The sequence below is a fragment of the Nocardioides sp. GCM10030259 genome (genome assembly GCF_042666375.1).
Taxonomy (GTDB): Bacteria; Actinomycetota; Actinomycetes; order Propionibacteriales; family Nocardioidaceae; genus Nocardioides.
The window spans coordinates 386093-486467 of sequence record NZ_JBHTDF010000005.1 but is presented as its reverse complement, the minus strand read 5'-3'; the positions used below and the strand labels follow the sequence as shown (position 1 = coordinate 486467).

94 protein-coding genes, 3 tRNA genes, 1 pseudogene and 1 riboswitch (1 of these 99 only partly in view) are annotated in these 100375 nt (G+C 72.0%); of the genes and pseudogenes, 61 read left to right on the top strand and 37 right to left on the bottom strand.

The genetic code is table 11. The features are described 5' to 3' along the window. The 7 genes and pseudogenes from ACFQQI_RS06855 to ACFQQI_RS06825 form a co-directional block, all read right to left on the bottom strand. A pseudogene (locus ACFQQI_RS06855) lies at nt 1-547 on the bottom strand (hypothetical protein); the annotation flags it as partial. 31 nt (nt 548-578) lie between these two features. Next, nucleotides 579-1991 carry an FAD-dependent oxidoreductase gene (locus tag ACFQQI_RS06850; protein WP_378559860.1) on the bottom strand — a complete coding sequence of 471 codons (1413 nt, stop codon included), beginning with the start codon at nt 1989-1991 and terminating at the stop codon, nt 579-581. A gap of 49 nt (nt 1992-2040) precedes the next feature. Further along, on the bottom strand, nt 2041-2409 hold the full coding sequence (locus ACFQQI_RS06845) for a hypothetical protein (RefSeq protein WP_378559857.1): 369 nt from the start codon (nt 2407-2409) through the stop codon (nt 2041-2043). Nucleotides 2410-2441: 32 nt separating this feature from the next. Next, entirely contained in the window at nt 2442-3365 is a 924-nt protein-coding gene (locus ACFQQI_RS06840) for an RNA polymerase sigma-70 factor (RefSeq protein ID WP_378559854.1), read from the bottom strand. Between the two features lie 479 nt (nt 3366-3844). Further along, nucleotides 3845-4375 (bottom strand): DUF1707 domain-containing protein, encoded by a 531-nt coding sequence (locus ACFQQI_RS06835; RefSeq protein ID WP_378559851.1) that lies wholly within the window; start codon nt 4373-4375, stop codon nt 3845-3847. Nucleotides 4376-4974: 599 nt separating this feature from the next. After that, nucleotides 4975-5047, bottom strand: a tRNA-Lys gene (locus ACFQQI_RS06830). A 98-nt stretch (nt 5048-5145) separates the two neighbouring features. Next, complete coding sequence (locus tag ACFQQI_RS06825) at nt 5146-6717, bottom strand: phytoene desaturase family protein (RefSeq protein WP_378559848.1); 1572 nt, start codon at nt 6715-6717, stop codon at nt 5146-5148. A gap of 121 nt (nt 6718-6838) precedes the next feature. Here ACFQQI_RS06825 and ACFQQI_RS06820 point away from each other — a divergent pair, with 121 nt between their 5' ends. Beyond that, nucleotides 6839-8869, top strand: coding sequence for an ATP-binding protein (locus ACFQQI_RS06820; RefSeq protein WP_378559845.1), 2031 nt, complete (start codon nt 6839-6841; stop codon nt 8867-8869). Between the two features lie 3 nt (nt 8870-8872). On the opposite strand, the gene ACFQQI_RS06815 is transcribed toward ACFQQI_RS06820, so the two are convergent. The 5 genes from ACFQQI_RS06815 to orn form a co-directional block, all read right to left on the bottom strand. Next, the gene (locus ACFQQI_RS06815) at nt 8873-9736 is read right to left on the bottom strand and encodes a GNAT family N-acetyltransferase (protein WP_378559842.1); all 864 of its coding nucleotides are present in this window, start codon (nt 9734-9736) and stop codon (nt 8873-8875) included. Between the two features lie 46 nt (nt 9737-9782). Beyond that, nucleotides 9783-10430 (bottom strand): DUF305 domain-containing protein, encoded by a 648-nt coding sequence (locus tag ACFQQI_RS06810; protein ID WP_378559839.1) that lies wholly within the window; start codon nt 10428-10430, stop codon nt 9783-9785. An 83-nt stretch (nt 10431-10513) separates the two neighbouring features. After that, the gene (locus ACFQQI_RS06805; RefSeq protein WP_378559836.1) at nt 10514-10963 is read right to left on the bottom strand and encodes a DUF6153 family protein; all 450 of its coding nucleotides are present in this window, start codon (nt 10961-10963) and stop codon (nt 10514-10516) included. A gap of 156 nt (nt 10964-11119) precedes the next feature. Then, nucleotides 11120-11195: transfer RNA gene (locus ACFQQI_RS06800), tRNA-His, on the bottom strand. Between the two features lie 42 nt (nt 11196-11237). Beyond that, nucleotides 11238-11885, bottom strand: a complete 648-nt coding sequence (gene orn, locus ACFQQI_RS06795; RefSeq protein WP_378559833.1) for an oligoribonuclease — start codon at nt 11883-11885, stop codon at nt 11238-11240. Between the two features lie 100 nt (nt 11886-11985). Between orn and ACFQQI_RS06790 the strand changes: the two genes are divergently transcribed. From ACFQQI_RS06790 to ACFQQI_RS06775, 4 genes are all read left to right on the top strand, one after another. Further along, nucleotides 11986-12459 carry a DoxX family protein gene (locus ACFQQI_RS06790; RefSeq protein ID WP_378559830.1) on the top strand — a complete coding sequence of 158 codons (474 nt, stop codon included), beginning with the start codon at nt 11986-11988 and terminating at the stop codon, nt 12457-12459. Beyond that, nucleotides 12459-13193, top strand: a complete 735-nt coding sequence (locus ACFQQI_RS06785) for a DsbA family protein (RefSeq protein ID WP_378559827.1) — start codon at nt 12459-12461, stop codon at nt 13191-13193. The genes ACFQQI_RS06790 and ACFQQI_RS06785 overlap by 1 nt, the downstream gene beginning before the upstream one ends. A gap of 21 nt (nt 13194-13214) precedes the next feature. Further along, entirely contained in the window at nt 13215-14261 is a 1047-nt protein-coding gene (locus tag ACFQQI_RS06780) for an adenosine deaminase (RefSeq protein ID WP_378559824.1), read from the top strand. A gap of 126 nt (nt 14262-14387) precedes the next feature. Continuing rightward, a complete protein-coding gene (locus ACFQQI_RS06775) occupies nt 14388-15047 on the top strand; it encodes a DNA-binding response regulator (RefSeq protein WP_378559821.1) in 660 nt (219 codons plus the stop codon). 30 nt (nt 15048-15077) lie between these two features. Here the strand turns inward: ACFQQI_RS06775 and ACFQQI_RS06770 are convergent. Further along, nucleotides 15078-15151, bottom strand: a tRNA-Arg gene (locus tag ACFQQI_RS06770). A 558-nt stretch (nt 15152-15709) separates the two neighbouring features. On the opposite strand from ACFQQI_RS06770, the gene ACFQQI_RS06765 reads away from it, so the two are divergent. The 8 genes from ACFQQI_RS06765 (at nt 15710) to ACFQQI_RS06730 (ending at nt 30505) form a co-directional block, all read left to right on the top strand. Beyond that, entirely contained in the window at nt 15710-18871 is a 3162-nt protein-coding gene (locus ACFQQI_RS06765) for a family 78 glycoside hydrolase catalytic domain (RefSeq protein WP_378559818.1), read from the top strand. A 44-nt stretch (nt 18872-18915) separates the two neighbouring features. Further along, nucleotides 18916-21816 (top strand): glycosyl hydrolase, encoded by a 2901-nt coding sequence (locus ACFQQI_RS06760; protein ID WP_378559815.1) that lies wholly within the window; start codon nt 18916-18918, stop codon nt 21814-21816. After that, on the top strand, nt 21816-24032 hold the full coding sequence (locus tag ACFQQI_RS06755; protein WP_378559812.1) for a hypothetical protein: 2217 nt from the start codon (nt 21816-21818) through the stop codon (nt 24030-24032). The genes ACFQQI_RS06760 and ACFQQI_RS06755 overlap by 1 nt, the downstream gene beginning before the upstream one ends. A 157-nt stretch (nt 24033-24189) precedes the next feature. Beyond that, nucleotides 24190-25689 carry an arylsulfatase gene (locus ACFQQI_RS06750; protein ID WP_378559809.1) on the top strand — a complete coding sequence of 500 codons (1500 nt, stop codon included), beginning with the start codon at nt 24190-24192 and terminating at the stop codon, nt 25687-25689. 13 nt (nt 25690-25702) lie between these two features. Continuing rightward, the gene (locus ACFQQI_RS06745; protein WP_378559806.1) at nt 25703-26680 is read left to right on the top strand and encodes a formylglycine-generating enzyme family protein; all 978 of its coding nucleotides are present in this window, start codon (nt 25703-25705) and stop codon (nt 26678-26680) included. Then, nucleotides 26677-27600 carry an HAD family hydrolase gene (locus ACFQQI_RS06740; protein ID WP_378559803.1) on the top strand — a complete coding sequence of 308 codons (924 nt, stop codon included), beginning with the start codon at nt 26677-26679 and terminating at the stop codon, nt 27598-27600. Before ACFQQI_RS06745 ends, ACFQQI_RS06740 begins: the two co-directional genes overlap by 4 nt. Before the next feature lie 33 nt (nt 27601-27633). After that, complete coding sequence (locus ACFQQI_RS06735) at nt 27634-28854, top strand: cation:proton antiporter (RefSeq protein WP_378559800.1); 1221 nt, start codon at nt 27634-27636, stop codon at nt 28852-28854. Between the two features lie 199 nt (nt 28855-29053). Next, on the top strand, nt 29054-30505 hold the full coding sequence (locus ACFQQI_RS06730; RefSeq protein ID WP_378559797.1) for a lytic transglycosylase domain-containing protein: 1452 nt from the start codon (nt 29054-29056) through the stop codon (nt 30503-30505). A gap of 6 nt (nt 30506-30511) precedes the next feature. Here the strand turns inward: ACFQQI_RS06730 and ACFQQI_RS06725 are convergent, their stop codons facing one another. Then, nucleotides 30512-30910, bottom strand: coding sequence for a PGPGW domain-containing protein (locus ACFQQI_RS06725; protein ID WP_378559794.1), 399 nt, complete (start codon nt 30908-30910; stop codon nt 30512-30514). A 135-nt stretch (nt 30911-31045) separates the two neighbouring features. Next, nucleotides 31046-31192: riboswitch (cyclic di-AMP (ydaO/yuaA leader) on the top strand. On the opposite strand from ACFQQI_RS06725, the gene ACFQQI_RS06720 reads away from it, so the two are divergent. Next, entirely contained in the window at nt 31192-31530 is a 339-nt protein-coding gene (locus ACFQQI_RS06720; RefSeq protein ID WP_378559792.1) for a transglycosylase family protein, read from the top strand. It overlaps the preceding riboswitch by 1 nt. Before the next feature lie 115 nt (nt 31531-31645). Here the strand turns inward: ACFQQI_RS06720 and ACFQQI_RS06715 are convergent, their stop codons facing one another. Then, complete coding sequence (locus ACFQQI_RS06715; protein WP_378559789.1) at nt 31646-33055, bottom strand: aminopeptidase P family protein; 1410 nt, start codon at nt 33053-33055, stop codon at nt 31646-31648. 81 nt (nt 33056-33136) lie between these two features. On the opposite strand from ACFQQI_RS06715, the gene ACFQQI_RS06710 reads away from it, so the two are divergent. The 9 genes from ACFQQI_RS06710 to ACFQQI_RS06670 all read left to right on the top strand — a co-directional run bounded on the left by ACFQQI_RS06710 (nt 33137) and on the right by ACFQQI_RS06670 (nt 45265). Further along, complete coding sequence (locus ACFQQI_RS06710) at nt 33137-34267, top strand: PrsW family intramembrane metalloprotease (protein ID WP_378559786.1); 1131 nt, start codon at nt 33137-33139, stop codon at nt 34265-34267. A gap of 26 nt (nt 34268-34293) precedes the next feature. Continuing rightward, on the top strand, nt 34294-35985 hold the full coding sequence (locus ACFQQI_RS06705) for a dynamin family protein (protein WP_378559783.1): 1692 nt from the start codon (nt 34294-34296) through the stop codon (nt 35983-35985). 98 nt (nt 35986-36083) lie between these two features. Next, nucleotides 36084-37739 carry a GTPase gene (locus ACFQQI_RS06700; protein WP_378559780.1) on the top strand — a complete coding sequence of 552 codons (1656 nt, stop codon included), beginning with the start codon at nt 36084-36086 and terminating at the stop codon, nt 37737-37739. A 257-nt stretch (nt 37740-37996) separates the two neighbouring features. Then, on the top strand, nt 37997-38428 hold the full coding sequence (gene ssb / locus ACFQQI_RS06695) for a single-stranded DNA-binding protein (protein WP_378559777.1): 432 nt from the start codon (nt 37997-37999) through the stop codon (nt 38426-38428). Nucleotides 38429-38504: 76 nt separating this feature from the next. Then, nucleotides 38505-40187, top strand: coding sequence for an energy-dependent translational throttle protein EttA (gene ettA / locus ACFQQI_RS06690; RefSeq protein WP_378559774.1), 1683 nt, complete (start codon nt 38505-38507; stop codon nt 40185-40187). 84 nt (nt 40188-40271) lie between these two features. Next, entirely contained in the window at nt 40272-43436 is a 3165-nt protein-coding gene (locus ACFQQI_RS06685) for a BTAD domain-containing putative transcriptional regulator (protein WP_378559771.1), read from the top strand. Between the two features lie 91 nt (nt 43437-43527). Further along, on the top strand, nt 43528-44202 hold the full coding sequence (locus ACFQQI_RS06680) for a hypothetical protein (RefSeq protein WP_378559768.1): 675 nt from the start codon (nt 43528-43530) through the stop codon (nt 44200-44202). Beyond that, nucleotides 44199-44606, top strand: coding sequence for an SDR family oxidoreductase (locus ACFQQI_RS06675; RefSeq protein WP_378559765.1), 408 nt, complete (start codon nt 44199-44201; stop codon nt 44604-44606). The genes ACFQQI_RS06680 and ACFQQI_RS06675 overlap by 4 nt, the downstream gene beginning before the upstream one ends. Nucleotides 44607-44611: 5 nt before the next feature. Then, a complete protein-coding gene (locus ACFQQI_RS06670; protein WP_378559891.1) occupies nt 44612-45265 on the top strand; it encodes a PAS domain-containing protein in 654 nt (217 codons plus the stop codon). Here ACFQQI_RS06670 and ACFQQI_RS06665 read toward each other — a convergent pair. Then, nucleotides 45262-45762 (bottom strand): MarR family winged helix-turn-helix transcriptional regulator, encoded by a 501-nt coding sequence (locus ACFQQI_RS06665; protein ID WP_378559762.1) that lies wholly within the window; start codon nt 45760-45762, stop codon nt 45262-45264. The two genes, ACFQQI_RS06670 and ACFQQI_RS06665, sit on opposite strands and share 4 nt — an antisense overlap. Nucleotides 45763-45819: 57 nt before the next feature. On the opposite strand from ACFQQI_RS06665, the gene ACFQQI_RS06660 reads away from it, so the two are divergent. Beyond that, the gene (locus ACFQQI_RS06660) at nt 45820-46908 is read left to right on the top strand and encodes a DNA glycosylase AlkZ-like family protein (RefSeq protein ID WP_378559759.1); all 1089 of its coding nucleotides are present in this window, start codon (nt 45820-45822) and stop codon (nt 46906-46908) included. A 3-nt stretch (nt 46909-46911) separates the two neighbouring features. Here the strand turns inward: ACFQQI_RS06660 and ACFQQI_RS06655 are convergent, their stop codons facing one another. Both ACFQQI_RS06655 and ACFQQI_RS06650 read right to left on the bottom strand, forming a co-directional pair. Continuing rightward, entirely contained in the window at nt 46912-48126 is a 1215-nt protein-coding gene (locus tag ACFQQI_RS06655; RefSeq protein WP_378559756.1) for an acetyl-CoA C-acetyltransferase, read from the bottom strand. Nucleotides 48127-48216: 90 nt separating this feature from the next. Then, complete coding sequence (locus ACFQQI_RS06650) at nt 48217-48852, bottom strand: TetR/AcrR family transcriptional regulator (RefSeq protein WP_378559753.1); 636 nt, start codon at nt 48850-48852, stop codon at nt 48217-48219. Between the two features lie 115 nt (nt 48853-48967). On the opposite strand from ACFQQI_RS06650, the gene ACFQQI_RS06645 reads away from it, so the two are divergent. Beyond that, a complete protein-coding gene (locus ACFQQI_RS06645; protein ID WP_378559751.1) occupies nt 48968-49147 on the top strand; it encodes a hypothetical protein in 180 nt (59 codons plus the stop codon). Nucleotides 49148-49209: 62 nt separating this feature from the next. Continuing rightward, a complete protein-coding gene (locus ACFQQI_RS06640) occupies nt 49210-50043 on the top strand; it encodes an acyl-CoA thioesterase (RefSeq protein ID WP_378559748.1) in 834 nt (277 codons plus the stop codon). 10 nt (nt 50044-50053) lie between these two features. Here the strand turns inward: ACFQQI_RS06640 and ACFQQI_RS06635 are convergent, their stop codons facing one another. Continuing rightward, nucleotides 50054-50428 carry a globin gene (locus tag ACFQQI_RS06635; RefSeq protein ID WP_378559745.1) on the bottom strand — a complete coding sequence of 125 codons (375 nt, stop codon included), beginning with the start codon at nt 50426-50428 and terminating at the stop codon, nt 50054-50056. A 109-nt stretch (nt 50429-50537) separates the two neighbouring features. On the opposite strand from ACFQQI_RS06635, the gene ACFQQI_RS06630 reads away from it, so the two are divergent. Next, nucleotides 50538-50963, top strand: coding sequence for an OsmC family protein (locus ACFQQI_RS06630; protein WP_378559742.1), 426 nt, complete (start codon nt 50538-50540; stop codon nt 50961-50963). 30 nt (nt 50964-50993) lie between these two features. Here ACFQQI_RS06630 and ACFQQI_RS06625 read toward each other — a convergent pair whose 3' ends face one another. Next, nucleotides 50994-52028: a mechanosensitive ion channel family protein gene (locus ACFQQI_RS06625; protein WP_378559739.1), complete on the bottom strand. Its 1035-nt coding sequence runs from the start codon at nt 52026-52028 to the stop codon at nt 50994-50996. A 100-nt stretch (nt 52029-52128) separates the two neighbouring features. Between ACFQQI_RS06625 and ACFQQI_RS06620 the strand changes: the two genes are divergently transcribed. Together ACFQQI_RS06620 and ACFQQI_RS06615 are read left to right on the top strand one after the other, a co-directional pair. Beyond that, nucleotides 52129-52482 (top strand): hypothetical protein, encoded by a 354-nt coding sequence (locus ACFQQI_RS06620; RefSeq protein ID WP_378559736.1) that lies wholly within the window; start codon nt 52129-52131, stop codon nt 52480-52482. After that, nucleotides 52469-52855, top strand: a complete 387-nt coding sequence (locus tag ACFQQI_RS06615) for a DUF5130 family protein (protein ID WP_378559733.1) — start codon at nt 52469-52471, stop codon at nt 52853-52855. Before ACFQQI_RS06620 ends, ACFQQI_RS06615 begins: the two co-directional genes overlap by 14 nt. Before the next feature lie 147 nt (nt 52856-53002). Here ACFQQI_RS06615 and pepN read toward each other — a convergent pair whose 3' ends face one another. Beyond that, on the bottom strand, nt 53003-55546 hold the full coding sequence (pepN, locus tag ACFQQI_RS06610) for an aminopeptidase N (RefSeq protein WP_378559730.1): 2544 nt from the start codon (nt 55544-55546) through the stop codon (nt 53003-53005). 210 nt (nt 55547-55756) lie between these two features. On the opposite strand from pepN, the gene ACFQQI_RS06605 reads away from it, so the two are divergent. Further along, entirely contained in the window at nt 55757-56356 is a 600-nt protein-coding gene (locus ACFQQI_RS06605; RefSeq protein ID WP_378559727.1) for a DsbA family protein, read from the top strand. On the opposite strand, the gene ACFQQI_RS06600 is transcribed toward ACFQQI_RS06605, so the two are convergent. After that, nucleotides 56349-57029 (bottom strand): GPP34 family phosphoprotein, encoded by a 681-nt coding sequence (locus ACFQQI_RS06600; RefSeq protein WP_378559724.1) that lies wholly within the window; start codon nt 57027-57029, stop codon nt 56349-56351. The two genes, ACFQQI_RS06605 and ACFQQI_RS06600, sit on opposite strands and share 8 nt — an antisense overlap. A gap of 22 nt (nt 57030-57051) precedes the next feature. On the opposite strand from ACFQQI_RS06600, the gene ACFQQI_RS06595 reads away from it, so the two are divergent. Genes ACFQQI_RS06595 through ACFQQI_RS06580 form a run of 4 tightly spaced genes read left to right on the top strand, consistent with a single transcriptional unit; the run spans nt 57052 to nt 60709 of the window. After that, complete coding sequence (locus tag ACFQQI_RS06595) at nt 57052-57594, top strand: TIGR03086 family metal-binding protein (RefSeq protein ID WP_378559721.1); 543 nt, start codon at nt 57052-57054, stop codon at nt 57592-57594. A 49-nt stretch (nt 57595-57643) separates the two neighbouring features. After that, nucleotides 57644-59431: a methionine--tRNA ligase gene (metG, locus tag ACFQQI_RS06590; protein WP_378559718.1), complete on the top strand. Its 1788-nt coding sequence runs from the start codon at nt 57644-57646 to the stop codon at nt 59429-59431. Then, nucleotides 59424-60101: a CTP synthase gene (locus tag ACFQQI_RS06585; RefSeq protein WP_378559715.1), complete on the top strand. Its 678-nt coding sequence runs from the start codon at nt 59424-59426 to the stop codon at nt 60099-60101. The genes metG and ACFQQI_RS06585 overlap by 8 nt, the downstream gene beginning before the upstream one ends. Beyond that, a complete protein-coding gene (locus ACFQQI_RS06580; protein WP_378559712.1) occupies nt 60098-60709 on the top strand; it encodes a LysE family translocator in 612 nt (203 codons plus the stop codon). Before ACFQQI_RS06585 ends, ACFQQI_RS06580 begins: the two co-directional genes overlap by 4 nt. 1 nt (nt 60710) lies before the next feature. Here the strand turns inward: ACFQQI_RS06580 and arfB are convergent, their stop codons facing one another. After that, a complete protein-coding gene (arfB, locus tag ACFQQI_RS06575; protein WP_378559709.1) occupies nt 60711-61139 on the bottom strand; it encodes an alternative ribosome rescue aminoacyl-tRNA hydrolase ArfB in 429 nt (142 codons plus the stop codon). Between the two features lie 49 nt (nt 61140-61188). After that, entirely contained in the window at nt 61189-61593 is a 405-nt protein-coding gene (locus tag ACFQQI_RS06570) for a CoA-binding protein (RefSeq protein WP_378559706.1), read from the bottom strand. Nucleotides 61594-61751: 158 nt separating this feature from the next. Between ACFQQI_RS06570 and ACFQQI_RS06565 the strand changes: the two genes are divergently transcribed. Beyond that, entirely contained in the window at nt 61752-62606 is an 855-nt protein-coding gene (locus ACFQQI_RS06565; protein ID WP_378559703.1) for an Ig-like domain repeat protein, read from the top strand. A 105-nt stretch (nt 62607-62711) separates the two neighbouring features. Next, nucleotides 62712-63908 carry an acyl-CoA dehydrogenase family protein gene (locus ACFQQI_RS06560; RefSeq protein ID WP_378559700.1) on the top strand — a complete coding sequence of 399 codons (1197 nt, stop codon included), beginning with the start codon at nt 62712-62714 and terminating at the stop codon, nt 63906-63908. A 5-nt stretch (nt 63909-63913) separates the two neighbouring features. Here ACFQQI_RS06560 and ACFQQI_RS06555 read toward each other — a convergent pair whose 3' ends face one another. From ACFQQI_RS06555 to ACFQQI_RS06545, 3 genes are all read right to left on the bottom strand, one after another. Then, nucleotides 63914-64171: a hypothetical protein gene (locus ACFQQI_RS06555; protein WP_378559697.1), complete on the bottom strand. Its 258-nt coding sequence runs from the start codon at nt 64169-64171 to the stop codon at nt 63914-63916. 70 nt (nt 64172-64241) lie between these two features. Then, nucleotides 64242-64631: a VOC family protein gene (locus ACFQQI_RS06550; protein WP_378559694.1), complete on the bottom strand. Its 390-nt coding sequence runs from the start codon at nt 64629-64631 to the stop codon at nt 64242-64244. Beyond that, entirely contained in the window at nt 64628-65404 is a 777-nt protein-coding gene (locus ACFQQI_RS06545; protein ID WP_378559691.1) for a metalloregulator ArsR/SmtB family transcription factor, read from the bottom strand. The genes ACFQQI_RS06550 and ACFQQI_RS06545 overlap by 4 nt, the downstream gene beginning before the upstream one ends. Nucleotides 65405-65468: 64 nt before the next feature. Here ACFQQI_RS06545 and ACFQQI_RS06540 point away from each other — a divergent pair, with 64 nt between their 5' ends. After that, complete coding sequence (locus ACFQQI_RS06540) at nt 65469-66203, top strand: dienelactone hydrolase family protein (protein WP_378559688.1); 735 nt, start codon at nt 65469-65471, stop codon at nt 66201-66203. Here ACFQQI_RS06540 and ACFQQI_RS06535 read toward each other — a convergent pair. After that, complete coding sequence (locus ACFQQI_RS06535; protein ID WP_378559685.1) at nt 66166-67023, bottom strand: alpha/beta fold hydrolase; 858 nt, start codon at nt 67021-67023, stop codon at nt 66166-66168. The two genes, ACFQQI_RS06540 and ACFQQI_RS06535, sit on opposite strands and share 38 nt — an antisense overlap. A gap of 58 nt (nt 67024-67081) precedes the next feature. Between ACFQQI_RS06535 and ACFQQI_RS06530 the strand changes: the two genes are divergently transcribed. Genes ACFQQI_RS06530 through paaK form a run of 3 tightly spaced genes read left to right on the top strand, consistent with a single transcriptional unit; the run spans nt 67082 to nt 69240 of the window. After that, a complete protein-coding gene (locus ACFQQI_RS06530; protein ID WP_378559682.1) occupies nt 67082-67546 on the top strand; it encodes a MarR family winged helix-turn-helix transcriptional regulator in 465 nt (154 codons plus the stop codon). Nucleotides 67547-67555: 9 nt separating this feature from the next. Beyond that, the gene (gene paaI, locus ACFQQI_RS06525; protein WP_378559679.1) at nt 67556-67972 is read left to right on the top strand and encodes a hydroxyphenylacetyl-CoA thioesterase PaaI; all 417 of its coding nucleotides are present in this window, start codon (nt 67556-67558) and stop codon (nt 67970-67972) included. Next, nucleotides 67969-69240 (top strand): phenylacetate--CoA ligase PaaK, encoded by a 1272-nt coding sequence (gene paaK / locus ACFQQI_RS06520; RefSeq protein ID WP_378559676.1) that lies wholly within the window; start codon nt 67969-67971, stop codon nt 69238-69240. The genes paaI and paaK overlap by 4 nt, the downstream gene beginning before the upstream one ends. Nucleotides 69241-69243: 3 nt before the next feature. Here paaK and ACFQQI_RS06515 read toward each other — a convergent pair whose 3' ends face one another. Next, a complete protein-coding gene (locus ACFQQI_RS06515; protein ID WP_378559673.1) occupies nt 69244-70110 on the bottom strand; it encodes a crotonase/enoyl-CoA hydratase family protein in 867 nt (288 codons plus the stop codon). Next, entirely contained in the window at nt 70107-71303 is a 1197-nt protein-coding gene (locus ACFQQI_RS06510) for an LCP family protein (protein ID WP_378559670.1), read from the bottom strand. Before ACFQQI_RS06510 ends, ACFQQI_RS06515 begins: the two co-directional genes overlap by 4 nt. A 131-nt stretch (nt 71304-71434) precedes the next feature. Between ACFQQI_RS06510 and ACFQQI_RS06505 the strand changes: the two genes are divergently transcribed. Continuing rightward, nucleotides 71435-72883: an LCP family protein gene (locus tag ACFQQI_RS06505; protein ID WP_378559667.1), complete on the top strand. Its 1449-nt coding sequence runs from the start codon at nt 71435-71437 to the stop codon at nt 72881-72883. Between the two features lie 3 nt (nt 72884-72886). Here the strand turns inward: ACFQQI_RS06505 and ACFQQI_RS06500 are convergent, their stop codons facing one another. Together ACFQQI_RS06500 and ACFQQI_RS06495 are read right to left on the bottom strand one after the other, a co-directional pair. Beyond that, a complete protein-coding gene (locus ACFQQI_RS06500; RefSeq protein WP_378559664.1) occupies nt 72887-73849 on the bottom strand; it encodes a calcium/sodium antiporter in 963 nt (320 codons plus the stop codon). 16 nt (nt 73850-73865) lie between these two features. Further along, on the bottom strand, nt 73866-74966 hold the full coding sequence (locus ACFQQI_RS06495) for a S1C family serine protease (protein ID WP_378559661.1): 1101 nt from the start codon (nt 74964-74966) through the stop codon (nt 73866-73868). 76 nt (nt 74967-75042) lie between these two features. Here ACFQQI_RS06495 and ACFQQI_RS06490 point away from each other — a divergent pair, with 76 nt between their 5' ends. The 7 genes from ACFQQI_RS06490 (at nt 75043) to ACFQQI_RS06460 (ending at nt 82363) form a co-directional block, all read left to right on the top strand. Then, on the top strand, nt 75043-75996 hold the full coding sequence (locus ACFQQI_RS06490) for a glycosyltransferase family 2 protein (protein ID WP_378559658.1): 954 nt from the start codon (nt 75043-75045) through the stop codon (nt 75994-75996). Continuing rightward, a complete protein-coding gene (locus tag ACFQQI_RS06485; protein ID WP_378559655.1) occupies nt 75993-76916 on the top strand; it encodes a glycosyltransferase family 2 protein in 924 nt (307 codons plus the stop codon). Before ACFQQI_RS06490 ends, ACFQQI_RS06485 begins: the two co-directional genes overlap by 4 nt. 6 nt (nt 76917-76922) lie before the next feature. Further along, nucleotides 76923-78119, top strand: a complete 1197-nt coding sequence (glf, locus tag ACFQQI_RS06480) for a UDP-galactopyranose mutase (RefSeq protein WP_378559652.1) — start codon at nt 76923-76925, stop codon at nt 78117-78119. After that, nucleotides 78116-80119 carry a glycosyltransferase gene (locus tag ACFQQI_RS06475; RefSeq protein WP_378559649.1) on the top strand — a complete coding sequence of 668 codons (2004 nt, stop codon included), beginning with the start codon at nt 78116-78118 and terminating at the stop codon, nt 80117-80119. Before glf ends, ACFQQI_RS06475 begins: the two co-directional genes overlap by 4 nt. After that, on the top strand, nt 80116-81027 hold the full coding sequence (locus ACFQQI_RS06470) for an ABC transporter permease (protein ID WP_378559641.1): 912 nt from the start codon (nt 80116-80118) through the stop codon (nt 81025-81027). Before ACFQQI_RS06475 ends, ACFQQI_RS06470 begins: the two co-directional genes overlap by 4 nt. After that, a complete protein-coding gene (locus tag ACFQQI_RS06465; protein WP_378559638.1) occupies nt 81027-81803 on the top strand; it encodes an ABC transporter ATP-binding protein in 777 nt (258 codons plus the stop codon). The genes ACFQQI_RS06470 and ACFQQI_RS06465 overlap by 1 nt, the downstream gene beginning before the upstream one ends. 290 nt (nt 81804-82093) lie before the next feature. Next, nucleotides 82094-82363, top strand: coding sequence for a hypothetical protein (locus tag ACFQQI_RS06460; RefSeq protein ID WP_378559635.1), 270 nt, complete (start codon nt 82094-82096; stop codon nt 82361-82363). A 4-nt stretch (nt 82364-82367) separates the two neighbouring features. On the opposite strand, the gene ACFQQI_RS06455 is transcribed toward ACFQQI_RS06460, so the two are convergent. Next, entirely contained in the window at nt 82368-83093 is a 726-nt protein-coding gene (locus tag ACFQQI_RS06455; RefSeq protein WP_378559632.1) for a TIGR03089 family protein, read from the bottom strand. A gap of 17 nt (nt 83094-83110) precedes the next feature. Between ACFQQI_RS06455 and ACFQQI_RS06450 the strand changes: the two genes are divergently transcribed. Next, nucleotides 83111-84190, top strand: coding sequence for a mannose-1-phosphate guanylyltransferase (locus tag ACFQQI_RS06450; protein ID WP_378559629.1), 1080 nt, complete (start codon nt 83111-83113; stop codon nt 84188-84190). Nucleotides 84191-84202: 12 nt separating this feature from the next. Here ACFQQI_RS06450 and ACFQQI_RS06445 read toward each other — a convergent pair whose 3' ends face one another. The 3 genes from ACFQQI_RS06445 to cofD form a co-directional block, all read right to left on the bottom strand. Next, complete coding sequence (locus ACFQQI_RS06445; RefSeq protein WP_378559626.1) at nt 84203-84955, bottom strand: DUF3105 domain-containing protein; 753 nt, start codon at nt 84953-84955, stop codon at nt 84203-84205. Nucleotides 84956-85028: 73 nt separating this feature from the next. Further along, the gene (gene cofE / locus ACFQQI_RS06440) at nt 85029-85991 is read right to left on the bottom strand and encodes a coenzyme F420-0:L-glutamate ligase (RefSeq protein WP_378559623.1); all 963 of its coding nucleotides are present in this window, start codon (nt 85989-85991) and stop codon (nt 85029-85031) included. Next, entirely contained in the window at nt 85988-87001 is a 1014-nt protein-coding gene (gene cofD, locus ACFQQI_RS06435) for a 2-phospho-L-lactate transferase (protein ID WP_378559620.1), read from the bottom strand. Before cofD ends, cofE begins: the two co-directional genes overlap by 4 nt. A 268-nt stretch (nt 87002-87269) precedes the next feature. Between cofD and ACFQQI_RS06430 the strand changes: the two genes are divergently transcribed. The 3 genes from ACFQQI_RS06430 (at nt 87270) to ACFQQI_RS06420 (ending at nt 91895) form a co-directional block, all read left to right on the top strand. Beyond that, nucleotides 87270-87524 carry a WhiB family transcriptional regulator gene (locus ACFQQI_RS06430; protein WP_011754873.1) on the top strand — a complete coding sequence of 85 codons (255 nt, stop codon included), beginning with the start codon at nt 87270-87272 and terminating at the stop codon, nt 87522-87524. A gap of 100 nt (nt 87525-87624) precedes the next feature. Then, nucleotides 87625-90477 carry a glycosyltransferase gene (locus ACFQQI_RS06425; RefSeq protein ID WP_378559616.1) on the top strand — a complete coding sequence of 951 codons (2853 nt, stop codon included), beginning with the start codon at nt 87625-87627 and terminating at the stop codon, nt 90475-90477. Continuing rightward, nucleotides 90474-91895 carry a DUF5719 family protein gene (locus tag ACFQQI_RS06420; protein ID WP_378559613.1) on the top strand — a complete coding sequence of 474 codons (1422 nt, stop codon included), beginning with the start codon at nt 90474-90476 and terminating at the stop codon, nt 91893-91895. The genes ACFQQI_RS06425 and ACFQQI_RS06420 overlap by 4 nt, the downstream gene beginning before the upstream one ends. A 22-nt stretch (nt 91896-91917) precedes the next feature. On the opposite strand, the gene ACFQQI_RS06415 is transcribed toward ACFQQI_RS06420, so the two are convergent. Beyond that, nucleotides 91918-92370, bottom strand: coding sequence for a metallopeptidase family protein (locus ACFQQI_RS06415; RefSeq protein ID WP_378559610.1), 453 nt, complete (start codon nt 92368-92370; stop codon nt 91918-91920). 49 nt (nt 92371-92419) lie between these two features. Here ACFQQI_RS06415 and ACFQQI_RS06410 point away from each other — a divergent pair, with 49 nt between their 5' ends. The 9 genes from ACFQQI_RS06410 to mtrB all read left to right on the top strand — a co-directional run. Next, entirely contained in the window at nt 92420-92779 is a 360-nt protein-coding gene (locus ACFQQI_RS06410) for a DUF3499 domain-containing protein (protein WP_378559607.1), read from the top strand. Nucleotides 92780-92806: 27 nt separating this feature from the next. Further along, the gene (locus ACFQQI_RS06405) at nt 92807-94177 is read left to right on the top strand and encodes a phosphomannomutase/phosphoglucomutase (RefSeq protein WP_378559604.1); all 1371 of its coding nucleotides are present in this window, start codon (nt 92807-92809) and stop codon (nt 94175-94177) included. Further along, on the top strand, nt 94174-94344 hold the full coding sequence (locus ACFQQI_RS06400) for a Trm112 family protein (RefSeq protein ID WP_378559601.1): 171 nt from the start codon (nt 94174-94176) through the stop codon (nt 94342-94344). The genes ACFQQI_RS06405 and ACFQQI_RS06400 overlap by 4 nt, the downstream gene beginning before the upstream one ends. Nucleotides 94345-94371: 27 nt before the next feature. Further along, the gene (locus ACFQQI_RS06395) at nt 94372-95403 is read left to right on the top strand and encodes an SIS domain-containing protein (protein ID WP_378559598.1); all 1032 of its coding nucleotides are present in this window, start codon (nt 94372-94374) and stop codon (nt 95401-95403) included. Between the two features lie 29 nt (nt 95404-95432). After that, the gene (locus tag ACFQQI_RS06390) at nt 95433-96581 is read left to right on the top strand and encodes an acyltransferase family protein (RefSeq protein ID WP_378559595.1); all 1149 of its coding nucleotides are present in this window, start codon (nt 95433-95435) and stop codon (nt 96579-96581) included. A gap of 9 nt (nt 96582-96590) precedes the next feature. Next, entirely contained in the window at nt 96591-97526 is a 936-nt protein-coding gene (locus ACFQQI_RS06385) for a DUF808 domain-containing protein (protein ID WP_378559592.1), read from the top strand. A 97-nt stretch (nt 97527-97623) separates the two neighbouring features. After that, complete coding sequence (gene ahcY, locus ACFQQI_RS06380) at nt 97624-99054, top strand: adenosylhomocysteinase (RefSeq protein WP_378559590.1); 1431 nt, start codon at nt 97624-97626, stop codon at nt 99052-99054. A 56-nt stretch (nt 99055-99110) separates the two neighbouring features. After that, complete coding sequence (gene mtrA / locus ACFQQI_RS06375; RefSeq protein WP_378559586.1) at nt 99111-99830, top strand: MtrAB system response regulator MtrA; 720 nt, start codon at nt 99111-99113, stop codon at nt 99828-99830. Between the two features lie 9 nt (nt 99831-99839). Beyond that, nucleotides 99840-100375: the 5' end (the start) of an MtrAB system histidine kinase MtrB gene (gene mtrB, locus ACFQQI_RS06370; RefSeq protein WP_378559583.1), read on the top strand. The gene runs 1093 nt beyond the window's last position; the window shows 536 of its 1629 coding nt (coding positions 1-536); its start codon is at nt 99840-99842; its stop codon lies off the right edge, out of view.

Genomic DNA, 100375 nt, shown 5'->3' with positions numbered 1-100375 from the left:
GGTCGCCGGCGGCGGTGCCGTCGGTGTCGATGCCGGTCGGGCCGCCCCAGAACGGGATCGACGGGTTCACCTTCGCGGCGTCACCACGCTTCAGCCGCACCAGTGCGAAGTCGTTGTAGGCGCACGCCTGGCGGTCGTCCTCGCCGAGCCGCTGCATCGTGCGCCAGGAGGAGTACACCAGGCGGCCGGTGGCGATCCGGCTGCCCTCCCCGGAGATGGTCCCGCCCCGGTTGAACGTCACCCTGGTGCCGAGCGGGACCGAGCCGGTCGAGCACCCGTCGGTCTCGGTGGCCTGCCCCTTCCCGGCGCAGTGCGCGGCGTACCCGACGTACACGCGCCGGGCGCGGTCGCGGAAGACGAAGTTGGCGGAGCACTGGGAGCCGGCGGTGTACATCTGGGTGCCCGGGTGGATCTCGGCGGAGCCGGCAGCGGCCCAACGCAGCGGAGGTCGTGGTTCCCCGGCCGACGGGGCGGCTGCCGGTCCGGTGAGCACGGCGGCGCCGGCGAGAAGTGCGGCGATGGACAGGGCCAGGCTGCGCTTCGTCATGCCCGGGCCAACGAGGCCCGGCACGGACGAGTTACGTCCGGCGACGCCGCAGCCCGCAGGTCGCCGGGCCCTCGAGCACGTCGCCGTCGGGCTCGAACCGCGATCCGTGCAGGGGGCAGTCCCAACTGTGCTCGGCGTCGTTCCAGCGCACCACCCCGCCCAGGTGGGTGCAGACCGGAGAGACACCGTGGTCGGGGCCGACCCGGTGGGTGAGCGCCCGCAGCCAGCCACCCGCGAGCTCGAGGCCGACCTCGGTGTTCGCGAGCGTGGCGCCCGGTAGGCCCGTGAGCCGCTGCGCGGCCCACGGGTCGTAGGCGCCGGCCCAGGACTGCTCCCCGCCGAGGACGCGGCCCGCGATCGCCAGTGCGGCGGCGACGCCGTTGGTGAAGCCCCACTTGGAGTAGCCGCCGGCGACGAGCAGGTGCTCGGCGCCGGGCAGGATCGGCCCGGCGTACGGCAGGGCCGACGTCGGGGTGTAGTCCTGCGCCGACCAGGCGTGCGACTCGTCCGCCCCCGGGAAGTGCTCGTGGGTCCAGGCACGCAGCGACTCCAGGTGCCGTTGCTCCGAGGTCGCGGCACCCGTGCGGTGGCCGTCACCGCCGACCAGGAGCAGCCCACCGCCGGCGGCGTCACGGAGCGACCTGGTCGGCCCGTCGGCGGAGAGGAACATTCCGTCGACGGCCGGGCCGTCGGTGCGGAACGCGATCGAGTACGACCGCTGCGGGGTCGCCCGGGCGAAGAACCCGCCCCGGTCCAGGATCGGCATGTTGGTCGCCACCACGACGACGCGCGCACTCGCCCCGGCCCGCTGGGTGCGGACACGGACGGGCCTGTGGCCATGGACGCGGCGTACCCGGTCACCCTCGACGATGACGGCACCTTGCCGGCGTGCGTCGGCCGCGAGCGTGTGCACCAGGGCGACCGGGTCGACCTGGCGCTGGTCGGGGACGACCACGGCCCCGCGCGTCGGGAAGGGCAGCGGCGGGTCGTCGACCCACTCCGCCTCCTCGATGCCCGACGTGCGGAGGGCGCCGAGCTCGGAGCGGACCGCGTGCTCGCCCCGGTCGGAGGTCGCGTACGTGTACGCCGCGCGCGTCTCGCACCGGACGTCGTGCTCTCGGCAGAACCGGTCGAGCCAGCCCAGCCCCTCGCGATTGGCCTCGGCGTACGACCGCAGCACCGACGGCCGGTGCCGTCGGGCGATCCGCGAGAACTGGGTGCCCTGCTGGACGCTGATCTTGGCGGTGCTCCCGCCGGTGGTGCCGGCGCCGACGTACCGCGCCTCGACCACCGCGACCGAGCGCCCGGCGCGCGCGAGCAGGGCCGCCGTCGTCAGTCCGGTGATCCCGGCGCCGATAACGATGACGTCCCACTCGCCGCTCAGCTGCGCGGGCCCCGCCGGCGGCGGCTCGTTGCGGTCCCACCAGACGGATCTCAGCACCATGCCTGAGATGTGCCCGAGCGGCCCCGGGACATGCGGCGGCGGACGCGGATCAGGCGCCCGACCAGGTACGCCGGACGACGGCGTACGTCGCCCAGCCGATCGCCAGCGTTGCGAGAGCGATGGCCGGTGCGGCGACGGGCGGCAGCTCGCCGCGGGCCTGGTAGGCGCCACTGCCGAGCCGGCTCTGGGCGGACAGGATCGACCGCTGTGCCTGGTGGGAGAGCACCGAGCCGTCGCTCTGCGACGAGAGGAGGGAGAAGCGGCTCATCGAGGAGCCGAACGAGCCGAGCGACGCGAACGAGCCGATGCTCCCGAGCGACGCCACGGACCCGACCGAGGCGATGCTCAGCACCGACCCGTCCGACCACAGCGACAGCACGCTGTTGTGCGAGCCGATCGACCACCGGTTCTCCATCACGAGCCGATCGTAGGAGCAGCGGCGCCTCCGCGTCAGGATCCGGCGCGCCGCGCCCGCTTGAACGCCTCGGCGAGCGCCCAGCCGTCCACCACGGGGCCGAGGTGACCGAGCTTGTCCGGGTTGGACGTCGAGCGGACCGTCTGGATGCGGCCGTCGAGGATCTCGAGCGTGAGCGTGCTGGCGACCCGATCGGCGCGGTCGCGGATGATCGCGCCGGGCTGTCCGTTCAGGTCGTGGCGTTCCACATGGAGCTCGGTCACGGTCAGTCGCGGGGCGACCGCCGCCAGCAGCCGCGCGACGTTGTCGGCTCCCACGACGGTCCGGGCGAGCGCCGGCGCCTTGCCGCCGCCGTCGCCGACCACCTGGGCGTCCGCAGCGAGCAGCTCGCGCAACCCGTCGACGTCCCCGTCGCGAAGCGCGTCGAAGAACCGGTCCGCCAGCTCCTCCCGCTCCCGTCGGTCGGCGTCGAAGCGGGGTCGGCCGGCGTCCATGTGGTTGCGGGCGCGTACGGCGAGCTGCCGGCACGCCGGCTCCGACCGGCCGACGGCGGCTGCGACCTCGGCGAACCTGAAGCCGAAGACCTCCCGCAGCACGAACACCGCGCGCTCCAGCGGGCTGAGCCGCTCGAGCAGGAGCAGCGCCGCCATCGACACCGAGTCGGCGAGCTCCGCCGAGCGCTCCGGGTCCTCGTACGGGTCGGCCAGCAGGGGCTCGGGGAGCCACTCGCCGACGTACGTCTCGCGCCGCGACCGGGCAGAGCGAAGCACGTCGATCGAGATCCGGGTGACGACCGCGGAGAGGAACGCCTTGGGGGACGACGGCTGGGTGGGTGTGCCCTCGTAGCGCAGCCACGTCTCCTGGACCGCGTCCTCGGCCTCGCTGACGCTGCCGAGGATCCGGTACGCGATCGAGAAGAGCAGCGGTCGCAGCTCCTCGAACTCCTCGATCCGGGTCATGTCGGTCTGCCTCTCCTCCGGGTACACGCTCTCACCCGAGACGAGACGGCGGGTCCGGCTGTGACATGGGTGGTGTTGTCAGTTTGCGCGGCTCGCACCCGGGTAGGTGGACGGAGTGCGGGTTGACGGCCCCGTGACCGCTGCCCTCATCCGAGAGTCCTGGCAGACCGCCGAGGACGCACGGGGACGAGCCCTCGACTCCCGGGCGACGGCTGAGGAGACGCGGGTGCGCGCTCGGGCAGTGCGTGCCCGGGCGGAGTCGTTGCGCGCTCCTCTCGAGGAGCTGCGCCGCCAGCAGCGCGAGGAGTCGGAGGTCCGGACGCTCCGGCTGTGGGCTGTGGGCTGAGTCGACCTGGCTCCGCAGGGCCCGGAACGACGAAGGCCAGGACGTGGGATGCGTCCCTGCCTTCGGGTTGTAGGCCAGCAGGGACTCGAACCCCGAACCAGAGGAAACCTCGGAAGCCGACTTCTCAGGACTCTCACGTGGGGTAGGGGCCGCCGCGCCCGAAGGGGCGCAGCACCCAGGGGTAGCGGAAGGTGGAGCCGGTCAGAGCGACCACACCTGCGGCAGCGGCAAACAGCCACGCGACCGCATAGAGGATGGCGCCGAGGCCGAAGGTCACCAGCGTGACGAGCAACAGCGTGAGCTGGAAGTTGAGCGCGCCGGCGGCGTGATGGCGCACGTAGGGCGACCGGGTCTTCGTCATGATGAGAGCCGGCAGCACGGCGATCGGCACGATGCCGGTCGCGTGGGCGAGTGCACCGATCACCCGCTCCTCACCGGTCGGCGGCGCGAGCCCCACCGCCCTCGCCGTCCACCCGGGCTCCAGGTCGCGAGTGACGGCGGCGAGCTCGGCAGACGTCCGAGCGGCCATGGCCCGATCCAGCCGCTGATCGAAGTCGGCGCGCTCCAGCCGCCCTTCGACGTACGCCGTCTTGAGCCGCTCGAGGACGCGATCGCGGTCAGCGTCCGATACGCGGTAGTCCCAGCTCGTCGCGGTGCTCGTCATGTGCCCAGACTCCTCGCGCTGGGAGGCGGGCACCATCAGGGATCACCCTGGCGTCGAGTCGGGGTGCTCGCCGCCTGGATGGGAACGGCGCCACTCAGATTCGCTGCCGGCCTACCCGCGGCCTCGTGCCAGCGGAGCCGGCCGCGCCTTCACATCCGTCAAGGTTGCGGTGGCCCAGGTGATGCCTCGCCACACGGCCACGGACACCATTGCTGCACTCGTTGCGAGAGCCACGGCCACGACCTCATCCTGCGAGCGTCCTGTGGCGTCGCTGACCGTACGGATGACCCGGCCGAGACCGGTGGAGTGGATACCGACCGTACGACTCATCCTCGCGCCTCTCGTGCGAGCGCGGTGCCCGAGCCACGCCCCAGGTGGACGGTCCTTGATCAAGCACGATGCTCTCCGTGCCCCTGCCGGGCATCACCCGCCGCGGGTGATGCCGGCCACCAGTCCCGGCTGTTCCCGTCGTCGGCGGTATGCGCGACCCGGCGTCCAGGGACGCGTGGCCCGAGACCGCGAACCGTCGCAGAACCGCGGCAGAACCGTGGGCAAGGAAGAAGGCCAGGACGTGTGATGCGTCCTGGCCTTCGGGTTTGTACGCCATCAGGGACTCGAACCCCGAACCCGCTGATTAAGAGTCAGCTGCTCTGCCAATTGAGCTAATGGCGCTCCGCTCCAGGTCCCCCTGAAGCGACGTGAACTCTACCAGCGGGTGACCCCCGGGAAAAATCGGCGAGCACCCCGCGGGTGCCGGGCGGATCGAGGGGTCAGATCGAGGCCAGGACGGCCTGCGCGGCGGAGTGTCCGCCGAGCCCGGAGACGGCCCCGCCGCGGCGCGATCCCGAGCCGCAGACCAGCACGGAGTCGACGTCGGTCTGGACGCCCCACTGCTGCGCCGGGGTGTCCAGGCGCGCCCGGTTGGGTGCCCACGGCCAGTCGAGGTCTCCGTGGAAGATGTGACCTCCGGGCATGGCGAGGTCGCGCTCGATGTCCTGCGGGATCTTCGCCTCCAGGCACGGCCTGCCGTCGCCGTCCGTCGCCAGGCAGGACTCGATCGGGTCGACGAGGTGCTCGTTGAGCGACTCGAGTGCACGGCGTACGGCGAGGTCCTTCGCGGCCGCCGGGTCGGCGTCGAAGAGGCTTGCCGGCGTGTGGACGCCGAAGTAGGTCAGCGTGTGCGTTCCGGCGGCGGCCGAGCCCAGGATCGACGGGTCGGTCAGGGAGTGGCAGTAGATCTCGCCCGGCAGCACCGCGGGCATCCGGCCGGCGGCCGCGTCGGCGTACGCCGCCTCGAGCTGGGTGTAGTCCTCCGCGATGTGGAGCGTGCCGGCGAAGGCGACCTCGGGGTCGACGCCCGAACGCAGGCGGGGCAGCCGGTCGAGCAGCATGTTGATCTTCAGCTGCGAGCCGATCGGCTTGGTCGTGGCGTCCTCGCCCTGGCCGAGCAGGATGCGCAGCACCCACGGGGCGACGTTGGCGAGCACGTGGCGCGCGGCGACGGTGTGCGAGCCGTCGGCGTCGTCCCAGACCACCTCGGCCCCGCCCTCGCCGGCGTGGATCGCGCTGACCCCGGCGCCGGTGAGGATCTCGGCACCCGCGTCGGTCGCGGCCCGGGCCAGCGCGTCGGTGACGGCGCCCATGCCGCCGACGGGGACCCGCCACTCGCCGGTCCCGTTGCCGACCAGGTGGTAGAGGAAGCAGCGATTCTGCACGAGCGAGGCGTCGCGCATCGAGGCGAAGGTGCCGATCAGCGCGTCGGTCGCGACGACGCCGCGCACGGTGTCGTCGGCGAAGCGGGCCTCGATCGTCTCGCCGAGCGGGGTCGTCACGAAGTCCCGCCAGGTCTCGGGGGAGACCTTGTCGCGGACCTGCTTCTCCAGCGGCAGAGGCTCGAGCAGGGTCGGGGCGACGGCGGCGGCGAGGTCGCCGACCTCTGCGTAGAAGCGGTCCCACGCCTCCTGCTCGGCGGACCCACCGGTCAGCGCCCGGAACGACTCCGCGGTCCGGTCGCCGGCCTGGCGCTCCACGAGCAGCCCGCCCGGCTGTCCGCCGCGCATCGTCGGGGTGTACGACGCGACCGACCGCGAGGCGAGCCGCAGGTCGAGGCCGAGATCGGCGATCAGCCGCTCGGGCATCAGCGAGACGAGGTAGGAGTACCGCGACAGCCGCGCCGGGTGACCGGGGAACGCCTGCGCCGAGACGGCCGCCCCACCGGTGTGGTCCAGCCGCTCCAGGACGAGGGTCGACACGCCCGCGCGGGCCAGGTAGGCCGCCGCCACCAGGCCGTTGTGGCCGGCGCCGACGACGACGACGTCGTACGTCTTCTGCTGCGAAGTCACCCGCCCAACCTAGGACATCAACTCCCGCCGGCCGCGACACCGCCGAATTCCCCACCGGACATCCCTACTCGCGAGAGGATCGCGGTCGATGTTGATTCCAGGCGAGATCTCGGAGGTGGGCGTGACACCCAGGTCGTCGCTGCTGCCTGCCGTCGGGATGCTCGCGCTGGTCGCGTTCTTCGGCGTGGGCGCGGTCAACGGTGCGCCCGACGGTGGCCACGCGATCGGCATCTGGCCGGCGGCGCTCGCCACGTCGACGCCGATGGTCTCCCGGCGACCAGCGACGGCGGTGGTGCTGGCGCTCATCGCCGTCATCGCGTTCCTCACGATCTGGTTCGACCGGCCGCCCGAGGTCGCGCTCGGACTCGCGGTCGGCCTCACCGCGGAGACCTGGCTGGTGTGGCGCATCCTGGCCGACGGCGTACGCCACCGGGCCGCGCTCCAGACCGGCGCCGACCTCGTCCGCTACATCGTGGCGTCGGCGACCGGGGGAGTGGTCGCGGCCGCGGCGGCCTCCCTCACGAGCCTCGCGACCGGGTGGGGCGAGCCGGGGATGCTCGCCTTGGCCGTCGGTACGGCGAGCCTCGCGTCGCAGCTCGCAGTGCTCCCGGTCTTCTGCCGCCTGCTGCCGCACCACGGCGTCTCCGGGGTCCTCGAGCGGATCGCCCTCTGGGTCCTGATCCTGGTGACGTCGCCGGTCATCTTCATGGCCGACGACTTCCCGGCGCTCGTCTTCCTGCTGATGCCGCTGCTCGCGTGGAGCGCCATGCGCAGCGGGGCGTACGAGGCGATCGCCCAGCTCCTCGTCCCGCTCGGGGTCGCGATCGTGCTGACGACCGCGGGGCACGGGCCGTTCGCGCACGTCGACGAGCGCTTCGGCCTGCCGGTCGACATGCAGGGCGTCCTGCTCTGCGCGTTCATCATCGGCTGCTCGCTGGTGGTCGTGCCGTTCGTGCTCACGGTGGGCTCGCAGCTCGAGAGCGCGCGCCAGGTTGCTGCCGAGCGCGACCGGGTGCAGAACATCGTCGACGGCATCACGGGCGTGGCCATCATCGGCACCGACGAGCTCGGCCGGGTCACGCTCTTCAACCCGGGCGCCGAGCGGCTGCTCGGCTACACGTCCGGCGAGGTCGAGGGAGTGTCGACCCGGATCTTCCACGATGCCTACGGCGTGGCCGAGAAGGCCGCCGAGCTCGGGCTCCCCGACGACTTCTCGGCCGTGGCCTCGGCGCTGATCGGCTACGGTCCGACCGACCTCAAGTTCGTCCGCAAGGACGGCGAGGTGCGCAACCACTCGATGTCCCTCAACCGGATCGTCGACGACCGGGGCGCGACCACCGGCTACGTCAGCACCTCGGAGGACATCACCGACCGCGTCGAGGCCGAGAACCGGCTCGTCGAGGCCCTCGAGACCGAACGCCAGGCCGTCGACCGGCTGCGCGAGGTCGACCAGGTCAAGGACGCCTTCGTGTCCAGCGTGAGCCACGAGCTGCGGACGCCGATCACCAGCATCCTCGGGTACGTCGAGATGCTCCAGGACGGGGAGTACGGCGACCTCGAGCCCGCCCAGCTCGCCGCCGTCCAGCGCGTCGCCACCAACAGCTCGCGGCTGCTGTCGCTCATCGACGACCTGCTCACGCTCTCGCGGATCCAGGAGGGCGGGCTCGGGATGGTCGACCGGGTCGTCGACCTGCGTGAGGTCGTCGAGGCCGCCTGCGCCGTCGTCGCGCCGTCCCTGGCGAAGCGCGAGACGATCCTCGAGGTCGACGCCCCCGGCGAGCCGGTGCCGTTCCTCGGCGACCGCGACATGCTCGAGCGGGTCGTGATCAACCTCGTCAGCAACGCCGTGAAGTTCACCCCGGAGCGCGGACGGGTCGACGTGCGCCTGCGGATCGGCGACGAGTCCGTCGAGATCGAGGTCGCCGACACCGGCATCGGCATCCCGGTCCAGGAGCAGGAGCGGCTGTTCAGCCGGTTCTTCCGCTCCTCGCTCGCGCAGGAGCAGGCCATCCCGGGCAGCGGCCTCGGGCTGTCGATCGCGCACGCGATCGTCGAGCAGCACGGCGGCTCGATCGCGGTCGAGTCAGAGCCGGGCGTCGGGACGACGTTCCGGGTGCTGCTGCCGGTGCTCGCGCCGGCGACCACCTCCTAGCCGCTACCGGGCGAGGTCCTTCTCGAACCACGCCTCGGCGTACGGGTTGTCGTTGTAGCGCGCGATCGCGCGGTAGCCGGCGCGCTCGTACATCGCGACCGCCTCCGTCAGGGTGCCGTTGGTGTCGAGGACGACGCGGTCGTGGCCGAGCCGGCGGGCCAGCGCCTCGAGCTCGCGCAGCATCCGCGAGCCCAGGCCGGCGCCCCGCCAGGCCTCGTCGACCCACATCCGCTTGATCTCCGCGACGCCCTGCAGCTCGCCGTCGAGCACGCGTACGCCGCCGTACGCGACCGGCCGGCCGTCGCTGGTCGCGAGCAGGAAGGTGCCGGCGTGGTCTGGCTCGCCGGGGTCGAAGCCGCCGGGGAACCGCCGGTCGAGCTCGGCGAAGTAGCGCCCCGCTGCCTCGGCGGCGGCCGGGTCGGTCGGGGCGACCTCGCGCAGCTCGATGGTCGCCGCCCGCACCAGCAGGTCCGCGGTCGCCAGCGCATCGGTGAGCCGGGACCGCTGGCGGGCCGTCAACGGAGCGACCAGGCGCAGCGCGAGCTCCTCGGACCGGTCGTCGAGCTCCGCCCAGGCTCGCCGACCGGCCGCGGTGAGCGTCGCCACCCGCCGGCGCCGGTCGGCGGGGTCCTCGACGACCCGGACCAGCCCGTCCTCGTCGAGGCGCCGGAGCAGGCGGGTGAGATAGCCGGAGTCGAGACCGAGCCGGTCGCGCAGCTCGCGCACGGCCGCGCCGTCCGGCCCGATCTCGAAGAGCAGCCGCGAGACACCCAACGGCCGCCCGGTCCCGAGGAACGACTCCTCCAGCACGCCGATGCGCTGGGTGTAGGTGCGGTTGAAGCGGCGCAGGGTCGCGGTGTCGTCCATTCTCTGACCATAGTCAGAGAATGGCGAGGTGTCGATCAGGTGTCGATCACCCGAGCAGCTGCTCCATCTGCTCGATCTCCTCCTGCTGGGAGGACTCGATGGACCCGGCGAGCTCGACCGCGTCGGCAAACGCCCCCTCCTCCTGCTCCGCCTGCGCCATCTCCACCGCGCCCTCGTGGTGGTCGATCATCATCTCGAGCCACGTGTCCTGGAACTCGCCGTCCGAGGCGTGCTGGAGCATGTCCATCTCCTCGCCCGACATCATCCCAGGCATGTCCTCGTCCATGCCCTCCATCTGCTCCGACACGTCGCCGCCCATGTCGTGACCGGCATTGGAGTGGTCGCGCATCGTCTCCGGGACCTCGTGGTCCCACGCGGTCAACCAGTCCGACATCGCCTCGATCTCGGGGCCCTGCGTCGTCCGGATGGCGTCGGCGAGACGCCGTACCTCCGGGTCGAGCGGCCGCCCCTCGGTCAGGTCGACCATCGACAACGCCTGGGCGTGGTGCTGGATCATGTCGGAGGCGAACGAGACGTCCGCGTCGTTGAACACGTCGCCGTTGGACGCGGTCCGGCTGGCGGACGGCGAGCCGCCGCCGGAGTCGTCGCCACAGGCAGTGAGTGTGGCGCCGAGCGTCGTGGCCAGCGCGGCGGCGACGGCAGCGCGCCGAAGGGTGCAGGTGTGGCTGGGCATGGGGGTTCTCTCCTGACGTGCAGTGGTGGAAGGGGTCGCGGAAGCCCACCGCTCCGGGCGCACCTGAGCGGCGGGGCCGACCCTCAGCACCGCTGGATGGAGAGCAACCTCAGGTCAGGCGGGGCCGGGCCGCGAGCGCGCGCCCGGACCGCGGTGGCGGCCTCCACCACCACGGGGTCGGCCAGCGCCCGCCGGAGCCGGACCGTCAGGCCGGCCCGCCGCCACGTCGCGCCGAGCAACAAGCCGGCCGCGAGGACCGCCAGGCACATCCCGACGACCAGGCCACCGTGGTGGTCGCCGTGACCACCACTGGAGCCCCCCGCTCCGTCGCCGCCGACGTCGTGCGCGCCCGAGTGGGTGTGCGCGTCCGCCGGGACCTCCGCCTCGGACGAGGCCACCGCCCCCGGCCCGCCCACTCCGTGGTCCGAGAAGCCGTGCATCGCCAGCAGGCCTCCGAGCGCGACGAGCAGCAGCAACCACCGGCCGACGAGCTCAGCCCGCCGCCGGTGTCCCACTGCCGTCCGCAGGGTCATCTCAGGCGCCCGCGCCGGGATCGAGTCCGCACATCGCCTTCATCGTAAAACCGCGACCCAGCACACCGGTCCGGGGTGTGGGTGGTCGTCCGGAGACGGATCCGGCCCCTGACCGCATCGCTGCAGTCAGGGGCCGGAACGCTGCCACCAGGGCACTGGGGTGAGTGACGGGACTTGAACCCGCGGCCACCTGGACCACAACCAGGTGCTCTACCAGCTGAGCTACACCCACCATGGGCCCGGGGCTGCCGGGCCGTCGGAAAGTGTAGAGGAATCAGTCGGCGTTCGTGGAATCGGTATCGGTCTCGTCGCCGGTCAGGCCGGTGAGGGCGCCACGGTGCCGCTGCGCGATCACCCGGGCGGCGTCGCTCTCGGGGCCGGGCGGCGGGACGAAGACCGCGTCGCGGTAGTAGCGCAGCTCCTCGATGCTCTCCTGGATGTCGGCCAGCGCACGGTGGTTGCCGCCCTTGGCCGGGGCCTGGAAGTAGGCCCGGGGGAACCAGCGTCGCGAAAGCTCCTTCACCGAGGAGACGTCGACGATCCGGTAGTGGAGGAAGGTCTCCAGCGTCGGCATGTCCCGGGCCAGGAAGGCGCGGTCGGTCGCCACCGTGTTGCCGGCCAGCGGGGGCCGGCTGCCCTCGGGGCAGTACTCCTTGATGTAGGCCAGGGCACGCTCCTCGGCCTCGTCGAGCGAGACACCGAGGTCGAGCTCGCGGAGCAGCCCGGACTTCTCGTGCATGTCCCGCACGAAGTCGCCCATCTGGTCGACGGCCTCGGCCGGCGGCTTGACGACGATGTCGACGCCCTGGCCGAGCACGTTGAGGTCGAAGTCGGTGACGAGGACCGCGACCTCGATGAGGGCGTCGACGCGGAGGTCGAGCCCGGTCATCTCGCAGTCGATCCAGACGAGTCGGTCATTCACGAGAGGCCACCCTACGCCGCGCGGATGGGGACCTGTGATCCGGCAGAAGGGACCTTCGACTCTCAGTTCCGACTCAGGACCAGCGCCTAGGGTCAGGTACGTGAAGGAATGGGTCGGGCTGCTGCTGCGCCTGGTGGTCGGCGGTGTCTGGATCGTGGCCGGTGCGTTGAAGCTGCCGGACCCTGCCCAGAGCGTCGCCGCGGTCCGTGCCTACCAGCTGCTGCCGGGCGACCTGGCGACGCCGGTGGGCCAGCTGCTCCCGGTCATCGAGGTGGTGATCGGCGTGATGCTGGTCCTCGGTCTGCTGACCCGGGGGGCCGCCGTACTCTCGGCGATCCTCTTCATCGCCTTCATCGTCGGCATCGTGTCGGTCTGGGCCCGCGGCATCAACATCGACTGCGGCTGCTTCGGCGGCGGTGGCGCGAACCCCGACGCCGCGTCGCAGTACCCGTGGGAGATCGCGCGCGACGTACTCCTGCTCGCCGCGTCGGCCTACCTGGTCTGGCTGCCGTCGACCAAGCTGTCCCTGGACGCGCTGCTCTTCCGCCGTACCCCACTGTCCGAAGGAACCTGATGTCGAAGAAGAACCGGGCCAACGATCGCGCCGCCCGAGCGGCCGCCGCCCTCGAGGAGCAGCAGCGGCAGGAGCGCCGGCGCCGCAACACGATGGTCGGCGCTGTGGTGGTCGGCATCCTCGTGATCGTGCTGGCGGGCTGGCTGCTGTCGCGCAGCCTCGACACGACCGAGGACGTCGACGCCCCGGCGGCGGGCAGTGAGTTCGGCCTGACCATCGGGCCGGACGACGCGCCCAACAGCATCGTGATCTACGAGGACTTCCTGTGCCCCTACTGCGGTGAGCTCGAGCGCGCGACGAGCGACGACCTCACCAGGCTGGCCGGCGAGGGCAAGGTCCAGGTCGAGTACCGCCCGTTCAACCTCCTCAGCTCCCTCGGCGACTACTCCGCCCGCTCCGCGGGCGCGTTCTCGATCGTGCTCGAGAAGTCCGGACCGGAGGTCGCCAAGGAGTTCCACGACCTGCTGTTCGAGAACCAGCCGAGCGAGAGCGGCCCGTTCCCGGACAGCTCCGAGCTCGCGGACCTCGCCGTCGAGGCGGGGGCCGACGAGGCCGACGTCCGATCGGCGATCGAGAACGACGAGGGGAGCGCGTGGGTCGAGCGGGCCACCAGCGCCGCGCTCGACGACTCCGGCGTGCAGAGCACGCCGACGGTGCTGCTCAACGGCGAGGTCTTCACGGAGGGCCGGACGATCGACGACCTGGCCGAGGCCCTGGTCGACCAGGTCTCCTGACGGGCCTGCGATGATCCGGCGATGACCAGTATCGCCGACTTCATCGCCCGGCTCCCGAAGGCCGAGCTGCACGTCCACCACGTCGGCTCGGCGTCGCCGCGGATCGTGTCGGAGCTGGCCCAGCGGCACCCGGGCACGGTGCCGAGCGACCCCGGCGAGCTCCGACGCTTCTTCGAGTTCCGCGACTTCGGGCACTTCATCGAGGTCTACCTCGCCGTGGTCGGGCTGATCCGTACGCCGGAGGACATCCGCTACCTGACCCACGAGGTCGGGCGCGAGATGGCGGTCGGGCAGGGGCTCCGGTACGCCGAGCTCACGTGCACGCCGTACACCTCGGTGCGGCCGGACGCCGACGACCTCGGCATGCCCATCGAGGCCTACACCGAGGCGATCGAGGACGCCCGCGTCGCCGTGGAGCGCGACTTCGGACTGGTCCTGCGCTGGATCTACGACATCCCCGGCGAGTCCGGGGTGCCGTCCGCCGACGCCACCCTCGCCTACGCCCTCGACCACCGCACCGACGCCCTCGTCGGCTTCGGGCTCGGTGGGCCGGAGGTCGGGGTGCCGCGGCCGCAGTTCCAGCCGCACTTCGACGCGGCGCGAGCCGCCGGGCTGCACAGCGTGCCGCACGCCGGGGAGACGACCGGGCCGGAGACGGTCTGGGACGCGGTGCGGCTGCTCGGAGCTGAGCGCATCGGCCACGGCACCTCGTCGGCACAGGACCCCGAGCTGCTCGCCCACCTCGCCGAGTCGGGCATCGCGCTCGAGGTCTGCCCGTCGTCGAACATCGCCACCCGAGCCGTGACCCGCCTCGAGGAGCACCCGATCCGTGCCTTCCGCGACGCCGGCGTCACGATCACCGTCAACTCCGACGACCCTCCGATGTTCAACACGACGCTGTGCCGGGAGTACGAGCTCGCCGCCGAGCTGCTCGGGCTCGACGAGGCGGGCGTCGCCGATCTGGCGCGCGACGCCGTACGCGCGTCCTTCGCGGAGGACGCCGTGAAGACCCGGATCCTCGGCGAGATCGACGAGTACGTCGCGTCGGCGGCTGCGCCGGAGAAGTAATAGGCCCCGCGAGCTCATACCAAGCGGGGCCAGGTCCTTTCTATCCCGTCGGCGTCCGGATTCCCGGTATTGACGAGCGTGTCGAACCCGTCACAGCGGCGCGCGCGGAGGCATAAGGTGTCGAGCATGTCGACCCCTCCGATCCGCGTAGCCGTGGTCAACGACTACGAGATCGTGGTCGCCGGCATCGCGGCGATGCTGGCGCCGTACCAGGACCAGGTGACCGTGGTGGAGCTCGACTCGTCGCTGCCGGTGCTCAACCACGTCGACGTGATCCTGTACGACACGTTCGCGGCCGTGCAGGGCGACGGCGTCGACCTGGAGGACCTGGTGCAGGGGAGCAACGCCCGCGTGCTCATCTTCAGCTGGAACCTGCAGGACGATCTCGTCATGAGGGCTCTGGAGCGCGGTGCGGCCGGCTACCTCTCCAAGGGGCTCGCCGCCGACCAGATCGTCGCGGGCATCGAGGCAGCGCACCGCGGCGAGACCGTCGTGCCCCCGGCGTCCGCCGAGGTCGTGGACGAACCCGTCAACGGGGAGTGGCCCGGGCGCGAGATCGCCCTGAGCGCGCGCGAGTCGGAGGTGCTGGCCCTCATCACGCAGGGGCTGAGCAACCAGGAGATCGCCGACCGCACCTACCTGTCGATCAACTCGGTCAAGACCTACATCCGCACGGCCTACCGCAAGATCGACGTCAGCCGCCGCTCGCAGGCGGTCGCGTGGGGGATGACCCACGGCTTCGAGCCGGACCGGGTCCGGATCATCGCGCCGCACCGGCGCGACTGACCGTCCGGCCCGACCTGACACATGGCTGGGCGCCCCCGGCAGGACTCGAACCTGCGACCAGCGGATTAGAAGGCCGCTGCTCTATCCAGCTGAGCTACGGAGGCCGGAGGCGAGAGGGCACCGACATCCGGCGCTCCCACCGGGCGCAAGTATGCCCGACCGGGGCCGTGAGACTGCACCAAAGCCCTGTCGAAGGCACCGTCTCGACCGGCGTCGTCGGCGCGTCATCAGGTGGAGGTACGACGTCCGCGGGCGGGGGCGCTCGAATCGCCGGTCCGATGGCGAGACCGGTCGGGTCCCGCAGTCCTGACCACCATCACCGAACTCGCCCCCTTCCCTGGCCCTTCCGCGACCTCGGCCTCTGGGGAAGACGGCATTGAAACGCCTCAGTCCGGCGGCGCATCCAAAGATGGCGTTGGTCAGTTCCTTGACGTGACCGGCGCCACAACCTAGTGTCCTCGGCTATTGAAGCGTTTCATTTTTCGGTCGTCTCGGGAGCACCAATGAACATGAAGCGGAACGTTGCAGCGCGCGCTGCCGCGACTCTGACAGCAGTCGTCGTCGCGGTCTCGGGCACCGCCTCAGGCGCGGTTGCGGCGCCGGGTGGCGTCAGCGCCGTCGGCCACGAGGCCGGCCACGGCGACGTTGGCCACGGTGGCAGGTTGGGCGCACCGGTGCGGCTCCGGGCCGACGACCTGGTCGACCCGATCGGCATCGAGAACAGCGCACCGGAGCTGAGCTGGGAGTTCGCGGCCGGTGGCACGAACGCGCAGCAGACGGCCTACCAGGTGCGCGTCGCCTCCAGCCTGGCCGCGGTCCGCACGGGCCGCGCCGACCTGTGGGACTCGGGCAAGGTGACGTCCGCGGTCAACCACGGCGTGACCTACGCCGGGCGTGGCCTGGGCTCGCGCGCGGTCGCGTACTGGCAGGTGCGGGTCTGGGACCAGGCCGGCGGGGCCGGCGACTGGAGCGACCCGGCCAGCTGGGAGGTCGGCCTCGAGGGCGCCGACGACTGGCAGGGCCAGTGGATCGGCAACCCCGCTTGGGAAGCACGCGTCGCTCGCCCGATGGTCCTCGACGTCCGGAAGCAGACGGCGCGCTACGTCCGCATCGACACCACCTTCCTCGCCGGCTCCACCCAGGACCCGTTCGACTCCGACCTGAAGCTCCGGCTCCAGCTCGCCGAGGTCGAGGTGGTCGACAGCACCGCGCCCGCCACCAACCTGGCGCGCGGCGCGCAGGTGACCGCGTCCGAGTCCGACCCGGTCGACGGCAGCTTCGCGCCGTCGTACCTCACCGACGGGCAGCCACTCTCCGACGAGGCGCCCCGGGGCTACAGCAGCCCCGAGCACAGCTCGGGTGACGTCCAGGGGAACCCGATCAGGTTGACCCTCGACCTCGGCGAGGAGCGGACCTTCGACCGCGTGCTCGTGTACCCGCGCTCGGACCTGGAGGACCAGTTCCACCGCACGGCCAACTACCCGCGAGACATGACGGTCAGCATCGCCACCACCGGCTCCGACTACCAGAGCGTGCGCACGTTCACCCGACAGGAGCCGCCCACGGCACGGCGGACCAACCCGGCGGCGCTGCCCGTCTTCGCGAGGTCCTTCACACCGGATGCACCCGTGCGCCGGGCGCGGCTCTCCGTCACCGGCACCGGGATCTACGCCGCCCGGCTCAACGGGAGGCCCGTCTCCGACGCGGTGCTCGAGCCGCCGAACACCGACTTCGACCAGCAGCTCGTCGCGTCGACGTACGACGTCACCGACCTGCTCGGCAGAGGTGAGAACCGGCTGACCGCCGAGCTCGGGTCGGGCATGGGCAGCGTCTCTCGCCCGGCCTCCAACCGGTTCCAGTACCTCGGCAACGACTACGGTCCGCCCCGACTCCTCGCGCAGCTGGAGCTGACCCTGGCCGACGGCAGCCGACAGGTGATCGGCACCGACGGCTCGTGGAGGACGACGCTCGGGCCGACGACCTCCGCCAACTGGTACGGCGGCGAGGACTACGACCAGCGCCGCGACCCGACCGGATGGCGCAGCCCGGGTGGCGACCTGTCCTCGTGGAGCGACGCGGTCACCACCGGCGCGCCGGCCGGAGACCCGGAGATCGTGGGTCCCACCGCGCCGCCGATCACGCAGGTCGACGCCATCCGCGCGGTCAGCGTCACCAACCCGGAGGCCGGCACCTACATCGTCGACTTCGGGGTCAACGTCGCCGGCTGGCCGCAGCTGACCGTCGACGGAGCGGCCGGCACCGAGGTGCGGATGTACCCCGCCGAGCAGCTCGACAAGGACGGCACCGTCCTGCAGACCGGCTGGAGCGGCCGCAACCGGGTCTGGGACCAGGTGACCCTCGCGGGCAGTGGCCCGCTGACCTGGCACCCCCAGTTCAACTACCACGGCTTCCGCTACCTGGAGCTGACCGGGCTGACCGAGGCACCCGAGCCGTCCGACTTCACCGCGCTGGTGCTGCGCACGGCCGATGAGAACGCCGGCTCGTTCTCCTCGTCCGACGCGTTGCTCAACGACATCCACGCGATCCAGAACCGGGCCATGCAGAGCAACATGTACTCGGTCTTCACCGACTGCCCCCACCGGGAGAAGCTGGGCTGGCTCGACCAGATCAACCTGGTCTACGACTCGCTCAGCAAGAACTACGACGTCGAGGCGCACTACCGCAAGGTCCTGCGCGACATGGCCGATGCGCAGACGGACTCCGGGCTGATCCCCGACATCACGCCCGAGTACACCGAGTTCGTGGAGTGGAACCGCGGCTACCGCGACGACCCCAACTGGGGCGGCAGCATCATCCTGGCGCCGTGGCAGCTGTACCGGACCTACGGCAACACCGACATGATGCGCACGTACTACCCCAACATGCAGCGCTACCTCGACTACCTCACGTCGCGAGCCGACGGCCACATCGTCGGCGAAGGGCTGGGGGACTGGATCGCGCTCGACACCACCACGCCGCTGACGCTGGTGGGCACGCAGGCCTACTACCGTCTCGCCACCACCCTCGCCGAGGTCGCCGAGGCGCTCGGCAGGAGTGACGACGCGGCGCGGTACTCGGGCCTGGCCGGGCAGATCCGCGATGCGTTCAACGCGACGTTCTTCGACTCCGCCACGGGCGACTACGGCCCGGGCAACCAGGCGAGCAACGGGCTCGCGCTCGATGCGGGCCTGGTCCCCGCCGGGGACGAGGAGCGCGTGCTGGCGAACCTGGTCGACAGCATCCGCGCGGACGACAACCACCTCCAGGTGGGCGAGGTCGCGCTGCCGGCGATCCTGAAGACGCTTGCGGCACACGGTCGCGACGACGTCATCTACGACCTGGCGACCCAGACGACCTTCCCCAGCTACGGCTACCTGGTGAAGACGGGCTCGACCTCGATGCCCGAAGCGTGGACCGGCATGACCAAGTCGGGCGCCCAGAACCACTACATGCTCGCGGCGCTCGACGACTGGTTCTGGTCGGGCCTTGGCGGCATCGAGCAGGCCGAGGACTCCGTTGCCTGGCACGACCTGGTGATCTCGCCGGCCGTCGTGGGTGACCTGCGCAGCGCCGACGCGTCGTACCGCACGCCGCAGGGGCTCGTCAGCACCTCCTGGACCCGTGGCTCGACCGACCTCCGGCTCGATGTCGAGGTCCCGGGCAACACCACCGCGACGATCAGGGTGCCGCTCGACCGGCTCGGCGGTGCGAGCGCCAGGGTCACCGCAACCGGCGGCCTGAAGCCGATCAGCGTCGATGACGAGTACGCCACCTTCACCGCCGGCTCGGGGTCCTGGACCTTCCGCGCGACCGCGCAGCGCTGACCCCGGCCAACTCAACCGACACGACGAGCGACTCGAGGAGCTCCATGTCCGACCGCCATCTCGGGCGGCGCCGCCGGCGCCGTGCGGGCACAACTGCCCTGTCCGCGCTGATCGCAAGCTCCGCGGTTGCGCTCAGCACCCTCGCCGTCACGCCGTCCGCGGCGCCGGCCGCGTCCGCCCCGGCGGTCACGGCCGGCCCGGTCGCGCGGCTGCTCGCCGACTTCCAGGATCCGCCCGCGGCGTTCCGGCCGGTCTACCGCTACTGGCATCCCGGTGGCCGCATGGACCCCGCCACCCTGCGCACCGAGTTCCGCACCATCCGCGAGGGAGGTGGCGGCGGCGTCGAGCTCGCGAACTTCGTGCGCAACAACTCGGTCGCGCCGATCGCCGACTACGACGCCGACACCCAGGGCTTCGGCACGCCGGCGTGGCGGGACCGGTTCACCGACGCGGTCCGGATCGGACGCGAGGAGGGGCTGCAGGTCGACTCGACGTACACCTCCAAGTACTCCGCCAATCTCTCCACCGTCACCCCGGATGGTGCCGGGTCCGAGAAGGAGCTGTCGCTGACGAGCGTGCGGCTGGCGCCGGGCGAGGCGTACGCCGACGCGCTCCCTCGGCCGACCCTGCCGGCACCCGACGTCACCCGAGCCGACCTGGTCGCCGTCCGCGCCTACCCGTGTCCGTCCGGGTGCGACGCGACCACCCCGGTGATCGATCCGACCCGCTCCGTCGCCCTCACCGGGGCGGTCCACGACGACCGGCTCGCCTGGCAGGCACCCGCGGGCGAGTCCCCGTGGGTCGTCGTCGCCTCCTGGATGCACGGCACCGGACAGCAGGTCGAGGGGGAGGAGACGCCGGGGAGCTCGTACCTGGTCGACCACTTCGGTCGCGCGGGCATCAAGGCAGTCGAGGACTTCTGGAACGACCGCGTCCTCGACGCGGAGCTCCGTCGTGAGCTCAGGGCGGACGGCGGGTCCCTCTTCTTCGACTCCCTCGAGCTCAACCGCAACGGGGAGCAGCTGCGGCACTGGACGCCCGACTTCATGCGCGAGTTCCGCGCGCGCCGGGGGTACGACGTCGAGCCCTACCTCCCGGTGCTCGCGCTCGCGAAGCCGCAGTACGACCTGCCCGGGTCGCTCGGCGCGCGCGTGCGCGAGGACTACCGGCGGACGCTCAACGACCTGTTCCGCGACGAGCACGTCCTGCCGCTCAAGCGGTTCGCCCACAGCCTCGGCCTCACGCTGCGCGGCCAGCCCTACAGCTCATGGGGTCCGGCGTTCGTCGACCCGATCGAGATCTGGTCGCTGCTCGACGTACCCGAGGGCGAGGACCGCTCCTTCGGCGGCGGAGCGCGGCAGGCGTTCATCGACACCCGCGGCGCCGACGCCTGGCGCAGCCTGGCCACCGCCGCCCACCTCAGCGGGGCCGACGAGGTGTCGACCGAGTGCTGTGCGTCCTTCGGGCGAGCACACCGGATCACCCGGCAGTTCCTGGTCTCGCACGTCAACCAGAACTTCTCCGTCGGCGTCAACCACGTCGTCTGGCACGGCTGGTCGCACAACGCTCCCGGCACCGCGGCCGGCTGGCCGGGATGGGCCGGCTTCGGCAACAACGGAGTCGACGACTCCTACGGCCCGCGCAACCCCACCTGGCCGGACGACATCCGCATCAACGACTACGTCGCCCGCAACCAGGTCGTGCTCCGCGCCGGCCAGCCGCGCACGGACGTCGCCTTCTACCACCAGCAGCCCGGCCACAGCTCCGGAGGCGTCACCGGGGAGCGCTACGTCGCCAGCACCGCGCTCGAACGGCGCGGCTACACCTACGGCTTCGTCAACGGCACCCTGCTCTCGGACCTCGAGGCCGACCACGGCGTGCTCGCGCCCGACGCTGACCGGTTCCGTGCCCTGGTCGTCGACCAGGAGACGACCATGTCGCCGCAATCCGCCGACCGCGTGCTGCGCATCGCCCGCGCCGGCGTACCGGTCGTGGTGGTGGGTACGCCGCCGACGCGTGCGATCGGCAACGCCCCGACGGCCGCCGACTCCGCCGTCGCTGCGTCGTTCGCGGCCCTGCGGGGCCGTCCCGGCGTGCGGTTCGTCGACGACGAGGACGCGGTGGTCGGTGCTCTGAGCGACCTCGGCGTGAGCCCGCGCGCGTCGTTCACGGACGCCGCCGGCCTGGTCGGCGTGCAGCGCGACCTCGGCACGGCCAGCGCCTACTACTGGTACAACCAGTCCGCCCAGCGGGCGCAGCCGACCGTGACGATCCCCGGCAACCAGATCCCCTACGTGCTCGATGCGTGGACGGGGACCGTGACTCCCGCGACGGACTACCGCAGCAGCGGCGGCGGCACCGAGGTCACCCTCGACGTGGCCTCCGGTGACGCGGTCATCCTGCTGACCAGTCCTCGGCCGGTCGCGGGGGCACAACAGCCCGTTGCGGTGACCAGCACCGCCGACGCGCCGCCGGCGCAGAGCCTGGACAGCTGGACCCTCGACGTCGAGTCGTGGCACCAGGGCTCCGGCCCGCAGGACACCGCTGTCACCGAGCTGCCGACCCGGTCGGTGACCGCCGGCGCGAACGGGACCCTGCCGGCCTGGAACCAGATCTCCGGCCTGGAGCCGGTCTCCGGGGTCGGGCGGTACCAGACGACGTTCGAGGTCTCCGGAGCTCCCGGTACCGGTGCCTACCTCGACCTCGGGACCGTCACGACGACCTACCGAGTCGAGGTCAACGGCCACGCGCTGCCGCCGCTCGACCAGATCGACACGAGTCGCATCGACCTCGGCCCGTGGCTCCGCCCGGGGAGCAACGAGCTGACCGTGACCGTCGCGACCATGCTCGGCAACGCGATCGCCGGGAGGGGCTCGGATCCGTACGGCCTGCGCGGCCCGGTCCGACTGCAGCCGTACATCAACCAAGGAGGAGCAGAACAGTGATGCATCAGCACCAGCTCGCCCGCCGCGGTGTCCTCAAGGGCCTGGCCGTTGCCGGGTCGGCGACCCTCATGACCAGGGTGCTTGCCGCCGAGTCCGCTGCGGCGGCGGCGCCGTCCCGCGCCCGAGGGATCGACCGCAAGGCGCTCGTGTCCCGGCACCGTGTGGTCCGCCACGAGAGCGACCTCCAGCTGCCGATCCAGGTCGGCAACGGCCGGTTCGCCTTCGGCGCCGATGTCACGGGTCTGCAGACCTTCCTCGCCTTCAACACCCTGTCCGACTGGGGCTGGCACGAGGACGCGCTGCCTCCCGGCAAGCAGGTCTCCGACTTCAAGGGTCGGATCTGGGAGACCTACGGTCGCGACGTCTGGTACTGGACCCACGCCGACGGGGAGCCCGAGCTCTACAACTGGCTGCGGGAGAACCCGCAGCGGGCCAACCTCGGGCGACTCGGCCTGCGGCTGGTCAAGGCTGACGGCACGGAGGCGGTCGAGTCGGACCTCACCGACGTCGAGCAGGTGCTGGACCCGTGGACCGGGGTGCTGCGCAGCAGGTTCCGGCTCGAGGGCCACCAGGTCACCGTCGAGACCGCCTGCCATCCCGGCGAGGACGCGGTCGGCGTACGCATCGACTCGGACCTGGTCAGGACCGGCCGGCTCTCGGCGTTCATCGACTTCCCGTACGCCATGACCACGGGGAGCCAGAAGTTCTCGGCGCCGTTCGTCGGCTTCTGGGACCGACCCGAGCGGCACACGACCGCCATGACGCGGCGCGGCCGGTCGGCCCGGATCACGCACACCATGGACGACACGGAGTACCAGGTCGGCCTCGACCTGCCCGGCGGGGCTGAGATCACCCGCCTGGACCCGGACCGGCACCGCTACCAGATCGTCGGCCGCGGCAACCGCCTCGACCTGACGGCGCTCTTCGCCCCCGAGGTGACGAGCGCGGCTCCGTCGGCCGAGGACGTCGTCGCCGCCAGTGAGGAGTGGTGGCCCCGGTTCTGGCGGACCGGCGGAGCCGTCGACCTGTCGCAGAGCGCAGATCCTCGCTGGCACGAGCTCGAGCGGCGCATCGTCCTCAGCCAGTACCACCTCGCGGTCAACGACGCCGGCAACGACCCGGCGCAGGAGTCCGGGCTGGTCAACAACGGCTGGTACGGCAAGTTCCACATGGAGATGTACTGGTGGCACTCCTTCCACTACGGCCTGTGGAACCGCTGGCCGCTGCTCGACCGGAGCACCGACGTCTACGAGCGGTTCCTCCCGCACGCCCGAGACCTCGCCGCGTCGCAGGGCTTCCGTGGCGCGCGGTGGCCGAAGATGACGACGACGTACGGCGACGCGATCGGCCGTGAGTCGCCGGGCACCCCGACCTGCCTGTTGATCTGGCAGCAGCCGCACCCGTTGTTCCTCGCCGAGATGGACTACCAGGCCCACCCGAGCCGCGCCACGCTGCGCAAGTGGGAGACGGTGGTCCACGAGACCGCGGAGTTCATGGCCTCCTTCGCCAACCGCGAGGAGGGGACCGGCCGATTCGTGATCGGGCCGCCGATCATGTGCTGCAACGAGCGCAACCCGTCCGAGTCGACCATGAACCCGACCTTCGAGCTGTCCTACTGGAAGTTCGGGCTTCGCGTCGCCCAGCAGTGGCGCGAGCGCCTCGGCCGGGCGCGGGATGCCACCTGGGACGAGATCCTCGACCACCTGGCACCGCTGCCGGTCGAGGATGGTGTCTACGTGCTCTACGAGGACGTTCCGAACATGTGGACCGAGCGCAACACCAACCACCCCGACCCGATCGCGCCGTTCGGCATGCTGCCCGGCGACGGCGTCGATCTCGAGACGATGCGGGCGACCAGCCAAAGAGTCAACGAGACCTGGCCGGTCACGGACCTCTACAGCTGGGACTTCCCACTGCTCTCCATGAACGCCGCCCGCCTCGGCGACCCGGGGAGCGCGGTCGACAACCTGCTCCACGAGCGGCTCGGCTTCACCGACACCGGGCTCCCGGCGAGCGGCAAGAGCGGCGTGCCGTCGCCGTACTTCCCCTCGGCCGGTGGGCTGCTCTACGCCGTCGCGATGATGTGCGCCGGCTGGGCGGACTCGCCCGAAGGCGTCCCGGGCGCCACCGGTACGCCGGGGCCCGGCGGCTCCGCCCCGGGATTCCCGACCGACGGCTGGACGGTCGTCTGGGAGGGCCTCACGCCCGCCCTCTGAGCGACCCGTCGGCAGCCGCACGCAGGGGGCGCCATCGGGCGCGAGATCCGGAGGCGAACGACCTCACCCGAACGGGGTGACGCGCGGTCGCGGAGGCGTTCGTAGTCTCCGAGCTGAAGGTCGCCTGGCGATGCCGGGCACTACCGCGGAGGTGGCCATGCCCGACCAGCCGAACATCCTGATCATCTGGGGTGACGACATCGGGATCAGCAACCTGAGCTGCTACACCGATGGTCTGATGGGGTATCGCACCCCGAACATCGACCGGATCGCCCAGGAAGGGGCCCGGTTCACCGACTACTACGGCGAGCAGAGCTGCACGGCGGGCCGGGCGGCGTTCATCACCGGCCAGAACCCGTACCGGACCGGGCTGACGAAGGTGGGCATGCCCGGTGCCGACATCGGGTTGCAGGCCGAGGATCCCACCATCGCGACGGCGCTGAAGGCGCTCGGGTACGCCACCGGCCAGTTCGGCAAGAACCACTTCGGTGATCGCGATGAGTTCCTTCCCACGGTGCATGGCTTCGACGAGTTCTTCGGCAACCTCTACCACCTCAACGCGGAGGAGGAGCCGGAGCACGTCGACTATCCGGACGCGGACGAGTTCCCGGACTTCCGCCGGCGCTTCGGCCCGCGCGGGGTCATCCACTCCTGGGCGAACGGGGATGGCACGCAGCGCATCGAGGACACCGGGCCGTTGACCAAGGAGAGAATGAAGACCATCGACGACGAGGTGGTCCCCGAGGCGCTGCGCTTCATGTCGGAGGCGAAGGCGTCGGGCACCCCGTTCTTCGTCTGGCTCAACACCACCCACATGCACTTCCGAACGCACACCAAGGACGGCAGCCGCGGCAAGGCCGGTCGATGGCAGTCGGCGTACCACGACACGATGTGCGACCACGACGAGCTGGTCGGCGAGGTGCTGGGCTTCCTCGACGACCAGGGGCTCGCCGACGACACGATCGTCATGTACTCCACCGACAACGGGCCGCACATGAACTCCTGGCCGGACGCCGGCATGACGCCGTTCCGGAACGAGAAGAACTCGAACTGGGAGGGCGCCTATCGGGTCCCGGCGGTGATCCGCTGGCCGGGCCGGATCCCCGCCGGCACGGTCCTGAACGGGATCGTCAGCCACAACGACTGGTTCGTCACCCTGGTGGCCGCGGCCGGCGACACCGACGTCGCCGAGCGGCTCCGGGCAGGCACGGACCTGAACGGCCGGACGTTCCAGGTGCACCTGGACGGTCACAACCAGCTCGACTACGTGACCGGGGCGTCGGACACCAGTCCGCGCCAGCACTTCTTCTACGTCTCCGACGACGGGGACCTCACCGCAATGCGCTTCGACAACTGGAAGTTCGTGTTCCTGGAGCAGCGTGCGCCGGGCACGCTGCGGGTGTGGGCCGAGCCCTACACCGAGCTGCGGGTGCCGAAGATCTTCAATCTGCGCACCGATCCCTACGAGCGGGCTGACATCACGTCCAACACCTACTACGACTGGGTGCTGGACCATGCGTACCTGGTGATTCCGGCCCAGGCGTACGTCGCGAAGATGCTCGAGACCCTCGCCGGGTTCCCGGCGCGCCAGGAGCCCGCGAGCTTCAGCATCGACCGAGCGCTGGAGAAGCTCCGGGCCGGCGTCCCGAGCTCGTGACCACGGGTGTGAGATGACCAGGCCGGCACGGACGCGCCGCAGGCCGAGTACGTCGGTCGCGCTGCCGGGAGGCGTGTTCACGATGGGCTCCGACAGGCACTATCCCGAGGAGCGGCCATGCCATCGCGTGCATGTGGGCGCCTTCTCGATCGATCCGGTCCCGGTGACGAACGACCGGTTCACCGAGTTCGTCGACGCGACCGGTCATGTGACGGTGGCCGAGCGGGAGCTGGATCCCGCCGACTTTCCGGGCGCGCCGCCGGAGAACCTCGAGCCGGGATCGATGGTGTTCACCCCGACCGAGGGGCCCGTCGACCTGCGGCACCTCAGCCAGTGGTGGACCTGGACGCCGGGCGCCTGTTGGTTGCGGCCGGAAGGACCCGGTAGCTCGGTGAAGCGACGTGGTGACCACCCGGTCGTCCACGTCGCCTACGAGGACGCCCGCGCGTACGCCACCTGGGTCGGCGCCGACCTGCCCACCGAGGCGGAGTGGGAGTACGCCGCCCGGGGCGGCCGGGAGGGCGCGACGTACACGTGGGGAGACGAGCCGCGACCCGGCGGCCGGATCATGGCGAACACCTGGGACGGCCCGGACTTCCCCTGGCGCAGCACGCGCGAGAGCGGTTGGGTCCGAACGTCCCCGGTCGGGAGCTTCCCGGCCAACGGATTCGGGCTCTTCGACATGGCCGGGAACGTCTGGGAGTGGACCGACGACTGGTGGAGCAGCCGCCATCCCGAGGACGCAGCGTCGGCATGCTGCGTCCCCACCGACCCCCGCGGCGGCGACATCGACGCCAGCTACGACCCGGCCCAGCCGCAGTTCCGGATCGGACGGAAGGTCGTCAAGGGTGGCTCGCACCTGTGTGCCGACACCTACTGCCTGCGCTACCGGCCCGCAGCGCGGCGTCCCCAGATGATCGACACGGGGATGAGCCATGTCGGGTTCCGGTGCGTCCGCCGAGCAACCGCACCGGGGAGTGATCAGCCATGACCATGCCGGACCTGGTCCTGCCCTCCTGGCGTCCGGGCGGGACCCGCGACGCCGTCCTGGGGTTCCTCGAGCAGGCGTCGACCGTTCCGGAGCGCGACCGGGTGGCGTGCTTCGACAACGACGGCACGCTCTGGTGCGAGCGCCCGAACTACGTCCAGCTGGAGTTCTTCCTGGATGCCCTCGGCACGCGGGTCCACGCGGACCCCGCGCTCGGGGAGAAGCCCGAGTTCGCCGCCCTCTTGGGTGGCGACGAGGCCGCCATCGGCGAGCTGGGGCTCCCGCGCATCGCGCTCGCCCTGACCGGACTGTTCGCGGGCATGCCTCCCCACGAGTTCGGCGACCGGGTGCGCGCGTTCATGGCCACCGCCACCCACTCGACGCTGAACCGCCCGCTACGGGCCACCGTGTATCAACCCATGCTCGAGCTCATGGCCGAGCTCAGGCGGCACGGCTTCACCGTCACGATCGTCTCCGGCGGAGGAACCGAGTTCGTCCGCGCTCTCAGCCACGACCTCTATGCAGTCCCGCCGGAGGCCGTGGTCGGCACCCTCATCGACTACGACTACGAATCAGGGGCGGAGGGCCCGGCCCTGCGTCGGTCCACCCGTCTGATCGGCGACGCGAACGAGGGAGCGGCCAAGGTCAGGAACATCCAGACCTTGCTCGGCCGACGGCCGATCGTTGCGGCAGGCAACTCCGGCGGGGACCGGGAGATGCTCGAGTGGGCCCGCGCCGGCGCCGAGCCGTCGCTGGCCCTCCTCGTCGACCACGACGACGACGAGCGTGAGTTCCGCTACGAGAGCCGGGCCGGGTCGTTCGCCGAGACCGAGTCGATCGTCGATGTCGGTCGCCGGTCGGGCTGGACCGTGGTCAGCATGGCCAACGACTGGAACGCCGTCTTCCCTGCCAGCCAGGGGTAGTCGGGGCGTCCATCACCTTGGGGGGACTGTCGCGTGGACCTCGAGACCGGACTGCGGGCGCTCCTGGTCGTGTCCGTCGTGTCGGCGGCTGCGCCGTTCGTGTGTGCGCTGCTCGCCAGGCTGCGGATCCCCCAGGTGGTCGTCCTCATCGTCGGAGGGGTGCTGATCGGCCCCGAGGTCCTGGGGTTGGCGGAGCAGGACTCGATCACGCTGGTCGCCAACGTCGGGCTGGGATTCCTGTTCCTGCTGGCCGGGTACGAGCTCGAGCTCGGACACTTCCGGGAGCGGAGCGGCCGACTCGCGACCGCCGGGTGGCTGACCAGCGCCGCCGTGTCGGTCGCGGTCACCGGGGTGCTGGCAGCCAGCGGCTTCGTGCACGCCTTCGTCCCGGTCGCATTGGCCCTCACCACCACGGCGCTGGGGACGTTGCTCCCGATCCTGCGCGACAACCACATGCTGGAGGGGTCGCTCGGACGCTTCATCATGCCCGCCGGCGCCGTCGGCGAGTTCTTCCCGATCGTCGGCATCGCCGTCTTCCTGGGTTCCAAGGGTCGCCTGTACGGCCTGCTGTCGCTCGTCGTGATGTGTGCAGTGGCGCTCGGCCTCGCGTGGCTGCCGCGGCTCGCCCGGCTCGACCGGATCGGAGCGATCTCCCGGCAGCGCGAGAACACGACGTCGCAGACCACGCTACGGCTGACCGTGATGCTGCTGTTCGGACTTCTGGTGTTCGCCAGCGACTTCGGGCTCGACGTGGTGCTCGGCGCCTTCCTCGCCGGGGTGGTCCTGCGCCGCTGGGCCCCGGGTGACGTGGAGGCGCTGGAGGGCAAGCTCGACGCAGTCGGCTACGGGTTCTTCATCCCGGTGTTCTTCGTCTCCTCCGGGATGGGCCTGGACCTCGACTCGATCGCGGAGGCGCCGGCTCGGCTGGTGGTGTTCTTCCTCCTGCTGCTGGCGGTGCGTGGGCTCCCGTCGCTCGTCCTCTACCGCCGCGACCTCGCCGCGCGCGAGCGGGTGCAGATGACACTGCTGACCGCCACGTCGCTGCCGCTGCTGGTGGCGCTCTCGGAGGTGGGGCTGGCGAGCGGCGAGATGCTGCCCGAGAACGCCGCCGCCCTGGTCGGCGCGGGCGTCCTCTCCGTGATGGTCTTCCCCGGCCTCGCGGTCGCCCTCGACCGTCCTCGATCTGAGCACGACACGCGGGTCCCGTTCCCGCGCCGCGACGACGGCGAGACGACCCCGTCTGGACCGGCCTGATCGGCGCGTCATCCATTTGCGGTACGACGTCCGCGGGCGAGCCGGGACCGTCCCGGTCTTTCGGGATGCTGAACGGCAGGTGGATACTTCACGTTGTGGCCTCTCCCGGGCGACCGGAGGAGGCAACATGGGTACCCCCTTCTCGGGGACGAGGTCCCGACAACACTGGACAGACGAGAGCATGCGAACGATCCGAACCTTGAGGCTCCTGGCGACAGGGACGCTGGTCGCCGTGTGCCTCTCCGTCCCGGCGCACACTGCGGGCACGCTCGTTGCCGCTCCGGCCGAGGACGACACCACCGTCGACGCGCTGCCGGATCCGATCGTCTCTCCGATGCCCATCGTGCCGTCGCTCGACGGGCCGGTGGCCGCGGGCCGGATGGTCCGGCGGCCGGTGCTCGCTCGCTCCGCGGCGACCGACCCGGGAGTCGTGCCGAGCCTCGCGCTCTCGGCGTACCAGCGTGCCGCGGCCGTGATCGCCGAGGTCGACCCCGACTGCGGGCTCACCTGGACGCTGCTCGCCGCGATCGGGTCCATCGAGTCCGACCACGGACGCCACGGCGGCTCCGTGATGGGTGACGACGGCGTCTCCGACCCGCTCATCCTCGGACCCCTGCTGAACGGCGAGGGGGCGGTCGCCGCCGTCGCCGACACCGACGGGGGGCTGGTCGACGGCAACCAGCGCTGGGACCGCGCGGTCGGACCCATGCAGATCCTGCCGTCGACGTGGGCGACCATCGGCGTGGACGCCGACGGCGACGGCCTTCGCTCCGCCGACGACATCGACGACGCGGCCCTGGGCGCGGCGGTCTACCTCTGCGGCGCCCCCGGCGACCTCACCTCACCGCGAGGGATGCGCGTGGCGCTGCTGCGCTACAACCCGTCGACGTCGTACGCCAACGCGGTGGTCGATCTCGCGCGCGAGCTCGAGAACGGGTCCGGCCTGCTGCCGGGCCTCGACACCGTGGCGCTCGCGTCGCCGGTGCTCCCGGTGGCCGACCTCCTCCCCACCGGTCCCGAGCACGAGGGCCGCGACGGACCGAAGACCCAGCACGAGGCCGACGACCCGACCGAGGGCCAGACGGACGGCACGAAGGACGGCCCGAAGGGCACGGGAGGCCGGGGCGACCAGGCCGACGAGCCCGACGAGGCGGACAGGCCGGCCAAGCCCGACATGGACAGCAAGGGCGGGAACGACGGCGGCAAGGACGATCCGCGTCCGCCGTCGACGCCGGCGAAGTCGCCGGCGAAGTCGCCGGCCCCGGCGCCGCAGCCCGCACCGGACCCGGCTCCCGCCCCGACGCCGTCCCCGACTCCGACGCCCACCCCCGAGCCCGAGCCGGAGCCCGAGCCGGAGCCGGAGCCCGAGCCGGAGCCGACGACCCAGGTGCTCACCGGGGCGCTCACCAACCGCGGCACGGAGACAGAGCCGTCCTGGTACGTCGGTGAGGTCCGGGTGGATGTCGGCGATGCCGAGATGCTGGCGACCCAGGCGCTCGCGGACTTCGACGGCGACGGGACGACCGAGACCAACGCGATCGAGCTCGCCGGGCTCGTGGACACCGCGGTGACGTTCACCGCGTCGGTGCCCCCCGAGGGTCAGCTGCCGGTGGTGCTCCGGATCGGGGAGCTCGCCTACCGGAGCGAGTGACGGCGCTCAGAGCACCGTCTGCGTTCCGACCAGGGCGGTGATCGCCGAGGTCAGCGCTGTGCTGCCGGCGATGAACGCGCCCGTCCCCAGGACGCCGACCGCACGACGCGTGCGCGTGGCCCCGGGAGGGAACACCGCCGTGCGCAGGCGGGCCAGGCCGCTGCCGAGAGCGTGGAGGACCCGTCGTGCCCACGCGTACTCGAGTGCCAGCAGCGCGAAGCCGAGTGCGATCACCACGAGCCCGGGGCCGGGGAGCACCAGCATCGTGGTGCCCGCGAGGACGATGAGCGGACCGCCGACGGTGACCAGCACCTTGACGGCCACGGCGCGCACCGGACCGGCCTCGGACCACTGCTCAACGCGGGTCAACAGGGCGTGGGCTCGCGGTGAGAGTGAGTGCGCCATGATCCGAGGGTCCCAGCCCGGCCTGAGAGCGACCTGAGTCGCCGCCGGTTTGGATCCCTGCTCGCCCCGACCTACCGTCGTGGGGGTCCCGGCACTCCGGGACCGTCCGTCGTCACGCCGAGCCCTGTCCGGCGGCGGTCTGAACCGACAGCACCAGGACAGGGACGGGGGACCCACGTCTCCGGGTCGTCCGACGACCCTTGGGGTGCAGCCGCCACGGCGGCCGGGCACGACTCCGCCCGAACCCGACAGCTAACTCCGCAGGCGTCGAGGAGATCACCATGCGCATGCGCACTCTTGCGTCCGCGGCTGCCCTCACGGCGGCCACGCTGGCTCCGGTCGTCGCCGTCCAGGCGCCGGGCGAGGCCGCCACGAAGCGCACCTGGGAGCGGTTGGCCCAGTGCGAGTCCGGTGGCCGTTGGCACATCGCCACCGGCAACGGCTACTTCGGTGGCCTGCAGATCAGCCCGAGCACCTGGCGGGGGTACGGCGGACGCCACTTCGCCCGACTGCCGCACGGCGCCACCAAGGGCGAGCAGATCGCGATCGCCGAGCGGATCAAGCGCGGCCAGGGCTGGGGTGCCTGGCCGGCCTGCTCCTCGCGGATCGGCCTTCGCTGAGCCCGTCGTAGCTGTAACGGGGTGTTAGGGCGACTGCCGACCCGGTATGACGGGTCCGCAGCTGCCACAACACCCCGTTACAGCTGGTGGGCGACCCCGGACAGGCGTGGACGGGTCAGCCGCGCAGGCGGCCCATCCACTCCTCGACGTCGGCCGACGTGCGGGGGAGTGCGGCCGACAGGTTCGTCGAGCCGTCGGCCGTGACGAGGATGTCGTCCTCGATGCGGATGCCGATGCCGCGCAGCTCCTCGGGGACGAGCAGGTCGTCCTCCTGGAAGTACAGGCCCGGCTCGACGGTGAGCACCATGCCCTCGGCGAGCGTGCCCTCGGCGTACGCCTCCGGCGCCGCCTGACCGCAGTCGTGCACGTCCATGCCGAGCATGTGGCTGGTGCCGTGGAGGGTCCAGCGGGCGTAGACGCGGCTCTCCGGGTCGAGCGCCTCCTCGACGGAGACCGGCAGCAGCTTCAGGTCGGCCAGGCCGTGCGCGAGCACCTCCATCGCGGCGTTGTGGGCGGCCCGGAAGGGAACGTCCGGCCGCACCGCTTCGATGCCGGCCTGCTGCGCGGCGTACACGAGGTCGTAGAGGTCGCGCTGCAGGTCGGTGAAGCGGCCGTCGACCGGCAGCGTGCGGGTGACGTCGGCGGTGTAGAGCGAGCGGTTCTCGACACCCATGTCGAGGAGGACGAGCTCACCGGGCGTGATCGGGCCGGTGTTGTCGATCCAGTGCAGCGTGGTCGCGTGCTTGCCGCCGCCGACGATCGAGTCGTAGCCGATGTCGTTGCCCATCGCCCGGGCGCGACGGAAGAACGTGCCCTCGATCCAGCGCTCCCCGAACTCGAGGACCCGGTCCCACTCGCGGACGGAGTCCTCGAAGCCGAGCGTGGTGACGTCGCAGGCCTCCTGGAGCTGCGCGACCTCCCAGTCGTCCTTGACCAGGCGCAGCTCGGAGGCGACGCGCGCGAAGTCGGCGTCGCGGGTCTCGTCGGCCGCGACCATCCGGTCGACGTGGTGGGAGATCCCCCGCAGCACCCGGGTCTTGCCGGTGCCCTGCAGCGCATGGTCGAGCTCGTCGATGTGCCGGACCTCGACGCCGAGCGAGTCGGACATCTCCTTCAGCGACGGCCGGCGGCCGACCCACAGCTCGCCGTACTGCCGGTCGCGGAAGAACTCGTCGGTCTCGCGTGAGGAGCGCGGCCGCGCGTAGAGGACGGCCTCGGCGTCGGCGATGACCAGCACGGCGTCGCTGGTCTGGTTGCCGGAGAAGTAGGTGTGGGCGGTGTCGGGCCGGAACCGGTAGTCGGTGTCGTTGGCGCGCACCTTGAACGTGCCGGCCGGCAGGACAAGCCGCTCGCCCGGGAACGCCTCGGCCAGCCGCTGCCGGCGCTGGGCCGCGGGGCCGGCGACGTCCGCGCGGGGGAGGTCGAGCTCGCGGTCGCCCCAGCCCTCGCGCATGAATGCGGCGTACGCCGCCGGGACGGACGGGTCGTGGGACTCCGTGCTGGGCTCGGTGGTGTGGTCGCTCACGCCGCCACTGTACGCCGAGGGGACCGTCGCTCCACGTCCGCGCGATCGGCTCCGAGGGAGCGCCACCGATAGGCTGCCGCCATGTCCGGACCCCGCCGTGCCAACGCCGCCTCGTCGGTCGCGTTCACGGTGGTCGTCACGCTGCTGGTGGTCGTCGGCGCGCTGGTGATCCTGGCGATCCTGGCGCTGTCGGGGGCGCCGCGGAGCGTCGTCCTGGCCACCCTGCTCGCGGCCGTGCCGGTCGGCCCGATCGTCGCCTGCTACCTGTGGCTCGACCGCTACGAGCCCGAGCCGCGCTCACTGCTCGCGGCGGGCCTGCTGTGGGGCGGGTTCGTCGCCACGGCCGCCGCGATCGTGTTGCAGGGCATCGGTGGCGTGATGGCCGGCTTCACCGAGGGGCAGACCCTGGAGGTCGTCGCGCCGGTGACCGAGGAGGCGTCGAAGGGTCTCTTCCTCATCCTCCTGCTGTGGTGGCGCCGGGCCGAGCTCGACGGCGTCCTCGACGGCATCGTCTACGCCGGCATGGTCGGCGTCGGCTTCGCGTTCACCGAGAACATCCTCTACCTGGCCGCGGCGTACAACGGCACCGACGGACTGGGCCCCGGCGGCATCGAGGCGGTCACGACGACGTTCGTGCTGCGCTGCGTGATCAGCCCTTTCGCGCACCCGCTCTTCACGACGTTCATCGGCATCGGCGTCGGGCTCGCGGTCAGCTCTCGCGGCGCCGGGCGCGTGGCATGGCCGCTCGCCGGGTACGCCTGCGCCGTGGTCGCCCATGCAGTCTGGAACACCTCGACCGCCTACGGCCTCGGGAACTTCGCGCTCGCGTACGTCGTGCTGATGGCCCCGGCCCTGATCTCCGTGATCTGCCTGGCGGTGTGGTCGCGGCGCTCGGAGCAGCGGATGCTCGCGTCGGCGCTCTCCGACGCAGCCGCCCGCGGGCTGGTGCCCGCGACGGACATCGGCTGGGTCGTGAACCTCGAGGCGCGCCGTCGCAGCCGGGCCTTCGCCCGTGAGCGGGGCGGTCGCGCGGGCGAGCGTGCGATGCGCGACTACCAGCAAGCAGCCATCGAGCTCGGGTTCCTCCACTACCGTTACCTGCGAGGCACTCCGCCGCCCGACTATGCGGCGCGCGGTCAGCAGTTCCTCGAGAGGATCGACGCGCTCCGGCCGTCGATCGCCTTCCCCGGACAGGTGGTACCCACGAAATGAAGGCGTCCGCCGATGGTGACTCCCGCATGCTCACCGCGCTCGTGCGTCTGCACGACGCGCTCCAGGCTGCGCCGCTGCCTCTCGACGTACCCGGCGTGGCGCAGCTCAGGGACACCCGCCAGCAGCTGATCGACCAGCTCGAGGACTACGTGCTGCCCCGGCAGATGACCGTCGAGGCGCCGCTGCTGGCGGTGGTCGGCGGCTCCACCGGCGCCGGCAAGTCGACGCTCGTCAACTCGCTCGTCGGTCGGCGCGTCACCAACCCGGGCCTGCTGCGCCCGACGACGCGGTCCGCGGTGCTGGTGCACCACCCCGACGACGCGCAGTGGTTCGGCCAGGACCGGCTGCTGCCCGACCTGGTCCGCGTCCACGAGCACTCCGACGACCGGCACGCCCTGCAGCTGGTCCCCGCCGACACCATGCCTCCGGGTCTCGCGATCCTGGACGCGCCCGACGTCGACTCGGTCGAGGAGGCCAACCGCGTCCTCGCGCGACAGCTGCTCGCCGCGGCCGACCTGTGGCTGTTCGTCACGTCCGCGGCGCGCTACTCCGACCAGGTCCCGTGGGAGCACCTCAAGCAGGCCGCCGAGCGGTCGACCGCCGTGGCGATCGTCCTCGACCGGACGCCGGCCGACGCCGTACGCACCGTCGCCGCCCACCTGGCCCGGATGCTCGCCAGCCGCGGGCTCAAGGACTCCCCGCTCTTCACCGTCCCGGAGTCGACGGTCTCGCCCGAGGGGCTCCTCGACGCGTCGGCCGTCGCCGACGTGCGGGCCTGGCTGGACTCGCTCGCCGAGAACACCGACGCCCGGTCCGCGGTCGTCCGGCAGACCCTCGACGGCACCGTCCGCTCCCACGCCCGGCAGGCCCACGTGATCGCCGACGCGGTCACCCAGCAGGTCGCCGCCGAGGCCGCGTTGCGCGAGGCCGCGACCGCGGCGTACGACGAGGCCACGAAGCGCGCCGTCGCCGCCGCGACCGACGGCTCGCTGCTGCGCGGCGAGGCGGCCGCTCGGTGGCGCGAGTTCGCCGGCACCGGTGAGCTGCTGCGGTCGCTCGAGGGCCGCGTCGGCCTGATCCGCGACCGGCTCGTCAGCGCGGTCAGGGGCACGGGCCAGCAGGCCGACCGGGTCGCGGTGGCGATGGAGTCGGCCGTGGAGCTGATGGCGCTCGACCACGCCGAGCAGGCAGCCGCGGCCGCCACGGCCGCGTGGGAGGAGCAGGGCACCGCCGGCTCGCTGCTCGCCACCGACGACCTCGGGCGGGCCTCGCGCGGCCTGCGCCGCAACGTCGAGGGCGAGGTCCGGGACTGGCAGCAGCACCTGACCGACCTGGTGAAGGCCGACGACGCCGACCGGCGTACCGCTCGCTACCTGGCGTACGGCGCCCGCGGGCTGGCCGTCACACTCGCGGTCACCGTGCTCGCCGACAGCGCGCCCGAGGGTTCCCGCGGCGACGCCGAGCTCGGCCGCACCCTGCTGGACGCCGTCTTCGGCGCCGAGGCGTCGGCCCAGCTGGTGCAACGCGGACGCGCCGACCTGGAGCGTCGCGTCACGTCGCTCTTCGACTCCGAGCGCCGCCGTCACCTGGGCCTGCTCGACGGCCTCGGCATCGACGGCGACGCCGCCCGGCAGGTGCGGGACGCGGCCCGACGCGTCGACGACCGCCGGTTCGAGCAGAGCCGCCGCGACGAGGCGCCGCTCACCCAGGAGAAGTAGGAAAGGCCCGATTCCGGGTACAGAGCCCCCCAGGCCCTAGGCTTGGGCCTGCACGACAACACCGGCGACGCCCTGCTGCGGGCAGGTCGAGGGAGAAGATGACGTCCTTGCTCGAGGGGACCGGCCGACTGGTCACCCGCGGTACCGACATCGGTTCCCGCATCGACGGCCTCGACGACGCGGCGCGTGCCGCCCGGGGCCGCATCGACGACGCGATCGTCGACGACTGCGTCGACGTGGTCGAGCGTGCCGCCGGCCGGCTCCGGCTGTCGGCGGCACACACGGTCGTCGGCATCGCCGGCGCGACGGGGTCGGGCAAGTCCTCGACGTTCAACGCGCTGACCGGCCTCGAGCTGTCCGCGGTCGGCGTACGCCGCCCGACGACGTCGTGGGCCAGCGCCTGCGTCTGGGGGCGTGAGGGCGCCGACGAGCTGCTCGACTGGCTCGGCATCCCGCCGCGCCACCAGACCACCCGCGACTCCATGCTCGACAACGGACGGCGCGACCAGCAGGCCGAGCTCGACGGCGTCGTGCTGCTCGACCTGCCCGACCACGACTCCACCGAGGTCTCCCACCACCTCGAGGTCGACCGGCTGATCTCCCTCGCCGACCTGCTCGTGTGGGTCGTCGACCCGCAGAAGTACGCCGACGCCGCGCTCCACGACCGCTACCTCAAGCCGGCGGTCGAGCAGCAGGACATCATGCTCGTGGTCCTCAACCACATCGACACGGTGCCCCAGGAGCGCCGGCAGTCGATGCTCGACGACATCCGACGGCTGCTCGACGACGACGGGCTGGAGCGGGTGCCGGTGCTGCCGGTCAGCGCCCGGCTCGGCACCGGCATCCCCGAGCTGCGTGCGGAGATCGCCCGCCGGTCCGCGGAGAAGAAGGCGACCCGCGGCCGCCTCGACGCCGACCTCCGCTCGGTCGCCGGCCGGCTCGCCGAGGCCAACGGCGACGCCCCGACCCGGGTCGTCGAGCCCGCGCGCGTGGCGGCGCTCGACGATGCCTTCGCGGAGGCGGCCGGCGTGCCCGTCGTGGTCGACGCCGTCGACCGCTCGATGCGCCAGCGCGGCAACCGCGCCACCGGATGGCCGATCCTCGGCTGGATCTCCGGCATGAAGGCCGACCCTCTCAAGCGCCTCGACCTCGACCTCGGCGCGGAGGGGAGCCAGCTCAGCGGCCGCTCCCGCACCGCGCTGCCCGAGGCGACCCAGGTCCAGCGGGCGCGCGTCGACGACGAGGTCCGCACGTTCGCGGACGACCTGACCTCCGGGATGACCCGGCCGTGGGTCGATGCCGTACGCCGGGCCGCCGGCTCGCGCCTCGGCGACCTCGGCGACCGGCTCGACCAGGCCCTGGCCGGCACCGACCTCGGGGTCGCCAGGCTGCCCGGCTGGATGCACCTGGTGCGCGTCCTGCAGTGGCTGCTGCTCCTCGCCGCGCTGGCCGGCCTCGGCTGGACCGGCGCGCTGGCCGGCATGGGCCAGCTCGACGACGCCGACACCCCTCAGGTGGCCGGGGTGCCCGTCGCGCTCCTGCTGCTGGGCGGCGGCATCGTCCTCGGCATCCTGCTGGGCATCTTCGCGCGGATCTCGGTCGCCCGGGCCGCCGGCAACCGGGCGCGCCTGGCCGACGAGCGAATGCGCGACGCCGTCAACGGGGTCACCCACGAGCTGGTCGTCGAGCCGGTCGAGGCGGAGCTCGCGGCGTACGCCGCCGTGCGGGGCGGCGTCGACCGCGCGCTCGCCTGACCGAGGCTGATCCGCCGCCCGCACCTGTAACGGGGTGTTGTGGCATCTCCTCACCCGTCATACCGGGGCGGTAGACGCCCTGACACCCCGTTACAGCCGGCTCGAGCTCCGGCAGTCCGCCCGCAGGAGGGCCCGCTCTCCGTCCACAGGACGCCTCCCGACGTCGTTGTCCCCAGGCTCGTCCGGCTGGTGCCGCCGATGTCGGCGCCGGCCCGTTGTCTCGAACCGTCCACCCGGATCGAGACAAGGAGACCCACATGTCCGACAGCACCATCACCATCCGCGGCTGGCTCGGCGGCGACGTCACGACGCGCGAGGCCGCCGGCGTACCCGTCGCGAGCTTCCGGCTGGCGTGCACGCCGCGGAAGTTCAACCGACGCACCGAGACGTGGTCCGACGGCCAGACGCAGTGGTACACCGTGAACGTCTGGCGCGGCCTCGCCGAGAACTGCGCCTCGTCCCTGCGTCGCGGCGACCCGGTCATCGTGCACGGCCGCCTCGAGACCCGCACCTACGTCAACAGCGACCGCGTCGAGGTGCTCGCGTTCGAGATCGACGCCGTCCACGTCGGCCACGACCTCAGCCGGGGCACCAGCCAGTTCACGCGCGCGCAGCGCAGCGACCCCGCAGCCGCGGCCTCGAGCTCGGCCCCGACCTCCGAGGAGGTGACGCCGGAGCAGGCCGCCTGACCCCGACCCGGCGCAGCGCGTCCGGGCGCGACCCCCGATCAGGGCCCGACGCGCCCGGCGCACTAGGGTCGGGACCATGGCGGAATATGTCTTCACCCTGCGCAACGTGCGCAAGGCCCACGGTGACAAGGTCGTGCTCGACAACGTCACCCTCTCGTTCCTGCACGGCGCCAAGATCGGTGTCGTCGGACCGAACGGGACGGGCAAGTCCTCGCTGCTCAAGATCATGGCGCAGCTCGACCACCCCAACAACGGGGACGCCATCCTCGACCCCGACGCGACGGTCGGCATGCTCCAGCAGGAGCCGCCGCTGACCGAGGGCAAGACCGTGCTCGAGAACGTCGAGGAGGCGGCCGGCGAGATCAAGCGCAAGCTCGACCGCTACAACGAGATCTCCGAACTGCTCGCGGACCCCGACGCCGACTACGACGCGCTGCTCGCCGAGATGGGCGACCTGCAGACCGACCTCGACCACTCCAACGCGTGGGACCTCGACAGCCGGCTCGACCAGGCCATGGACGCGCTGCGGTGCCCGCCGCCGGACGCGCTGGTCGACAACCTGTCCGGTGGCGAGCGCCGCCGGGTCGCGCTCTGCAAGCTGCTGCTCCAGCAGCCCGACCTGCTGCTGCTCGACGAGCCCACCAACCACCTCGACGCCGAGTCGGTGCAGTGGCTCGAGGGCCACCTCGCGTCGTACCCCGGTGCCGTCCTCGCCGTCACCCACGACCGGTACTTCCTCGACAACGTCGCGCAGTGGATCCTCGAGCTCGATCGCGGCAAGACGCACCCGTACGAGGGCAACTACTCCACCTACCTGGAGACCAAGAAGGAGCGCCTCAAGATCGAGGGGCAGAAGGACGCCAAGCGCGCCAAGATGCTGGAGAAGGAGCTGGAGTGGGTCCGCTCCAACGCCAAGGCCCGGCAGACGAAGAGCCGATCGCGTCTCGCGCGCTACGAGGAGATGGCGGCCGAGGCCGACCGCGCCCGCAAGATCGACACCTCCGAGATCAACATCCCGGCGGGTCCGCGCCTCGGTGACGTGGTGCTCGAGGCCAAGGGCCTGAGCAAGGGCTTCGAGGGGCGCACCCTCATGCACGACCTGTCGTTCTCGCTGCCGCGCGCCGGCATCGTCGGGGTCATCGGCCCCAACGGCGTCGGCAAGACCACGCTCTTCCGGATGATCACCGGCACCGAGACGCCCGACAGCGGCGAGCTCAACGTCGGCCAGACCGTCAAGATCTCGTACGTCGACCAGAGCCGCGGCGGCATCGACCCCAACAAGAACGTCTGGGAGGTCGTCTCCGACGGACTGGACTTCATCAAGGTCGCGAACTTCGAGATGAACTCGCGCGCGTACGTCGCGTCGTTCGGCTTCAAGGGACCCGACCAGCAGAAGAAGGCCGGCGTCCTGTCGGGCGGCGAGCGCAACCGCCTCAACCTCGCGCTCACGCTGAAGATGGGTGGCAACCTGCTGCTGCTCGACGAGCCGACGAACGACCTCGACGTCGAGACCCTGTCCTCGCTCGAGGACGCCATCCTCGACTTCCCGGGCTGCGCCGTCGTGACGTCGCACGACCGGTGGTTCCTCGACCGGGTCGCGACCCACATCCTCGCGTGGGAGGGCGACGACGAGGACGACGCGAAGTGGTTCTGGTTCGAGGGCAACTTCGCGGCCTACGAGGAGAACAAGATCGAGCGTCTCGGCGCCGAGGCGGCCCGCCCGCACCGGGTCACCCACCGCCGCCTGACGCGCGACTGACCGACCTCGGGGTCGTGCCGCAGATGCGGCACAACCCCCGAGTTCTCGTGTGCGGGGGCGCGCGAGGGGCTAGCGTTCCCGATCGTGCCGATCGTCCGCGTGCTGGGGCCGACCGCGGTGACCACCGAGACCAGCGACGAGCTCGACCTGGGGGCTCCGCGCCACGCGGAGGTGCTGGCGATCCTGGCCGCGCACCGCGGCCGGGTCGTGCGCGCGGAGGCACTCGCCGACCTCATCTGGCGGGGAGACCCGCCGCGGACGGCGGCGACGACGCTGCAGGGGTACATCTCCCGGCTGCGTCGCGCGCTCGAGCCGGTGCGCGTGAGTGGCGGCGAGGCGACCACGGTCGTGACGGTCGGCGACGGCTACCGCCTCGACATGGACACCGACGCGGCCACGTTCGAGGCCGAGGTGCTGCGCGCCCGCGACCTCGTCACGACCCGTCCGTCGGAGGCGGCGCAGGTCCTCGCGGACGCGTTGGCGCTGTGGCGCGGACCCGCCCTCGTCGGGATCGCCGACGTCGACGCGATCGCCCCGGAGACCCAGCGGCTCGAGGAGCTGCGGGTAGTCGCGCGCGAGCTGCAGGCGCAGGCTCTGCTGGCGACGGGGGAGGACGCCTCGGTCGTGCCGGACCTGCGGCTGCTGGTCGCCGAGCACCCGCTGCGGGAGCGCGGTTCGGCGCTCCTGGCCCTCGCGCTCTACCGCTGCGGACGCCAGGCCGATGCGTTCGCCGTGCTGCGGGACCTGCGCGACCGGCTCGTGGAGGAGCTCGGCGTCGACCCGGGCCCGGAGATCGTCGAGCTCAACCAGCGGCTGCTCGACCAGGACCCGACCCTGTTCGCCCGCCCGGCGCGGCAGACGGCAGCGAGCTCCTTCGCCGGCCGGGTCGCCGAGCTCGACGCGTTGGCCCGCAGTTGGGAGCAGGCCTGCGCCGGCACCGTGACGACGGCTGTCGTGCGGGGCGAGGCCGGCATCGGCAAGACGAGCCTCGTGGAAGAGCTGGTCGCGCGGACCGGTGCCGACGTCCTCTGGGGCAGGTGCGTGGCGGACCCGGGAGCGCCGGCGTACTGGCCGTGGACCCAGGTCCTCGGCGACCTCCCGGCGACGCCGACGCTGGAGGCGGGACGGTTCGCGTTCGGGCTCGACGTCGGCGAGCGGCTGCGGCTGCTCACCCGTGAGCACGGGGCGATCGTCGTCCTCGACGACGCGCAGTGGGCCGACGCCGACTCGCTCGTCGTCCTCGACATCGCCCTTCACGCGCTGCGCGACACGCCCCTGTTGCTGGTCCTGACGTTGCGCGACGATCCGCCGCGCGCGCCCGACGAGCTCGGCCGGGTGCTGGGGTCCCTGGCCCGCCGCCCCCGCCATGTCGACCTGCGCCTGACGGGGCTCACCCTCGAGGAGGCGGCGCCGCTGCTCGCCGGTCGCCCGGGTGCCGGTGTCGAGGCAGCGCGGCTCATCGATCGCACCGGCGGCAATCCGTACTTCCTGCGCTCCCTGGCCGCGCTCGGTGACGACGCTCGGGTGCCGAGCGACGTGCGCGACGCGGTGCGGCAGCGCGTCGCCGCGCTCCCGGACGGCGGCGCGGAGCTCGTCGCCGCCCTCGCCCTGGCCGGGCGACCGGTCCCGCTGGTGGTCGCCGCGTCGGCGGCCGGCCAGTCCCTCGACTCGCTCGAGCGGCCGCTGGCCAGCGCGCTTCGCGGTGGGCTGGTCGACGAGCCCGAGCCGGGCCACTTGCGCCTCGCCCACGACCTCGTCCGCGAGGTCGTCGGGGAAGGCCTCGCGCCGACCGTGCGTACGGCGCTCCACACGCGCCTGGCGGACGCCTTCGCCCTCGGCGGAGTGGGGCTCGCGGCGGCGGTGGCCGAGCACCGGCTGGCCGCCGCGGCCGGGCTGCACGACGACCGGGCCGCCCGCGCGGGCCTGGACGCCGCGCGCGCCGCCCTGGCCAGCGCCGCCCTCGAGGACGCCGTCACCTGGGCACACCGGGGGCTCGCCTCCGCCGCCGACGAAGACCTGCGCGCCGACCTCCACCGGGTCGCCGGCGTCGCCTCGCGGCGGGCGGGGCGCCTGGAGGCGGCCGAGGCCGAGCTGCGTGAGGAGGCGGCCATCGCACGCCGCGGCGAGGACTGGGAGCGGCTCGCCGAGGCCGCCCTCGAGTCCACCCCGGGCGGGATCGGCGGCTACTGGTCGCTCTTCGGGCTCCCCCTCCTCGGCGACGCCACCCTGCTGGCGGAGGCCGTCACCCACCTCGACGCCGTCCCGCCGCCGCTGCGCGCGCGGCTGCTGGCCGCCGAGGCCACCCAGCTCATCGGCACCGACACGGCGGCGGCGGCCGCTCTCGCCGCCCGCGCACTGGACGAGGCCGGCGCCGACCGCGACGCCCGTGCCCGCGCGCTGGTCGCCCTCGTCCTCACGACGTGGACGCCGGCGACCGCCGGAGATCGGCTCGCCCGGGTCGAGGAGCTGCTCGCCACGTGTGCCCACGACCCCGGTCTCACCGCAACCGCGACCCATCTGCACCGCTGCGTCCTGCTCGAGCTCGGCCGCGTCGCCGAGTCGCGCCGCGTCGCGCGCCGGTTCACCGAGCTCGTCGACCGCACGGGCGACCCCGACCTCGCCCTGCTCGACCTCTGGTGGCGGGCGGGCCTCCACCTGCTGCGGGGCGAGAACGACGAGGCCCGTGCGCTTGCCTCCTCCGCCGCCGAGACCGCGGCGCTGGTGACGCCGGCCGCCGCCACGCTCGACCTGATCTCCCGCGCGACCGTCGACGGCGTCGGCGCGTGGCAGGAGGGACGGCTCCTCGACGTCGTGCCCGACGCCGCCCAGCTGGCGGTCGACGCCGCCCCTGACTTCCTGCTCGTCGTCGCCCTGGGCCACGCGGAGGCCGGGCACCACGGCATCGCGCTGCCCCTCATCGACCGGCTGCTCGCCGCGCCCCCGGTCGGCAACGTCCGCCTCGCCTGGACGATCATGCTCGCCTCCGCGCTGATCGCCCTGCGCGAGGGGGAGCGGCTCGAGGCCCTCCTGGGCGAGCTGCGCTCGTACGGCGACCGCATCATCGTGCTCTGGCCGGGCGACACCAGCCTCGGTCCGGCGCAGCTCTACCTCGGCGGCGCGCTCGCCGTCCGGGGAGAGCGTGCCGAGGCGCGCGAGGTCCTGACGGCGGCCCTGGCCCGGGCCGAGGCCGTCGGCGCCCGGCCGTACGCCGAGCGCGCCCGCGTGTTGCTCGCATCCCTGCCCGACTGACCTGGCAACGAGCCACCAGCGGGCCACCAGCGCACCACCAGCGCCGCCTCGGAGGCTGATCGCATCACCCGACTCTGAGATGGAGACCCTGATGCATCCCCTCACGCTGCGCCGCCTCAGCGGCTACGCCGCGATCGCCGCCGGACCGCTCTGCATCCTCGGCGGCATGCTGCACCCGATCGACGACGGGCATGCCCACAACGCCAGCGCCCTCGCCTCCGACCACACCCTCGGCTCGACCGCCCTCCTCGCCGGCACCGTGCTGCTCCTCGTCGGGCTGCCGGGTGTCTACGGCTGGGCAGCGCCACGGATGGGCAAGCTCGGCCTGGTCGGCTACCTGCTCTACTTCGTCGGCAACCTGCTCAACGCGATCCCGCACCTGGTGATCATGGGGTTCGCCGGCCACCACCTCGCCCACGAGCACCCCGAGGTGATCGCCGACAACGAGGTCATCCTCGACGCGCCCGCCTTCGAGGTCGAGCAGGTCGTCACCGGCTTCGGCTTCATCCTCGGCCTGCTGCTCTTCTCGATCGCCCTGGTGCGCGCGCAGGGGATGCCGAGGTGGATCGGCTGGGTCGGCGTGGCGTCGGCGCTCATCCTGTTCGTGCCGTTGCCGGTGGTGCCGGTCCTGACCGGGCTGCAGATCGAGCTGCTGCGCGGCGTGCTGATCGTCGCGCTCGGCGTGCTCACCGTGCGCTCGGTGCGGCCGGGTCCCGGGAGCGAGCGCGACGACCGGGCGGCCTCGGTGCCCGCGGCCGCCCGATGACCGTCCTGGTCATCGGCGCCACCGGACCGACGGGCGAGGAGGTGATGACCGCCCTCCTCGCCCGTGCCGTCGAGGTGCGGGCCATGGTGCGCGGGTCGGACTGCGCCTCGCGCCTCCCCGGTGGCGTCGTCCCCCGGATCGGCGACCTGGCCGACCCGGCGACGGTGACGGAGGCGGCCGCCGGCGTCCGTGCGGTCGTCTACGTCGGCGCCGACGGAAGCCCCGAGGGCCGGGCGGCTCTCGGGGTGGTCGCGGCGGTGTGTGCTGCGGCGCGCACGATGCTCGTCGTGGTGGAGAACGACGATCACGAGCAATGGATCGCCGCGGTCATCGCCCGCGAGGAGCAGGCTCGCGCCACAACCGGCGCCTCCTCGATTAGGCTCGGAGCAGATTCCAGGAGGTGAGCTCCATGGGCCTGGCCGACACCGCGATCCGCGGAGTCATCGACAGGATGGCGTTCCGTGCGAGCGCCGCGCCCTACCTGCTGGTGGACACGGACTTCCGCATCCGGGCGGCCAACGCGGCCTACGAGCGTGCGACCCTCCAGGCGGCGTCCGACATGGTGGGGGAGTTCATGTTCGAGGTGTTCCCCGACAACCCGGCCACGCCTGAGGCGCGCGGGGTCGAGCGTCTCGGCCAGTCGTTCGAGCAGGCCCTCGTGTCCGGCGTGCCGGATCGGATGGCGCTGCAGCGGTACGACGTGCGTGACCCGGTGACGGGAACGTACGTCGACAAGAGCTGGCTCCCCACCAACTCACCGATCCGCGATCCCGACGGCCGCACGGTCGGCGTCCTCCACCATGTCGAGGACGTGACGCACCTCCTGGTCGCCACGGCGCTCGAGCGCCACCTCGTCGCGCCGACCGACCAGACCGACCCGGCCGGGGCGCGGCCGCTGGGCGAGACCAGCGGCCTCGTCGAGGCGCTGCGCCAGGACGCCACCGCGCGGCGGGTGCGCGCCGAGATGCTGACCGATCAGTCCCGCCGGGCGTTGGAGCGGATGTCACGACGGATCGAGTCGGACGGGGACGCCTGGGGTCCTGCAGCGCAGCCCCCGGGCTAGCTCCGGCGGATCTCCATCTCGGGGTGGGCCTCGACGAGGTTGTCGGAGACCGCGTTCATCACCCGGCCGAGCGCGAGGAAGTCCTCGCGGCTGGCGAGGTCGACGAGGTGCTCGCGGACGCCGCTGACGTGGACCGGAGCGGTCCGGGACAGCAGGTCGTAGCCCTTGGCGGTCATGCTCGCGACGACGCCGCGGCCGTCGTCGGGGGAGCTGCTCCGGACCACCAGACCGGCCTTCTCCATGCGGGTCACCGTGTGCGTGACACGGCTGCGACTGTGCGCGAGTGCGTCGGCGAGCTGGGCCATCCGCATCTGTCGGTCCTCGCGCTCCGAGAGCCGGACGAGGATCTCGTACTCCACCAGTGAGAGCTCGCAGCAGCGGCGCAGGTCGTCGTCGAGGCGGTCGAGGAGCAGGGTCATGCCCATGAGCAGCGCGCGCCAGGATCGCTGCTCCTCCTCGTCCAGCCACTTGGTCCGGCCGTCTCCCGAGTCGATCACCCTTGGCACTATAGGGCGGCGCCGACGGCTGTCGGTGGCGTGACGCACGATGGGACCATGACCAGGTCGACGAGCGTGACACGCGAGCAGGTGCTGCGGTTCCGCGTCGCCGCGCAGCAGCTCGACCGCGCGGGATCCCACTCCGACGCCGCGATCCTCGACCTCGGGGTCCAGGACACCGGGCCCGACGGCGTCCAGTGGGCGCTGGGGATCCGGGGCACCCAGGTGCCCGATGCCGACCTCGTCCTCGCCTGGAGCCTGCGCGGCGCGCCGCACGCCTATCGCCGGGCGGAGGCGGCGCAGGTGGCGGCCGCGGTCGCCCCGTGGAGCGATGCCGACGCCGCCAAGCGGATCTTCGACGCGGCCCGACCGCTCAAGCAGGCCGGCATCCCCGTGCGCGTGGCACTCGACCACATCGCGGGCGAGATGCGCGACATCGCGGCGCAGCCGGTCGCGAAGGGCGACATGTCGAGCGAGCTCACGGCACGTCTCGACGAGCCCTACCTCCGGTGGTGCAACCCGTGCCAGGCGACCCACACCTACGAGCAGCCGTTCCGGCTGTCCGCACTCCAGGCGGGGCTGGAGCTCCAGCCCGGCACGTCCCCACCCGTCCTGCACCGCATCCCGGGCTGGCGCGGGCCGGCGAGGTCCGTCCCCGCCCACCTCGACCCCGTGCGCGCCGCTCTCCGCCTCCTGGGCCCGGCCGACCCGAAGCTGGTTGCGGGGTACGTCGACAGCCCCGTCAAGGAGGTCAGGGCGCACTGGCCCGACGACGTCGTACCCGTCCTCGTCGACGGGCGGGAGCTCGACGTGCTCGCCGACGACCTCGACGCGCTCGCCGACCCGCCCGGCAGCGGCGCCGTCCGGCTGCTGGGGCCGTTCGACCTCTTCCTCCAGGGCCGCGACCGCGACCTGGTCGTGCCGGACGAGACGGCACGCAAGGACCTCTGGCGCACCCTCGGTCGCCCTGGCGGCGTGCTGGCCGGCGGCGAGGTCGTCGGCTCCTGGCGCCCGCGCAGCAAGGGCAGGAGGCTCAGGCTCGCGGTGACGATGTGGGACGGCGGCGCAGTGCCGGCCGGCGTCGCCGACGAAGCAGAACGCCTGGCCGCGTTCCGCGGCCAGGCGTTCGAGGGTTGGGAGAGCTGAGGGTCAGAGTCGCTCGAGGATCAGCGCCATGCCCTGACCGCCGCCCACGCACATGGTGATCAGGCCGGTGGTCTTGTCGTGCCAGTCGAGCGAGTTGAGCATCGTGTTCTGCAGCCGCGCGCCGGTCATGCCGAACGGGTGGCCGACCGCGATCGCGCCGCCGTTGACGTTCAGCCGGTCGAGGTCGATGCCGAGGTCCTGGTACGACGGCACGACCTGGGCCGCGAACGCCTCGTTGATCTCGACGAGGTCGATGTCGCCGATGCTCATGCCCGCGTGGGCCAGGGCCCGCTTCGTCGCCTCGACCGGGCCGAGGCCCATGATCTCGGGGGAGAGGCCGGAGACGCCCGTCGAGACGATCCGCGCGAGCGGCTTCAGGCCGAGCTCCGCAGCCTTGGTGTCCGACATGATGACGACCGATGCCGCGCCGTCGTTGAGCGCGCAGCAGTTGCCCGCGGTGACCACGCCGTCGGGGCGGAAGACGGGCTTGAGGTCCTTGATGCCGTCGTAGGTCACGCCGGCGCGCGGGCCGTCGTCCTTGCTGACGACCGTGCCGCTCGGCGTGGTGACCGGGGTGATCTCGCGCTCCCAGAAGCCGTCGTTGATCGCCTTCTCGGCGAGGTTCTGCGACCGCACGCCGAACTCGTCGAGCTCCTGGCGGCTCAGGCCGCGCAACCGGGCGACGTTCTCGGCGGTCTGGCCCATCGCGATGTAGACGTCGGGCAGCAGGCCGTCCTCGCGCGGGTCGTGCCAGTCCTGCCCGCCCTCGGCGGTCTTGTCGGTGCGCGCCTTGGCCTCGTCGAACTCGTGGTTGTGGGTGTCGGGCCAGTGGTCCGAGGTGCCCTTGGCGAACCGCGACACGGTCTCGACGCCCGACGAGATGAACACGTCGCCCTCGCCCGCCTTGATCGCGTGGAAGGCCATCCGCGTGGTCTGCACCGAGGAGGAGCAGTAGCGGGTGATCGTCGCGCCCGGCACGTCGTCGAGGCCGTTGAGCACGTTGACCACGCGCGCCATGTTGTTGCCGGACTCGCCGCCCGGGAGGCCGCAGCCGAGGTAGTGGTCGTCGATCGTCGTCGGGTCGAGGGCCGGGATCTTGTCCAGCGCCGCCTTCACGATGAACGCCGTCAGGTCGTCCGGACGGAACTCGGTCATCGAGCCCTTGTTGGCGCGGCCGATGGGCGTGCGGGCCGCGGAAACGATGACTGCCTCGGGCATGGACACTCCTTGAAGACGAGGGCGTTCGGGTCGGTGCTGCTGCCGGCCTCACACTAGACCGTGTTCCAGTTCTGGCTCGTGCGGCGTTGGTCACGCCTCCGCGGACGCGTCCTGGTCGGCGACGCCGGCCAGCGAGGAGCCCAGCAGCTCCAGTGAGCGCTCGAGGAACTCCCGGCGCGTGCCTGCTGGCCTGAGCAGCGCGGCGAGCAACAGCCCGTCGTAGGACGCCACCAGCGCCTCGGCCCGCTCCGCGCCGTGCTCCTTGCCGGCCGCGGTCAGGATCGTGTCGACGATGGTCACCAGCTGGGCGCGGTGGTCGGCGAGCAGCTGGGCGAGCTCGGCGTCGCGGCTCGCGGCCATCGTGAGCTCGAGCCGCGCGACCAGGAGCTCGCGCTGGTCGAGCCACCGCAGGAAGAGCTCCAGGGCGCTCTGCATGCCCGCGTCGTCGTCGGGTCCGCAGCTGCGGATGTGCTCCGCCAGCCGGTCGACGTCGGCGAGCAGCGCGTCGGCGACGTACTCGGTCAGCGCCGCCTGGAGTGCGCTGCGGGTGCGCCAGTACGCCGAGCAGCTGCCCTCGGCCAGGCCCGCGCGGCGGTCGACGGCGCGGTGGGTGAGGCCCTTGAGCCCCTCGTCGGCGATGACGTGCAGCGCGGCGTCGAGCAGCTCGCGGCGTCGCGGCGACAGGGGCGTCGCGACGACGGAGGCGTCGGTGCTGCTGGGTGACACGTCGCTCCCTCGGCTCGGTCTGTGACTGGTGACACTACCCCGCGATCTTGGCGCCGTTTGGAGGGCCGGAGTACCTTTCTACATCAGTAGACAACAGATGTAGAAAGGCACTGCCATGATCCTCGTCAACGGCACCATCGCCGCTCTTGCCATCGCGTTCATCGTCCTGGCGACGATCGTCGGCGTCGTCGCCCTCGGCGCCCTCGTCAGCGTCGTCGCGAGCAGCCGCAAGGAGCGCCTGGCTCGGCACGAGTCGCTCCGCACCTACTACCGCGGTCTCGTCGCCAGCCACTGACCGCGGACGCACCTCCGGCGTCTGGCAGCATCGGGGGCGTGCGACACCGCTACGAGTGTCCGATGCGGTGGGCCGACATGGACCAGCTCGGGCACGTCAACAACGTCGTCTACGTGGACTACCTCCAGGAGGCCCGCGTGGACATGCTCCGCACCCACGGTCCGGCCGTCTCCAGCACCGGCGCGCTGGCCGAGGGGGTCGTGGTCGTCCGCCACGAGGTCACCTACGTCTCGCCGCTGCACTTCGGGTTCCGGCCCGTCAGCATCGAGTCGTGGGTGACCGAGATCCGGGCCGCGACGTTCACGATCGCGTACGAGATCTTCCACGAGGACGCGGCCGGGGAGCGCCGGGTCTACGCACGCGCGAAGACCGTGCTCACGCCCTACCTCTTCGCCACCGAGCGCCCGCGCCGGCTCGGTGACCGGGAGCGCGAGTCGCTCTCCCTCTTCCTGGAGCCCGAGGAGTCGGCGCGGCGGCCACCGCTGCCGGCCGGGCATCCCGAGCGCGCGCTGCACTACCCGGTGCAGGTGCGCTTCTCCGACGTCGACGTCTACGGCCACGTCAACAACGTCAAGTACTTCGAGTACTTCCAGGAGGCCCGCATCTCCGGCTTCGCCCGGACGTGGGACGGCCTCGACCCGGTCACGCTCGTCGTCGCCCAGACCGACGTCGACTACCGCGTGCCGATCCTCTTCCGCCCCGAGGCGTACGACGCGTGGACGTGGGTCGTCCACGTCGGGCAGCGCTCCGCGACGCTCGAGTCGGTGATCAGCGACGGCGACACCGTGCTCGCCCGCGCTCGGGTCACGATCGTGTTCTTCGACGGCGCCATCGAGCGCTCGACGGCGCCCGGCGACGCCTACCTCGACCGGCTGCGGGAGCTGCTGCCGACCTGAGCCTGAGCGGTCACTCGAAGGTGTTGACCATGAACTGGGCGGCGTGCGTGACGTACTCCCAGAACTGCCGGTCCTGCTCCGGCGTCAGCTTCGCCTCGTCGAGCCCCGCGCGGAAGTGGCGGAGCCAGTGCTCCTTGGCCTCCGGCGTCACGGCGAACGGCGCGTGCCGCATCCGCAGCCGCGGGTGCCCCCGGTTGTCGGAGTACGTCGTGGGGCCGCCCCAGTACTGCACGAGGAAGTGCAGGAAGCGCTCCTCGGCCGGCCCGAGGTCCTCCTCGGGGTACATCGGGCGGAGCACTGGATCCTCCGCGACGCCTTCGTAGAACTTCGCGACGATCCGCTGGAAGGTCTCGAAGCCGCCGATCTCCTCGTAGAACGTCGTCACCCGTCCATTCTGACGGTGGCACGGTGAGGTCCCCACATCGGCGTGCAAGACTCGCGACGAAGGTCTTCCGAGCACACGCACCGTCACCAGTACGAGGAGTGATCAGCACATGCCCACGACCCGCACCGCCACCACCCACTGGGAGGGCACCCTGTTCGAGGGCGCCGGCCAGGTCACGCTGGAGTCCTCCGGCATCGGCACCTACGACGTCTCCTGGCCCTCGCGTGCGGAGGAGGCGAACGGCAAGACCAGCCCCGAGGAGCTGATCGCGGCCGCGCACTCGTCCTGCTTCTCGATGGCGTTCTCCAACGGCCTCGCCAAGGCGGGCACGCCGGCGACGTCGCTCGACACCCAGGCGGCCGTCGAGTTCACGCCCGGCACCGGCATCACCGGCATCAAGCTGACCGTCCGCGGCGTCGTCGAGGGCATCAGCAACGACGACTTCGTCGCGGCCGCCGAGGCTGCCAAGGAGGGCTGCCCGGTCAGCCAGGCGCTCACCGGCACCACGATCACGCTGGACGCCGCGCTGTCCTGATCAGCGGTGAGGTCCGCGGCGCCGGTGCCCTCAGCCTCCGGCGGGCTCTTCCCCAGCAGGGGAGGAGCCCGCCTCCGTCTTCGGGGGCGTGTCGGGCGTCGGCTGGTCCCGGTGCCAGATGACGCGCTGCGGGAGCGCGATCTCGATGCCCTCGTGGTCGAAGCGCGCCTTGATGCGCTGCCGCAGCGCGCGCGCCACGCCCCACTGCTCCATGGGTGCGGTCTTCAGCAGCACCCGCAGGGTGATGCCGTCGGGGGTGAACATCTCGACGCCGGTGACCTCAGGCTCCTCGATGACCAGGCCGCGGAAGTCCTCGTCCTCCCACAGGCCGTGGGCGAGCTCCTTCAGCACGCCCTCCACGCGAGGGATGTCCTCGTGGTAGCCGATGTTGACGTCGACGACCGCGCGGGACCAGTTCTGGCTCATGTTGCCGACGCGCAGGATCTCGCCGTTGGGGACGTACCAGACCGTGCCGTTGAGGTCGCGCAGCCGGGTGACCCGGAGGCTGACGGCCTCCACTGTGCCGCTGGCCTCCCCGACGTCGACCACGTCACCCACGCCGTACTGGTCCTCGAAGATCATGAAGATGCCGGACAGGAAGTCCTTCACGAGCGACTGCGCGCCGAAGCCGAGCGCCAGGCCGATGATGCCGGCGGAGGCGATGATCGGCGCGATGTTCACGCCGAGCTCGCTGAGGGCCATGGTGCCGAAGATCGCGATGAGCAGCCCGGTGATGACGCTCTTGAGCAGGCTGCCCATCGTCTTGGCGCGCTGGACCCGGCGGGTCTGCGTGGCGAGGTCTCGCGCCTCGGCGTTGCGGGCCGCCTTGCCACGCAGGCCGAACCTGCTCATCTTGTCCGGGAGCACGCCGTCCTCGGCGCGCGCCACGAGCCGGTCCACCACCCGGTGCAGGGCCCAGCGGACGACCACGAACAGGATCAGCAGCCACAGCAGCGCCAGCGGCTTGCCGATCACGACGTCGGAGATGTTCGCGAGGGTCTGGTTGCCGGTCCAGTCCTCGACGACGTCGCACACCTGCTCGCCGGTCTCGCAGGGATCGCTCATCTGGAAGCCGAACATGGGCCCCATGTCTACCGCACCGGGGCAAGACCGTGGGGCTCACCCTCGGGCCGGTCCGGCGGCCCTGACCCGATACCATCCTCACGTGACCACGAAGCTCGCCCGCCGCGTCCGTCGTACCTCCGTCGCGCTCCTCGCCGGGGCTCTCGTCCTCGCCGCCGGCGCGCCGGCCGGTGCCGACGTGCCCGAGGGCTGGGCTCCCCCCACCGAGGTCGACCCGGTCGAGGCGGTGCTCCTGCTCGCGGGCGTCCCGCTGCTGATCTTCCTGGTGATCACCGCGCTCGTGGTGATCCCCGGCATCGTCAAGGGCGAGCGGTTCACGCCGGGCGGCCACGCCACCCAGGACCAGTGGTTCGGCGGCCCGCGCTCCGGCACCGCCCAGCTGCCCGCCCCGGACGGCGAGGAGTCGAAGGCGGGTGGCGCAAGTGGGCGTTGGTGAGTTCAACGCCGCCGAGCGCTTCCAGATCGACGAGGCGATCCGCAAGGCGGAGCAGGACTCCCGGTTCGAGTTCAGCGTCTTCGTCGGTCGCTCGAGCGCTGACCCCCGCGCCTTCGCCACGCAGCTGCACAACTCCCTGGTCGCACCCGAGCGCAGCATCCTGATCATGCTCGACCCCGCGTCGCGCTTCCTCGAGATCGTCACCGGTGGCGTCGTGCGCCGAGCGCTGACCGACCACGAGGTCGAGCTCACCGCGCTGCAGATGGAGTCGTCGTTCGCCGCCGGCGACCTCGTCGGCGGCCTCCGCCGCGGCGTCCAGATGCTGGCCGACCACGCCCGCACCCCCGACACGCTTCACGCCGAGCAGGCCTGAGCCGATCCCCGACTCGCCCGGGTCGCGGGTGGCGGTGGCTCAGCCACCTTTTTGGGCCGCGAGACGGTGGATCTCCCACCGCCGACCCGGCCCAAGTCGGCGCGTCGGTTTCCCCGGCGAACCGGGGAAACCTGCAGGCCGCGACGATCAGCCCTGGGCATCTCTCGCCTGGGCGGCGAGGGCGCGGACGACGTCGGCCCGGCCCTCGTGGACGTAGCGCTTGGCGGCGGGGTTGGCCTGCGTCGACGCGAGCCACGAGTCGACCCGGTCGAGCAGGTGCTGGCCGGCCAGCGGGCGCGGGAAGATGAACTCCAGGGCGGTCGAGGCGCGCTGGGTGCCCTTCTCCTCCCACATCGTCTCCGCGGCGGCGAGGTACTTCTCGACGTACGGCGCGAGCACCTGGTCCTGGCCGAACCGCTGGAACGCGAGCACCACGCTGCGCTGGGTCTCGTTGGCGACGTCGTCGCGCACCATCGCGAGCTCCCACGCCTCGGCCTTGGCCTCGGCCGTCGGGCGGGACGCCCGGGCCGCGGCGGCGTTCTCCTGGCCGGAGATGGTGTTGTCGGCGGCGGCCTCGGCCTCGATGCGGCCGCCCTCGCGGCCGTTGACGGCGAGCGCGGTGACCAGCGACCAGCGCAGGTCCTGGTCGATCGCGAGGCCCTCGACCGTGAGGTCGCCGTCGAGCAGCGCCTCGAGGTCGGCGATCGCCTGCTCGCTGTGCGCGACGGCGGCGTAGGTCCGCGCGAACGTGAGCTGCTGGTCGCTGCCGGGTTCGGCCGCGAGCAGCAGCTCGCGCAGGCCGGTCTCGTACCGAGCGCGCAGCGCCGGGCGGTTGGCGGGTGCGGAGAACAGATTCACGGCCTGCAGCGCATTGGTCGGGATCCGGCTGACGCCCCACGGGTCGGTCTCGGCGCCGATGTTGGCGAGCACGAGCGCGACGTAGTCGGTCGCCGCCATCTCGGCGTCGCGGGTCATGTCCCACGCGGCGCCCCACACGAGCGCCCGGGCCAGCGAGTCGTCGAGCTTCGACAGCCCGGCGACGACGGTGGCGAGCGACCGCTCGTCGAGGCGGATCTTGGCGTAGGTCAGGTCGCCCTCGTTGAGGAGCAGGAGGTCGGGCTGCTGCTCACCGACCAGCTCAGCGACCTGGGTGCTCGCGCCCTCGACGTCGATCTCGAACGACGACCGGCGCACGAGGCGGCCGTCGACCTCGTCGTAGAGGCCGATGCCGATCCGGTGCCGGCGCAGCGTCGGCCAGTCGGGGTGCGCGGTCTGGGTGACGGAGAAGGACGTGTAGCGGCCGTCGGCGTCCAGCTCGAACGCCGGGGCGAGGGTGTTCACGCCGGCGGTCTGGAGCCACTCGGCGGCCCACCCGGTGAGCTCGCGGCCGGAGGACTTCTCGAGCGCGGCGAGCAGGTCGCTGAACTCGGAGTTCGAGTACTCGAAGTCCTTGAAGTACTGGCGCAGGCCCTGCAGGAACGGCTCGAGGCCGACCCAGGCGACCAGCTGCTTGAGCACCGCCGCGCCCTTGGCGTAGGTGATCATGTCGAAGTTCACCTCGACCGCACGCAGGTCGTGGTTGTCGGCGGCGATCGGGTGGGTGCTCGGCATCTGGTCCTGCCGGTAGCCCGTCTGCTTGCGGGCGTTGGCGAAGCCGGTCCAGGCGTCGGTGAACTCCGTGGCCTCGACCTCGGCGTGGTAGCAGGCCCACTCGGCGAACGACTCGTTCAGCCAGAGGTCGTCCCACCACTTCATGGTCACGAGGTCGCCGAACCACATGTGGGCCATCTCGTGCAGGATCACCGAGCAGCGGAACTCGTAGAACGAGCGCGGCTGGCGGCTGCGGGGGAGGTACTCGTCGCGCAGCGTGACGCAGCCGGCGTTCTCCATCGCGCCCATGTTGTACTCCGGCACGTAGAGCTGGTCGTACTTGCCGAACGGATAGGGGTAGTCGAAGACGTCCTCGAAGAACTCGAAGCCCTGCTCGGTCAGCTTCACCAGCTCGTCGACGTCGAGGTGCTCGACCAGTGACTGACGGCAGTAGTGGCCGAGCGGGATGTCGCCGTGCTTGCCCTGGTAGACGTGTTGGACCTCGTGATACTCACCGGCGACGATCGCGGTGATGTACGTCGACATCGGCTTGGTCGGCGCGAACCGCCAGACGGCCTTGCCGTCGGCGGCGCCCTCCGGCTCGGGAGTGGGTGAGTTGGAGACGACCTTCCAGTGGTCGGGCGCGGTCACCGTGAACGTGAACGGCGCCTTGAGGTCGGGCTGCTCGAACGTCGTGTAGACGCGCCGGGCGTCCGGCACCTCGAACTGCGAGTAGAGGTAGACGCGGTCGTCGACCGGGTCGACGAAGCGGTGCAGACCCTCGCCGGTGCGCGAGTAGGTGCAGTCCGCGCGCACCACGAGCTCGTTGTCGGCCTGCAGGCCGGGGAGCGCGATGCGGCTGTCGGCGTACGCCGTGGCCGGGTCGAGCGACTCACCGTTGAGCGTGATCTCGTGGACCGTCGCGTCGACCAGGTCCGCGAACGTCTCCGCGCCGGGCTCGGCACAGGTGAAGCGGATGGTCGTGGTCGATCCGAACGTCTTCTCGCCAGTCGTGAGATCCAGGTCGATGGAGTACGACGTGACGTCCAGGAGTGCGGCGCGGGTAGCGGCCTCGTCCCTCGTCAGGTTGGTTCCGGGCATGCGGTGCATCCTGCCACCCGGGGTGTCCGCCGGTGAAAAGGCGGCACCGGCACGATGGGCCCGTGAGCGAGCGCGGCCCGGTCGCGCACGTCGCGATGATGCGCGAGGAGCTGGTGCGGCGCCCCGGCCGGGCCTCCGCGAGCGCTTCGTCGACCTGATGAGCGTGGCCGCCGCGGGAATAGGTCCGGGACTGTCCGGATTTCACTGGACATGAGCAACGCTGACTTCTGGTTCGATCCCGCCTGCCCGTTCGCGTGGATCACGTCCCGCTGGATCCTCGAGGTCGAGAAGGTCCGCGACATCTCGGTGACCTGGCACATCATGAGCCTCGCCTACCTCAACGAGGACAAGGACATCCCGGACTCGTACCGCGAGTTCCTCGCGACCGCCTGGCAGCCCGTGCGGGTGCTGATGGCCGCCGAGGAGAAGTACGGCAAGGAGGTCCTGCTGCCGCTCTACACCGCGATGGGCACGCGCATCCACATCGAGAAGCAGGAGAAGGACCGCGCGATGATCGAGGCGGCCCTCGAGGAGGCTGGCCTCGACCTCTCGCTCGCCGACGCGATGGACGACTCGTCGTACGACGAGGCGATCGCGAACTCCCACAAGCGCGGCATGGACCAGGTCGGCAACGAGGTCGGCACCCCCACCATCGCCTTCGAGGGGCGGGCGTTCTTCGGCCCGGTCATCAGCAAGGCGCCCCGCGGCGAGGACGCCGGCCGGATGTGGGACTCCTTCGTCACGCTGTCGAAGTTCGAGCACTTCTACGAGCTCAAGCGCAGCCGCACCGAGGACCTCGACTTCAGCTAGAGGCTGCTCCGCTGGCCGCCGCCGTCGAGGCGGCCACCGCGGCGATAGCTGCGGTCGAGGCGTTGATCGCGTCGCGGACCGCCTTCGCTGCCCACTCGCCCTCGGCGATCGCCTTGGCGCGCTTGCGCACCTCGCGGGCCGGGAGCCGGTCGCGGTCGACCACCTTGTGCGCCTTGTCGATGGCGTGCAGGACGGCGACCAGCGCCCCGGTGCGCTCGTCGGGCGTCAGTCCCTGCACGAGGACGGCGCTGAGCGCGCGGCGGACCTGCTCCTCGTGGGTGGTGTCCGCCGCGGGCCAGCGGGTCCGCGGGAACAGCCCGAGCACCCGGCCGTCGCTGCGCTCCAGCAGCCCGCGGTCGACGAGGCGCTCGGCGAGCCGGTCCTTGAGGCCCTTGCCCAGCCGGTCCACGAGGTCCTGGGCCGTGCGCGGCCGCTCCGCCACCACGTCGTACGCCGCCGCCAGCACGTCGTCGTCGGGCCGCGCTCCCGGCAGCGCCAGCACCTTCGCCGTACGCCAGACGCTGGTCTTCTCCTCGACCTCCACGGCGTTGGTCAGCGCGAGCTCCACGAGCACCGCACCGCCGAGGGCGGCCTGGGGGTACGCCGTGGTCAGCGTGCCCTTCTCGTCGTCGAGCACCAGCAGCAAGAGGTCTTCCGCGATCAGTGTCGCCATGTTCCGACGTTACGATGGATACATGGCGGACGCCGACTGGGGCGACGAGGTCCGGGTGCTCGCGAGAGCGATCGACCAGGCCGGAGACGTCCTCGACCACGTGCACCCCGACCGGCTCGGGCGGCCCACGCCCTGCGCCGACTGGGACGTCGCCGCGCTCGCCGACCACCTGATCGCGTCGCCGGGCACGTTCCTGACGATGATGCAGGGCGGTGAGCCGGACTGGGCGGCGCCACCCAAGCACGTCGCTGAGGGATGGGGACCGGCCTTCCGGGTCTCCGGGGACAACCTGATCCACGCCTGGCACGAGGCTCCCGCCGACGGACCGGTGAGCGCGGACTGGCAGACCGCGGAGATCGCCGTCCACACCTGGGACCTCGCGACCGCGCTCGGCGTCCCCGTCGACGCGCTCGACCCGGAGGTCGCCGCGCGGGGTCTGGCGTTCATGCGGGCCAACCTGACCGCCGACAACCGCGGTCCGGCGTTCGGTCCGGAGCAGTCCGTGCCCGCCGACGCAGGTCCGTACCAGCGGCTCGCGGCGTACGCCGGACGGTCCGCGCGCTGACCACGGACGCGGCGGACGTCGGCTGGCGCCCGATCCCTAGGATTGGGCCATGAGTCGAGTCCTGTCCTGCACCGCGTGGCCGTACGTCAACGGTCCGCGCCACATCGGCCACGTGGCCGGGGTCTACGTGCCCGCCGACGCCTTCAGCCGGTACATGCGCATGGCGGGTCACGACGTGCTCATGGTCTCCGGCTCCGACGAGCACGGCACCCCGATCCTGATCGCCGCCGACGAGGCCGGCCTCGCGCCGCAGGAGCTCGCCGACCAGAACCACCGGATCATCGCCGAGGACCTCTGCAGCCTGGGCCTCACCTACGACCTCTACACGCGCACCACCTCGGGCAACCACCACAAGGTGGTGCAGGAGCTGTTCCTGGGCGTCTACGAGAACGGCTACTTCGTCGAGCAGACGACGTACGGCGCGATCTCGCCGTCCACGGGCCGCACGCTGCCCGACCGCTACATCGAGGGCACCTGCCCGATCTGCGGGTACGACAGCGCCCGCGGCGACCAGTGCGACAACTGCGGCAACCAGCTCGACCCGCACGACCTGATCGACCCGCGGTCGAAGATCAACGGCGAGACTCCCGAGTTCATCGAGACCCAGCACTTCTTCCTCGACCTGCCGGCGCTCGCCGACGCGATGAAGGAGTGGCTCGACGAGCGCGAGGCGTCCGGCACCTGGCGGCCCAACGTCATCCGGTTCAGCCAGAACATCCTCAAGGAGATCCGGCCGCGGGCCATGACCCGCGACATCGACTGGGGCATCGCGGTGCCGCTCGACGGGTGGCGCGAGAACCCGAGCAAGAAGCTCTACGTCTGGTTCGACGCGGTCATCGGCTACCTGTCGGCGTCGATCGAGTGGGCGCGCCGGCTGGGCGACGACCAGCGCTGGCGCGAGTGGTGGAACGACCCCGAGGCGCTGTCCTACTACTTCATGGGCAAGGACAACATCACCTTCCACAGCCAGATCTGGCCGGCCGAGCTGCTGGCCTACTCGGGCAAGGGGGCCAAGGGCGGCACGCCGCGCGACTACGGCGTGCTCAACCTGCCCACCGAGGTGGTGTCGTCGGAGTTCCTCACGATGGAGGGCAAGAAGTTCTCCAGCTCGCGGCGCGTGGTGATCTACGTGCGCGACCTGCTCAGCCGCTACCAGGCCGACGCGTTCCGCTACTTCGTGGCGGCCGCAGGCCCGGAGAACCAGGACTCCGACTTCACCTGGTCGGAGTTCGTGCGCCGCACCAACGACGAGCTCGTCGCCGGCTGGGGCAACCTGGTCAACCGCACGGCCACGCTGATCGCCAAGAACTTCGGGGAGATCCCGAAGGCCGGTGAGCTGACCGCCGAGGACCAGGCCGTGCTCGACTCGACCGAGGCGGCCTTCGGCGTCGTCGGCGACCTGATCGGCCGGCACCGGCAGAAGCAGGCGATCGGCGAGGCGATGCGCGCGGTGGCCGAGGTGAACAAGTACGTCTCCGACACCGCGCCCTGGAAGATCAAGGAGGACCCCGAGCGGCTGGGCACGATCCTGCACGTCGTGGCGCAGTGCGTGGCCGACCTCAACCTGGTCCTCAGCCCGTTCCTGCCGTTCGCGGCCAACGAGGTCGACCGGGCCCTGGGCGGTGCCGGCGAAGTCGCCCCGATGCCGCACATCGAGGAGGTCGACGACCTCGACGGCGGCGCGCCGTACCCGATCATCACGGGCGAGTACTCCGGCTTCCCGGCCTGGGAGCGCAAGGCGATCGTGCCCGGCACCCCGGTCGAGAAGCCCACGCCGATCTTCCGCAAGCTCGACCCGTCCGTGGTCGACGAGGAACTGGCCCGCCTTGGTGGGTGATGCCCCGCGGGTGGCCCTGCTCGGCGAGGACCGGGGCCACCGCAGCCACCAGGAGCTCAACGCGCTGCGGCCGATGCTCGACGTCGAGACCACCTGGGTGCGGTCCGACTCGGGCTTCGACATCGGGCAGTACGACGGCGTCTGGCTGGTGCCCGGCTCGCCGTACGCCGACGACGCCGCGGTCCTGCGCGCCTTGACCGTCGTCCGCGAGTCCGGCATCCCCTTCCTCGGCTCCTGCGGGGGCATGCAGTACGCCGTGGTCGAGTTCGCCCGCACCGTGCTGGGCGAGTCGGCGACGCACGCCGAGTCCGACGGCGAGGCCGACGACAACGTGGTGTCCGCGCTGGCCTGCAGCCTGTACGGCGAGGAGCGGGTGGTCACGCCGGTGCCCGGAACGCGCTTCGCGGGCTGGGTCGACGCGCCGTTCACGGGGATGCACTTCTGCAACTACGCCCCGACAGCGGAGGTCGTCGCGCGCCTCGAGCGTGCCGGCGTCGTGGTGGGCGCGACCGCGGACGACGCCGGCGCCGAGGTGCTGGAGTTCCCCGACCACCCCTTCTACGTCACCAGCATGTTCCAGCCGCACGTCGGCGCGCTCGCCGGTGCACCCGTCCACCCGCTCGTGCGGGCGTTTGCGACGGCGGTGATCGGCACTACGGTCGAGCCATGAGCCTCGCCTTCCTGGTGACCGCGCTGGTGATCGTCGCGACTCCGGGCACGGGCGCGCTCTACACGATCGCGGCCGGGCTGGCCCGCGGGACCCGGGCGAGCGTGCTCGCGGCGTTCGCTTGCACCCTCGGGATCGTGCCGCACCTGCTCGCCGCCATCACGGGGCTGGCGGCGGTCCTGCACGCGAGCGGCGTCGCGTTCCAGGCGATCAAGTACCTCGGGGTCGCCTACCTGCTCTGGATGGCGTGGTCGACGTGGCGCGACACGGGCGCGCTGAGCGTCGACACCGGCAGCAGCGTGGCCTCGCGCCGACAGGTCCTGGTCTCCGGCATCACGCTCAACCTCCTCAACCCCAAGCTCACGATCTTCTTCTTCGCGTTCCTGCCGCAGTTCGTCCCCGCCGGGACCCCGCACCAGGTGCTCCGCATGCTGCTGCTCAGCGCGGTGTTCATGGCGATGACGTTCGTCGTGTTCGCGGCGTACGGCGCCGGCGCGGCCGCCCTGCGCGACCGGGTGCTCAGCCGACCGCGGCTCGTGCGGCGGATCCGGCAGGCGTTCGCGGCCTCTTTCGTCGCCCTGAGCGGGCGGCTGGCCGTCGAGTCGCGGTAGCTCAGGCGTCCCTGACGCGGCCGCGCAGCGACTTCGTCTCGCCCCGCTGCTTCTTGGCCTCGAGCCGGCGCTCCTTCGAGCCCCGGGTCGGCTTCGTGGGGCGGCGCTTCGGCGGAGGTGGGGCGAGGGCGGCGCGGACCTGCTCGGCGAGCCGCTCGCGGGCGGCGACCCGGTTGCGGTGCTGCGAGCGGTGCTCGGTGGCGACCACCCGGACGACGGGCGCGGGCAGCCGAGCCAGCAGCCGCGTCCGCTGGGCGTCGGTGAGCACGGTGGACGCGGCGACGTCCCACTCCAGCTCGACGCGGCTGTCGGTGGTGTTCACCGACTGGCCGCCCGGGCCGGGGGAGCGGCTGAACCGCTCGACCAGCTCGCCGGCGGGGACCAGCAGCCCGTCGGGCACTCCCGGCCCCGGCGCGACCCGGACGTCCATCAGCCCGCGGTCACGCGCGCCTGGACCTGCGTCGGCAGCCGGGCGACCATCAGCGCCGCCACTCGATCTTCGGGCAGGTGTCCATGACCATCGGCACGCCTGCCTCGATCGTGCGCTCGAAGGCGTCCTCGTCGATGACGCCGAGCTGGAACCACACCGCGCGGGCCCCGATCTTCACGGCCAGGTCAGCGAACTCGCCCGCCGCCGACGAGCGCCGGAAGACGTCGACGACGTCGACCGGGAAGGGCACGTCCTCGAGCGTCGCGTAGCCCTGCTCGCCGAGCACCGTCGGCGCGGACGGATGGATCGGGACGATGCGGATGCCGCGGTCCTGGAGGAAGGACGCGATCTCGTACGCCGTGCGCGACGGATCGCCCGAGAGGCCCACGATCGCCCACGTCGGGCAGTCGTCGAGCATGAACCTGACCCGCTCGGGGTCCTGCCACAACGTCATGCTCTCGAGACTAGCCGCGCTCCCACCGTTATCGGACGCTCGGTGATGGAAATGCCCGGGTCGTGTGCGGCCCCATCCGGTGTCGGGTTAATGTGACGCCGATCTCTGCTGCCGCCCGGCAGCGAACCCCGTTTTCCTTGCTTGAGGGAGCACTGTTCATGAACCTTCGTCGTTTCGCCGCCCGCTCAGCCGTGGCGGGCATCACCACGACCCTGGCCGCTGGCGCCCTCGTCGCCGGCAGCGCGGGCACCGCGAACGCCGCGACCGTCGCCAACACCTACACGTGCACCGTCGCCGCGCTGTCGTCGACGTTCGACACCACGCTGACCGTGACCGGTGACGTCGTCCCGACGGCGCCGGCCGGCTGGACCGTCCCGGCCGGCACGCTGAAGCTGACCGCGACCGCGACCGTCACCGACCCCGCCATCCAGGCGGCGCTGAAGAACTTCGGCGTCAGCTCGGCCCGCTCCGACGACTTCACCATTGCGCTCGGCAAGACCGCCGCCCCGATCCCGCTCTCCGGCGCGGTGACCAGCGACGGCACCACGACCACCTGGTCGGCCTCCGGCGCCAACAAGAAGTTCGTCACCCCCGGCGCCGGCAACGTGAACGCCCTGCTCCCGGCGAAGTTCACGTTCACCGCCGAGACCGCCGCCATCCCGGACGGCGTCGCGATCCCGTGCGAGCTGAAGGCCGGTCAGAGCGCGCAGTCGCTGGGCGCCGTCGCGCTGACGCAGCAGACCACCAAGACCACCGTCAAGAAGACCACGGCCAAGGTCGGCAAGGTCGCGACGCTCGTCGTCAAGGTCAAGGGCAACGCCGGTCCGGCCACGAGCGGCAAGGTCGTCGTCAAGGAGGGCAAGAAGACCCTCGGCAAGGCCAAGGTCAAGAACGGCACCGCCAAGGTCAAGCTCGGCAAGCTCGCCAAGGGCAAGCACAAGGTCGTCGCGAAGTTCCAGGGCGACAAGAGCTTCAAGGCCAGCAAGGGCAAGGGTGTCGTCACCGTCAAGTGACGCCGGCACCACCCTCGTCGAGCGCCCGGCCGGGTCTCCCGGCCGGGCGTTCGCATGCCCGGACCGAATGCGGGCCCGTGGTTACCCACGGGTAAAGTGCGCGCCATGAGCGCCGAGTTCCCGATGTTCGCCCTCTCCGAGGAGCACCAGGCCGTCCGCGAGGCGGTCCGTGACCTGTGCGACGCCAAGGTCGCGCCGTACGCCGCCGACGTCGACGAGAACGCGCGCTACCCGCACGAGGCCGCTGAGGCCCTGCTGGCGGCCGACTTCCACGCCCCGCACGTGCCGGAGCAGTACGGCGGCGCCGGTGCGGACGCCCTCGCGACCGTGATCGTGATCGAGGAGGTCGCCCGGGCGTGCGCGTCCTCGAGCCTCATCCCGGCGGTCAACAAGCTCGGCTCGCTGCCGGTGCAGCTCTCCGGCTCCGAGGAGCTGAAGGCGAAGTACCTGGGCAGGCTCGCCGCCGGCGAGGGCGGCTTCTCCTACTGCCTCTCCGAGCCCGACGCCGGCTCCGACGCCGCCAACATGAAGACCCGCGCCGTGCTGGATCGTGGCAGCGACGGCGACCACTACGTGCTCAACGGCGTGAAGCGCTGGATCACCAATGCGGGCGTCTCCGACTACTACACGGTCATGGCCGTCACCGACCCCGACCTGACCGGGAGGGAGCGCAGCCGGGGCATCTCGGCGTTCGTCGTCGAGAAGTCCGACGAGGGCGTCTCGTTCGGCGCTCCGGAGAAGAAGCTCGGCATCAAGGGAAGCCCGACCCGGGAGGTCTACCTCGACAACGTGCGGATTCCAGCGGACCGGATGATCGGCGCCGAGGGCACGGGCTTCGAGACCGCGATGCGTACCCTCGACCACACCCGCGTCACGATCGCCGCGCAGGCCGTCGGCATCGCCCAGGGCGCGCTCGACTACGCGCTCGGCTACGCCCAGGAGCGCAAGCAGTTCGGCAAGGCGATCAGCGACTTCCAGGGCCTGCAGTTCCTGCTCGCCGACATGGGCATGAAGGTCGAGGCGGCCCGCCAGATGACGTACGCCGCGGCCGGCAAGTCCGAGCGCGGCGACAAGGACCTCACGTTCTTCGGCGCCGCCGCGAAGTGCTTCGCCTCCGACGTCGCCATGGAGGTCACCACCAACGCCGTGCAGGTGCTCGGTGGCTACGGCTTCACCCGCGACTACCCGGTCGAGCGGATGATGCGCGACGCCAAGATCACGCAGATCTACGAGGGCACCAACCAGGTGCAGCGCATCGTGATGGCGCGGCAGCTCCTCGCCGGGGTGCAGTCCCACATCTGACCCGGTCAGGCGGGCGGGGCTCCCGGAACGTGGCGCGGGTCGGCGGGGTACATCGGCCGGACGTTCCCCGATCGCAACCAGGCCTGCGAAACGGTCCAGGGCAGCTCGCCACCGCCGAACGCGTAGATGACCAGGCCCTCCCAGCGGGTGGTGTTCTGCCGGGTCGGGACCTGCCGCCACTCCAGCAGCAGGCCGGGCCGCCAGTCGCTCTCGTCCCACCAGTGGCCGGTGATGTCGACCCAGACCGGGCGCGGTCGGGCCACGTCCGCACGGTCCCGGTTCGACGCCCCCACGACGCCAGCGTAGACCGCATTCGCACAACAGTTCGAACTGTCAGCGGGCTGCCGGCTCGAACAGCTCGACGAGGTTCCCGTCCGGGTCGGCGACGAGCACCTGCCGGCCGCCGGGGCCGCTGACGACCTCGCTCAGCAGCGGTACGCCGGCGGCGCGCATCCGCTCGACCTCCGCGTCGAGATCGGCGAACTCCAGGTGGATGCGGTTGCGGCCGGGCCCGGCGTGCGCCTCCGGGGTCGCCCGGGCGCCCGAGCTCTGCGGACCGGAGAGCAGCACCCGCAGGGGGCCGCGGACCACGTCGGCGAAGGGCGGAGCCGGATGGGAGCGGACCGTGAAGCCGAGATGGGCCGTGTAGAACTCGATGGCGGCATCGACGTCGTCGACGACGTACCGGACGCTCGCGAGCGTGCTCGTGTCGGAGGTGGTCATGGTGCTGCTCCTTCCGGGTGGTGGTGGTCGGCCAGGACGTGCAGCAGGTGGCTGACCCGGCCGTCGATGTCGTGGGTGATCCGCCGGATCACGGTGTCGTCGTCGGGCACGTGGTCGGCCGACGGGTCGTCGGTGCTCCAGTGCACGAGGACGGGGGAGCCGGGCAGCGGCGGGACGACCTCGCGGACCCGGTCGCAGAGCGTGATGGCGTAGTCGAAGCGACGGTCCACGACGCTGTCGAGATGTCGCGGCCCGCGGGCGCCGAGGCCGACGCCGTACTCGTCGCGGAGCACGCGCGCGGCACCCGGGTGGAACCGCGTGCCGGGCTGGCTCCCGGCGCTGACGACGTCGAGCGCGCCGCCGGACCGATGCCGGAGCAGCGCCGCCGCGATGGGCGAGCGCGCGGTGTTGCCCGTGCACGCGCACAGCACCCGGAGCCTGCGGGGTCGGCGCGGGAGCGCGCCCGGCTCGATCGGGCCGGGCCGCAGCGACGGGTGCAGCGCATCGCCCGCGGCCAGCCACAGGCGACGGCTCACGTCGAGGTCGAGCCGGTAGTAGCTGTCCCGGCCGTCGTAGGTGCTCCGTCGGGTGGTGACCAGGCCGCCGTCCCGGAGCAGGCGCAGGTGGTAGGACACCAGGTTCTGGGAGAGGTCGAGGCGCGCGACCAGCTCGCGCACCCGGAGGTCGCCCAGGGCGAGCTCGGCCAGGAGCTGCCAGCGCACCGGATGGCCGGCCAGTCGGAGGAACTGCGGTGGAGCCGTCGTCGACGACATCTCTCGATCATTACATCAAAATGGATTGATGTGTACCCTGCGGCGCTCCCGATAACGTCGGGTCATGGGCAAGACGATCGAGATCCAGGCGCCCGACGGCGTCGCCGAGGCGTACCTGACCGGCGAGGTCGGCAGGCCGGGCGTGCTCTTCTACATGGACGCCATCGGTCTGCGGCCGCGGATCGAGGAGATGGCCGACCGCATCGCGTCGTGGGGGTACGTCGTGCTCGCCCCAAACGTCTTCTACCGCGACGGCCGGGTCGCCGACCTGGCGCCGAGGGCCGACCTGCGCGACCACGGTGAGCGGGAGGCGTTCTTCGCCGGCGGCGTGATGGACCGCGTGCACGGGCTGACGCCCGACCACGCCGAGCCCGACGCGGCCGCGTGGGTCGCCGAGCTCGAGCAGCACGCAGGCGACGGGCCGATCGGCGTGACCGGCTACTGCATGGGCGCGCGGCTCGCCGTACGCACGGCCGGGTGGCACCCCGGCACCGTGGCCGCGTGCGGGGGCTTCCACGGGGGCGGGCTCGCGACCGACGCCGACGACAGTCCGCACCGGGCGATCGCGGTGTCGACCGCGGAGTTCGCGTTCGGCCACGCCGACCACGACCGGTCGATGCCGCTCGACGCGGTGGCGGCGCTCGAGGACGCCCTCATGGCGGCGGACCGCCCGCACCTCAACGAGGTCTACGCGGGCGCGGCGCACGGCTACACGATGGCCGACACGTCGGTGTACGACGAGACCGCCACCGAGCGGCACTTCACCGTGCTCCGCCGGCTCCTGGCGCGGACCCTCTGACCCACCGCAGCACCTCGTCGGCGAGGGGCAGCGGCGTGCCGTCGAGCTCCGCCAGGAGCTCGTAGCCGTGCCCGGTCTCGGGGCTCTCGAGTCGGCTGCCTGCGGGCAGGTCGGCGACGATCGTGGCGGCGCCGTCGACCTCCTCGGGTCCCTCGGAGGTGGCCATGGCGACCAGCGCCGGGACCTCGACCGCCCGGCCCCGGCGGACCAGCTCCATCCCGGGCCACGCGACCGGGCCGGAGAGGTCGACCACGGCGTCGATGCCGGGCGTGGTGGCCGCGGCCATGAGCGCGACGCTGCCGCCCATCGACGCGCCGACCACGACGACGCGGCGGGCGCCCAGGTGTCGACGGGCGTGGGCGACGGCCAGTGCGACGGGACGGACCTGGTCGGCGTCCTCGAACGTGCCGGCCGCCACGTCGCGACACGCGGCCTCGCCGTACCGGCACAGGTCGATCGCCAGCGCGGCCATGCCCTCCTGCTCGATCGCGCGTGCGAAGGGAAGCCATCCGCACAGCCCGTTGCCGTCCGTCTGGTGCAGGAGCACGGCGACCACCGGTCCGCGGCCGATGCTCACCGACGGGATCGCGCCCACGTCGCCGCGGAGGACCCGGTGGCGGAACCGCGCCTGCGCCAGGTCGGGAGGCTGGAGGCCGCACCGCTCCAGTGGCCCCTCCAGCACCGCCCAGGGCTCCTCCGCCGAAGGGCTTGCGGACGGTGACGCGGGGCGATCGGCGGTCGGCGGGGAGTCCGAGCAGCCGGCGAGGACCAGTGCGAGGAGGATCGAGAGGAGCGGCAGGCCGCGCCGAAGGACCGTCATGGCACGGCACATTAGTACGAACTCGTACTTCTTGTCCCCGAGGTGCCAGACTGCGCGCATGGACATCGGCCGCGACCGCCAGGTCGGCGCACCGGACGGCAACATGGTGCTGGACCTCTTCGTGCTCCAGCAGCGCATCGGCGAGCTCATGGAGCTGGCGTTGGACGGGACGGGCGTGCGCCCGGCCGAGTACGCCGTCTACAGCCAGCTCGGGATCGCGGCCATGACGCCGCGGGAGCTAGGTGACCGGCTGGGGCTCACCGCCTCCACGCTGACCGGCCACCTGGCCGCGCTGGAGCGGCGCGCGCACGCCCGCAAGGTGCCGCACCCGGGCGACCGCAGGTCGTACCGCGTCGAGCTCACGGGCGCTGGGCGCCGCTCGCTCACGTCCTGTCGGACGCGCTTCCGGCGCCTGCTCGAGCTGCTCGAGGGGAACCTGTCGGTCGAGCCGGAGGAGGTCAGGGCGATCCTGGTCCGGCTCGAGGCGGCCGCGGCAGCGACGGCGACCGACCTGCGCGGCTAGCCTGACCGGGTGAGCCCGGAGCAGGTGGCGCGGGGGAGCGCCGACGCGATGTGGGCCGACGACCACGCCAGCCGCGCGCTCGGCATGTCCCTCGACGCGGTCGGCCCGGGCACCGCGACGCTGCGGATGACCGTGCGCGACGACATGGTCAACGGCCACGGCATCGGACACGGCGGCCTGACCTTCGCGCTCGCCGACTCGGCGTTCGCGTTCGCCTGCAACTCCTACAACCGGCGCACCGTGGCCGCCGGCGCCGAGATCCGGTTCCGCGCGCCGACCCGGGCCGGCGACGAGCTGGTCGCCACCGCGGTCGAGCGCGATCGCGACGAGCGCGACGGCACGTACGACGTCACGGTGACCGCGGGCGACACGGTGGTGGCGACGTTCGTGGGCCGGTCGCGCGAGGTCGGAGGGACGTTCTGGTGAGCGGTGCGATCCCGACCCTGGACCGGGCCGAGCTCGAGGCGCTGCAGCTCGAGCGGCTGCGGGCGACCCTGCGCACGGCGTACGACGCGGTGCCGCACTACCGCGGGGCCTTCGACGCCGCGGGTGCGCACCCCGACGACGTGACGTCGCTGGCCGACCTGGCGCGGTTCCCGTTCACGACGAAGGCGGACCTGCGCGACAACTACCCCTTCGGCATGTTCGCGGTGCCGCGCGAGCAGGTCGTGCGCGTGCACGCGAGCAGTGGCACGACCGGGAAGCCGACCGTGGTCGGCTACACGCAGGCCGACGTCGACACCTGGTCGGAGCTGATGGCGCGCTCGATCCGCGCTGCGGGCGGGCGGCCGGGCGACGTGGTGCACGTGGCCTACGGCTATGGCCTCTTCACCGGCGGCCTCGGCGCGCACTACGGCGCCGAGCGGCTCGGCTGCACGGTGGTGCCGGTCAGCGGCGGGATGACCGAGCGGCAGGTGCAGCTGATCGTCGACTTCGGGCCGCGGGTGATCATGGTGACCCCGTCGTACTTCCTGGCGATCCTCGACGAGATGGAGCGGCAGGGCGTCGACCCGCGCTCGACGGCGCTCGAGATCGGCATCTTCGGCGCCGAGCCGTGGACCGACGAGATGCGCGCGGTGGTCGAGGAGCGCTCCGGCATCCGGGCCGTCGACATCTACGGGCTGTCGGAGGTGATGGGGCCGGGCGTCTCGCAGGAGTCGGGGGAGACCCAGGACGGCCTGCACGTCTGGGAGGACCACTTCCTGCCCGAGATCGTCGACCCGGTGACGCTCGAGCCGGTGCCCGACGGCGAGCGCGGCGAGCTGGTGTTCACCTCGCTGACCAAGCAGGCGATGCCGGTGGTCCGCTACCGCACCCGCGACCTGACGCGGCTGCTGCCGGGCACGGCGTACCCCGCCTTCCGGCGGATGGAGAAGGTCACCGGCCGCACCGACGACATGATGATCGTGCGCGGCGTGAACGTCTTCCCCAGCCAGGTCGAGGAGCAGATCCTCGCGGTCGACGGGCTCGCACCCCACTACCTCTGTGTGCTCACCCGGCCCGGCAGCCTCGACGAGCTGACCGTGCGCGTCGAGGCCGTCGAGGAGCCGTACGACGGCGCGCTGGCCGGTCGTCTCGAGGACCGCATCCGCCAGCGGATCGGCGTCACCGCCCGGGTCGAGGTGGTCGCGCCGTACGCCCTGGAGCGCTCGCTCGGCAAGGCGAAGCGGATCAGCGACCAGCGTCCACGTTGACCGTCAGAAGACGTCGGGGAGGTCGGTGGCGGAGCCGGTGAAGGTCGGGGTGCGCTTCTCGAGGAAGGCGGCCACGCCCTCCTTGCCGTCGCCGATCGACTGCCAGTACATCGCGAGCGAGTCGGAGAGGTGCGCCTCGAGCGGCTCGGGGGCGGCGCTGTTGCGGTAGAGCAGCCGCTTCGCGAGGCCGAGCGCGGCGGGAGAGCGGTTGACGACGAACGACCGGGCCAGCTCCTGCGCGGCCGGCACCAGCTCGTCCGGCTCGTGCACGCTGCGCACGAGGCGCCCGGAGAGCGCGGTGTCCGCGTCGAGGATGTCGGCGGAGTAGACCCACTCGAGCGCCTGCTGGATCCCGACGATCCGCGGGAGGAACCACGTCGACGCCGCCTCGGGCACGATGCCGAGCCGGCCGAAGACGAAGCCGATCCGCGCCTTGGTCGACGCCATCCGCAGGTCCATCGCGAGCGTCATGGTGGCGCCGATCCCGACCGCCGGGCCGTTGATCGCGGCGATCACCGGCTTGGGCAGCGCGTGGATCGCCAGCGTCACCTTGCCGCCGGTGTCGCGGACGCCCTCGTCGTACGGCGCGGCGTCGTACGACGCGCGGAACTCGGACACCGACGGCCGCAGCGACTCGTCGAGCCCGAAGACGTTGCCCTCGGCCGACAGGTCCATGCCGGCGCAGAACGCGCGACCGGCGCCGGTGACGACGACGGCGCGCACGGCGTCGTCCGTGGCGTCCGTGCGGAAGAAGGTCTCGAGCTCACCGGCCATCGTCAGGTCGAACGCGTTGAGCTGGTCGGGCCGATGCAGGGTGAGCGTGCCGACGCCGTCGGAGTCGACCTCCCACCGGAGCGTCTCGAAAGTCACGAGATGCCGCCGTTCGCCTTGCAGAGGGCCTTGGGCATGTCGTCGACCTTGTCCTCCTGGATATAGCCGAACATCCGCTTCGACCTCTCCTCGTCCCACCTCACCTCGAGGCTGGCGAGCGGCACCACGCAGCTGAGGTCGACACTGGTCATCGCGAGGGCCCACTTGCCGGCCTGGATCGGCCCGGTGCCCTCGCCGAAGGCGAAGAAGTCGGGGACGGCGTTTGCCAGTCGCCAGTAGCGGACCGGGTTGATGAAGGTCCACGGCGAGAGGACCTTGTCGCCGACGGCGGCGACCACCTCGCGCTGGTGCTTGACCCGGGCGATGTCGCCGATGCCCGAGGTGTGCCGCGACCGCGAGTAGGCCAGCGCGGTCTTGCCGTCGGCCTCCTGGCAGCCCTTCTCGATGTCGAGCCCGGCGAGCGGGTCCTTCATCGCCGTGGTGGGGCAGATCTCGATGCCGCCGACCGCGTCGACGACGCCGGCCACGCCGCCGAGCCCGATCTCGACGTAGTCGTCGATGCGGATGCCGGTGTTCTGCTCGACGGTCTGCACGAGGAGCTCGGGTCCGCCGTACGAGTAGGCGGCGTTGATCTTGGTGCTGCCGTGCCCGGGGATGTCGACGATGGAGTCGCGGGGCAGCGAGACCAGGATGTTCGGCCCCGATCCGGTGTGCAGGATCATGATCGTGTCGGACAGCTGGCTCGACGGGTTGCCGGTCGCGAACTCCTTGCGCTCCTCGGCGGACAGGCCGGCGCGGGAGTCGCTGCCGACCATGAGGTACGTCGTGCCGGGCTGGTCGGCCGGGCGGTCGCCCTTCGGCTCCCACTCGACGCTGTCGACCTGCTTCCACGCCCACAGCGGCACGGCCACGAGGTAGATCGCCCACAGCAGGAGCAGCACCAGCACGATCCGCAGGTAGAACCGCGGGCCCCGGCGGCGCTTCGGGCGGTCGGGGCCCGGGGTCGGCGCGAGGGGCGGCGGCGTCGGCGGCGTGCCTGCGCGCTCGCGCGGCGCGGCCTGGCGAGCGGACTGCTCGGAGGGGCGGGGCATCGTGGGCATCACCCGGGTCTCGTCGGGACGCGGCTCGCGTTGGTTCGGCCGGTCCGGCTCGTTGCCGTCGCCGCCGTAGAGCCAGTGGAAGTCCGGCGTCCCGTCCCCGGGGTCGCCGTCGCTGCGGGGACGGTCGGTCATGCAGGCGACCGTACCGGGTCGCCCCATGTCCCAGACCAACCGGCGCGTCGTGACCGATGTTGCCTCTGTGACTGGTGATACTTACGGGGCAACACCACTTCCCCAGTACGTCGCTCTCGAGAGGAATCTCGATGCCGCCCGCCCCTTCCCCCGGGTCGCACCCCTCGCGCTTCACCGCCAGCGAGCGCGCTGCGCGCGTCCGCTTCCGTCGCGCCGTCGCCCTGATGCTGATGACGCTGGTGCTCCCGGGCTCCGCGCAGCTGGTCTACGGCAACCGCCGGGTCGGCCGGGTTGCGATGCGGACGTGGGCGGTGCTGGTGGTGACCGCGGTGGTGTCGTCGCTGGTCGGCTTCTTCTCGCACGACTTCTTCTTCTGGGTGACGTTCGACCCGTCTGCCCTGCTGTGGCTGCGACTCCTGCTGACCGCGCTGGCCGTGGGCTGGGCCTACCTGTTCATCGACGCCTGGCGCCTGGGCCAGCCGCTGTCGCTGAGCCTCGCCCAGCGCCGCGCGGCCGTGGGGGTCAACGGCGTGCTCTGCCTCTCGATCGCGGCCGGGCTGCTCTTCGGGGCGCACCTGGTCGGCGTCCAGCGGTCCTTCGTGCTGGCGATGTCCGGCGACGGCGGCGTGAGTGGCGCCCAGGACGGCCGCTACAACGTGCTGCTGCTCGGCGGTGACGCCGGCGCCGGCCGCACCGGCCTGCGACCCGACTCGATGACGGTCGCGAGCATCGACGCCGACACCGGTCGGACGGTTCTGATCTCGCTGCCGCGCAACATGCAGAACTTCCCGTTCGTCAAGGGCTCGGTCATGCGCCAGCAGTTCCCCGACGGGTTCGACGCCGACTACCTCAACGGCGTCAGCACGTGGGCGGAGGACAACACCGGGCTCTTCCCGAAGTCCGACCACCCCGGCGTCGACGCGACCGTCATGGCGATCGAGGGCATCACCGGTCTGACGATCAACTACTGGGCGATGGTCAACCTGGAGGGGTTCAAGGACCTGGTCGACGCCGTCGGCGGCGTGACGCTCAACGTGCGGCAGCCGATCCCGGTCGGCGGCCTCGGCTCCGACGTCACCGGCTACATCGAGCCCGGGGTGCGCAAGCTCGACGGCCACGACACGCTCTGGTTCGCCCGGGCCCGGGACGACTCCGACGACTACTCGCGGATGGCGCGCCAGAAGTGCGTGATGGGCGCGATGCTCCAGCAGGTCAGCCCGCAGACGGCGGTCACGAACTTCGCGAAGATCGCCTCCGCCAGCACCGCGATGGTCTCGACGAACATCCCGGCCGGCGAGTTCGACGCCTTCGCTCAGCTGGGTCTCAAGGCCCGCGGCCAGAAGGTCTCGACGCTCTCGCTGGTGCCGCCGATGATCAACACCGCGGACCCGGACATCGGCCTGGTGAAGGCGAAGGTCGCCGAGGCGATCGACCTGGCCGAGGGTGACGCTCCGTCGACCGGCACGGCGGGCAAGCCGAAGAAGCAGAAGGGCTCGCAGGCCGTCACCGGCGGCTCGCTCGGCTCGCTCTCCACCGGCTACGCCGCCAACCAGTCCGACGACCTGGGTGCCGCCTGCTGATCGCTACAGCCGGGTGCTGAGCAGCCACGTCAGGTAGGCGAGGTAGACCGCGACGAAGACGGCGCCCTCGACCCGGCCGAGGCGGCTCTTGCTCCGGAAGACCGGGATGCAGACGACCGCGGCGGCGACCATGAGCAGCAGGTCGACGGCGAGGACGTCGTCGGGCACCAGGATCGTGCCGGGCGCGGCGATCACCGTCGGCCCGAGGATCAGGGCGATGTTGAGCACGCTGGAGCCCAGCAGGTTGCCGATCGCGATGTCGCGGTCGCCGCGCAGCGTCGAGACGACGGTCGTGACCAGCTCGGGGGCGGAGGTGCCGATCGCGACCACGGTCAGGCCGATGATGGCGTCATCGACGCCGAGGTCGTTCGCGATGCCCACCGCTCCGTCGACGAGCAGGTCGGAGCCCGCGACGATCACGCCGAGCCCGACGAGCAGCACCACCGTCTGCACGACCGGGTGACCGCCCGGCTGCTCCGGGACCTCCGCGACCTCCGGGCCGTCGGGATCGCGCTGCCTCGCGGCCCGCACGCTGGAGATCGTCAGGACCGCCAGGTAGCCCACGCCGTACAGGCACAGCCAGACGCCGTCGCGGGTGGAGAGGGCGCCGTCGAGCGCCAGCAGGAGCAGCAGGACCGCGGCGCCGGTCATGACGGGGAGGTCGAACCGCATGGTGCGCTGCTCGAACCTCACCGGCGCCATCACCGCTGCGATGCCGAGGATGAGCAGCAGGTTGACGAGGTTGGTCCCGACGATGTTGCCGACGGCGAGACCGCCGTTGCCCCGGGCCGCCGCGTCGAGGCCGACGGCGAGCTCGGGGAGGCTCGTGCCGAGGGAGACGACCGTCAGCCCCACGACGATGGGGTGGATGCCCATCCGGGCGGCGAGGGCCGAGCCCTCGCGGACCACGAGCTCGGCGCCCACCACCAGCAGCACCAGCCCGACGAGGACGCCGAACAGGTCCATCAGCCGCCGCGCGTCCTCATGACGACTCGGCCGTGAGCGTCAGCGTGATCTCCTCCCCGCCCCGGGAGAGCACGACCTCGACGTCGTCACCCGCGGCGAGCTCGAGCTCGGTCCGCACCAGGTCCTCCGGGCTCTGGAGCTGCCGGCCGTCGATCTCGACGAGTACGTCGCCGGGCTGCACGCCGGCACGGTCGGCGGGCCCGTCGGCGTCGACTCCCTGCACGAACAGCCGGCCCGGGGCCGCCAGATCCGGCGGGATCGCCTGGACCCGCAGCCCGAGCGTCGGGTGGGCGACGCGACCGTTCTCCGCGAGCTCATCGACGAGGGGGAGCGCGAGCACGGTCGGGATCGCGAAGCCCAGCCCGCTGCTGCCGACCTCGCCGGCCGGGGACGCCCCGGCGGTGTTGATGCCGACGAGCCGCGCGTCGCAGTCGACCAGGGCGCCCCCGCTGTTGCCGGGGTTGATCGCCGCGTCGGTCTGGATCGCTCCGACCAGGTGGGCGGACCCGCCGCCGGCGCCCGGCACCCGCACGTAGCGCCCGGTCGCGCTGACGATGCCGCTGGTGACCGTAGACGTCAGCCCCAGCGGCGAGCCGAGTGCCACGACCGGGTTACCGACGTCGAGGGCGCCGGAGTCGCCCACCCGGATCGGCTCGGCCGCCTCGGACGACTCCTCGGGCGCCAGGACCGCCAGGTCGGTGAGCGCGTCGGCGCCCAGGATGGTCGCCGGCGTCGAGTGGCCGTCGGTGTAGGTGATCGCCACCGCCGTCGGCTGGGTCGCGCCGGGCGCCACCACGTGCTCGTTGGTGATGATCACGGTCTCGCCGTCGAGGTCGTAGACCACACCGGAACCGGTCCCGCCGCCCTCCGGGGTCTTCGCGGCGATCGTCACCACCGACGGGAGCGCCCGTACGGCGACGTCGTCCACGGCGCAGACTGCCGCGCTCGCGGGATCGGACCCCCAGTCGGCCGCCCACCCGGCCAGCGCCACCAGGCCTCCTCCGACGAGGCCGCCGACCACGCCGCCGACGAGCCCCGAGAGCAGTCGGCCCCTCCCGTCGGCCCGGTCGGCCCGGTCGGCGCCGGCCGTCGACCGCACCGTCGGCTGGTCCGTCACGCCTGCATGATGTCCGCGGCCCGACGCTCCGACACCACCCGATTCGGGCGATCGACCACCCCCTAGGGTGGTCGCCGTGACCGAGCCACAGCCGTACGACGGCCCCCGTGTCGTCGCGGTGGTGGTCACGTTCAACCGGCTGGACCTGCTGCGTCGGCTCGTCGAGCGACTCGACGAGGTGCCGGAGCTCGGCGAGGTGCTGGTGGTGGACAACGCGTCGACCGACGGCACGGGGGAGTGGCTGGCCGGGCTGGCCGACCGCGACGCGGGTGACGACCACCCGGTGACGCCGGCGCTCGGCCGCACCCTCGACCACAACGCCGGCGGCGCGGGCGGCTTCCACGAGGGCCTCGCGTGGGCCGTCGAGCGGGGGGCCGACCTGGTGTGGCTCATGGACGACGACGGGCTGCCCGACCGCGACTGCCTGGCACGCCTGCTCGCCGAGCCCGACCTGGACTTCTGGGGGCCGCTGGTGGTCGACGAGGCCGCCCCCGACCGGCTGGTCTTCCCGATCCGGCTGCCCGGGGGGACCCGCGTCGTGCACCGCCTCGACGACGTACGTCGAGCCGCGACCTCCGGCCGCATCGACGGGATCGTGATCCCGTTCAACGGCGTGCTGGTCACCCGCGAGCTCGTGGAGCGGATCGGGCTGCCGCGCGCGGAGTTCTTCATCTGGGGCGACGACCACGAGTACCGCCTGCGCGCCGAGGCAGCGGGCGCGCGCATCGCGACGGTCGTCGACGCGCAGGTCCGGCACCCTGCCGTGGGCGACCTCGGGTCGCCGATGGCGTTCGGCCGCACGACGTACAACCACAGCCCCAGCGACCTCAAGCACTACTGCATGGCCCGCAACAACCTGGTCAACCTGCGCGACTACAAGGGCTGGCCGCACGCGCTGGCGTTCGTCGCCAAGACCATCTGGTTCTACGCGTTCACCAGGCCCTCCCCGGGCCGGCTCGGGCTGAGCCTCCGGGCGATGTACGCCGGGCTGCGCGGCGACTTCACCGGGCACGAGAGGTTCCTGCGATGACCGCCGAGACCGCCGAGACCGTCGCGATCGTCGTGGTCACCTACAACCGGGCCGACCTGCTCGCCCGGATGCTCGAGGGACTGGCCGCGCTGGAGCGCCCCGCCGACGCCGTGATCGTGGTCGACAACGCCAGCACCGACCACACCCCCGAGGTCCTCGCCGCGGCCCAGGAGAGGACGGGGCTCCCGGGTCTCGAGGTGCTCCGCTCCGAGGACAACCTCGGCGGCGCCGGCGGCTTCCACCACGGCGTGCGCGAGGCCTACGCGCGCGGGTTCGACCGGATCTGGCTCATGGACGACGACGTTGTCCCGGCCCCTGACTGCCTGACCGTGCTGATGGCACGCGACGACGACTGCCTGATGGCCGTCCGCGAGGACTCGGCGGGCCGGCTCGTCGAGAAGGCCGCCACCCGCTTCGACCTGCGCAACCCGCTGGCGATCCGCCCCAAGCGGGGGATGGTCGAGACCGACTTCGGCAGTCGCGACCGGATGCCGGAGGTGGTCGAGGTCGAGAACGTCGCCTTCGAGGGCTTCATGGTCCGCCGCTCGGTCGTCGACGCGATCGGGCTGCCCGACGCGTCGTACTTCATCTTCTACGACGACGTGGACTTCGCCGTGCGCGCCCGCCGGGCCGGGTTCCGCATCCTGGCGGCGCGCGACGCCGTACTGGTGCGCCAGCTCGACTTCGACCAGCAGCACGACCTGAGCGGCTGGAAGGGCTACTACATGTACCGGAACCTCTTCGCCGTCCACCTCCGGTACGGCGAGAACGCGCTGGTCCGCCTCAAGCCGCTGCTGATCACGGCGGTCGTCGTGCTCCTCTCGCCGGTCCGCGGAGGCCGGGCCGAGGCGTCGAATGTGATCCGGGCCATGCGCGACGCGTGGGGAATGCGGTTCGTGCCCACCGAATCCGTAGACTGACCAGCCATGTCGTCGACCCCTGCCTCCAGCCCTGACCTGGTCGTCGTCGGCTCCGGATTCTTCGGCCTCACCATCGCGGAGCGGTGTGCGACCGAGCTGGGGCTGACCGTGCTCGTGCTGGAGCGACGCCACCATCTGGGCGGCAACGCCTACTCCGAGCGCGAGCCCGAGACCGGCGTGGAGGTGCACAAGTACGGCGCCCACCTCTTCCACACCTCCAACGAGAAGGTCTGGGAGTACGTCAACCGGTTCACGAGCTTCACCGACTACAAGCACCGTGTCTTCGGCAAGTACCAGGGTCAGGTCTACTCCCTGCCGATGAACCTGGGCCTGATCAACCAGTTCTTCGGCAAGTCCCACACCCCCGACGAGGCGCGCGCGCTGATCGCCGAGCAGTCCAGCGAGATCCGCACCGAGGACGCGACCAACCTCGAGGAGAAGGCGATCAGCCTGATCGGCCGACCGCTCTACGAGGCGTTCATCAAGGGCTACACGGCCAAGCAGTGGCAGACGGACCCGACGAAGCTCAGCGCCGACATCATCACGCGGCTGCCCGTGCGCTACACCTTCGAGAACCGCTGGTTCAGCGACACCCACGAGGGGCTCCCGGTCGACGGCTACACGGCGTGGCTGACGCGCATGGCCGAGCACCCGAACATCGAGGTGCGGCTCGAGACCGACTTCTTCGACGTCCGTGACGAGTACGTCGGCAAGGTGCCGATCGTCTACACCGGGCCGGTCGACGAGTACTTCGGCAACGCCGAGGGCCGCCTCTCCTGGCGCACCGTCGACCTCGAGGAGTCGGTCGAGGAGGTCGACGACTTCCAGGGCACCGGCGTCGTCAACTACAACGACCAGGAAGTGCCCTTCACCCGCATCATCGAGTTCAAGCACTTCCACCCCGAGCGCGAGAAGACCCACCTGCCGGGCAAGACGGTGATCGTCCACGAGTACTCCCGCTTCGCGGAGGAGGGCGACGAGCCGTACTACCCGATCAACACCGCCGAGGACCGCGAGAAGCTCCTGAAGTACCGCGAGCTCGCCAAGAAGGAGCCGATGGTGCTCTTCGGCGGCCGCCTCGGCACCTACAAGTACCTCGACATGCACATGGCGATCGGCTCCGCCCTGTCGATGTTCGAGAACAAGCTGCGGCCGCACTTCGCCGAGGGTGCGCCGCTCACCAGCGGAGGCGTCGACGAATGAGCAGCTCCACCACCGGCACCGTGCGGCGTGTCCTGCAGCGGCAGATCATGCCGCTCGACCGTGACGTCGACGTCCTGCCGCTGTACGTCGACCCCGACCCCGCCGTACTCGACGCCGACAAGTACGCCGTCGGCGGCAACAAGGCCGCCAAGGAGCTCAACTGGGCCTCGCTGCGCCAGGCGGTGAGCTCCGGGGAGACCATCCACCCCGAGCAGATCGTCGACCGCCACGCGGTGCGGATCCACGAGGGTGACCGGCTGTCCTTCGGCACCTACTTCAACGCGTTCCCGGCGTCCTACTGGCGGCGATGGACGATCGTCGACACGGTCCGCCTGACGGTCGAGCTCCGGGGCCGCGGCTCCGGCGTCACCGTCTACAAGTCGATGGCCAACGGGCGCTCGCAGCGCGTCGACGCCCGCGTGCTCGAGGACGGCGAGACCGGCACGTTCGTCTTCGACCTGCCGCTCGGCCCGTTCGCCGACGGCGGCTGGTACTGGTACGACGTCGCCGCAGGCGACGAGGACGCCGTCGTCACCGCGACCTGGGACGCCGAGGTGCCCGCCGACCGGGCCGAGTCCGGCACGGTCACCGTCGCGATCACCACGATGAACCGGCCCGACTTCTGCGCGAAGCTGGTCGCCCAGCTCGGCGCCGACGAGCAGGTGCTGGGCATCCTCGACGAGGTGCTCGTCATGGAGCAGGGCACCAAGAAGGTCGTCGACTCCGCGGAGTTCCCGGCCGCCGAGAAGGCGGTCCAGGGCAAGCTCCGGATCCTCGAGCAGGGCAACCTCGGCGGGTCCGGCGGCTACGCCCGCGGCCAGCTCGAGACCGTGCGCGCCGGCGTCTCGACGTACTCCCTGATGATGGACGACGACGTCGTCTGCGAGCCCGAGAGCCTGCTGCGCGCCGTCACCTTCGGCGACCTGGCCCGCCGGCCCACGATCGTCGGCGGCCACATGTTCAGCCTGTACTCCCGCTCGCGGCTGCACAGCTTCGGCGAGATCATCCAGACCTGGCGCTGGTGGTGGATGTCGCCCGAGCACGTGCTCCCGGAGTGGGACTTCGGCGCCCGCAACCTGCGCTCGACCCGCTGGCTGCACCGTCGCGTCGACGTGGACTTCAACGGCTGGTTCATGTGCCTGATCCCGCGGGTCGTGCTCGAGGAGATCGGGCTGTCGCTGCCGATCTTCATCAAGTGGGACGACAGCGAGTTCGGCGTCCGCGCCAAGGCCGCGGGCTACCCGACGGTGACGTTCCCGGGCGCGGCCGTCTGGCACGTCCCGTGGACCGACAAGAACGACGCGCTCGACTGGCAGGCCTTCTTCCACCAGCGCAACCGGCTGGTCTCGGCGCTGCTGCACTCGCCGTACCCCCACGGCGGTCGCGTGGTCCGGGAGAGCCTCAACAACTCGATCGCCCACCTCGTCTCGATGCAGTACTCCACGGTCGAGCTGCGCCAGCAGGCGCTCGAGGAGGTCCTCGCCGGGCCTGACCGCCTCCACGAGGTGCTGCCGACCCGGCTCGCCGAGGTCAACGCGTTCCGCAAGCAGTACTCCGACGCGCAGCTCCAGGCCGACCCCGACGCGTTCCCGCCGGTACGCCGCAAGCCGACCCGCCGCTCGCACCAGGAGCTCGAGGTGCCCACGCGCCGGGCCCAGCTCGTCGTGGCGGCGCTCGCACCGCTGCGCCAGTTCCGCGCGCCGCGCAAGCTCTCGCGGGAGTTCCCCGAGGCCGAGGTCGCCGCGATGGACGCCCGCTGGTACCGGCTCGCGCGCTACGACTCCGTGGTCGTCTCGATGCCCGATCAGACCGCGGCCGCGCTCTACAAGCGTGAGCCCGAGCTCTTCCGTGACCAGATGCGCCGCATCGTGCAGCTGCACCTCGAGCTCTACCGCCGCTGGCCCGAGCTCTCCGCGGAGTACCGCGCCAAGCTCCCGCAGATCACCTCGCCCGAGGCGTGGGAGGAGACCTTCCGCCCCTGGACCGGGGATCCCGTATGAGCCACGCCGTCCGCGGGCGACACGCGGCGCCGGCCGAGGGACCGGGGTCTCCGGCCCCGCTGGCGCCGCCCTCGGCGACCACCGGTCTCTTCGAGGTCTTCCGGCGCCGCTACCTGCTCCGCCTGCTGGTGAGCCGCGAGATCGCGGCGCGCTACCAGGGCTCGGCCCTGGGGATGATCTGGTCCTACATCAACCCGCTGTCGCAGTTCCTGATCTACTACTTCGTGATCGGCGTGATCATGGGGCTGCACGAGGACGTGCAGAACTTCGCGATCCACATGTTCTGCGGGATCATCATCACCGGCATCTTCACGGAGTGCCTGGGCTCCGGCACCCGCTCAGTGGTGCGCAACAAGGGCCTGGTGCAGAAGATGGCCCTGCCCCGGGAGATGTTCCCGGTGGCGGCGGTGCTCGTCTCGTCGTACCACGTGCTCCCCGAGATCGTGATCCTGGCGATCGCCTGCGTCTGGACGGGCTGGACCCCCGACCTGGTGAGCATGATGGCGATGGTCCTGTCGCTGCTCATCACCATCACGATCGGGATGGCCGGTGCGCTGATGTTCGCCGCGGCGAACGTCTTCTTCCGCGACGTCTCCAACGTCGTGCAGATCATCAACAACATCGTCCGCTTCGGCGTGCCGATGATCTACCCGTACACCATGGTCGCCGAGCGGTTCCACGGCTTCACCGACCTCTATCTCGTCAACCCGCTCGCCAACGCGGTGCTGCTCCTGCAGCGCGCGTTCTGGGTGGGGACGACCGACGACCCGGACGCCATCGCCAGCACCAACCTGCCCGACCACCTGTTCACCCGCGGGATCATCGCGCTGCTGCTCTCGCTGGTGATCCTGGGCTTCGGCCAGCTGGTCTTCTCCCGGCTCGAGAACAAGATCCCGGAGCGACTCTGATGACCGAGTCGATCGTGGTCGACGGCGTGACCAAGGAGTTCACGCTCCGCTACCACCGCACCTTCAAGCAGGTCACGATGGCCCGCCTGAAGCGCCAGGAGGTCTCCAACTCGTTCACGGCCGTCGACGACGTCTCGTTCACGGTCCAGCAGGGCGAGTCGATCGGGCTGATGGGGCTCAACGGCTCCGGCAAGAGCACGCTGCTCAAGCTGATCAACGGCATCATGCGGCCCGACTCGGGCCGGGTGCTGACCCGCGGCCGGATCGCCGGTCTGATCGCCACCGGCGCCGGCTTCCACCCGCAGCTCACCGGCCGCGACAACATCTACCTCAACGCGGCGATCCTCGGGATGAGCGAGGCGGAGACCAAGCGGAAGTTCGACGAGATCGTCGACTTCGCCGACGTCGGTCGGTTCCTCGACACCGAGGTCGGCCACTACTCGTCGGGCATGTACTCCCGGCTCGGCTTCTCGGTCGCCATCCACGTCGACTCCGACATCTTCCTCGCCGACGAGGTGCTCGCGGTGGGGGACAAGCCGTTCAAGAAGAAGTGCCTCCAGCGGATGCAGGAGGTCCGCGACAGCGGCCGCACGCTCGTCTACGTCAGCCACGCCGCCGGGTCGGTCCGCAAGATGTGCGACCGCGTCATCGTCCTCGAGAGCGGCAAGCTCGGGTTCGACGGCGACGTCGACGCCGGCATCAAGTACGTGAAGTACGACGGCGACAACGAGGACGCGACCGAGCAGGAAGACGACGAGCTCGGGGCGGATATTTAGCCGTCGGACTCGAGGCCCTGGGTATCTCACCGGGTCTCGTCACGCCGGTCGCGACCTCCTTCGTCGGTCGCGCGGCTGCTCGACCTGGCTCGTGCTTCCTGGCCCGAGCAAGCTCGGTCCAGGCGAGCGCAAACTACAACGCTGAGATTTCTTGACAAATCCCGAGATCATCGGCGTGTCGAGTGGAAATTACAGCGTTGTAGTTACTCACTTTCCCTTCCGCGCCTGCTGTGGCGCGTGTGAAAGTTGCTGTCCCGTGTGAACTTCCCCCGCACTGGAGAGCCCTTCTCATGCCACCCAGCAAGATCCGTTTCGTCACGGCCTGCCAGCAGGTCCTGGCGCTCGGCGCCGTGCTCGCGGTGCTGACGCCGGCGGCGAACGTGATCAGCCTCGACGTCGTGCACGACCAGCAGGAGCAGGGGTTCGTGACGCAGCTGACGAGCCACCGGGCGGACCGGGACGGCGACCGCTGCGCGGCACGCCACCCGGGTCACCGGGTGACGCGGGCGGACCGGGCGGACCGGGCGCGGGGCGTCGAGCGCACCAGAGCGAGGTGCTGACCGCTCAAGGGAAGCGGGCCGTGGCGCGCTCCGCGACGTACGTCGCCTCGAGCCGCTCCGGTCCGGAGTTGACGACCAGCACCAGCGAGCCGCTCTTGTCGAGCGGCTCGGTGAAGGTGGCGAGTCCCGGTGGGGAAGCCGGGTTCGCCTCCGAGAGGAGACGGCCGCCGTCGGTGAGCATGCTCCTGGCGGCGGCCGCCGCCCAGACGTCCGCCTGGGTGCGCTCGCCGTAGCCGCCCGCCGTCGCGAGGTCGTCCCCGGTGGGCGGGTCCCATGGGGTGAAGGCGTCGGGCTGCGACCACACCTCGACGCCGACGTCGTGGACGCCGGGCGGCACCGGATCCGCGAACCGGACGCCGAGAGGCAGCAGCGAGCAGGCCAGCACCGGGACCTCGTCGGCGCGCCCCGCCCACGTCGCCAGCGAGTCGGGACCGCACACGACCGCGTCGATCCCGGTGTCGTCGGGACCGACCACCGCCAGCCCGACCGTCCACGCGGCGCCGAGGAACACCGGCCCCAGCCAGTGGGGCGGCAGATCCACGCAGAGCCGCTGGCCGCGCTCGAGGTCGTGCTCCTCGGTGAGCAGCGAGGCCACCTTCGCGACCCAGTTGGCGTACGTCGTGACGGACAGCTCGACGCGCTCGCCGGTCGCGTCGTCGTAGAACGTCACCAGCGGCCGACCCGGCTCGCGTCGCAGCTGTCGACCCAGCACGTCGCCGAAGGTACTCATGCCCCTAGGGTTTCATCGTGACCTCGATCGACCACTTCTGGGCCGTCATCCCGGCCGGGGGAGCAGGCACCCGGCTCTGGCCGCTGTCGCGCTCGTCCGCCCCCAAGTTCCTCCACGACCTGCGGGGGGACGGCCGGACGCTGCTGCAGGAGACGCGCGACCGGCTCGCGCCGCTCGCCGACGACCGGATCCTGGTCGTCACCGGCGAGGCGCACCGCGACGCCGTGCTCGCCCAGCTCCCGGAGGTGGGCGCCGAGTCCGTGGTCGCCGAGCCCTCGCCGCGCGACTCGATGGCCGCCATCGGGCTCGCGGCCGCCCTGCTCGAGCGCTCCGACCCCGACGCCGTCATGGGCTCGTTCGCCGCCGACCACGTGATCGCGGACCCCGAGGTCTTCGGCGCGGCGGTACGTCGCGCGGTCGAGGTCGCCCGCGACGACTGGCTGGTCACGCTCGGCATCGAGCCGACCTTCCCGTCCTCGGCGTTCGGCTACATCCACGTCGGTGACCCGCTGGCCGGCCACGACGGTGCCGCCGCGGTGCAGGAGTTCGTCGAGAAGCCCTCGGCGGAGACCGCGGAGACCTACCTCGCGACCGGCCGCTACCGGTGGAATGCGGGCATGTTCGTCGTACGCCCGCGGGTGCTGCTGGACCTGCTGGCCGAGTGGCACCCCGGCTTCGCGGCCGACCTGCGGGCGATCGCTGCCGACCGCGCCCGGCTGCCCGAGCTGTGGCCGGGGCTGCCGAAGATCGCCCTCGACCACGCCGTCGCCGAGCCCGCTGCCGACGCGGGCCGCGTCGCCGTGGTGCCGTCGTCCTTCGCCTGGGAGGACATCGGCGACTTCGACGCGCTCGCCACGCTGCTGGAGCGGGCCGGTGCCGACCTGTCGGTGCTCGGTGGGACCGACCAGGTGCTCTCCGTGGACAGCACCGGCCTCGTGGTGCCCGCCGGCAAGCGGGTGGTCGCGGTCGTCGGGCTCGACGACGTGGTGGTCGTCGACACCCCGGACGCCCTGCTGGTCACCACGCGCGCACGCGCGCAGGAGGTCAAGCAGGTCGTCGCGGCGCTCAAGGAGTCGGGCCGCGGCGGCCTGACCTGACCGCGCAGCCGGTCAGCTCGCGTCGGGCTCGGGCGAGTCCGTGTAGGGGTACTCCTTCATGAACGCCTCGACGGCCTCGCCGCTCGGGCCGGAGCAGTACTGGAAGACACCGACCTGCTTGGTCGTGTCGGTGACGCCGTTGCCGCCGGCCGACCAGTGCGTGATGGCGACGTGCTGGCCGTCGGGGAACTTCTTGCCGTTCTCGTCGGACGAGAGCCACGGCGCGGCGATGAACTTGTCGCGGAAGTTGTCCTCGCCGAACTTCCGCGAGATCGCCTCGATGTCCTCCATGGCGGCCTCGTCGTCGGCGATGGTCTCGTCGTACCAGAGGATCGCGTAGCCGTGCTCGAGGTTGTGCACCAGCGACTCGAGGGCGGGGCGGTCCTCGGCGGTGTAGTACTTGCGGCCGAACGGCGCGGGCGCGACGCCGGCCTCGTTCCAGTGCGAGCCGAACGCCGGCGGCGCGGTGGAGTACTCCACCGGGGTGTCGACCGGGACGTGGTCCTGGTTGCCGTCGGCCTTCTTGGTCTCGATCTTCTGGCAGGCCGAGGCCGGCTCGCCGATGTCGGCCAGCGCGGTGCTGTCGAGCTCCCGCTCGTCCCACTTGTCGATGAGGATCGGTACGGCGGCTGCCCCGATGATGCCGAGCGCGACGAGGACGCAGACGGTGACGATCACCGCACCGCGGCGGCGCTCGGCGCCCTTCTGCTGCTTGCGCATCTGGTCGATGACCGCCTTGCGGTCGGTCTTGGCGGGCTTGGCCACGTCGTGTTCCTCGGTCGTGTGGAGCTGTCGCTGAGCTGTTCGGGCGGGGTCGACGGCAGAGTCTACGGGGGAGTCACACGGGCGCAGGCCGCAACCGCGCCTCGTGCGGGTTGTCGGTCGCGTTCATGGTCCATCCGTGCGCGAAGACGAGTGCCCCGAGGGCCCTGGTCAGGCCCCGGGGGTAGGTCACGACGAGGGCGCCGTCGGCCGCACCGGTGTGCGACGCCACCAGCCCGACGACCTCACGGATCGCGCTCGCGAGCTCGGTCGGCGTGGCGGGCGCGCCGAACGGGCGGCGGTCCGCCGGCTGCCCCAGGAGGGCGCGGATGACCGCCTCGCGCGCGCCGTACCCGAAGAGGTCCGCGCCGTCGGGGCGCACCAGCGCGACGGCACCGGGTCCGTGGTCGTCGGGCGGCAGCACCAGGTCGGCGCGCCCGCGGACCACGGAGAACGGGCGGCCGCCCAGCTTGCCGGTCGCGAGCTCGGCGGCGCCGGCGATCTCGTCGGCCACCGCCGGCAGCGTGACGGCGAGCGCGTTGCCGTGGGTGTCGGTGCGCCCCGCGTGGTCCTCGGCGACGACGAGTCCCGCGGCCCCGATGGCGATGTCGGTCTGGCCCTCGCGCCACGCGCGGCCCGCGGTGTCGCTGACGACGACCGCGACGTTGACCTCGTGCTGCGCGCGGATGCCCTCGCGGATCCGGCGCGCCGAGCGGTCGGGGTCCTCGGGCAGCAGCGCCACCTGGCCCCGCGGCACGTTGGAGTTGTCGATGCCGGCGGCGGCCATCGTCAGGCCGAGGCGGTTGCGCACGATCGCGGTCTCGCCGCGGCGGGCGACGACCCGCTCCGTCTCGCCGTCCAGGGCGTCCTCGCGGGTGCCCGGGCGGATCCGCCCCTCCGCCTTGCTGACCACCTTGCTGGTCACGACCAGCACGTCGCCGTCGGCGAGGTCGATGAAGGCGAGCACGAACGCCACGAGGTCGTCGCCCGGCATCACCTCCGGGACGCCGTCCGGCGCCGTGATCTCGAGCCGGCTCATCCCGCCACCAGCTCGATCGCCGCGGCGGCCATCGCCGCCGTCGCGTCGGGGTCGGTCATCATGAGCGGTACGGCGCGGCAGGCGAGCCCCGCGGCCTCGACCCGCCCGACCTGGTCGGCGTCGACCGAGTCGACCAGCCAGCCGTCGAGGACGCCGCCCTCGGCGCGCGCGCCGTAGTGGAGGCCCACCCCGGCGGCGCTCACCTCGACCCCGATCGAGCTCAGCATCTGCTCGGCCATGCCGCGCACGTGCGTGCCGCCGACGATGGGGGAGAGGCCGACCACCGGCGCCCGGGTGGCGACGATCGCCTCGCGCACCCGCGGCACGCCGAGGATCGTGCCCACCGACACGACCGGGTTTGAGGGCGGCAGCACGACGAGGTCCGCGTCGGTGATGGCGTCGATGACGCCGGGTCCGGGGGTGGACTCGTCGAGGCCGACGAAGACCAGCAGCTCGGCCGGCACCGATGCCCGCAGGCGCACCCAGTACTCCTGGAAGTGCACCACGCGCCGGCCGCTGGCGGACTCGGGGTCGGCGATCGCGACGTGGGTCTCGACCCGGTCGTCGGTCATCGGGAGCAGCCGCACCCGGCCGGCGTACGCCGGGGCGAGCCAGCGCTGGCACAGCGCGGACGTCACCTCCGAGAGCGGGTAGCCCGCCTCGAGCATCTGCGTGCGCACCAGGTGCGTGGCGATGTCGCGGTCGCCGAGGCCGAACCAGGTCGGCTCCACGCCGTACGCCGCCAGCTCGTCCTTCACGCTCCACGTCTCGTCGCGGCGGCCCCAGCCGCGCTCGGGGTCGATGCCGTCGCCGAGGGTGTACATGACGGTGTCGAGGTCGGGGCAGACCTTCAGGCCGTGGATCCACAGGTCGTCGGCGGTGTTCGCGACGACCGTGACGGTCGCGTCGGGCGCGACGCCCGGCAGCCGTCCGCCGGCGATGCCGTGGAGCAGGCCCTGGAGGAAGCGGGCCCCGCCCATGCCACCCGAGAGGACCGTGATGTTCTGCATGCGGATACCTTGCCGCACCGGGCATTTCGTCCGTCCGCCCCCTCAGGTTCAGGGCCGGCCCGCCGATGGTCGATGTGGACAGGTGGCAGGTGTCTGTACCCCTTGGGGCCATAGCAGATGCGGGGTTGACTTTCGGGGTACGACAGGCATGTAATTCCCACAATGTCGTTCTTGAGTCTCGGAGCGGTGATCCGGGCCCGGTGATCCACCGGGAGCCGCACGGGGGTCGGGGATGTGGGAGCAAGACCGGGTCGAAAGGGCGAAAGCCGTGAGAGAACTATTTCTCCTCGACGGGGACGCCGAGGAAGCTGGATGGCAGGAGCGAGCGCTCTGCGCGCAGACCGATCCCGAGGCGTTCTTCCCTGAGAAGGGTGGATCGACGCGGGAGGCCAAGAAGGTCTGCCTCACCTGCGAGGTCCGCGACGACTGCCTCGAGTACGCGCTGATGAACGACGAGCGCTTCGGCATCTGGGGCGGACTCTCGGAACGGGAGCGTCGCAAGCTCAAGAAGCGCGCCGTCTGACCGTCCTCCCGCAGGTCCGCGGGGGTTCCGACCACCGGCGGACCGGCGTGGCCGCACGCGACGGAGGGGTCCCACCACCCGGCCGTTAGGGTTCTCGATCGTGGTTCCCTCCGTCGCGGTCCTGGTCGTCAGTCATGACGGGGGGCGCTGGCTACCCGCCGTGATCGACGGGATCCGGGCGCAGCGGACGCCGATCTCGGCTGTCGTCGCGGTCGACACCGGCAGCAAGGACGACAGCGCCGACCTGCTCGAGAGCGCCTTCGGAGACGTGCTCCGGGTGAGCGGGGCCACCTCCTTCCCGGCCGCCGTCGGGCTCGGCCTCGACCGCCTGCGCGAGCGCAGCGAGGAGCCGGAGTGGGTCTGGATCCTGCACGACGACGCGAACCCCGAGCCCGGTGCCCTGGCCGCCCTCCTGGCGGTTGCGGACGCCGACCCGGACGCCGACGTGCTCGGACCCAAGCTGCGTGAGTGGCCGTCGCTCAAGCGGCTCCTCGAGCTCGGCGTGACCCTCAGCAGCACCGGCCGGCGCGAGACCGGGCTCGAGCGCGGCGAGTACGACCAGGGCCAGCACGACCATGTGCGCCAGGTGCTCGCGGTCAACACCGCCGGCATGCTGGTCCGCCGCGGCGTGCTCGAGTCGCTGGGCGGCTTCGACGAGCAGCTGCCGATCTTCGGCAACGACATCGACTTCGGCTGGCGGGCCGCCGCCGCGGGCCACAAGACGCTGATCGTCCCGGACGCCGTCGTCTTCCACGCCGAGGCCGCCCACCGGGGCGTACGGCGTACGCCGCTCACCGGGCGCCACACCCACTACCAGGAGCGCCGGGCCGCGCTCTTCACGCTGCTGGCGAACGCCCCCGGTCGCAAGCTGCCGTGGCTGGTGGTCCGGCTTGCCTTCGGCACCGTGCTGCGGATGATCGGCTTCCTGGTGGTGCGAGCGGTGGGCGAGGCGCTCGACGACCTCGCCGCGCTGCTCTCCCTCTACTCCCACCCCGGCCAGGTGCGGAAGGCGCGCAAGGCCCGCCGCCAGCAGCCCGGCGCCGACCCGCAACGGGCGGCTCCGCTTCTCTCGCCGTGGTGGGTGCCCTACCGGCACGGCCTCGACTTCGTCGGCGACCTGGCGGCCGCCGCGACCAACCAGGCGCAGGACGTCGCGGAGCGTCGTCGGGCCGCGAAGTCCGAGCGGGCTCCGGCGAGCTATGCGCCCCGGCCCCGCCCCGAGGACGAGGACATGATCGCCGAGGACACCGGCCTGCTGGCCCGGTTCCTCACCAACCCCGTGGCGCTGCTGACGGCGCTGGTCGTGGTCGTCGCCCTGGTGGGCGCGCGTGCGGCGTACGGCTCGATCGCCGGCGGCGGCCTGTCGCCGGTCCCGCACGACGCGGGCGACTGGTGGCGCCTCCACGTGGAGACGTGGCACCCGCTCGGGACCGGGACTGCGGTGCCCGCGCCGGCGTACGTGCTCCCCATGGCCCTGCTCGCGACGCTGCTGGGTGGCAGCGCGTCGGCGGCCGTCACCGTCGTCTTCGCCGGAGCTGTGCCGCTCGGCCTGTGGGGCGCGTGGCGCTTCCTCCGGGTGGTCGGCCGCCTCGTGGTCTTCACCGGCGCGTCGCGCTGGGTGCTGCTGTGGGGTGCGACGACGTGGAGCCTGGTGGCCGTCGCGAGCGGCGCCTGGGGCGACGGCCGGCTCGGGCTGGTCGTGGTCGCGGCGCTGCTGCCCTGGCTGGCGCACGCCGCGCTCGGCTTCGCCGAGCCCGCGCCCGAGCGCCGGTGGCGCGCCGCGTGGCGGGTCGGCCTGCTGCTCGCCCTGGCGAGCGCCTTCGCACCGGTGCTGTGGCTGCTCGCGGTCGTGCTCGGCCTGGTCGTCACCGCCGCGGCCGCGCTCGTGGTGCGCGGCGCCGTTCGCGACCGCTCGGTGTGGGGACCGCCCGCCGCGGCCCTCGGCGTGGTGCCGGTGCTGCTCGCGCCGTGGTGGATCCCGGCGGTCCAGCGCTCGGCCGGCGAGGCGCTCCTGCTCGACACCGGACGGCTGCCGACCCCGACCGTCGACACCCTCGACCTGCTCAGCGGCCGGTTCGAGGGCCTCGGCGCGCCGTGGTGGCTGGGCGTCGTCCTCGCCGCCCTCGCGCTGCTCGCGCTGCTGCCCCGGGCGACCCGGATCCCCGTGCTCGTGTGCTGGGTCGTCGCCCTGGTGACGGCCGTCCTCGCCGCGGTCCTCGGCGTGTTCACCGTCGACCTCGCGGCCACCTCGGTCGACGCCGGCCTCGGCGCGCTGCTGCTGGTGCTCCAGGGCACCTTCGTCGTAGCGGCGTCGATCGGGGCCGTCGGGCTCGGCGTGGAGACCGTCTCGTGGCGGCGCGCGGTCTCCGCGGTCCTGGTCGTCGTGGCGGCCGCCGTGCCGGTCGGCGGCCTCGCCTGGTGGGTGGGCTCCGACCCGGCCATCGACGACGGCATCGACACCGACATCCCCGTCTACATGGTGCAGAGCGCGGAGGAGGGCCCCGAGCGCGGCATCCTCGTGATCCGCGGAAGCGTCGACGACGGGCTCACCTACACGGTCCGCCGCGGCGACGGGATCACGCTCGGCGAGGACGAGATCATCAACCTCACCGCCGAGGACCCCGACTTCTCCGCCGTGGTCCAGGCCCTCGTCTCGCGGCCCACCCCCGAGGTGGTCGACGCGCTCGGCGGCAGTGGCATCGAGTACGTCGTGCTGCCCACGCCCGCGGACGGCGACGTCGCCGCCGTGCTCGATGCGGCGACCGGCCTGGTGCAGGCGAGCGCCGAGGAGCGGACGACCCGGGCCTGGCAGGTCGACCGGCCCCTAGACGGTGACCTGCTCGAGGGCCCGGTGTCCTGGCTGCGGATCCTGCTCCTGGTGGTGCAGGCGGCTGCCGTGGTGGTGGTCGTCGTGCTCTGCCTGCCGACCACGAACCCGAGGCGGGCAGCATGAGCCACACACAGCCGACCCGCGCCGGACGTCGTACCGCCGGCCGCGGCAGCCGCCTCAACGTGACCACCGTGCTCGCGGTGGTGCTTCCGCTGCTCAGCGTCGCGGTGCTGCTGCTGGTGCGGACCGAGGAGCCGACAACCGCGACCCATCCGCCCACGCGGACCACGCTGACGGCCGCCACGCTGGTGTGCCCCGAAGCCATGCCCGGGGCGCCCGCCGTGTCGCTCACGACCGCGGCCGACGAGGTCGACGGCTCGGTGCAGGTGGGCCTCGGCGACGACACCGAGGACGCCGACCTGACCTCCGACCGGGTCACCTCGGTCGACCGGCCGGACGCCGCGGCCGTGACCGGCGAGGACGACGCCGCCCCCGGCCTGGTGGCCGGGCGGGGCGGTGGTGACGAGCAGGCGGCGGTCAGCTGCCTGCCGCCCGCCGCGAGCCAGTGGTTCACCGGCGTCGGCGCCGGTGCCAGCCACCGGTCGGTGCTCGAGCTCACCAACCCCGACGCGGGCACGGCCGTCGCCGACGTCACGGTGCTCGGCCGCAACGGCGTCGTGGACGCACCCCGCCTGCGGGGCGTGTCCGTGCCCGGCGGCACGACCGTCCGGCTCGACCTGGCCGAGCTGATCCCGCGGACCGACGAGCTCGCGCTCGAGGTCCTCGCGGCCCGCGGTCGCATCGGTGCCACCCTGCTGGACCGCTTCGACCGCCCCGGCCGCACCGCCGCCACCGAGGACTGGATGCAGGCCGAGCTCACCCCGGCGACCACCAACCTGCTGCCCGGGCTCGCGCCCGGCCGCGGCAAGCGCACGCTCGCGATCGCCAACCCCGGCACCGACGAGGTCCGTGCGGAGATCCGCGTGGTCGACTCCGAGTCCGTCTTCACCCCCGACGGCGCCGACGACATCCGGGTGCCGCCGCAGAGCGTCAAGCGCGTCACGATCTCCTCGATCGTGAACGACGCCGTCGAGCAGGACGCCGTCGGCCTCCAGATCAGCTCGTCGGGGCCGGTGACCGCGACCCTGCGCTCGATCGTCGGCAACGACCTCTCGCTGGCCACGGCCGGCACCGCGTTCGACGACGAGGCGATGGTGGTCGTCCCCGAGCAGCCCGAGGAGGGCAACCGCGCCGCCCAGCGGCGGATCGTGCTCGCCGGTGCCACCTCCGCCGGCACCGTCACCGTCGTCGCCCGAACGGCCGACGGCGATCGGATCAGGAACGTCAAGACCGAGGTGGTGCCCGACCGCGGCACCGTCGTGAAGGTGCCCGCCCGGGCGCGGCTCATCGCCGTGCTCCCGGAGCGCACGTCGGTGACCGGAGCGGTGCTCACCAGCTCCTCGGCCGGCGCGTCGGTGCTGCCGCTCACGGTCCCGATCCGCAACGGCCTCGTCCCCGCCGTCCGCCCCGGGCTGCCGTAAGTCGCCCGCCGGGGCAGCGGCCCTACAGCCCGCCCTCGTACCGCGGGTCGACGTCCTCGGCGTCGATGCCGAGGAGCTCGGCGACCTGCTCGACGACGACGGTGAGGACCATCGCCTCGAGCTCGGCGCGGTTGTCGCAGCGGTGCTCGATGGGGCGCCGGAAGAGCACGAGCCGGGTCGGGTCGGCACCGCTGCCGCGCACGAGCGACGAGAGCGGCACCGTGCCGGAGGACCAGTCGTCCGGGACGTCCGGCGTGTCCTCCACGGCGTACTCCACCAGACCCAGCCGGTCCTGCCAGCGCCGGTCGATCTCGGTGACGATGTCGAGCGCGAGGTCGTCGAAGCGCTCGCGGGCCGTGCGCAGCTCCGGGCGCCCGGGGACCCGGGGGAGCACCGCGGGGCCGCGCATCCCGCGCCCCCGGCGGTCGCGCGTACGCCGCCTCGCCGACCCCTCCGAACCGCGCGTGTCCTCCACGCCGCGAGCCTAATCGGCACCACCGGTTGCGGGAGGTACCGTCTGCGACGTGAGTCCTGCCCGCCGCTGTTCCCGCACGGCCTGCGGCCGTCCCGCGGTGGCCACGCTGACCTACGTCTACGCCGACTCGACTGCCGTCCTGGGCCCGCTCGCCACGTACGCCGAGCCGCACGCCTACGACCTCTGCGAGGCGCACAGCGAGCGCCTCTCGGCCCCCCGCGGCTGGGAGGTGCTGCGGCTGGCCGGCGACCTCACGGCGCCCGGCCCGTCGAGCGACGACCTGCTCGCCCTGGCCGACGCCGTGCGCGAGGCGGCCCGCCCGGCGGCCCCGCTGCGCGTCGCCCCCACCCAGGAGACCGGTCGCGAGACCGGCCGCCGCGGACACCTGCGCGTCCTGACGACCGAATGAGGGTCCGCGCCCACTAGGCTCCGGGGCATGGCCGACACCCTCGACCCGGCGAACGTCAACGCCATCTTCAAGGCGTACGACGTCCGCGGCACCGTCCCCGACCAGATCGACGAGCCGCTGGCGCGCGCCGCCGGCCGAGCGTTCGCGCAGGTCGTCGGGGCGGCGACCGTCGTCGTCGGCCACGACATGCGGCCGAGCTCGCCCGGAATGGCCGGTGCGTTCGCCGAGGGCGCCACCGAGGCCGGCGCCGACGTGGTGATGATCGGGCTGGCGTCGACCGACCAGCTGTACTTCGCCTCCGGCCACCTCGGGCACCCCGGTGCGATGTTCACCGCCAGCCACAACCCGGCGCAGTACAACGGCATCAAGATGTGCCGCGCCCACGCCGTACCGGTCGGGCTGGACACGGGCCTCGCCGAGATCCGCGACCTCGTGGTCGACCCGCGCCCGGTCGTCGGCCCCGCGGGCGGGATCAGCGAGCACGACGTGCTGGAGGCGTACGCCGCGCACCTGATCACCCTCGCTCCGGTCGTCGGCCGTCGCCTCAAGGTCGTCGTCGACGCCGGCAACGGCATGGCCGGGCACACCGCGCCGGCGGTCGTCGGACGGCTCGGCGACCAGGTGGACCTGGTGCCGATGTACTTCGACCTCGACGGCACGTTCCCCAACCACGAGGCGAACCCGATCGAGCCCGCCAACCTCGTCGACCTGCAGAAGCGCGTGCTCGCCGAGGGCGCCGACATCGGACTCGCCTTCGACGGCGACGCCGACCGGTGCTTCATCGTGGACGAGCGCGGTGAGGCGGTCTCGCCGTCGACGCTGACCGCGCTGATCGCGTCGCGCGAGCTCGCCAAGGAGCCCGGCGCCACCGTGATCCACAACCTGATCACGAGCCGATCCGTCCCCGAGATCGTCACCGAGCTGGGCGGCACGCCGGTGCGCACGCGCGTCGGCCACTCGTTCATCAAGGCGACGATGGCCGAGACCGGTGCGATCTTCGGCGGCGAGCACAGCGGCCACTTCTACTTCAGGGACTTCTGGCGGGCCGACTCAGGCATGCTCGCCGCCCTGCACACGCTCGCCGCCCTCGCGGAGACCGAGCAGCCGCTGTCGGGGCTGCTCGCGCGGTTCGACCGCTACGTGCTGAGCGGCGAGATCAACTCCGAGGTCGCAGACCAGGCGGCGGTGACGGCCGAGATCGAGGCGGCGTACGCCGCGCGCGACGGCGTCACGACCGACCGGCTCGACGGCCTCACCGTCAGCCACGCCGACTGGAGCTTCAACGTCCGCCCGTCCAACACCGAGCCGCTGCTCCGCCTCAACGCCGAGGGCCGCGACGAGGAGACCATGGCCCGCGTGCGCGACGCCGTGCTCGCCCAGATCAGGAGTGACCGATGAGCGCCGACCTCGACCCGGCCCTGCTCGAGATCATCGTCTGCCCGGCCTGCCGGGCCGACCTGTCCGTCGTGGGGGAGGAGCTGGTCTGCCAGGGCTGCGGCCTGGCCTATCCCGTCCGCGACGGCATCCCGGTGCTGCTCGTCGACGAGGCGCGCAAGCCCTCCTGACGGGCTGCTGCGGAAGGGTTGGGGCCGATGGCGACCTGGTTCGACGAGTCCCGGCTCGACGACGCTGCCGCGCTCGAGGTCGGCGACCTCGTGCTGCGCACGCTGGCCGAGTCCGGCTCCCGGGTACGCCGTACCGCCGGTGAGGCCGCCGAGGCCACCGCCGACGCCGTGGCCCGTGCCGAGGACCTCGCCCGGCCCCGCGCCGTGCTGGCCGCCGGCCCGGACTCGCGGCTGCTGCGGGCGGTGCTCGAGCCGTGGTGCCCGGTCCCGTTCGTGGCCTGGCCCGCGGCCGGCCTGCCCGGCTGGGCCGGCAGCCTCGACCTCGTCGTCGTGCTCGCGCCCGACGGCGCCGACACCGGTGCCGCGTCCGCGGTCGCCGAGGCGGTACGCCGGGGCTGCCAGGTCGTCGTCGCCTGCCCTCCGGAGTCGCTGGTCGCCGACCACGCCGTCGGTCGGTGGTGCGCGATCCTGCCGGCGTCGACCCGCGACCCGCTCGCGACCGCGGTGGTCGTGCTGGAGTACCTCGACCGCGTGTCGCTCGGCCCCCGCGCCGACGCCGAGCAGGTGGCGGAGGCACTCGACGCCGTAGCGATCGCCTGCTCGCCGCACCGCGACCTCGCCGTCAACCCGGCGAAGATGCTGGCGATCGCGCTCGCCGACACCAACCCGGTCGTGTGGGGTGGCTCGGTGCTCGCCGCGCGGGCGGCCCGCCGCGTCGCCGAGTCGATCCGGCGCGCCACCGGCCGGTCGGCGCTCGCCGGCGACGCCGAGCACCTGCTGCCCCTGATCGAGGCAGCTAGGCAGCGCGACGTCTTCGACGACCCCTTCGCGGAGGGCTCGGGCGACCGGCGACCGCTGCTGGTCGTGCTCGACGACGGCGCCGACGACCCCGTCGTCCGTGAGCAGCGCGGCCGGCTGCTGGCCGCCGCCGACGAGCGCGGGGTCCGGGTCGAGACGGTCACCACCGACGCCACCACCGAGGTCGCCCGCTACGCCTCGCTGCTGCTGAGCGGCACCTACACCGCCGAGTACCTGAGAATCGGATTAGTCGAGGACTGACCGACGGCGTCGCCGGGTATCCGGAAGGCATGCCGGTCCAGAGCTCTCCCGCGACACCTGCCGCCCGCGACCCCTGGTTCGACAACGCCAAGATGATGCTGGTCACGCTCGTCGTCGTCGGCCACTCCTGGGTGATGCTGCCCGACACCGACGTCATCGAGCACCTTTACGACTTCCTCTACGCCTGGCACGTGCCGGCGTTCGTGTTCGTGACCGGCTACCTGTCCCGCGGCTTCGTGTACAGCAAGGTGCGGATGTGGCAGCTGTTCCGGACGGTCGTGGTCCCGTACCTCCTCTTCGAGTGCGCGCTGGCGCTGTTCCGCATCTACGTGGGCGGCGAGGACCTGGACGGCCTCTTCCAGGACCCGCACTGGCCGATGTGGTACCTCGCGGCCCTGTTCTTCTGGCGTCTGCTCACGCCGATCTTCCGCCCGATGTGGGGTGGGCTCATCGTTGCGGTCGGCGTCAGCCTGGTCGCCGGCCTGTACGCCGGTGACACGCTCGACCTGGCGCGGGTGCTCGGCCTGCTGCCGTTCTTCGTGATGGGCCTCAAGGCGACGCCGGAGCGGCTCGAGTGGCTCCGCCAGCGGCCGGCCCAGGTGGCCGCGGTCGCGGTGTTGGTCGGCATCTGGGTGCTGACGACGTGGACGGACGTCTGGGCGAGCACGGAGTGGCTCTACTACCGGTCGCGGTACGACGAGATGGGGTACGCCGACGACCTCCAGGCCCTGGGCACGCGGGCCCTGGTGCTCGCGATCGGCACGCTCGGCGCCTGGGCGTTCTTCGCGCTCGTGCCGCGGGTCAACGGCTGGTTCGCCCGGATGGGCGCCGCGACCCTCGTCGTCTACCTCTTCCACGGCTTCGTCGTGAAGGGCGCCGAGTTCGCCGGCTTCGGCGGCTGGGCGGACGAACGCGCCGCCATCGCGTTCGGCGTCACGACCGTCGGCTCGGTGCTGCTCGCGCTGCTGCTCGCCTGGCGCCCGGTCTCCTCGCGGCTGACCGAGCTCGTCGACCCGCTCGGCTACGCGGAGCGCCACATGAAGCACGCCGTCGCCCTTACCGCGGCGAAGGACCAGGTGCAGCCCCAGGTGCAGGCCGAGATCGAGGCGGGCGTCGACGCCGGCCTCGAGCATCCCGCCGGGGCGGGCAGCAGCCGTCAGGCTTCGGGGATGCCCTAGCATTTCGCCATGGCTGGAGGGCTCTTCGCACTGCTCGACGACGTGGCCGCCCTCGCCCGGCTGGCCGCCGCGTCGATCGACGACGTCGGAGCCGCCGCCGGCCGCGCGACGACCAAGGCCGCGGGTGTCGTCGTCGACGACACGGCCGTGACCCCGCAGTACGTCCACGGCGTGACCGCCGACCGCGAGCTCCCGATGATCAAGCGGATCACGATCGGCTCGCTGCGCAACAAGCTGGTCATCATCCTGCCGGTCGCGCTGGTGCTCAGCCAGTTCCTGCCGTGGCTCCTCACGCCGATCCTCATGGTGGGTGGCGCCTACCTCTGCTACGAGGGCGCCGAGCGGGTCTGGGGCAGCCTGCGCGGACACAGCGGCCACGCGGTCCCGGTGACCGCCGAGGGCGCCGAGGCCGAGAAGATGATGGTCTCCGGTGCGATCCGCACGGACCTGATCCTCTCCGCCGAGATCATGGTGATCGCGCTCAACGAGGTCGCCGAGGAGCCGTTCCTCACTCGCCTCGCGATCCTGGTCGTCGTGGCGATCGCCATCACGATCGCGGTGTACGGCGTGGTCGCGATCATCGTCAAGCTCGACGACATCGGCCTCGCGCTGACCCAGCGCTCGCGCGGCGTCGTGGGCAAGGTCGGACAGGGCCTGCTCGTCGGCACCCCGAAGCTGCTCTCCTTCATCTCGGTCGTCGGCGTCGCCGCGATGCTCTGGGTCGGCGGCCACATCGAGCTGGCCGGGCTCGACGAGCTCGGGTGGCACGCGCCGTACTCCCTGGTCCACGACATCGAGCACGCCGTGCACGACGCGCTGCACGGCACGCTCGGCAGCATCGCCGGCTGGCTCACGAACACCGTGCTGTCCGCGGTGTTCGGCCTCCTCGTCGGCGCGCTCATCATGGGCGTGCTGCACCTCATCCCGCGGCGGAAGTCGCACTAGCAACACCCCCTGCGTCGAGGATTCTGCGGATGCCTCGGGTGCGTTCTAATCTCGTCGGGCAGAAAGAGAGCCCCGCCACACGCCCCGAGGAGCATCCATGGACTTCAAGGTCGCCGACCTCAGCTTGGCCGACTTCGGTCGCACCGAGATCCAGCTTGCCGAGCACGAGATGCCCGGCCTGATGGCGATGCGCGCGCGCTACGGCGCCTCGCAGCCGCTCAAGGGCGCCCGGATCGCGGGCTCGCTCCACATGACCATCCAGACCGCGGTGCTCATCGAGACGCTGGTCGCGCTGGGCGCCGAGGTCCGCTGGGCCTCCTGCAACATCTTCTCGACCCAGGACCACGCCGCCGCCGCCATCGCGGTCGGCCCCCACGGCACCGTCGACGACCCGCAGGGCGTGCCGGTCTTCGCGTGGAAGGGCGAGACGCTCGAGGAGTACTGGTGGTGCACCCAGCAGATCCTCGACTGGCCCGGCAGCCAGCTCCCCAACATGATCCTCGACGACGGCGGTGACGCGACCCTGCTCGTCCACCTCGGCGTGCAGGCCGAGAAGACCGGCCAGGCGCCCGACCCGGCGACCGCGACCAGCAACGAGCAGCGGATCATCTTCGAGGTCCTCAACGAGGTCCTCGCGAAGAACACCAACCACTGGACCCCGATCGCCAACTCGATCAAGGGCGTGACGGAGGAGACCACCACCGGTGTCCACCGCCTCTACGAGATGATGCGCGAGGGCACGCTCCTCTTTCCGGCGATCAACGTCAACGACTCGGTCACCAAGTCGAAGTTCGACAACAAGTACGGCTGCCGCCACTCGCTCATCGACGGCATCAACCGCGCCACCGACGTGCTCATCGGCGGCAAGGTCGCCGTGGTCTGCGGGTACGGCGACGTCGGCAAGGGCTGCGCCGAGTCGCTGCGCGGCCAGGGCGCCCGGGTGATCGTCACCGAGATCGACCCGATCTGCGCGCTGCAGGCGTCGATGGACGGCTACCAGGTGACCACGCTCGAGGACGCCCTCCCGATCGCCGACATCATCATCACGGCGACCGGCAACAAGGACGTCGTCACCCTCGACCACATGAAGTCGATGAAGCACAACGCGATCGTCGGCAACATCGGCCACTTCGACAACGAGATCGACATGGCCGGCCTCGAGGCCCCGGGCGTCGCGGAGCGCAAGAACGTCAAGCCGCAGGTCGACGTGTGGACCTTCCCCGCCGGCAGGGCGATCATCGTGCTCTCCGAGGGTCGCCTGATGAACCTCGGCAACGCGACCGGCCACCCGTCGTTCGTGATGTCGAACTCCTTCACCAACCAGGTGCTGGCGCAGATCGAGATCTTCACCAAGACCGAGGAGTACCCGGTCGGCGTCTACGTCCTCCCGAAGCACCTCGACGAGGAGGTCGCGCGGCTCCACCTCGACTCGCTCGGCGTGAAGCTGACGACGCTGACCGACGAGCAGGCGTCGTACCTCGGCGTCGACGCCGCGGGCCCGTTCAAGCCGGAGCAGTACCGGTACTGACCCCCGACCCGACGGATGGCGGGCTCACGCTGTGGCATTGAGGCACTATGGATGCCATGAGTGAGCCCGCCGCGTCCGGTTCTGGCACGGACGCCCTGACCCGGGGACGGATCCTGGTCGTCGACGACGACGCGTCCCTGGCGGAGATGCTCACGATCGTGCTGCGCCAGGAGGGCTTCGGCAGCCGGATGGTCACCCGGGGTGACGAGGCGCTGGAGGCGTTCCGCTCCTACCGGCCCGACCTGGTCCTGCTCGACCTGATGCTGCCGGGCAAGGACGGCATCGACGTGTGCAAGGAGATCCGGGCGGAGTCCGGCGTACCCATCGTCATGCTGACCGCCAAGGGCGACACCGTCGACGTGGTCGTCGGCCTCGAGTCCGGCGCGGACGACTACGTCGTCAAGCCGTTCAAGCCCAAGGAGCTGGTCGCCCGGATCCGGGCCCGGATCCGCCGGTTCGACGCGCCCACCCCCGAGACGCTCACGATCGGCGACCTCAGCATCGACGTGGCCGGCCACTCGGTCACCCGGGCTGGCACGCCGATCAGCCTCACGCCGCTGGAGTTCGACCTGCTCGTCTGCCTCGCGCGCAAGCCGTGGCAGGTGTTCACCCGCGAGGTGCTGCTCGAGCAGGTGTGGGGCTACCGGCACGCCGCGGACACCCGGCTCGTCAACGTGCACGTGCAGCGCCTGCGCTCGAAGGTCGAGCACGACCCGGAGAACCCGGAGATCGTCGTGACCGTCCGGGGCGTCGGCTACAAGGCCGGGACGGCGTGAGGCCCGGCCATGTTGCACCTGCGCCCCCGCGGGTCGCGCTGGCTCCCTGAGCCCGTACGCCGCGCGCTGACGTTCTGGCGCCGCTCCATCCAGGCGCGGGTCGTCGCCAGCACCGTGCTGCTGTCGCTGGCCGTGATCAGCGTCGTCGGGTGGTACCTGCTCCAGCAGACCCGCGACGGCCTGCTCGAGCACCGCGTGGACACCGTGCTGGCGGAGGCCAACAAGGCGACCGCGGAGGCCCGGGACCGGCTCGCGGCGGTCCCCGGAACCGACGCCGACGTCGAGAGCCAGCGGGGCGAGCTCGTCGACCCGATCATCCAGCGCGGCGACACGCGTGGGTTCTCGGTCGTGCTCGCGGGACCCGCCGGGCCCGGCAGCCGGATCTCGGACGGCGGCGCGAAGTTCACCCAGGGGCTCGACACCGCCAGCGTGCCGGAGTCGCTCCAGCGGCACTTCGAGGAGGAGGCGACGACCGCCTGGACCTACACGACGATCCGGACGGCCGACGCGGACGGCACCACCGAGCAACCGGGCATCGTCGTCGG

Excerpts from the sequence above, each read along its gene's own strand:
- ACFQQI_RS06660 (WP_378559759.1), top strand. The coding sequence starts at position 45,820 with ATGACCAGGTCGACGAGCGTGACACGCGAGCAGGTGCTGCGGTTCCGC.
- ACFQQI_RS06745 (WP_378559806.1), top strand. The coding sequence starts at position 25,703 with ATGACCAGGCCGGCACGGACGCGCCGCAGGCCGAGTACGTCGGTCGCG.
- ACFQQI_RS06560 (WP_378559700.1), top strand. The coding sequence starts at position 62,712 with ATGAGCGCCGAGTTCCCGATGTTCGCCCTCTCCGAGGAGCACCAGGCC.
- ACFQQI_RS06755 (WP_378559812.1), top strand. The coding sequence starts at position 21,816 with ATGCATCAGCACCAGCTCGCCCGCCGCGGTGTCCTCAAGGGCCTGGCC.
- cofD (WP_378559620.1), bottom strand. The coding sequence starts at position 87,001 with ATGCAGAACATCACGGTCCTCTCGGGTGGCATGGGCGGGGCCCGCTTC.
- ACFQQI_RS06805 (WP_378559836.1), bottom strand. The coding sequence starts at position 10,963 with ATGACCCTGCGGACGGCAGTGGGACACCGGCGGCGGGCTGAGCTCGTC.
- ACFQQI_RS06460 (WP_378559635.1), top strand. The coding sequence starts at position 82,094 with ATGCCACCCAGCAAGATCCGTTTCGTCACGGCCTGCCAGCAGGTCCTG.
- ACFQQI_RS06655 (WP_378559756.1), bottom strand. The coding sequence starts at position 48,126 with ATGCCCGAGGCAGTCATCGTTTCCGCGGCCCGCACGCCCATCGGCCGC.
- ACFQQI_RS06645 (WP_378559751.1), top strand. The coding sequence starts at position 48,968 with ATGATCCTCGTCAACGGCACCATCGCCGCTCTTGCCATCGCGTTCATC.
- ACFQQI_RS06500 (WP_378559664.1), bottom strand. The coding sequence starts at position 73,849 with ATGGACCTGTTCGGCGTCCTCGTCGGGCTGGTGCTGCTGGTGGTGGGC.
- ACFQQI_RS06835 (WP_378559851.1), bottom strand. The coding sequence starts at position 4,375 with ATGACGAGCACCGCGACGAGCTGGGACTACCGCGTATCGGACGCTGAC.
- ettA (WP_378559774.1), top strand. The coding sequence starts at position 38,505 with ATGGCGGAATATGTCTTCACCCTGCGCAACGTGCGCAAGGCCCACGGT.
- ACFQQI_RS06400 (WP_378559601.1), top strand. The coding sequence starts at position 94,174 with ATGAGCGCCGACCTCGACCCGGCCCTGCTCGAGATCATCGTCTGCCCG.
- ACFQQI_RS06420 (WP_378559613.1), top strand. The coding sequence starts at position 90,474 with ATGAGCCACACACAGCCGACCCGCGCCGGACGTCGTACCGCCGGCCGC.
- metG (WP_378559718.1), top strand. The coding sequence starts at position 57,644 with ATGAGTCGAGTCCTGTCCTGCACCGCGTGGCCGTACGTCAACGGTCCG.
- ACFQQI_RS06385 (WP_378559592.1), top strand. The coding sequence starts at position 96,591 with ATGGCTGGAGGGCTCTTCGCACTGCTCGACGACGTGGCCGCCCTCGCC.
- ACFQQI_RS06840 (WP_378559854.1), bottom strand. The coding sequence starts at position 3,365 with ATGACCCGGATCGAGGAGTTCGAGGAGCTGCGACCGCTGCTCTTCTCG.
- ACFQQI_RS06675 (WP_378559765.1), top strand. The coding sequence starts at position 44,199 with ATGACCGTCCTGGTCATCGGCGCCACCGGACCGACGGGCGAGGAGGTG.
- ACFQQI_RS06705 (WP_378559783.1), top strand. The coding sequence starts at position 34,294 with ATGCTCACCGCGCTCGTGCGTCTGCACGACGCGCTCCAGGCTGCGCCG.
- ACFQQI_RS06605 (WP_378559727.1), top strand. The coding sequence starts at position 55,757 with ATGAGCAACGCTGACTTCTGGTTCGATCCCGCCTGCCCGTTCGCGTGG.
- ACFQQI_RS06775 (WP_378559821.1), top strand. The coding sequence starts at position 14,388 with ATGTCGACCCCTCCGATCCGCGTAGCCGTGGTCAACGACTACGAGATC.
- ACFQQI_RS06680 (WP_378559768.1), top strand. The coding sequence starts at position 43,528 with ATGCATCCCCTCACGCTGCGCCGCCTCAGCGGCTACGCCGCGATCGCC.
- ACFQQI_RS06810 (WP_378559839.1), bottom strand. The coding sequence starts at position 10,430 with ATGCCCAGCCACACCTGCACCCTTCGGCGCGCTGCCGTCGCCGCCGCG.
- ACFQQI_RS06570 (WP_378559706.1), bottom strand. The coding sequence starts at position 61,593 with ATGACGTTGTGGCAGGACCCCGAGCGGGTCAGGTTCATGCTCGACGAC.
- ACFQQI_RS06465 (WP_378559638.1), top strand. The coding sequence starts at position 81,027 with ATGACCGAGTCGATCGTGGTCGACGGCGTGACCAAGGAGTTCACGCTC.
- ACFQQI_RS06670 (WP_378559891.1), top strand. The coding sequence starts at position 44,612 with ATGGGCCTGGCCGACACCGCGATCCGCGGAGTCATCGACAGGATGGCG.
- ACFQQI_RS06785 (WP_378559827.1), top strand. The coding sequence starts at position 12,459 with ATGTCGAAGAAGAACCGGGCCAACGATCGCGCCGCCCGAGCGGCCGCC.
- ACFQQI_RS06395 (WP_378559598.1), top strand. The coding sequence starts at position 94,372 with ATGGCGACCTGGTTCGACGAGTCCCGGCTCGACGACGCTGCCGCGCTC.
- ACFQQI_RS06505 (WP_378559667.1), top strand. The coding sequence starts at position 71,435 with ATGCCGCCCGCCCCTTCCCCCGGGTCGCACCCCTCGCGCTTCACCGCC.
- ACFQQI_RS06580 (WP_378559712.1), top strand. The coding sequence starts at position 60,098 with ATGAGCCTCGCCTTCCTGGTGACCGCGCTGGTGATCGTCGCGACTCCG.
- ACFQQI_RS06720 (WP_378559792.1), top strand. The coding sequence starts at position 31,192 with ATGCGCATGCGCACTCTTGCGTCCGCGGCTGCCCTCACGGCGGCCACG.
- ACFQQI_RS06700 (WP_378559780.1), top strand. The coding sequence starts at position 36,084 with ATGACGTCCTTGCTCGAGGGGACCGGCCGACTGGTCACCCGCGGTACC.
- ACFQQI_RS06850 (WP_378559860.1), bottom strand. The coding sequence starts at position 1,991 with ATGGTGCTGAGATCCGTCTGGTGGGACCGCAACGAGCCGCCGCCGGCG.
- cofE (WP_378559623.1), bottom strand. The coding sequence starts at position 85,991 with ATGAGCCGGCTCGAGATCACGGCGCCGGACGGCGTCCCGGAGGTGATG.
- ACFQQI_RS06710 (WP_378559786.1), top strand. The coding sequence starts at position 33,137 with ATGTCCGGACCCCGCCGTGCCAACGCCGCCTCGTCGGTCGCGTTCACG.
- ACFQQI_RS06750 (WP_378559809.1), top strand. The coding sequence starts at position 24,190 with ATGCCCGACCAGCCGAACATCCTGATCATCTGGGGTGACGACATCGGG.
- ACFQQI_RS06535 (WP_378559685.1), bottom strand. The coding sequence starts at position 67,023 with ATGACGGTCCTTCGGCGCGGCCTGCCGCTCCTCTCGATCCTCCTCGCA.
- ACFQQI_RS06405 (WP_378559604.1), top strand. The coding sequence starts at position 92,807 with ATGGCCGACACCCTCGACCCGGCGAACGTCAACGCCATCTTCAAGGCG.
- ACFQQI_RS06780 (WP_378559824.1), top strand. The coding sequence starts at position 13,215 with ATGACCAGTATCGCCGACTTCATCGCCCGGCTCCCGAAGGCCGAGCTG.
- ACFQQI_RS06540 (WP_378559688.1), top strand. The coding sequence starts at position 65,469 with ATGGGCAAGACGATCGAGATCCAGGCGCCCGACGGCGTCGCCGAGGCG.
- ACFQQI_RS06600 (WP_378559724.1), bottom strand. The coding sequence starts at position 57,029 with ATGGCGACACTGATCGCGGAAGACCTCTTGCTGCTGGTGCTCGACGAC.
- ACFQQI_RS06640 (WP_378559748.1), top strand. The coding sequence starts at position 49,210 with ATGCGGTGGGCCGACATGGACCAGCTCGGGCACGTCAACAACGTCGTC.
- ACFQQI_RS06760 (WP_378559815.1), top strand. The coding sequence starts at position 18,916 with ATGTCCGACCGCCATCTCGGGCGGCGCCGCCGGCGCCGTGCGGGCACA.
- ACFQQI_RS06530 (WP_378559682.1), top strand. The coding sequence starts at position 67,082 with ATGGACATCGGCCGCGACCGCCAGGTCGGCGCACCGGACGGCAACATG.
- ACFQQI_RS06565 (WP_378559703.1), top strand. The coding sequence starts at position 61,752 with ATGAACCTTCGTCGTTTCGCCGCCCGCTCAGCCGTGGCGGGCATCACC.
- ACFQQI_RS06475 (WP_378559649.1), top strand. The coding sequence starts at position 78,116 with ATGAGCAGCTCCACCACCGGCACCGTGCGGCGTGTCCTGCAGCGGCAG.
- ACFQQI_RS06630 (WP_378559742.1), top strand. The coding sequence starts at position 50,538 with ATGCCCACGACCCGCACCGCCACCACCCACTGGGAGGGCACCCTGTTC.
- mtrA (WP_378559586.1), top strand. The coding sequence starts at position 99,111 with ATGAGTGAGCCCGCCGCGTCCGGTTCTGGCACGGACGCCCTGACCCGG.
- ACFQQI_RS06510 (WP_378559670.1), bottom strand. The coding sequence starts at position 71,303 with ATGACCGACCGTCCCCGCAGCGACGGCGACCCCGGGGACGGGACGCCG.
- ahcY (WP_378559590.1), top strand. The coding sequence starts at position 97,624 with ATGGACTTCAAGGTCGCCGACCTCAGCTTGGCCGACTTCGGTCGCACC.
- glf (WP_378559652.1), top strand. The coding sequence starts at position 76,923 with ATGTCGTCGACCCCTGCCTCCAGCCCTGACCTGGTCGTCGTCGGCTCC.
- ACFQQI_RS06725 (WP_378559794.1), bottom strand. The coding sequence starts at position 30,910 with ATGGCGCACTCACTCTCACCGCGAGCCCACGCCCTGTTGACCCGCGTT.
- ACFQQI_RS06470 (WP_378559641.1), top strand. The coding sequence starts at position 80,116 with ATGAGCCACGCCGTCCGCGGGCGACACGCGGCGCCGGCCGAGGGACCG.
- ACFQQI_RS06595 (WP_378559721.1), top strand. The coding sequence starts at position 57,052 with ATGGCGGACGCCGACTGGGGCGACGAGGTCCGGGTGCTCGCGAGAGCG.
- ACFQQI_RS06740 (WP_378559803.1), top strand. The coding sequence starts at position 26,677 with ATGACCATGCCGGACCTGGTCCTGCCCTCCTGGCGTCCGGGCGGGACC.
- ACFQQI_RS06625 (WP_378559739.1), bottom strand. The coding sequence starts at position 52,028 with ATGAGCGATCCCTGCGAGACCGGCGAGCAGGTGTGCGACGTCGTCGAG.
- ACFQQI_RS06815 (WP_378559842.1), bottom strand. The coding sequence starts at position 9,736 with ATGGACGACACCGCGACCCTGCGCCGCTTCAACCGCACCTACACCCAG.
- ACFQQI_RS06485 (WP_378559655.1), top strand. The coding sequence starts at position 75,993 with ATGACCGCCGAGACCGCCGAGACCGTCGCGATCGTCGTGGTCACCTAC.
- ACFQQI_RS06455 (WP_378559632.1), bottom strand. The coding sequence starts at position 83,093 with ATGAGTACCTTCGGCGACGTGCTGGGTCGACAGCTGCGACGCGAGCCG.
- ACFQQI_RS06550 (WP_378559694.1), bottom strand. The coding sequence starts at position 64,631 with ATGACCACCTCCGACACGAGCACGCTCGCGAGCGTCCGGTACGTCGTC.
- ACFQQI_RS06390 (WP_378559595.1), top strand. The coding sequence starts at position 95,433 with ATGCCGGTCCAGAGCTCTCCCGCGACACCTGCCGCCCGCGACCCCTGG.
- ssb (WP_378559777.1), top strand. The coding sequence starts at position 37,997 with ATGTCCGACAGCACCATCACCATCCGCGGCTGGCTCGGCGGCGACGTC.
- arfB (WP_378559709.1), bottom strand. The coding sequence starts at position 61,139 with ATGGACGTCCGGGTCGCGCCGGGGCCGGGAGTGCCCGACGGGCTGCTG.
- ACFQQI_RS06545 (WP_378559691.1), bottom strand. The coding sequence starts at position 65,404 with ATGTCGTCGACGACGGCTCCACCGCAGTTCCTCCGACTGGCCGGCCAT.
- pepN (WP_378559730.1), bottom strand. The coding sequence starts at position 55,546 with ATGCCCGGAACCAACCTGACGAGGGACGAGGCCGCTACCCGCGCCGCA.